Genomic DNA, 91,095 nt, shown 5'->3' with positions numbered 1-91,095 from the left:
GGTGCATCGACTATAGAGGGACAAAACTTACAATATATCACCCCATTTGTAGGAGTTAATTACAAGAAGTGGATGTTAGGATACACATATAGTTATCAAACAAATGATATTGTAATCGATAAGAGTTACCATCAATTAACATTAGGATATGATTTCGGAAAACGAAAAGAACGTTATGATTGTAATTGTCCAGCAGTAAATTACTAGATACTATTTCTTAAACATAAAAAAGACCAGTATAATTCAAGTATTTATACTGGTCTTTTTATTTTATAAAGAATATTCTAATTTAACGAATATTGATATAAACTAGCAGCACTTCTTTTACTGGTTTCATTGCTAATATAAAGTGTATTATCATCAATAAAAGTAATGCCTTCTTTTTGAGAAAAATGTTTAAGCTTTATTTTTTGAACATCACCATCAAATAAATGATCTCCTTCAAAATTAGATAATAAGTATATTTTATTATAGGTTAATAAAGCTATTTTATCACCATTTGTATTTATAGCTGCAGCAGTAATAAAACAATCTCTAGAATCGTTACCTATACTATAAGTTGTAAGAAGTTTGGCTTTAAAACTCCCTTCTTTAGCAGGAAGCTTATAAAGTTTAGTAATACCATTAAACTTAGAACTTCTATTTTTTGTAAAAAGATAGAAATAGTCATTGTGATAAATAAAAGCTTCAATGTCAAAATTGCGTTTAGATTTTTTAGGAGGAAAATCTTTCTGATCTTCAAGGCTAAAATGAGTAGCGCTTATTTTTGATGTATCGCTAGAATTTACTTTATAAATGACTAAATCTTTACGCTTATTATCATTATTTCCAAAATCTCCTATAAAGATGTTTCCATTATGATCATAAGCTAAATCTTCCCAATCTACATTAGTAATCGATGTAGGTAATGTATTTTGATGTACAAGTTCTCCTTCGAGATTTAATTGAAATAATGTATTAGCGTTACCAGAATCATTAATAGCATATAAGGTTTTAGTCTTATGTGTATAATTGATACCTGAGATTTCATCCAAAGTTGATGGTAACGTAGCTACTTTCTGTAGTTTAGAATCTTTTTGACTTTGACAACTTATAAAAACATTAAAAGCAATAATCAAGAAAGAGAGTTTGTGCATATGATCTTATTTTTTTTGATTCCAAGCGTGAAGCATCCAACTGGTTTTTTCAAGTTCACCGATATAAGTTCCAGTAATGTCTAGAGTACCATTATCTTCGGTATCTTCGGCTAATTTGGTAACAGTATTAAGTTGATTTAATAAAATTTCGTAATCAGACAGTATCGCAGATACCATATCATGATCAACTAGATCAGAACTAGCTTCTTTGATATTAGATAGCTGTAAATAATCACTAAAATTGCTTACAGGTTGTGCTCTAAGTGTAAGAATACGTTCAGCAATCTCATCAATTTTAAGCTTAGCGTCTTCATATAACTCTTCAAATTTTTCATGTAATTGGAAGAAGTTTTGTCCTTTTACATTCCAATGAAAATTACGAAGTTTTTGATAGTGAAGGTGGTAATCTGCTAATAAAACATTAAGTGCGTCTACTGTGTTTTGGTGTGTATTCATTATAATTTTTTTTTATCAGTTATTTGATTTTTATACAAAATTATTATAGTTTATTAATGAATACCTTTAAAACTAATAATAGTTTTTTATATAGATATTGAGATAATTAATATAGCACATAATTTTTTAAAAATTATGTGCTATATCAGAACTTTTTTAGTCAAAATAACTAAAAGTTTCTCCTTCTTTAATATTTAATAAGGAATTGTAGATTAATTGTATAACGTTTTCTACATCTTCTCTGTGAACCATTTCAACTGTAGTATGCATATATCTCAATGGTAGTGAAATTAAAGCAGAAGCAACACCACCATTACTATAAGCAAAAGCATCTGTATCTGTACCTGTAAAACGACTTGAAGCCATACGTTGGAATGGAATTTCGTTCTTTTCTGCAGTTTCAATTAATAATTCACGTAGTTTATTTTGAACCGCAGGGGCATAAGAAATTACAGGGCCATCACCAATTTTTGTCTCTCCTTGAACTTTCTTTTCGATCATAGGAGTTGTGGTATCATGACAAACATCAGTAACTATAGCAACATCTGGTTTAATGGTATGAGTAATCATTTCTGCACCGCGTAAACCGATTTCTTCTTGAACAGAATTTGTAATGTATAGACCAAAAGGAAGCTTTTGATCATTTTCTTTTAATAAACGAGCTACTTCGGCAATCATAAAACCACCTATACGATTATCAAGGGCTCTACAAACAAATTTATTTTCGTTTAAAACAAAAAACTCATCTGGATAAGTAATAACACAACCTACATGAACCCCTAAAGCAAGAACTTCTTCTTTTGTAGTACAACCTACATCAATACAGATATTTTCTAAAGTAGGAGCTTGCTCTTTTCCAGATTTACGGGTATGTATAGCAGGCCATCCAAAAACACCTTTTACAATACCGTTTTTAGTATGGATATTTACACGTTTTGATGTGGCGATTTGATGATCACTACCACCATTTCTAATAACGTAAATTAAACCATTATCAGTAATATAGTTCACATACCATGAGATTTCGTCAGAATGACCTTCTATAACAACCTTATATTTTGCTTCTGGATTAATTACACCTACAGCAGTACCATAAGTATCGGTAATAAACTCATCAACATAAGGTTTAAGATAATCCATCCATATTTTTTGTCCCTCCCATTCGTATCCTGTTGGAGATGCGTTGTTTAGGTATTTTTCGAGAAAGTCTAACGACTTTTTATTTAAAATACTGTCTTTAGCCATGTTTGTTATTTTTTGACCAATTTAATAATATTCACAAAGATTTTACATTTTACAAATGGTTAATTGTTAATTTTGAAGCGATTTTAGTTACTATTAAGTATATATGCTAAAGAAAGTTGTTTACATTATAATATTCATTTTTTATAATCTAGGGTTCTGTCAAGTTGAAAAACAAAAAGACTCTATAGACCGGTATGTACAATATTATGTTATTGAAGGTGATACGATCCCTAAAGATGCTATTGGATTAGATGAAGTTATTATTTTAGGTAAACTACATTTTAAAGACAAGTATGAGCGTAGGAGATATTTGATTTTAAGAAGAAAAACACGTAAAGTATATCCGTATGCAAAATTAGCAGCTGATCGATTAACAAAATTGAACGAGCGTTTAGAAAAAATAAAGTCTAAAGGAGCAAGAAGGAGGTATATAAAACGTGTTCAAAAATATATAGAAGGAGAATTTACTGCCGAGTTAAAGAAAATGACACGAACAGAGGGGCAAATATTAGTTAAACTTGTTCATAGACAAACAGGTAAAACAATGTTTGATCTTGTAAAACAATATAGGAGTGGATGGAGTGCTTTTTGGTATAATAGCACAGCTAGCCTTTTTGATATTTCTTTAAAACGTAAATATAATCCTCTTGAAATAGAAGAAGATTATTGGATAGAAGATATTTTACAACGAAGTTTTCAATCAGACATATTAGAAGAACAAAAAACAGCTTTAGATTTTAAATATCATCAACTCACCTATAAATGGGCTGATACAACCACTAGTACAGGCGTTCGTTTTAAACAAAAATAATGTTTTATAAATCTAATTTTTATGTGAGTTCTGATTAAAAATGTTTTGGCTATTTATTAGTATTTGATGTTCTTTGTAGCATTAAATTATTATATAAATGAAAAAAAGAAATTTATCAATCAAAGTAATCTTGGCTGCATTATTTATAACAGCCTGTCAAAGTGATAATGACACTCAAGTAGAAGAAGAATTATCAACAGAAGAGATTAGAGAACAAACAATAGAAACACTTACTGCTGGAAATTCTAAAACATGGTATGTTGTAGATGCTAAATTGCATAATGGCAATGAAACATTGAATCTTACAGGAAACTATAATGTAATTGATGATGAGTTTGTATTTTCTGAAACAGATAATGATGAAATAGCATTAGTTTGGAATAGAGGATATGATATTAAAACAGATGCATCAACTGTTAAAGAGACTTTTTCTGATAGTTATATTTCCAAAAAGGAAACTATATTAACATATCAAGATGAGAATAGTACAATATTAGCCTCTAATGTAGAGGGTATAGAAATAGATGTAGTTAATACTACTACGGCTAATATTAGAATTAATACTGAATCTGGAGGATCATTAATTTTTGTTCTTAATCAAAAATTATTAGAACATTATTCCTCTCCGCCATCTTCAGAACTACATTTTACAGAAGCTTTTACTATATATGCCTCGAGCATAGGTGATCCAGGAATGAGGGGCTCATATCAAGAAAATAGTATATATATAGGAATTAGAGAAAATGAGATTAATGATCCGAATAATTATTTCTCAGAAAAAATAATAAAGCATAATTTAGATAACAATAATCAAATTGAAAGAGTCTCCAGAAGTGGTTTTAGTACAAAGCAATTACATATTATTGACGATAAATTATATGTTGTAGCTGGATTTGATGTAAATACTTATGAACTTGATATAATAGAAGAACCTATTTATGTTCCTCATAATAAGGTTTTTTCAAGATTTGGAACAGCCTATATAGATAATACTATTTATATTATAGGTGGAGATTTTAATTATAGAGAACAATCTAATAAAATTTATAAATGGGATATAGAGACTGAAACATTAATAGAATTTGCTACTTTACCTGAAAAAAGATTTGGAGCTAGAGGAACAATAATTAATAATTATTTATATGTATTTGGTGGAAGGGAAGTATTTAGTTTGAATACTCCTGAGAAAAATACAGTTTATAAAATTGATTTAAATAATCCTACGAACATAGAAACTTTCTATATGGATAGAGGTATACGTCATACGTTTGTACAACGATTAAACAATTTGATTTATGTAGCAGGACAGAGTCAAAATTATAATAATGATGGAAATATTATAAGTAGAGATTTTGTAATAGGAGTATATAATACTTTAGATAATTCGTATCGAGAATTAGAAACAGATATAGAAAATAATAGCGGATATAAAACTATTCACCAAATGAAAATACTTGATAATAAAATGTATATTCTTTATAGTGATAATGATTTATTAAGAAACAACGCAGAATTCAAAGAATGGGATATTTTAGTTAGTGACTTAAATTAATTAAAAGAAGTAATGATAAAAAAACAATGATGCCTATAAAAGGTATCATTGTTTTTTTATTACCTTAAAACTAATTTTTTAATTAATTCTTTTCCTAAGGTTTCATTGAGATTTCTTATGATTTTTTGTACACCATAGCTTAATTCTTCACGTAAAACAGAAGAACTTAACTGTACATAAAGCACATCATTTTTTAAAGCAATGTTTTGAGTATATCTCATAATAGCAGGACCCATTACTTGTTCCCAAACTTGTTGTACTTGAACCTTATCAAGTCCTTTTTGTAAATTATTATCAGCGACAAAAGTTTTTAATAAATCGCTTAAAGAAAGGTTGTTATTTTCACGTCTAGCCATTAGAGTTCGATTTTTTGATAAGGTCTATAATGATAAATGTTTCCAGTTTGATTTTTTACTATTAATACTGTTTTACTAGCATTTAAAACAGTTTCTTTCCATGAAGCTTGAGGAGTTTTATAATACATATATAAACTATCATTTTCTATTTTAAATGTAAAATGTTCGCTATCATTTGTAGAAATAAATGTACCATCAAGTTTAGGCTGTAATTTTTTACGAATACCAATGCTATCCTTTACTTCAAAAAAATCTATAATAGGGTTGAATTTATACGCTTTTTTTGAACCATCTCCCATAACTACATGATCAATTTCCCAATAACCTTCAAAAAAAGGTATGAATGTTTCAGGTTTAGGACTAGTACAATTAGCAAAAGATAAACATATAAAAAGTAAAAATAAACTTCTGTAAAGCATAAGCGTGTTAGGTTGCATATTCAAGATGCAAATTTCGGATTAAAAAAGTTTAAAAAAAAGAAGAACTTTAGAGTTTAATAATTTTGTATGATTGAGAAATCTTTTTAACAACACTTTCTGTTCGATCAGCATGAGTATCACTAATAAATAATTGACCAAAATTTTTATCATCTACGAGTTTGATGATATGTTCTACACGTTTTTCGTCAAGTTTATCAAAAATATCATCCAAAAGTAAAATTGGATGAACCTGATTCTGTTCTTTGATAAAATCAAATTGTGCAAGTTTTAAAGCAATCAAGAAAGATTTTTGTTGCCCTTGACTTCCAAATTTTTTGATAGGGAAACCATCAATTTCAAAACTTAAATCATCTTTGTGTATACCTACACTAGTATATTGTAATACGCGATCCTTTTGTAAGCTTTCTTCGAGAAGAGTTGTTAAAGAAGTATCCGTTAGTTTACTTTGATAACGTAAAGATACTTTTTCTCTACCAGAACTAATTGCTTCATATCGAGCTATAAAAATAGGAATGAAAATATCTAAAAAAGCTTTGCGTTTTTGATGAATTACAGTTCCATAGTCCTCCATTTGCTGATTGTAAATCTCTAATGTAGTAGGATCAAAAGTACTATTAGCTGCAAAATATTTAAGTAAAGAATTACGCTGTGTAACAACCTTTGTGTAGTTTAAAAGAGCAGATAAATAGGAAGCATCACTTTGAGAAATTACACCGTCAATAAACTTGCGGCGCATACTACTTCCTTCGGTAATTAAATCACGATCTGCAGGAGAAATAATAACTAGAGGTAAAAAACCTATATGTTCACTAAAAGTATCATAAGCTTTCCCATTACGTTTAATAACTTTTTTCTGTCCTTTTTTAGCACTGATAATTACTTTTTCTTCACGTTCGAGTTTATCATATAAACCATCAATTACAAAAAAATCGGCATTATGATTAATATTTTGACTAGTGATAGGGTTAAAATAGCTTTTGCCAAAAGATAAATGGTATATAGCATCTAAGACATTGGTTTTACCTACACCGTTATGACCTACAAAACAATTGATTTTGTGATCAAAGTCTACACTAAAAGACTCAAAATTCTTATAGTTGATTAATGAAAGCTTTTTTAAAATCATAAAATAAAATCCCCTCTGGTACCGTTCTTTTTTATAAGAAGTCTATATTTGAAAGTGCAAATTATTGAAAAATAACAAATATTTTATCTTTCAGATTTCAATAAAAATTTTATTTTTGCGCACCATCACATTAAATTCAATTTATGGCAACTTATAAGAAAAGAGGATATAAACCTAAAAAGAAAGCAGAAATTATAGAGGATGTTGTTGAAGATATCGCAGTAGAAGATTCAACAACTGCAGAGGTATTTGACAAGCTAGATGAAGGTGCATCAAAAACTGAAGAGTGGGTTGCTGCTAATCAGAAATATATCTTTATTGTAATAGGAATTATAGTAGTGGCAGTTATGGGATACTTAGGATTCCAGAAATTTATCCAAGAGCCTAAAGAGATAGATGCTACTAATGAAATGTTCCAAGCTCAAGAGTATTTTGACAATGCGTTGAATGGAAATGAAAAGGTAAGTGATTCTTTATACAACCTTGCATTAACAGGAGGTAATGGTAAATATGGTTTCTTAGAAATTATAGAAAATTACGGAGGTACAAAAGCGGCTAATTTAGCTGAGTACTATGCAGGTTTTGCGTATTTAAATACAAATAAATACCAAGAGGCAATTGCTCATTTAGAGAAATTTAATGGTGGTGATGAAATATTAGGACCTTTAGCAGCTGGAGGAATTGGTGATGCTTTTGCTCAATTAAACCAGATGGAAGATGCTTTAAAGTATTATGAAAAGGCAGCTACTAGCCAAACAAATGAATTTACTACACCTAAATTTTTACTAAAAGCTGGAGTAACTGCTATCAGTTTAGGTAAAGCTGATGTGGCGATTAAATATTTAGAGCGTATTAAAGAAGAATACTCTAAAACAACTGAAGCTAACCAAGCAGATGTATATTTAGGACAAGCTAAAGCAATGAAATAATAGATAGCAATATATGGCTACAGAAAATAAAAATTTATCACAATACGATAAAGCTACAATCCCAAATGCGAAAGACTTTCGATTTGGGATTGTTGTTTCAGAATGGAATGAAGAAATAACAGAAGGGCTTTTTCAAGGAGCTTTTGATGCCTTAATTGATTGCGGAACATTAAAAGAGAATATTGTAAGATGGAATGTTCCTGGGAGTTTCGAATTAATTTATGGATGTAAAAAAATGCAACAAAGTTATGACATGCTAGATGTTGTAATCGCAATAGGAAATGTCATTCAAGGAGAAACCAAACATTTTGATTTTGTATGCGAAGGTGTTACTCAAGGAATCAAAGACTTAAATATACAAAGTGATATTCCTGTAATTTTTTGTGTATTAACCGATAATAACAGACAACAATCTATTGATCGATCTGGAGGTAAACACGGAAATAAAGGAACAGAAGCAGCTATTGCAGCTATAAAAATGGCGCAACTACGCAAAGACGCTAAGTTTTAAATAGTAGAACTAAGCAAAAAAGTCATAATATACAATTACGGCATTATCCTTGCTATACAAGTAGATAAAGGGAAGCTATAAAAAATGCTTTATAGTACGCCCTATTTTGAGTATATTTGAGTATCAGAAATAAAGAAAGGAGAAGGCCGTGAAAGTTAATATTCTTAAAAAGAAGACAAATAGACGATTTAACTACACCCCAAGATATTACAAGGGGAAAGATGTAGGTAATGTCTATGAGATGGGAAGTAGAATAGAAAAATATAGAGAGACGACAAATGCTATTGATTTTGGATCTCATTGGGCCGAAGCAAGAAAGAGTAGTCGAACTCGTGGAAATAGAGAAATAAACAAGCGAGTGATCTTTATTGCAATGCTTTTAATTTTTATATTTCTGTATATAATAGACTTTGATTTATCCATATTTACTGCAGGTCGATAAATGTCAGATATAATACAATTATTACCAGATCATGTAGCAAATCAAATTGCTGCTGGTGAAGTGGTGCAACGTCCAGCTTCTGTTGTAAAGGAGCTTATGGAAAATGCTATTGATGCAGATGCAACCACTATAAAACTAATCATAAAAGAAGCTGGAAAAACACTTGTTCAAGTCATTGATGATGGAAAAGGAATGAGTGTGACTGACGCACGTTTATGTTTTGAACGTCACGCTACTTCGAAAATTAAAAGTGCAGACGATTTATTTAAACTAAATACTAAAGGATTTCGTGGAGAAGCTTTGGCTTCTATTGCTGCGATAGCACATGTAGAACTAAAAACACGTCAAGAAAAAGACGAAGTTGGTACAGAGATTAGAATTGAAGGAAGTGAGATTAGTTCTCAAGAAGTGTGTGTAACACCAAAAGGAACTTCAATTAGTGTTAAAAATCTTTTTTATAATATTCCTGCAAGACGCAATTTTTTAAAATCCAATACTGTAGAGCTACGTCATATACTTGATGAATTTCATCGTGTAGCAATGGCACATCCTAATATACGGTTCGAAATGTTCCATAATGGGAACGAAGTATTTAATCTTCCAGGAAGTAATTATAGACAACGTATAGTAAATATTTTTGGAGGAAAAACCAATGAAAAATTAGTTCCGGTTGATGAAGAAACAGATCTGGTTACTATAAGTGGTTTTGTTGGTAAACCAGAATTTGCCAAAAAGAGTAGAGGAGAACAATTTTTCTTTGTTAATGATCGCTTTATTAAAAGTGCGTATTTAAATCATGCAGTAAATTCGGCTTTTGAGGGATTGTTAAAAGAGAAAACACATCCTAGCTATTTTTTGTACCTCAAAGTTGATCCAAAATGTATAGATATTAATATACATCCTACTAAAACCGAAATTAAGTTTGATGATGAACATTCATTATATGCGATGTTAAGATCAACAATTAAACATAGTCTAGGGCAATTTAATGTAGCACCTGTTTTAGATTTTGATAGGGATTCTAGTATGGATACTCCTTATGAGTATAAAAATAAATCTGCATTTACACCTACTATAGAAGTTGATCGTACCTTTAATCCATTTAAAGAAGAGAGTAGTTCTATACGATCAGATAGGTCGTTATCAAATACAAACTTTGGAAAAGGAGAGACGTTTTCAAAACAGAGAAAAGATACTACTGGTAGTTGGGAAAACCTATATGTGGGACTAGAATCTTCTATGCAAGAGATTAGTAAACAAAGAGAATTAGATGAAGAAGAGGAAGAAGAAACATTTTCATCTATCCAATTTGAAAGTACAGAGGTTACAGGTTCTTTATTCGATGAGAAGGACACTTCTACTTTAGAAAAGAAAGATACATATCAATTACAGCGAAAATATATCATTACGACTATAAAAAGTGGTATGATTATATTGAATCAACATAGAGCTCATGAGAGAGTTTTGTATGAAGAAATGCTGAAGAATATTACTATGGCAAATGCGGTAAGTCAGCAATTGCTATTTCCGCTAATGTTATCTTTTTCTGTACAAGAAATGGTGATTTTAAAAAGTGTAAAAGAGCAATTAGAGAATACAGGTTTTGTTTTTGGCGCTTTTAAAGATGAAGAAATTGAGATCATGGGAATACCTACTGTAATCACAGAAAGTGAAGTATCTGTATTATTAGAACAATTGTTAAGTGATCTTGAAAATGAAGTTCCAGAAAAAGGATTTTCTCAAACAGATATCTTGGCTAGATCAATGGCAAAAAGTGTGGCCGTTAAAACAGGAGTATTATTAGATCAAATGCAACAACAGCATCTAGTAAATAGTCTTTTTGCTTGTACAGAACCTACAATTACGCCAGATAATAAACCAACATTTATAACACTGACCGTAGACGAAATTGATAAGAAATTTTAAGAAATGAGAGGAATTTCAGATACAGTAAAACATTTACTGATTATAAATGTTCTTTTTTGGATAGGGACACTTACGATAGGACAAGGAGGTACTATTTTTACCAATTTATTTGCATTTCATGCTCCACAAAATGATATGTTCAAGCCATGGCAAGTACTTACTCATATGTTTATGCATGCCTCATATGTACCTACAGCAGGAGGTAGTACGGTGTATTTTCAACATATTTTATTTAATATGTTTGCCTTATGGATGTTTGGAACGCCAGTAGAACAACAATTAGGAAAGAAGAAATTTATATTTTTCTACTTATCAGCAGGTTTAGGAGCTTTGTTTATTCATGCAGGATATAATTATTTTCAGTTTAATTCAATATTAAATACATTAATTGAATCTGGATATGATAAATCGCAAATATTAGCGTTATTAAATGAAGGTAAATATGATACACGCTGGTTATCTGTAATAAATCAAGATACACTAGATACTTTTGTAAGTAATTTTTTAACTGTTTTAGTTGGAGCTTCTGGAGCAATTATGGGAGTGTTGGTAGCTTTTGGGATGTTATTCCCTAATCATAAATTGATGCTGATTTTTCTACCTATACCGATAAAAGCTAAATATTTTATTCCTGCAATTATCCTTATGGATTTGTTTTCGGTATTGACAGGAGTATCTATTTTTAGTCCGTCTAATACAGCGTATTTAGCCCATCTAGGAGGTGCTTTATTTGGGTTTATTATGATGTGGTACTGGAAAAAGAATTCGTTTAATAAACATCGTTGGGACAGATGAGTATATACGAGGATTTAAAACTTAAATACAAGAACTTTTCAATAATAGAAAAACTAATAGCTATCAATGTGGTAGCTTTTCTATTAAAAACTTTATTTTTTCTTTTTGGATTACCTCCGGTAACCTTAATAAAATGGCTAGGTTTTCCTAAAGAATTAATGGCATTTCTAGTTAAACCATGGACAATCATAACCTATGCATTTGTACATGCAGACTTATGGCATATTTTGTCAAATATGATTATCCTATATTTTTCGGGTAACTTTTTCATTAATTATTTCTCTGGTAGAAGAGCACTCACAGTTTATCTTTTAGGTGCAATAAGTGGAGCTTTACTGTTTATGCTTTCATTTAATCTATTTCCTGCATTTACTAATGTAAGTAGCTTACCTATGATAGGTGCATCGGCAGCTGTAATGGCGATTTTGATTGCTATAGCGACTTATATACCTAATATGGGAGTACGACTTATGTTTTTAGGAACAGTTAAGTTCTGGTGGATTGCAGCTTTTTTTGTTTTTATGGATATAGCGAGAATACCTGTGAGTAATGCAGGAGGACATATAGCGCATTTAGGAGGAGCTATTTTTGGGTATTGGTATGCTATACAAGCTAAAAAAGAAAAGAATATAGGTAGTGGTTTTGAAAATATGATGGATAAGTTAATTGCATTGTTTTCGTTTAAACCTAGAAGTCCGTTAAAAACAGTATATAAAGCAGAAGATTTTAAAAAGAAGAAGTATAAAACAACAAATACTTCTGTATCTAAAAATACTAAATCTCAACAACAAGAGCAGATCGATAAAATTTTAGATAAAATAAGTAAGAGTGGGTACGATAGTTTGACAAAACAAGAAAAGGATTTCCTGTTTAAATCAGGAAAGAATAATTAATAACCACTATTAAAATATATCATCACTAATGAAAAATTTAAAGCTACTTGATAAGTTTATCTTTTTGATGAATTCGGTAGTAGCTTGTACACTATTATTTTCGTACATCTTACCCTATATCTCGCCAGATACATTTCCCGTATTGTCTGTATTTAGTCTTACGGTTCCTTTATTAATTATAGTTAATGTATTGTTTTTGGCCTACTGGATAATAAAACTAAAAAAACAATTCTTATTGTCATTATTGGTGTTGTTAATAGGGACATCGCATATTACATCATTATATAATTTAGGAAGCAATACTAGAAAAAATCATAGCGAAAGAGATATTTCTGTACTCAATTATAATGTAAGAATGTTTAATCATTATAAATGGATAGCATCAGAAAGTGTAGGAGAAGAAATCATGACCTTTGTTAACAAAGAAGATCCTGCTATATTTTGTGTTCAAGAATATTATGATAATAAACAACTTAATTTTACAAATTTTAAATACAAATATGTAAAACTTAAAAAAGGAAAAAGTAAATCAGGACAAGCTATATTTTCTCAATACCCTATAATTAATAAAGGATCATTAGATTTTGAAAATACTGGAAACAATATCATTTATATAGATATAGTAGTTGACCGTGATACGATTAGGGTGTATAATGTACATTTAGAATCATTGAAAATTTCTCCGCAAGTAGAGAAATTAAAAGAAGAAGATTCAGAGAAGCTATTAGGACGTATAGGTTCTACATTTAAAATGCAACAACACCAAACAGAGCGATTCATTGAGCATTTAAATACATCACCGTATAAAGTGATTATAAGCGGAGATTTTAATAATACGGCATATTCTTATATCTATAATAAAATAGTGCAGGAAAATGTTGTTGACACCTTTAAAGACATAGGAAAAGGATTTGGACAAACTTTTGATTTTAACTTTTTCCCAATCCGAATAGATTTTATTCTGGTCTCTAAAGAATTTGATATTGTAGATTTTGAAAACTATGATGTTAAACTCTCAGATCATTATCCTATTATGACTAGAGTACGATATAAATAATGATACTTTTATTATAGATAAATATAAGAAAAGCCAGCTATTAAAGCTGGCTTTCTGTTATGATAAAGAATCTGTTAAAAATTAAGATTCTGTAGATTCTTCAGGTTTATCGATTTTGATAGTAAGTTCACTAGTGTTTTCATCAAGATCCATAAAGATTTGATCTCCTTCTTCAAGTTTTGAAGTAATGATTTCTTCTGCAAGAGCATCTTCAATATACTTTTGAATAGCACGTTTAAGAGGTCTAGCACCATATTGCTTGTCAAATCCTTTCTCCGTGATATAATCTTTGGCTTTATCACTAAGTTTAAGATCATAGCCTATAGTTTTGATTCTAGCATATAGCTTACTCAATTCGATATCGATGATCTTATGAATGTGCTCACGCTCTAAAGTATTAAAGACGATAACATCATCAACACGATTTAAAAATTCTGGAGCAAATGCCTTTTTAAGTGCATTCTCAATAATTCCCTTAGCATGATCGTCTGCTTGTGACTTTTTGGCAGAAGTACCAAAACCAACACCTTGTCCAAAATCTTTAAGTTTACGAGCTCCAATATTTGAAGTCATAATGATGATTGTATTTCTAAAATCAATTTTACGACCTAAGCTATCCGTAAGATATCCATCATCAAGTACTTGAAGCATCATATTAAATACATCAGGATGTGCTTTTTCTATCTCATCTAATAGTACTACAGAATAAGGTTTTCTACGAACTTTCTCAGTCAATTGACCACCTTCTTCATAACCTACATACCCTGGAGGTGCACCAATCAGTCTTGATACAGCAAACTTCTCCATATACTCACTCATATCGATACGAATCAAAGAGTCTAGGCTATCAAAAAGTTCTTTGGATAATACTTTTGCTAATTGTGTTTTTCCTACACCAGTTTGACCTAAAAAGATAAACGAACCAATAGGTTTATTTGGATCTTTAAGACCAGCACGGTTACGTTGGATAGCTTTAACAACTTTTGCAACAGCATCATCTTGACCAATTACCTTACCTTTAATTAATTCAGGTAATTCTGCTAATTTGTTACTTTCTGTTTGCGCAATACGATTTACAGGAATACCTGTCATCATAGAGATTACATCGGCAACATTTTCTTCGGTAACAGTTTCTTTATGAAGCTTAGCGTCATTTTCCCATTGCTCTTGAGCAATAGTTAACTCTTTTTCGATGCTTTTTTCGTCATCTCTAAGTTTTGCAGCTTCTTCATATTTTTGCTTCTTAACTACAGTATTCTTTAGCTCTCTTACTTCTTCAAGCTGACGTTCTAAATCCAAAATCTTTTTAGGAACATCAATATTAGTAATATGAACACGAGAACCTGCTTCATCCAATGCATCAATAGCTTTGTCTGGTAAGAATCTGTCTGTCATATAACGATTAGTAAGTTTTACACAAGCTTCTATCGCTTTTTCAGTATATATTACATTGTGATGCTCTTCATATTTTTCTTTAATATTTTCGAGAATCTCAATGGTTTCTTCAATATTAGTAGGCTCAACGATTACTTTTTGAAAACGACGTTCTAAAGCACCATCTTTTTCAATATACTGGCGATATTCATCAAGTGTAGTAGCACCTATACATTGAATTTCGCCTCGAGCTAAAGCAGGTTTAAACATATTTGAAGCGTCTAAACTACCAGTTGCTCCACCAGCACCAACGATGGTATGAATTTCATCAATAAAAAGGATGATATCATCATTCTTTTCAAGCTCATTCATAACCGCTTTCATACGTTCTTCAAACTGGCCTCTATATTTAGTTCCAGCGACTAAGCTAGCAAGGTCCAAAGTAACAACACGTTTATCAAATAAGATTCTAGAAACTTTACGCTTTACGATACGTAAAGCTAAACCTTCAGCTATAGCCGATTTACCTACACCCGGTTCTCCTATAAGTAGCGGATTGTTCTTTTTACGTCTACTTAAAATTTGAGAAACACGTTCAATTTCTTTTGCTCTTCCCACTACAGGATCAAGTTTACCTTCTTCTGCCATAGCTGTAAGATCACGTCCAAAGTTATCTAGAACAGGAGTTTTAGACTTCTTTGATACTTTACTGCCAGAAGGAGGGTTAAAAGGGTTGTCCTTAGGGATTTCACCAGAAGTATCGTCTTCATCAGAAAAAGACTCAGCTTGAGGTGTATCTATGTAATCATCTTCGCTTGTTAACATATATTTGAATTGTTCTTTTATTCTATTGTAACTTAACTTAAGGCGATTTAATAGTTTAGTTGTGGGGTCATTTTCATTTCGTAAAATGCACAATAATAAATGTGCAGAATTTATAATAGTACTTTGAAAAAGTTTAGCTTCTAAAAATGTTGTTTTTAAAGCACGCTCAGATTGACGAGTAAGATGTAAATTCTTCTTCTCATTAGCACTAATAGCTACATTAGGATTAGCAGGACTAAGAATCTCTACTTTTCTTCTCAAATGTGTTAAATCTATCTCTAGAGCGTTGAGAATATCAATAGCTTTACTATTACCATCTCTTAATAGCCCTAAGATTAGATGTTCTGTACCTATATAGTCGTGACCTAAACGCAAAGCCTCTTCTTTACTAAAGGCTATAATATCTTTTACTTTCGGCGAAAAATTATCATCCATACGCTTTCCTTCCTTTCTTTTTATCTAAAATAGTAATTTTTAATTTGATTAATACAAAAACTATTCCTTTTCGTATGTTATTAAATTATAAAGAATATTTAAATAATTACCATTTAAAAAAGAATAATAAGTTTAAAATGTTGATTCATAAAACTCTATGTTGTAAAAATAAAAAGAACTTCATATAACACGAAAAAGAAAGTGAGAAAAAATATTTTTTCTAGAATGGATTAAGACTTAGAGATATTAGTGGGTTTTAAGGAAAAGTTGTTAATAAATTACAAATTTTACGGTAAAGAAAATCATGAAAACTACGTGGATTTGCTTAAATTAGCGCGTTAAATAAATAATTAAATAATTTTTTATGGCTGAAGGAGAAAAGCTAATACCTATCAATATAGAGGATGAAATGAAGTCAGCTTACATCGATTATTCGATGTCAGTCATTGTGTCACGTGCATTGCCAGATGTAAGAGATGGATTAAAGCCCGTACATAGACGTGTTCTCTATGGTATGTATGAGTTAGGTGTAAAAGCGACTAGTGCTCATAAGAAATCTGCAAGAATTGTAGGAGAAGTATTAGGAAAGTATCACCCACATGGAGATACCTCTGTATACGATACAATGGTGCGTATGGCTCAAGAATGGAGTTTGAGATATATGCTTGTAGATGGACAAGGAAACTTCGGATCTGTAGATGGAGATAGCCCAGCAGCAATGCGTTATACAGAGGCTAGAATGCGTAAGATATCTGAGGATATGCTTGCAGATATAGAAAAAGATACCGTTGACCATACATTAAACTTTGACGATACACTTAAAGAACCTACAGTTTTACCTACACGTGTACCAGGATTATTAATTAATGGAGCTTCGGGAATTGCAGTAGGTATGGCAACAAATATGCCACCACATAATTTAAGTGAAGTTGTAGATGGTACAATAGCCTATATAGATAATAACGATATAGAGATTGATGAGTTAATGACTCATATCAAAGCTCCTGATTTTCCTACAGGAGGTATTATTTATGGTTATGATGGTGTAAGAGAGGCTTTTAAGACTGGGAAAGGACGTATAGTAATGCGTGCCAAAGCCAATTTTGAAGAAGTAAATGGTAGAGAATGTATCATAGTTACTGAAATTCCATATCAAGTGAATAAGGCTGATATGATTAAGAAAACAGCCGAGCTTGTAAATGATAAAAAAATAGAAGGTATTTCTAGTATCAGAGATGAATCTGATAGAAAAGGAATGCGTATAGTATATATATTAAAGAGAGATGCAATTCCTAATATTGTAATGAATCTCTTATTTAAATATACAGCACTTCAATCTTCTTTTAGTGTAAATAATATTGCTCTAGTAAACGGAAGACCACAGTTACTTAATATAAAGGATATGATTCATCATTTTGTTGAACATAGACATGAAGTTGTGGTACGTCGTACGCAATATGAATTAAAGAAAGCAGAAGAAAGAGCACATATATTAGAAGGATTAATTATTGCTTCAGATAATATTGATGAAGTTATAGCACTTATTCGTGGATCTAAAAACGCAGAAGAGGCTAGAACAAAATTAATAGAACGTTTTAATTTATCTGAAATTCAAGCCAGAGCGATAGTCGAAATGAGACTTCGTCAACTTACAGGACTAGAACAAGATAAGTTGCGTGCTGAGTTTGAAGAAATCATGAAAACTATCGAAGACTTGAAAGATATTCTAGCTAGAAAAGAGCGTAGAATGAATATCATCAAGGATGAATTGATAGAGGTAAAAGATAAGTATGGAGATGAGAGACGTTCTCAAATAGAATATGCTGGAGGAAACTTTAGTATAGAAGATATGATTCCTAATGATAAGGTTGTAATTACAATCTCTCATGCGGGATATATTAAACGTACATCTCTTACAGAATATAAGAAACAAAATAGAGGAGGAGTAGGACAAAAAGGAAGTACTACTCGTAATCAAGATTTCTTAGAGCATCTTTTTGTAGGAACAAATCACCAATACATGTTGTTCTTTACTCAAAAAGGTAAGTGTTTCTGGATGCGTGTTTTTGAAATACCAGAAGGAAATAAAACATCAAAAGGAAGAGCAATACAGAACTTGATCAATATTGAAAACGATGACAAAGTAAAAGCGTTCATCTGTACTCAAGATCTAAAAGACGAAGAATACATTAATAGTCATTATGTCATTATGGCTACTCGTAAAGGTCAAGTTAAAAAAACTTCATTAGAACAATATTCTCGTCCTAGAACAAATGGTATCAATGCGATTACTATTAAAGATAACGATGAGTTACTAGAAGCTAAATTAACAGATGGAAAAAGTCATGTGATGTTAGCGTTAAAGTCTGGAAAAGCTATTCGTTTTGAAGAAGAAAAAACACGTCCGATGGGGCGTGGTGCTTCAGGAGTAAGAGGTATTCGTATGGCTAGTGAGAATGACGAAGTTATAGGAATGGTAACTATGAATGATATGGATAGTAATATCTTAGTAGTATCAGAAAATGGTTATGGTAAACGTTCTAAACTAGATGATTATCGCGTAACTAATAGAGGTGGAAAAGGAGTTAAAACGATTTCGATTACCGATAAAACAGGAGAATTAGTAGCAATAAAGAACGTAACAGATGCAGATGATTTAATGATCATTAATAAATCTGGAATTGCTATTCGATTAGCTGTAGAAGAATTAAGAGTAATGGGACGTGCAACTCAAGGAGTACGTTTAATTAACCTTAAAGGGAAAGATGCTATTGCAGCTGTGGCAAAAGTGGTCAATGATGATGAAAATGTAGACGATGAAGAAGATTTAATTACAGATGAAACTACTGTAAATACTGACGATTCAGATAATGGCACAGAAATTGATAAAGATTAAAACAACGTATAATAAAACCCCAATAATTTTTAAACACACACAAGAATGAAAATTAAATTTTTTATGGCGTTATGCTTCGCGGCTAGTGCTGTAGGTTTTTCTCAAAAACAAGCAATCAAGTCAGCTCAAAAAGCTTTAAAATCAGGAAAGATAGATGTAGCTAAAGAAGCACTTAAGGCAGCAGAAGGGCAATTAGGAGCAGCTGATGGTAAGACAAAAGCTCAGTTTTACTTTTTGAAGGGACAAGCCTATGCAGCTGCAGGAGCAAATGCTACATTAGCAGATTATGAAACAGCTGCTAATGCATATAATAAAACTATAGAAGTAGAAAAGACTTCTGGAAAAGTAAAGTTTTCTCCTAAAGCTGAAACAGGAATTGGAGCAGTAAGAAACGCTTTAATTAACAGTGCAGTAAAAGACCAAACAGGTAAAAATTACAAAGGAGCTGCAGACAAATTATATTTAGGATATACAACGAACAAAGCAGATACTATTTACTTATATTATGCAGCTGCAAATGCAGTTAACGGTAAAGATTATGATGCAGCGTTAAAGTATTACAATGAGTTAAAAGGACTTAACTTTGACGGTTCTCAAACTGAGTATGTTGCTACAGAAAAGAAAACGGGTAAAGAAAAAGTTTTTTCTACAAAGTCTGAGCGTGATTTATTAGTAAAAGCTGGAGAATATATTGTACCTAAGCAACGTCAGTCTGCTTCTAAAAAAGGTGAGATAGCAAAGAATATTGCATTGATTTACATGAGTCAAGGTAAAAATGAAGAAGCTATTAAAGCTATGGAAGATGCTAAAAAAGAGAATCCTAACGATAATGGATTATTACAAGCAGAAGCTGATATCCAGTACAAATTAGGAAACTTGGCTAAGTATAAAGAATTAATGAAAGAGATTATAGCTAATGATCCTAATAATGCTGATTTATATTATAACTTAGGAGTAAGTGCTTCTAAATTAGGAGAGAATGATGAAGCATTAGAATACTATAAAAAAGCTATAGAATTGAATCCTAATTATGGATCTGCTCAAATTAATATTGCAGCTATCATCTTAAGCAAAGAAGGGAAAATTGTAGAAGAAATGAATGGTTTAGGAACTTCTTCAAAAGATTATGCTAGATATGATGTATTAAAGAAAGAGCGTAACAATGTATATAAAAGTGCAGTACCATATTTAGAAGGAGCTTTAAAAGCTAACCCAGAAAATGTAGAAGCTGTACGTACATTAATGAATATTTTCTATCAATTAGATGATCCTAAAGCGGATATCATGAAAGAAAAATTAAAAGCATTAGAAAATAAATAAGAAGAGTTTTCTTATAAATTTAAAAACTGGAATTAATTTAATTCCAGTTTTTTTATGCTTTAAAATTTGGTTATACTGGACAAGTACTTAATTCGAATAATTGTAAACTAGCTTGTAATCGCTGGATAACAATATTCATCATTCTTTTATTAAGAGCAGATGAGTTCTGGATGTAAGTTGCATATTCTTCAACAGTAAATTGTCCGATAATCATTCCTTTCAAACTATTTCTAAATTTCATATCTTTTTGAATAGCATTTTCTATGTAGTTATGCTTTGCTTCAGGAGATAAATCATAGAATAGATTCTTTCTTTTTCGGATGTAATTCTTAAAAACCTCAATGAATAAATCATTTTGGAGTTTAATAATAGGGCGTAAAGTTTCATTTTGGAAACGTTCGTCGTCGCTCATGTTATTATGAATCCTAGCGGATAATATTTGAGGACGCATTTTTAATAAATTACTTCTTCTATCCATCATATCATATAGTGGTTTATTAAAGATACAACTTAAAAAAAGTGCTTTTTAAGACAGTAAAAAAGAGTTGTTAACTTTTTTTAAACAATTGAAATATAGTTTTATAAGTGGTTTTTAAGCTTTTTATAAAGGTTATTTTTATGATATGAGTTTGTAAAGAGCGTATAAATAAGTAAGTTTATAAAATGCAATTTGGTAAAGTACAACATCCCGAACATATTGATTTTACATTCCCTAAAGATCACAGTGGAACAAAAGAAATTCTTAATAAAGCTAAAAAAGAAACTTTTGAAATTCATATAGGTTGTGCAAAATGGAATAAGCAAGATTTAAAAGGATTTTATCCCAGAGGAACTAAGGATGAATTAAAATACTATGCAAATCAGTTTAATGCTATTGAATTAAATGCAACCTTTTATAGAATCTTTGGTGAAGATCAGTTTAAGAAATGGTATGATAAGACACCAGATGATTTTAGATTTTTCCCTAAACTTGTACAGAACATTTCTCACCTAAAACGATTAAATGATGATGTAAGACCTTATGTGGATCAATATTTAACTAATGCCATACATTTAAAAGAGAAATTACATACTATTTTTCTACAAATGCACAGTAATTTTTCTCCTAAATATATGGATAGGGTAGTCAAATTTCTTGAGTATTGGCCTAGAGATATAAAATTAGCAATAGAGTTTAGACATACAGATTGGTTTAATGATCCGATAGTGGCTCAAGAACTTTATCAATTATTAGAAACTTATAATGTAGCCAATATTATAACTGATACAGCAGGAAGAAGAGATTTATTACATATGCGATTAACAAATGGAACTGCTTTTGTGAGATATGTAGGAGCTAATCATTCTACTGATTATACAAGATTAGAGGATTGGTTTGAGCGTATAAAGCAATGGAAAGCACAAGGAATCAATGAAATCAATTTTTTTGTACATCAAAACTTAGAAGTTGAGTCTCCATTGTTATCAAAATATATCATTAAGAAATTGAATAGTGAATTAGGTACTACATTAACTATTCCAGGAGAATCAGGTCAAGCAACTTTGGATTTATTTTAGAAATTTTTAGTATAACATAATGTTTTTGTGCAATCAATTTAATAAAGTATTTTTGCAACTTAATATATTGAATGATGACCTTTACAGAATTAGGAGTATCCAAAGCTTTAAACAAAGGCTTGAAGGATATGGGGATTGTAACGCCAACAAAAATACAAGAACAAGCCATTCCAGTTTTATTAGAAAGTAAAATTGATTTTGTAGGTAAAGCACAAACAGGTACAGGAAAAACTGCAGCATTTGGATTGCCATTATTATCACAAATAGATGCTAATAAAAAAGAAATCCAAGGATTGATTCTAGCTCCTACACGAGAATTAGGACAACAGATAGCAAAACAGTTATTTAAGTTTACAAAATATACAGATAAGATTTTTACTGAAGCCGTATATGGAGGAGAAAAGATAGGAGTACAGATATCAAGACTAAAAAGACCTACACATATAGTTGTAGCAACTCCAGGTAGATTAGTAGAACTTATCGAAAAGAATGCTATAAACATTTCGAAGATTAAGACTGTAATATTAGACGAAGCTGACGAAATGTTGAGTATGGGTTTTAAAAAAGATCTAGATACCATATTGCATGCGACAAAAGGAAAAAGAAATGTATGGTTATTTTCTGCTACAATTCCTAAGTCATTACATGAAATTATAGAAAAATATGTATCAAAAAATGCTGCTAGAATTACGATAGATAAGAATAATACTGTAAACCGTAATATCGAACATCAATTTGTGGTGGGAGAAGAAGCAAATAAGTTGGATACACTTACCTATTTCTTAAAAACAGAAAAAGAGAGTAGAGGAATTATTTTTACTAAGACCAAAGTTGCAGCAAGAACACTGTATAAGCAACTTAAGGCTAAGAATTACGAATTAGGATTGCTAGAAGGTGATATGACTCAAAAAGATAGAGATAAAGTCATGAGAGCCTTTAAAAATAAAACAATACCATTATTGATCTCCACAGATGTTGCTGCAAGAGGAATTGATGTAGCTAATTTGGCTTTTGTTGTACATTATCAATTACCAGATCAATTAGAATATTATACACATAGAAGTGGTAGAACCGCTAGGGCAGGTAATAAAGGACTATCTTTAGCTTTAATAGTAAGACAAGAAATAAGTAAGATAAGAGAAATCGAAAGGGAATTAAAAATAAGATTCCATCAAGTACGATAATTAAAAATAAAAAAGATTTAAAAAAATCTTGTAAGATTGTAAGATTTGTTTATATTTGCACCCGCAAAACAATGATTGCAACGGGGTGTAGCGTAGCCCGGTCATCGCGCCTGCTTTGGGAGCAGGAGGTCGCAGGTTCGAATCCTGCCACCCCGACAAAAATAAAACCTGTAGATCTTATGATTTACAGGTTTTTTTGTTTTTAGACCATCATAAGAATTGATGCTAAAATAGTTTAACTCGAATCAAAAGCAATTGGGGTTGATCTAGCAATTGTTGTATTTTTGCATAAGTGACGAATGATTAGTGATGAGAGATGAGTGGGATTGAATCTAAAATTCAAAAGGTTTTTTGATGTGGAGTTGGTTAGTTATGTAGTTTTTGAGTACTGTAACTTCGACTGTGCTAATGACCAGACAAGCCCTGTGATAAGTAAATCTAAAATCAAAATTTGTTATTCTACATTCGATATTCATTAGCTATCAATTGGCCTATCGAAAGTATAGCGTAAAATTTGCAATGAAAGAAGCGTTAAAAACTTTGGACTGTTTGAGCGCAAGCGAGTTTGTCTTAAGTTTAGCTTCCGAATAATAAATTTAGCTATAGTTTCGTAAGCCTAGACTTTTTTGATTCTTTTTGTGGCAATGGGAAAAAGAATAAGCTTAATAAATCTAAAATGTTTTTTTGAGTGATAAATGAATAATAATAAATTGGTTAGTTTTGAGTGAAATTCGTTACTTCGACTCCGCGATCGAATTAATCTAAAATCAACTATCGTTAATCTTAACTATATATTCGACATTCATTATTATATTTTAATTCACACACAACTTTTGAGACTGATCCCAATTGGGGTTGATCTAGCAATTGTTGTATTTTTTATAAGTGAAGATTAATTAGCAAAGAAGGATATATAATACACAGGAATTGTTAATCTACATTGGCTATTCATAAATATAATTCTCCTCTAACTTTTGAACTAGATTTCATTAAAATATTATTTTTTAATACTAAAACATAATATTTAACCATGATTGCATGATATTGAACCATTTTGCTATGATGTTCAAGATGTATATTTGTATTTTATAATCCGTAGATCTCAATAAATGACCGTTAAGCATTACCATAACATTAACGATTTTCTAAAAGATATCGGTATACCTATGCTAAAGAGTAAGGGATTTTACATAGCAAAATTTGAAGATTATGATTATGATCAAATTATAGGGAATTCAGAAATTACATATGCACATGATTATTTTGAGATCTCTTTTTCTATGGGATACGATGCTAATGTGTCAATTAATGAGAATACAACTAATGCACTGGATTATAATTTATCGTTTGTATCACCAGGTCAAATTGTTACTTGGGAGCTAAATGATGTTCAACCAGAAACAATGAGCTATATAATGCTCTTTAAACCAGAGTTTTTGCCAATAGCAATAGATGTTTTTAATATTTATGAGAATTTTCCATATTTCAATAATAATACTATATCAAGTTTTCAGCTTAACGATAAACAAATAAAAAAATTCGTTAGCCTATTTAAAAAAATTAAAAAGGAATACAATAGTAATTTAGATGGTAATTTCGAAGTTATCAAGGCCTATTTGAGTATTTTCTTGATAAAAGCAAAAAGAGAATTGGAGTTTTCTAAAGGAGTAAGTTATTTAAAATCCAGAAGTCAGGAGATAACCTATAATTTTGAAAATGTCATTAAGAAAACAAAACACAAACATAAACCTATTAAATACTACGCAGAAAAGTTAAATATAAGTACTATTTATTTATCTGAATGCATAAAAAAGACCACTGGTAAAACTGCCAAACAGGTAATTAATGAATATTTAGTATTAGAAGCAAAATCCATGTTGAAACAGTCAACTAACTCAATAGCAGAAATTGGGTTTTTATTAGGATTTGATGACAATTCTAATTTTGTGAAATATTTTAAAAAACAAACAGACCTTACACCAAGACAATACAAGAACTTATCAAACAAGACATAAATTTTAAGAATAGAGAAAACAAAAATATCATGGTGAAAAATCTAATAGTATTCCTTTTTATTGTCATTTTTACAATAGGATGTAGTATAAAGGAAAAACGTCTAGAGTTTTTAATAACAAAAATTGAACAAGAAAAAGATGGACAAATGTTATTTCTTAAAAACGATAAGAATGAAGTTTTTACTACCATAATAAGTATTCCTAACGGTAATTATATAGAAGTTGATCAAGGAAATAAAATTGCTTTAGAAATTATAGAAGTAATAAAAATGAAACCTCCAATAATCATTTCAAAAAATATCCAGTTGCTAGAAGACTAAAACTTCTTTTAAATAAATTATAAATCATTGAGTTCAGTACATATTATTTCAAAAAGGAAATAATAAAGTACTGGACTTTTTTTATGCTTTTTTAATATATAATCTTAATGCATTTATGAACTACAGAATACTTCCTATTTTATCTTCCATACGTCTTACATGATTTTATTTAGCAGTCTTTTTATCAAATTATTAGCTTGACGAAAGCTACAGTTTAGATTATTTTCAAAATAAAAGATGACAATTCATATACTTATTAGTATAAGTACAACTCCATAATTAGTAGGTGGCTATTAAAAACATAGTTTTTAACCATAAAAACAATAAAATCAACTTTTTAAATCTGTCTTGTCACGACTAAATTTGTATGCAGAATAAGAGAACAAAGAGATAAAAATAACATTGAATTAAATAACGATTATAGGAAGAATAATTTCCTGCAAAACAAGAAAAGATAAGAGTCAATAAGATAAAAAAGGAAAGACAGATAAGAATAAATAAGAAGTTATAAATGTAAAGGCATAAAATGTAGAGACCATTACAAAAAAAGAAAAGACAGCTTACCTCATTACGAGCTTTATAATACAAAAAGGCGCGCATCATTAAAAGAATATTTGAAGCTTCTTATCTACTAATGGAAACAGGTATTAAAAGGATACCAATAATAGGAATAGATGTATGGGAACATGCCTATTACCTAAAATATCAAAACCTAAGGCCGGATTACATCAATGCCTTTTTTGAAGTAATCGATTGGGAAAAAGTTTCTCAGAAATATGAAGCTGTATTATAGAAAGATCAAATAAAAAAGAAACACAATGATTACAAAAAATCAAATAGGTCTGGATCCGCAAAAAACCAAAATTTTAGCAGAACGTTTAAACGAACTATTAGCCAATTATCAGGTTTTTTATATGAATACAAGAGGATATCATTGGAACATCAAAGGAGACAATTTTTTCGAATTGCATCTTAAGTTTGAAGAGTTATATAATGACTCCCTAGTAAAAATAGATGAAATAGCAGAAAGAGTACTTACTTTAGGACATACCCCGCTACATACTTTTTCAGATTATATAGGTCATGCAAAAATAGACCAAGATAGAAATGTCACTTTAGGTAAAGAAGCGATCAAGAATATCCTAAAAGCGTATGCCAAACTTCTACCATTAGAGCGTGAGATATTATCAATTTCTGAAGGTTCAGCAGATGAAGGTACCAATGCTTTAATGAGTGATTACATAAGAGAGCAAGAAAAAAGTATCTGGATGTATTCTTCATATCTAGGATAAAGGATTAATAAATTAAAAACAAGCGCAATGCAAGTAATAAGGAAAAACCCAAAAACGCTTTTTGATCCTTCTCCATATGGCTTTTGCCAAACAATAAGTACCCCAACTAATGGGAGATACATTTTTGTTTCTGGTCAATTTGGAGATGAAAATGCAGCACTAGAAATTTCTAATGATTTTAGAACACAAGTAAAAACAACTTTAAAAAACCTGAGTCTTGCACTAGAAGCAAATGAATCTTCTATTGATGATATTATAAAAATTACAGTATTAGTTGTTGATCATTCAAATGAACGCTTAGAGATATTATCAGAAGAACTTTTAAATGCTTGGGGTGAAAAGTATCCAACAAGTACATTGATTCCTGTACCGAGATTAGCATTAGATGGTATGCTTATAGAGATAGATGCAATAGCCTTTAAAAACGAATCCAATGAAAGCATATAATAATTTAGTCGAAGCTCTAGAGGATTTATACGAAAGAGGCTATATACATGACTACAATATAAAGGAAAACACGATTATCTGTAATGCATTAAAACAAGAGTGTGCGATACAAGAATTTACGATTATCGAAATGTATCGCTTCGAAGATATGTCAGATCCAGGAAGTGAGTCAATACTATACGCTCTAGAAACAGAAGATGGAAATAAAGGTACAATACTAGATGCATACGGGATTTATTCGGAAGCACTCTCACCAGAAATGATTGAAAAGTTAAGGTATAAAAAATATTAAACAAGAAAGGGGGGAGATAAGTAAAAGCGATTCCGATAAAATAAATATCGAGTTTGTAGCCCTAATGATATCATTAATATCTATGTAGCAATATTATAGTTCACTTTTGTTATAGTAGAAAAAACAACCACAGACAATCAGAGATACTATATAAAACATTAAAAAACTCAGATATGAAACAGATATATCCAGATTTATGGCAGAGTAAAATATATAGCTCAGGAATGTTAAATACACATGCTTATTTATTAACCCGTCCAGAAGGTAATATATTGTTCTATAACACAGGCAATAGAAAAGATCTGGATAAAATAGCAGAGTTAGGGGGAATTAAATATCAATTATTGACTCATAGAGATGAAGTGGGGGCTTCTCTTAAGAGAATCAAAAATGAATTTTCTCCAATGATGGGAATTGGGAAACTTGAAGCATTGTATGCAAAAAAACATGTAACCACAGATATTGAGTTTGATAATCAGGATACGGAAATAGAAAATGTTAAAGTATTTTTTACTCCAGGACACACAAATGGTAGTATATGCTATTATTATGAATCTCCTTACGGTAAATCATATCTTTTTTCAGGTGATACCATTTTTAAATGGGACGGAAGATGGAGCACATTTGTAATCAAAGGTTTTGGAGGAACGAATCAAGATATGATGACATCTTTACAAAAACTTAGAAAACTAAAACCTGATGTGGTTTTGAGTAGTGGTTTTCTTGGGAATGAACCTTATGGAGAGGTGACTAATAAAGAATGGGTTGAAGTAATTGATAAATTAATAGATCAAAAAAAATAAAAGTAGATGTAATCTTGTCAAATGTAAAAGGTAGGAATGCATGATGCTTTGGAAATTAATCAAGAACAATAGCACATTATTATTGATAACCTCCTTAAGGGATTTCTATAAAAGAAAAACTATTAAAACAAGTTCTCAAAAATTAGATGACAAAAAGTAAAGTAGAAGAGTTCGGTACAAAACCCGTTGGTAAATTAATTATTGAGCAATCAGTACCCGCGGCCATAGGTATTTTGGTGATGTCATTAAACATGTTGGTAGATACCATTTTTGTAGGAAATTGGATTGGTACAACGGCTATAGCAGCTATTACTGTAGTATTACCCATTATTTTTCTTATATCATCTGTAGGAATGGCCATTGGTATAGGAGGATCATCAATGATTTCAAGGGCTTTAGGTTCTGATAATAGGAAAAAAGCATTAGACATTTGCGGGAACCAGATCGCTATGTCGTTTGGTATAAGTATGATTCTTTTGACCCTAGGCTTAATATTTAGAAATGATATTTTATTCATTTTTGGAGCTAAAGGAGGAATAATCCAAACAGCAGAAGGCTATTATACAATTCTAATGTTTGGATCTCCTTTTTTGGCATTAGCCATGACAGGAAATCCCGTGATAAGAGCAGAAGGGAAACCTAAATTTTCGATGGTTGCAATGATATTACCAGCTGTAGCAAACATCATACTAGATACTTTACTTATTTATTACTATGATTTTGGGATGGTAGGAGCAGCATGGGCGACTACCTTATCCTATATAATTTCTTTTGCGTATACCTTTTGGTTTTTTAGATCAAAATATACACGACTACGAGTTAATTTAAAATGTATACAATTACAATTCTCTATTATAAAAGAAATTTCAGCTATAGGAGGAGTTACGCTTGCAAGACAAGGAGTTGTAAGTGCACTTTCCATAGTATTAAATCACACGTTATTCACATATGGAGGAGAATTGTCTATTGCAGTTTACGGTATAATTAGTAGAGTATTATCTTTTGCCTTATTTCCTATTCAAGGAATTACCCAAGGTTTCATGCCTATTGTAGGATATAATTATGGGGCAAATAATTACGAGAGATTACAAGAAACCGTTAAAAAATCTATTCTCTATGGATCAATGATTGCTCTTTTAATATTTATAGTCATCGTGATATTTCCATTAGAAATAGTAATGATATTCACAAACGATACAAATGTTCTAGAAAACACGCCCAATGCGTTAAGGATAATATTTGCAGTTACACCATTGATTGCTGTACAATTAATAGGATCTGCATATTTTCAGTCTATAGGAAAAGTTAAACCAGCTTTATTATTGACACTGACTAAGCAAGGTTTTTTCTTAATTCCCTTGATATTAACCCTTCCTATATATTTTGGACTTATAGGTGTTTGGATAGCTTTTCCTATAGCCGATTTACTTTCTACCCTAGTAACAGGAGTGTATTTGAGAAAAGAACTAAATCACAAAAAAAGAGTGTAATGAAAAAGAAGAATATCACTAAGAATTATAATAAAGGAGATTTAAAGATCCTTTGGGAACCAGTAAAATGTACCCATGCAGCAGAATGTGTAAAACATTTACCTGAAGTATTTAGACCCAATGAACGTCCGTGGATTGCTGTCAAAAATGCGTCGATAGAAGTATTAAAGAAAACTATAGACAAGTGCCCTTCGGGAGCTATTTCATATACAGAAATAAAAGAGGGTGAATAAGAAAGAAATTACTCAAATAAAAACACAACAAAACATAGATATAATAAATATGAAAACATTAATTATTGGAGCTAATGGAAATTTAGGAAAAGAAGTACTAAAACAGTTAAGTAAAACGACATCAGTCAAGGCGGGATATAGAACACCAGAAAAGCATAATATAAAGTATAATGAAGAGATTGTAGCATTTAACTATGATGACCCACAAACTTTTGAAAAAGCCTTAGAAAATGTTGATAAAGTTTTTGTTCAGGCGCCGCCATTAGATGCATTCGCTAGTCAAAGAATGACTCCATTCATTAATACGTTAAAACAAAAAGGAATAAAAAGAGTAGTATTAAACTCAGCATTAGGAGTTAATCATAACGAAGAAGCACCTCTTAGAAAAGTTGAGCGTTCTTTTATAGATAAGGAATTTGATTATACCATAGTCAGACCAAATTTTTTTGTAGAAAACTTTACATCTAGTTTTGTAGCTGATTTAATAAAACATAAAAATGCCATAATAGCCAATGCAGGTGATGGAAAAATAACCTTTATATCGGTAAAAGATATAGCAGGAGTTGTCACAGCAACTATCAATGACGAAAAACACATAGGCAAAGAATACAACTTAACAGGAGGACAAGCCCTATCTCATAAAGAAGTAGCTGATATATTTACAGAAAAACTAGGTAAAAAAATAAACTATATATCCATTACAGCAAATGAAATGAAATCAGGGGCTATGGAAAACGGACTTTTAGAAAGCTCTGCAGATTACCTGGTTATGCTTAATAGTATGGCAAAAAACGGATACATGGAGCACAATACCAATGAGATAGAACAATTGCTAGGGAGATCTCCACTAACATTTGAATCAGTGATTTAAAACTATTCATGAATAAATAACCCTCATTTTTTTAATTGGAATGAAAAGGTTCTCGTAACAAAATACGAGGATCTTTTATTTTTGTACTATTAAGAACACTGTTTTTTTATAAAAAGTAAAACATTTAAGGAGGGAGGAACTTTTAATGTAAACATGATCAATCTTGATATAATACCTCTTCAAAAAATGCTTGGAATGATTCAAGCCAAATCAAGACTAAAAATCCAGCATAATATCAACTTGATCATACAAAAAGGATAAAGAAGAAGTTTTATTTAAATTAAATAAAAGGCTGAAGAGCAGCAAGGATGAACTATTTTTTAGTGACTACGCTCTTAAAAATGCAGGCATAGATTTTTACCATTTTTACAATAGAAACAACCTTTTGAATAGGTCTTAGCGAGAGTAGTTTTGTGTGATATTTCAATTATAGGCAGTAAGCCTTTTAAAACCACAGAATTATGTATAAAACTAATGCCATAAAGTCAAAAGACTTTGCTACAGCAATTGGTATAAAATATTTACCATTACTTATATTAAGTATATCACTTTCATTAAACTCATGTAAAAAAGAAGAAGGAAACCAATGGAATCAAACACCATCTTATCCAGTATTTAAAGTAGACAAAAAAGAATATACAGGATACAATACCTATTCTACTAGATTAGAAGGAATTCAAGATATAGAAATTAGAGCAAAAGTAGGTGGATATATTCAAGAAATATTTGTAGATGAAGGTGCTTATGTAAAAAAAGGACAAATCTTGATCAAATTAGAAGCTAATGATATTAATCAAAGTGCAAATGCAGCAGGAGCCGCAATTAAAACAGCAGAAGCAAATGTGAATACAGCTCAAATTGAGGTGGATAGACTAAGACCTCTTGTAGAAAAAAATATAGTAAGCCCAGTGCAATTAGAAACAGCCAAAGCAAATCTACTATCTGCCCAGGCACAATTAAATCAAGCAAATAGTCTGTATCAAGGAAATGTTGCTAATGTAGCATACACAGCAATAAAAAGTCCAATAGATGGATATATCGGAAAAATAAATTATAGAAAAGGATCTCTAGTAGGGCCAGCAGATATAACTCCATTGACCACAGTTTCTAATACCAAAGAAATATACGCATACTTTTCTGTAAGTGAGCAAGAGCTAATAACATTAACAGAAAAATTCAAAGGAAATAGTTTAGCCCAAAATTTAAAAAATATTCCAGAAGTAAAACTTCAGTTAGCTAATAAAACAGTATATAAATTATCTGGTAAATTAGAAGCCTCTACCGGAAAAATAAACCCTATAACAGGAGCCATTCAATTAAGAGCAAAATTTAACAACCCAAACAGGCAATTATTAAGTGGTAGTAATGGAACTATATTAATTCCTAATATATACACTGATGCCATAGCAGTTCCTGCACTATCAACTTTTGAGATACAAGGAAAAAAAATGGTATATGTATTATCACAAGGAGATACACTCAAAGGGAAAACCATTCAAATAGAAGATAAAGTAGGTAGATATTACATTGTTAAATCTGGTCTTAATATAGGAGATAAAGTATTAGGATTAGGAGTTAGTAAGGTATACCCAAACACGGTTATTGCACCTCAATTAGCCTCAATGGACAGTATTGCAAATTCATTTCAAACCGTATTTAAATAAGACCAGATGTTACAGAAATTTATAGAAAGACCCATATTATCAACAGTGATTGCTATAATGACTGTTATATTGGGAATTATCGGAATAACGGCTATTCCTGTATCGGAATACCCAGAAATAGCACCCCCAACGGTAGAAATTACAGCATCCTTTCCTGGAGCGAATGCACAAACAGTAATAGAGAGTGTCATCACACCTATAGAAGAACAAGTTAATGGTGTAGAAGGTATGAAATATATTACTTCTACAGCTAGTAATGATGGTTCTGCCAAGATAACTATTGTTTTTAATCAAGATATCGATCCAGATATAGCTGCTGTAAACGTGCAAAATCGTGTTTCTAGAGCAAATGCAGTATTGCCAGCTGATGTAATCCGTAACGGAATTAGTACACAAAAAACGCAAAACTCGGCACTGATGTTTGCATCCATAGCATCGAAGTCTGAAGAGTACAATGAAACATACCTTCAAAACTATATCCGATTAAATATTATACCAGAATTACAACGTGTAAATGGAGTAAGTAAAATAGATATATATGGTGGTAAAGATTATGCTATGCGTATCTGGTTAGACCCAATTAAAATGGCGTCATACAATTTAGAACCTTCAGATGTTAGTTTTGCCATTCAAGAACAAAGTACAGAAGCTGCTCCAGGTGCATTGGGACAAAATTCTGGGCAATCATTTGAATATGTTATAAAATATCAAGGTAGATTTAAAGACGTAAAAAGTTATGAAAACATCCTTTTAAGAACAGCAGCAGATGGAACAAATCTATATTTAAAAGATGTAGCAAAAATTGAACTAGATGCGCTATCCTATGCTTCTGCATCAAAATCACAAGGAGATCCCTCCGTTACATTTGGTGTATACCAATTACCAAACACTAATGCCCAGGCTATTAACGATGCATTACTAGAGAAAATCGAAGAGTTGAAAAAAGATTTTCCGGAAGGAATTTACTTCATCATGAACTACAATACCAATAACTTTCTTGAAGCATCTATAAATAAAGTAACTAAAACATTAATAGAAGCATTCATATTAGTATTTATAGTCGTATTTATCTTCTTACAAGACTTAAGGTCAACAATTATTCCAGCCATCGCAGTACCAGTATCGATTATCGGAGCTTTCTTTTTCTTAAACCTTTTTGGATTCTCAATGAATCTATTAACGCTTTTTGCTTTAATTCTAGGGATAGGAATAGTAGTAGATGATGCCATTGTAGTAGTAGAAGCAGTACATGCCAAAATGGAAAAAGGAATAGCTAATGCAGCAGAAGCTTCAAAAAGTGCGATGTCAGAAATAAGTGGAGCAATTATTTCCATAACATTAATTATGGCAGCCGTATTTATACCCATCACATTTATACAAGGACCATCAGGAGTATTCTATAAACAATTTGGGATTACTCTAGTAGTAGCCATATTTATATCTGCTTTAAATGCTTTAACATTATCTCCTGCATTATGTGCTATCTTTTTAAAACCAGTGCATAACGATAAAGAAAAGAAAGGTTTTTTAAACAGATTCTTTATAGCATTCAATACAGCATTTGATGTCGCCAAAGAAAGATATAAAAATGTGTTACAAAACATGGTAAAACATAAATGGACAACTATACTTATACTAGGACTATCATTGGTAGCAATTTGGTACTCAAATGTAAAAACACCACAAGGGTTTGTACCATCAGAAGATAGGGCAGTACTATTTCTTAATATGGAGTTACCACCAGGCGCATCATTAGGAAGAACAATGGCAGCCTTAGATCAATTAAATGAGGCTATTACAGATATTGACGAAATATCAGATTTTAGTTATACCGCAGGATCTAATTTCTTCTCAGGAGCAGCAAGTTCAAATGCACTTGGATTTATAGTTTTAAAAGACTGGAAAGATAGAAAAGAAGAAAACTCAAGTATAGATGATGTATTAGCAAAACTATACGCAAGAGCAGAAGCTGTCAAAGATGCAAATATTCTATTTTTTGCACCACCAAGTGTACCAGGATATGGTAATGCAGATGGGTTCGAATTTAGACTAATAGACAAAAGTGCAGGAACTATTGAAGATTTAAACAATGTTACTCAAGAATTTCTTGGTGGGCTTATAGCAAGGGATGAAATCATGTTTGCCTCAAACTCTTTAAATACAGGATATCCTCAATACGAAATAGAAATGGATGTACCATTGGCAAAAAGAACAGGAGTTAGTGTAATTAGTATATTAAGTGCTATGCAAGGGTATTATGGAGGACTATATGTTACTGACTTTAATAAATTTGGTAAGCCTTATAAAGTATTTTTACAAGCTTCACCAGAATATCGCAAAGATGAAAAAGATCTATCCAAGATTTTTGTAAAAAATAATACAGGGCAAATGACACCAATTAGTGCTTTTGTAAAATTAAAAAGTATTAATGGACCACAAACCTTGAGTCGTTTTAACCTATACAATTCAGTATCTATAAACGGAAATGCTATGACAGGTTACAGTTCTGGAGCAGCAATCAAGGCAATAGACAGTCAAGCTAAATCTTTACCAAAAAATTATGCCATCGAATATAGTGGAATTACCAAAGAAGAAATAAGCAGTGCTGGACAAGCACCATTCATTTTAGCATTAAGTATTTTGTTTGCATATTTCTTCTTAGCAGCACAATACGAAAGCTTTATGCTACCATTCTCGGTATTATTCTCATTACCAATAGGAATAGCAGGTGCTTTCCTTTCAACTTGGGCAGCTGGATTAGAAAACAATATATACTTCCAGATAGCCCTAGTAATGCTTATAGGATTATTAGCAAAAAATGCCATACTTATCGTAGAATTTTCAAAACAACGTCGAGAAGAAGGTTTATCAATAACACAAGCGGCTATAGAAGGAGCAAAAGAACGTTTACGCCCAATTCTTATGACAGCATTTTCATTTATCCTAGGACTTTTACCATTAGTATTTGCAGGAGGTGTTGGAGCAACAGGAAATAGATCTATAGGAACAGGAGCTGCAGGAGGATTACTAATTGGAACTCTAATAGGAGTATTTGTAATACCTGTACTTTATGTAGTATTCCAGTGGTTAGACGAAAAAATTTCAACAAAAAAAGATGTCAAAAATGCGTAGATTAAAAATGTATAGATTAGGAGTACTCATTTCATTATCCGTACTCCTAAATTCCTGTATAGCAACAAAAAGATATACAGAACCAACAATAGAAAATAAATATCTATTTAGATTAGATCGACTAAATAAAAAAGGAGAAAAATTAACAGATTTAGATTGGCAAAACTTTTTTAAAGACAAACTATTAAAAGAATATATAAAAGAAGCTTTAATAAACAATCAAGATAACAATATTACATTAAAAAATATAGAATTGTTTAAAGCTCAATTTAAAAGAAGAAGAGCCGGATACTTACCCACAGTTGATATAAATACTGATGTTCAACGACAACAACAGTCCAAAAATACGCAGTTTGGTAGTTTTGCCAATGGTATCATGACCCAATACACAGCATCGAGTAATCTCACATGGGAATTAGATTTATGGGGAAAAATAACAAGCCAAAAATTAATGGCAAAAGCTCAGTTTGAAAAATCGATAACGGCACAAAAGTTATTGCAAACAGAACTAATAGCAAATGTAGCCAATACCTATTATAGTATATTAGAAGCGGATAAACGAAAGCAAATATTAGCAGAGACTGTACAGATAAGATTAGAAAGTTTTGAAACACTCAAACAATTAAAAACATCAGGATACAGCAACGCCTTAGCAGTAAGTCAAGCAAAAGCACAGTTAGTACAAGCTAGAATATTATTAAATGATACAGAAAATCAAATCTTCACCTTAGAAAATGCTTTGAGTATGCTTATAGGTAAACCTATGAATACTATCAAAAGAAATTCATTAGAAGAACAAAATATACTAACAGAGTTTCAATTAGACTTACCATTAGAAATACTAAGTAACAGACCAGACGTTAAAGAAGCCGAATTAGAATTTAAAAGCTTATTCGAAAACTATAACATAGCAAAAGCATCAATATACCCTAGTGTGAAGCTAACCGCAAATATTGGATTTCAGAGTTTAGAAACCTCGTCATGGTTCAAATCAAACTCTTTCTTCAATACACTAGTAGGAGGAATAACAGCACCAATAATTAATGGAAGACAATTAAGAACACAGAAGGAAGTTTCAAAGATCCAAATGGAGCAAAGCCTACTTAGGTTTCAAAAAAGAGTATTAGAAGCAAGTATAGAAGTAAGTGATGTACTCAATCAGTACAACACACAACGTAATAACCTCAAAGAATTAAAAACGCAAAAACAATTATTAGATAAATCATTTAGCGATTCAAAAGAGTTATTAAAAGCAGGATTAGCAAATTATCTAGAAGTATTAAATGCTCAAGAAAACCTATTAAACACACAGTTGCAGTACAATCAAGTACTCTCACAAAATATGCAAACGACAACAACAATTTATAGAGCTGTAGGTGGTGGTATAAAATAAAAAGAATAAACACTGATCTCTTATATATGTTAAGGGATCAGTATTTTATCTAATAAAATTAGCTCAAAAGAAGAAAGCAATCTTTATGACTTTTCAAAAGAAGAAAACCATATAAAAATTTAGTGTAGACACTTACAAGGATTACGAAAAATAGTTCGACACAATGATTTTAAAAACTATCTAATAAGAAATCTATTTTTTCTAACAACAAATAAACTTTAGCTACATTTTTAAGTTTAATTTTACTTAATTAGCATCAAATTAATTCAACGTGTATTATTAATGGGAATTAAGGAGTTTAAAAATATAAATGATTTTTTTTATGAACTAGGGATACCTTTTTTAAAAAATAAGGATTTCTATATCGCTAAGTTCGAGGATTATGATTTTAAAGTTTCTCCTAAACCTTTTTCGTATAAACATGGGTATTTTGAGATATCTTTCTCAATTGGATACGATGTTCAAGTTTCAATAAACGATAAGACCACTAACGCTTTGGACTTTAATATTTCGTTTGTTTCTCCAGGTCAAATTGTAACATGGGATTTAAAAGATATAAAGAAAGAAACAGCAAGTTATGTATTACTTTTTAAACCAGAGTTTTTACCATTAGCTTCTAATGTTTTTGATATCTATGAAAATTTTTCGTTCTTCAATAATTATACATTATCGAGTTATAAGCTAAATAATTCTCAAATAAAGCTTTTTCGAAAATACTTAGAAGAAATTAATAAAGAATATAAAGAAAAATCTGAAGATAGTTTTGAAATTATAAAATACTATCTAAATATCTTTTTATTAAAAATTAAGAGAGAATTACATTTTAGTCAAAGAGTAAGTTATTTAAAGACTAGAGCGCAAGAGATAACTTATAATTTTGAAAATCTAATAAAACAGACTAAACATAAGCGTAAACCTTTAAAATATTATGCTTATAATCTTAATATCAGTTCTATATATTTATCAGAATGTATTAAAAAAACAACTGGTAAAACGGCAAAACAAATTATTGATGAATATTTAGTGTTAGAAGCAAAATCACTACTTAAACAATCAACAGATTCAATAACAGAAATAGCTTTTTCTTTAGGTTTTGATGATAATTCTAATTTTGTAAAATACTTTAAAAATAAAACGGGTGTTACTCCTAGACAATATAAAGTAAATTCTATAACAGATTAATCTATTATTTGATCGTAATTTTATTCCATACCTAGAAGTTATTATTTCTAGATATAATATTATAGGCTTATATCTTCAAACAGTACTACAACTCAAATAGCTAGTAATAATTTATCATTAATCAATTCCCTTCTCTTTTACTATAGTATAAAGTCAAAAAACCTAATAATTAACCGTTTTTACATGATTATACGTCTGTATCTTATAGTTTTAGCATAGTAGTTTTGCATAAAAATTAAAGATTAAAAAAAGAATTATGCGAAAACTCTTAGGAATAATAGCTATAACTATATGTTGTATATATACAGGATTAGCCCAAGATAATCCAGAAAATAAAGTAAAAGATAGTTTCCAGTTGAATGGAAATGTAAGTATTGTAGGAAGATGGCAAAGAGGAAACTTTAACCAGTTCGCTTTTCAACCTGGAGTTGTTTTAAATGTTTATAATTCAAAGCATTTTGCACAATTAGCCACTCGTTATCATATTATATCAAATGAGGGAACTAGATTTAAAAGTGATTTATGGATCAGTGGTCTATATATGTTGAATTATAAAAAGCCATTCTTTTTTACTGCAAGAGGAAATATTGGTTTTCCAGAATCTTTTAGAATTGATCATATCGCCAAAGTAGGTCCAGGGATAGGAACCAATCTTATAGAAATGGATGTGAGAAAGTTTTTTCAAGTTCATTTGTATGGAAGTTATGTAAGCTATAAATATACTGGATTTGAACAGGACAGATCATTTGCTCCATTAGGACTTATTCGAACTATGTTTCCATTATTTGAAAACAAGATAAATATAACGGGTGAAACTACAGGGTTTATTAGTACAGAAGATACAAATGTTTGGGGAATTGCAGCTGTTATTAAATCAACATTTTCTCTGGCAAAAGGATTTGGTTTTACTGCTTCATATGAAGCAGCCTATAACAATTTTGCGCCATCTATTTACAACAAGTTTGATGGTGAAATGGTTTTTGGGGTACAATACCGCTTTTAATCAGATATATCATAAAACCCTGTGTATAATATCAAAGTTTGTAATAAATACTTAAAAGAATAAACATGAAAAAAATAATAATAATAGTTTTTGTAGCTAGTTCAATACTATCGTGCCGCAAAAAACAAGAAAAAAAAGAAGATAAAATGATAAATGAAACATCGCAGACTACAGAGATCATTCAAGAAGAAGAAAAAGGTGTACCAGCTTATTTAGTAGCTAGTTCATTCATACCAGAAGGACATGCTTCTTTAAAACCATATTATGATACTGCTCATAAGCTTCTTGAAGCTGCTGGTGGAGAAACTATAATTGCAGGACATTCTGGACAAGTAAGACATCATTTTGAAGGAGAATGGAATGAAGGGGCTGCTTTTACGATATTCAAATTTCCTTCTATGGAAGCCTTATTAGGGTTTTGGAATTCTGAAGAATATCAAAAAGTAAAACATTTAAGAACCGATATAGTTCCGCCTAATTTTACTTTTGCAACAAGAGGATTTATAATGGCAGATATGGAAAACTATTTAGATGATACTGATAATATCTCTTCAAAAGAAGAAAATGAATCCGAAGAAGAATCAAATACTAATATAAGATCTGCTTATTTGATAGCTAGTTCATTTATGCCTGAAGGACATCCTGCATTGGATGATTATTATCATGCAGCTCATCCACCATTAGAAGCTGCTGGAGGTGAAACTATTATTGCAGGTAGTTCTAAACAAATTATGCATCATTTAGAGGGGAATTGGAATAAAGATGCGGCATTTACAGTATTTAAATTTCCTACTATGGAAGCTTTGCTAGAGTTTTGGAATTCAGAAGAATATCAAAAAATTAAACATTTGAGAACAGATAGAATAAAGCCAAACTTTACTTTTGCTACAGAAGGAATTTTACCAGTTGATCTTGAAAGATATCAAAAATAGTAGAGAATAGGTATACTTTTATATCTGGTCAATTTGACAATTAAAATAAGGGCTTTAAAATCTTTTAAGATTTTAAAGCCCCATAAAAATTTTAGATAACCTAAAATTGATATTGATTTAGGTATACTGACAAGAATGGGAATAAAGAAACTTTGATATGAAAAATAATAAGCAATAAAAAGTATGAATGAGAATAATTCTAATAAAATAAATATTGAATTTGTAGCTTTAATGGCATCCTTGATGTCTATTGTCGCATTATCTATTGATGCACTTTTACCTGCACTTTCAGATATTGGTTTAGCGATTTCAGTTAAAGATTCAGTAAGTCTACAGCTACTTGTTTCAATGATTTTTCTTGGTTTGGGTATCGGACAATTATTGTTTGGACCATTATCAGACACTTTTGGACGAAAACCGATCATTTATATAGGTTTGGCGATTTATAGTATTGCGAGTATCATTTGTGTTATGTCTAGCTCTCTTGAAATGATGATACTTGGTAGAGTATTGCAAGGAATAGGCTTGGCTGCACCATATTCGATTAGTGTTTCTATAGTACGAGATTCTTATAAAGGAGATGCTTTAGCTAAAATTATGTCCTTTGTTATGGTGATTTTTATTTTGGTGCCTGTAATAGCACCAGCTCTTGGACAAGTAATATTAAATGTATTTGATTGGAAATCTATATTTTATTTTCAATTAATATTTGGAGTTATCATTTCATTTTGGCTCTGGAGGCGTCAACCAGAAACATTAAAAGAAGAATATAGAAGTTCGTTTAATCTAAAATCATATAAATATGGACTTACAGAGTTTTTTAAACAGAAAAGCGCAATAGCATATACCATAATAACAGGGTATCTTAGTGGTGCATTTATGGTTTATTTAGGTGCAGCACAACATATTTTTGTAAACCAGTATGGTTTACAAAAAGAATTTCCTTACATTTTTGCTGGTATTGCACTAACTATAGGAGTAGCTACTTTTTTAAATGGTATGCTAGTGATGCGTTTTGGTATGAGAAAATTAACTTTTATAGGCTTAACCTTATTTTGTGTTATTTCAGGAAGTTATGTTTTGTTATTTCTGAATTCTAATAATCCATCATTATATATTTTATTGTTTTTTATCGCGTTTCAATTTTTAGCAATGGGGTTGTTATTTGGTAATGTTAGAGCAATTTCAATGGAATCTATTGGTCATATTGCGGGTATTGGAGCAGCTATTACAGGTTTTCTTTCTACACTTATAGCAGTTCCTATTGGGGTGTTTGTAGGTAGTTATATAAAAACAACATCGCTTCCGTTATTTGTAGGCTTTGCAGTATGTGGTATTCTATCATTGTTAACTTTTGTTTTTGTAGAAAAAACTTCAAGAAAACAACCTCAAATTAGTAAGGAAACTTTACAAAATTAAAGAAGACTCAATTATGAAACAAGTATATCCAGACTTATGGCAGTCAGAAAAAGGAACTCATTTTGGAATGAGTATGAAAACGTATGTACTTCAAACGCCTGAAGCTAATGTGGTGATTTATTATTCTGATGATAAAAATGAAGTAGATCAAATAAAAGAATTAGGCAAGATTGACTATCAATTTATAAGCCATCACCATGAATTTACTCCAGCAATGTTTGAAAATTTGAATGATTTTCAGGCAACGTTATATACTCATGAAAAATCCGTAAAATATTTAAACCGTCCAATAAAGGATTTAATTACTTTAGAAAAAACTACGCAATTTTCATCTGGTATAAAAATAATATACACTCCTGGCCATACTGATAATAACATTTGCTTGTATTATAAGTCTCCTTATGGTAAAAAATATTTGTTTGTTGGTGATACTATTTATTTAGATAATGGTGATTGGAACATTCTAGTAATGAGTAATGATGGAGGTGATTATTTAACATTAAAAGAGAGTCTTCTAGAACTAAGAAAACTAGAAGTAGATGTTGTTATGCCTAGTGTAGGTGTTGGTCCTTTTGGTAATAAAGCAATTGAAGTTACCCAAAATGATTGGCAACAAATAATAGATAACACATTAAGACGAATATCTTAATGTATATTTTTTAAAAATTATAAAATGGTTTTAGTATTTAAAACGAATATTGAAGAAAAACAAGAAAAACAGATAAGAAGAGTTTTATCAGATTTTAAAGAAATAGAAAGAATTAATTTTGACTTTGAAGACTGTGATAATATATTAAGAATAGAAAGTACGAGTAATATTTCTGCCAAAATTATAAACACAGTAATAAAGAATAATAATTTTATTGAAGAGTTACATTAATAGTACCCTGAATCTGTTACATAAAGAATCCACTGTCAAGTGGATTTTTAGTTTAAAGAAATCTCATAAAGAAAATTTAGCAAAAGAAAGATTATTCTTTTGCAGATAAACTAGATTCATAGCGTTTAAAAAAACAATAATGAATAAGCTCACTTTTTATATACAAATAAGATTATGACTGTGTTTATTCATACAGGTTTATAGAGAGAGATTTACTGCGGAGTTTTTTTATATTTGAGTAAACGTATTAGTTCTTTATGAATACTGTTTAATAAAATAACTAAATAATTTTAGATATATTAAAAATGAAACTACGTAGCTTCTCATTACAAATTTATAATCCAGAAAAAACACTTGATTTTTATACAAAGGTATTAGGATTTTCTTTAGTAAATGAATTTTCTGAAGGTGGGATAATCTACTACGATTTAAGATTTAACAATCCCAATTATTATATCAGGTTAAAATACAATCCTTTACTTCAACCTACACTATATCAGGAAAAAGCTACTGATAATTATTGGAAATACAGTTTGTTTGTAGATGATATTCAAGATGCATGTCATAATATATCAACGCATGATTTTAAAATAGGAGAGCCGTTTCAGTTTGGAGATATTGGTTATTTAGCCCATACTGCTGATACAGAAAATCATAAGATAGAATATATTCAAAAAACATTTAAGCAGCATGATACATTAAATACTAATGAACCAATAGCATTAGGGCTTATAACAATTAGAACAAAAGATCCAATTAAAATCATTAAACTTTACGAAGAAGTTTTGGATATGAAACTCTTTGTACGTATGTATGTAAACAGAGGTAAAGGCTTTACATTGTACTTTTTAGGAGATAAAAATCTACAAGCCCCCCATCCTGATATAGATGCAATAGAAAACAGAGAATGGATGTATCAACAAAGTCATTTATTTATTGAGATTCAACATTTCTGGAATAGTGAATACGATAGTAATTTTAATTTAGAGAATACGGAACAAACTGGATTGCAAACGATCAATTTTTCAGGGAATTTAGATGAGCTAAGAGAACGATTAAAGCTTCATAATATAGTTTTCCAACAAGGAAAAGATAACATTACTTTTGATACAATAGATAATTATACAATCGTAGTAGAAGCAGAAAAATAATAAGATCCATTTGATAATTTAAAATGATTGATATAAATCACCCGAATTCTGATTTTGTTTTTGAATCTTTAGGCTATATAAACCGAATCAAAGAATTGTGTCGAATATATATAAAGCAAGATTTTGAAAATAGAAAAAAGACATTTGAAAGAATGGAATTAGAATGTGTGAAGCTAAAAGTATTTTCAGAAAAGCATTTTAAAGAAAATAGTATTTCCATAAATGAAATTACAGATAAAATTATATCTGAAATTAGAATATTGAGCGGAATAAACAACCTAACAGAAGTAGGCCGTTGCGCAGTTTGTAATTCCAAATTAAATACATTTGATTCTCGTATAAAAGAAGTGGGAATGATTGCGATTTGTGAAAAATGTCCATCAAAAATAGTTGATTATACAAATAAATTAGAGTGGTTGACTGGAGCTGCATTTATATAAAAACAAAATTGATAATATAGATAGTAATTATAATAAACTCACTACAGATGAATCTAATCGAAATTACTAATGCAAATATTTAATTGAAGATTATTAGTGATTTAATGTTTAATTTAAGGATAATACGTGATCGTTTCCTGAAATATAAAATATAACTTGAAAGAAAGATTAATAATAAAAGGTACTATTTTAAATTGTGGTGAAAAATGGTTTGTAGGAAAAGATACATATTCGTCAATATTACTTTCCGTAATTAATAGTTGGAAATCAAATAACTTCACATCACAAGATAAACTAAATATAGATATTGAGGATTGGAAAATTAGAAAGTTTGGAAAAATTAAAGGAGGGATTTATGGCTTTACCAACGATTTACATAATCTTTCAATTAATTATTGTTTACTAAAAGAAACATTGGAAAATGTAAGGATAAAAGAACATAAAGCAGATTTATATATTTGTTTATTACTTGAAAATTATTTTACTAATATTAGAAGTCTTTATGACTTCCTTTTTCATTTTGTGAAAATTGCATTAAATGATAAACAATTGAAATCATATCCAGAAAAAGATTCATTAAATAAGTTAATCAATTTTTCGAAAAAAGTAAACAATAAGGAAAAATTGCCTAAAAGAATTCAGGACTTCCTTTTAGATATAGAACCTTATTTAGATGAAATTAAGACAATAAGAGATTCTATTATTCATAAAGGAAAAGAAATAATTCTTACAAGGAAAGAGGAAGAAGTCTATATTAGAATACCTAAAACAGGTTTATATAGTAATGATAATATATTACCGAATATATTAAACTCTAAAGAAGTTAATTTCAATATGAATAGATATATTAGAGAAATAACGAAAAGTTTTTTTTATTATTCAGAATTACTCGGATATATTTTACTGATAGAATTATTTGAAAAAAATGAATTCAAATGGAATCTATATTCGATTACAAATTACTGTATGGAAGAGTTTATCGAATTCATGTTGAATCAAAAAACTTAACAGACAAAATATATTAATAATTAAAGTGGATTTGATTATTTTTCAACGGGGATAAACACAGATTAAAATTTACTAGGAATTAGAAAGATTAGTATTTAGTTTAAAAATAATCACTAAGATTTACCTGTGAATTACTGCTATCAGGAACCGTTATACGTACATAAATTGATGAGAAAAGCATTAATAATAACCATAATTCTGAACTCAATAATTATTGTTTTAGTTCCAGAAGGACACGGTGGAGGAATAATGATTCTGTTTGAAATATTCCTTATTCCTGAAATTATTGAAAACAGTATAGATATTCAAAAGATTAGTTTTCATGAAAATAAGCTTGAAGTAGCTATTTTTATTTCGCTAATTGGGAAACTAATATTATTATCTTCTCTATTTTTCAAAAAAATATTTAATTCTAAAATCTGGATTAAAATTGGACTGGCTTTAATGTTGATTTCGTTTCTCTCTGTTTGTTATAAAACTGGGGATTATGACAATTTTCTATTTGTAATAACATTAGGAAGTGGAATTCCATTCTTAATGTATTACGGTAGAATTATATATTTGATTAATAAAGGAAAAAACAATATATAGTTTGGACTTAAACTGAAATGATCTACTATTTTTTTATAATTAACGACTCATACGCACAACACTAAGTAGCTTTTAAAAAATGACCAGAAAACTGATTTTTATATTAGGTTTAATAATTATTATAATGGTTTTTCTAAAATTAGGAAGATCGATTTATATGCCAATGGTAAATAAAATAAGAGGAAAGGAAACTGTTGAATCAAGAATAGATAATATTCAAGAAAACGTTTGGAATCGACTTGAAAAAGATTTGGAGCAAGCAGGTTATAAAATGGATTATCCAAAAGAGATAATTCTTGCAGCCTTTAAAGAAGAAAGAATACTGCAAGTTTTTTCAAAAGATTATAACGGAATTAAACTAATAAAAGAATATCCATTTACAGCTTTTAGTGGTGAATTAGGGCCAAAACTCAAAGAAGGAGATAAACAGATTCCTGAGGGAATTTATAAAGTAGAGTATTTAAACCCAAACAGTTCATACTACCTATCCATAAAAGTAAGTTACCCAAATGAGTTTGACAAATCAAAAACTGAGTTTACGAATGTATCAGAAATGGGTGGAGATATTTTTATACACGGAAAATCTGCAACAATTGGCTGTATTCCGATTGGAGACGAGGCTATAGAAGAAGTGTTTTTATTAACACAAAAAGCAATGAATAATACTATTAAAGTAATTATCAGTCCGAGAGATTTTAGAGTCAATTCTAACTACCCAAAAATTGAGAAAATCGATTGGGAAAACGAATTATATGATATAATAAATAACGAATTAAAAACACTACCTAGCAGATAACTATAAATAATTGTTTGTCATCATTTTTCAGTTTAAAGTATTTTTAAAATTCAAGATAAGATGGATTATTAAAGAAAAATTTAAAAATACATGTAACCTTTAGTAGAAACCAGAGTATAAAAAATAATGGTAACTATTAAATCTAAAGAATGATACTCAAGAAAAAGTACTTAAACTTATTTATTGTATTGATACTAATAAGCTGTGGTAAATCAAAAACAGAAGCAAACTTATTCAAGAATATAAATTGGATTCCGTTTGAATGGAAGGAATCATACGTAGGGAAAGATACTTTAAAATATGGTTCTATAGAAATCCTAACAACCATAAAAGGGATAGATCAAAAATTGGGAATGCAATTTGATTTAGGTGCAACAAATAGTGTCATTTATGAAAATCCGCTAAAAAACATAATAAAAGATTCTTTACAATATCCCTTTAAAGTGAATTGGTCTGATAAAGAGAAATTTGCTGGAATAGAATCTTATAAGATAAAAGATTTAGATATTTCTTCAAATACGTATAGATTTCAAAATCTTGCTCCGAGCTTATTAAAAAATTATGGTTCAACAAAAAAGTCTGATGTTCCACATATCGGGACAATTGGGTTAGATGTTTTTGAAAACAAATATGTTATTATCGATTATGACAGTAAAAAAATAGGTATTACAGATTCTTTATCAGTGAGATTATTAAAGAAAATTAGCTTTACAAATTTTGAGAAGACCAATATAGAGCAAACAGTGTTTAAAATAAAAATAGACGATACAAACCACAATGTTTTATTTGACACAGGTTCAAGTTCATGGACTATTATTACAGGAGAAAGTAAGTTCAATGAAATTTTAGGTAATACCGAAATAAAATTAGACTCTGTTGAAGTTTCTTCTTGGGGTAAAAAAGATTATTTCTATAAAACAACGCTTAATAAAACGGTTACTATAGCAGGAAAAGAATTTAAAAATATGGAAGGCTATTTTTTTAAAGACAATAATACTTCTAAATATCTTTATGATAATAATATTTTAGCGATTATAGGAAACAGAATATTTATTGAGAATAAGAACACTATTGTTATTGATTACAAAAATCAACGATTCGGAATAATAAAATAAAAGCCTTTACAAATAATGTATAGTCGCAATTACTGTACAACACATTATTTGAAAAACGATAAGCAAACGTAGGCGACAGTTACTTCTTCAGTAATATCGAATTGTTTTATAGCTAATGCTATATAAAATAAAAACACAGTCTAGAATAAGATGAATATAGGTATAAATAGATTTGTGTATATTTTAAAAAGTCACTCATATTAACTTGAAAAAGTACATTTTAAAGTGAGAGATAAATGTTTTTGATTACAAATACCAGAAAAACAAATACGAATTTACATTAATAAGTTATTAAACTAAATATAACTTTATATATCCAATAAAAGGCAATTAGTATACTTTTAAAAAACTAGGTTGCTTGACTTTTTAGTTTTGATGTAATTAAAATTAAATATCAAAATGAGAAAAGTTTTATTTCTAATTGTAATACAGCGATTTTTTGCCATAAAACAAAGAGTCAGTGCTATTGATATTACATACATCTATACTGAAAAAATATTGCTAGCATCAGCTATGTTAAAACATAAATTAATTGCTAACAGACTTATCGATGAGAAATAATATTATACTAATAGTAGGGATTTTTTATTTCTCAATAACAGGACTTTCTCAAAATAAAAAGATTCCATTTATAGAAGAAAAAATAAAAGTAGATGGAATATTAAATGAAGAAATTTGGCAACAGACAGAAATATTTTCAGATTTTAATAATTACTTTCCAAATGATGAAGGAAAAGCTCAAAACAAAACTGAAGTACGGGTATTTCATGATGCTAAATATATATATATCGGAGTAGTGTATTTCGATACTACTTCAGAAAATAAGATAAGTACACTTAAAAGAGATAACCATGGTGATGCTGTGGTTGGTAGTGATGCATTTGGGATTGTTTTAGATCCCTTCAATAAAGAAAATAATGGGTATTATTTTACCATAAATATAGGAAACACCCAGCAAGATGCACTCATTGATTTTAATGGAACCGATTACAGTTTTAATGAAAGTTGGAATGCTGTATGGCAATCAGAAACAACAACAGAAGGCAATAAAAAAGTTTATGAAATCGCAATTCCATTTAAATCATTAAATTTTGATATAACTAATGATACTTGGGGAATTCAATTTTTTTATAGAGACTTTAAAACCAATTCGTGGATGACTTATACCGATATGTCTCGTAATTTTTTTCAGTTTGATTTACGATTTACAGAAGATGTGAAGGTTGAAAATTTGCCTCAAAAAAATACTTCTAGATTTACAGTAACTCCATCTATTACTTATAATTATGGAAATGATGTTACAGACAAAACCAATGAATCTACTGTTAAACCTAGTTTAGATGTGCAGTATAATATCACATCATCGTTACGAATAGATGTTACTATAAATCCTGATTTTTCACAAGTTGATGTCGATCAGCAAGTAGTTAATCTTACACGGTTCGCTGTTAATTTTCCTGAGCGAAGAAACTTCTTTTTAGAAAACAGTGATTTGTTTAATAATCTAGGAACTTTTGGTGTAAACCCATTTTATTCAAGAATTATTGGAGGAACAACCGATATGCAATTTGGAATAAAACTTTCGGGAAATGTTACTTCAACCACCAGAATAGGGATTTTAAATGCACAAACCGAAAAAGAAGAAAACAACAATGCACAAAACTATGCAGTTGTAGTTGGGCGTCAAAAATTATCGGAAGCATTTACTACAACCGCATATTGTGTAAACAAGCAAGAAACTGATGGATTTGATTTTAAAAATAATTATAACCGAGTTTTTGGATTAAATCTTAACTATAAATCGAAGAATAATTTGTGGTCTGGACAAGCAAATTATGGAAAAAGCTTTAGCAATAACATAAGCTCAAACAATAATTTTTTCAATATTGAAGGGCAATATAATACTCGAAAAACTTTTATAAAAGGAGCTTTTAAATCAGTAGAAAAAAACTTTATTACAGATGTTGGCTTTACACCAAGATTATATAATTATGATGCATTGAATAATCAAACCATACGAGAATCCTATTTAGATTCATATTTGGTTTTTCAAAAAACATACTATCCTACAGCTTCAAAAACTATAGATCGATATCGTTACTTATCTATTACTAATGATGCTTTTTGGGATGAGGATGAAACACTAAGCGAAATGACTACTGTTTTAGGAAATTCTGTTTGGTTTAAAAAGAATTTAGCTTCACTTTATTTTAATATTCAACATAACTATCTTGATTTAAAATATGGTTTCGATATTTTGAATAATGGAAAACCTATTCAACCAGCTATTTATAATACAGTAAATGCTGTTTTAGGCTATGATAATCGCTCTACTAATGAAAATTTCTATTATGTTTCAGAAGTTTTTTATGGGGAGTGTTTTAACGGAAATCGAAGCGGATTTGAAACCGAAGTAGGTTATAGAATGTTACCATTTGCTCAAGTAAATCTCAATTATTCATTAAACCATATTGATTTAGAAAATCTAGGAAATGAAACTTTTCATTTATCACGTTTTACAGGAGAAGTTTTTTTTAATAATCGACTCAATTGGACAACTTATGTTCAATACAATACTCAGTTTAATAATTTCAATATTAATAGTAGACTACAGTGGGAATATGAACCTTTATCTTATGTTTATATAGTAGTGACGGACAATTTTAATAAATACATTACAAGAACTAATTGGGGAGTAGCATTAAAAGTTAATTATCGTTTTGATTTATGATATACTAATGAAAATAAGAATAATCAGTTTTATTGTAGAAATAGTATTATTGGTGATTTAAATATCTATGGATAGTATTTCTGGAGAAGTAGCTTAAATTTATATATTAATCAAAAAAAGATTTTAGGATTTTGTCACGATAACTATCTCCAATAGGAATTTCTAAAGAATCCAATTCAATATCTTGTTTAGTATAAGCAGTGATTTTATCTTTATTAATTATATAAGAACGATGTACACGAAGAAAACGAGCATCCAAGATCTTTTCAAAAGATGAAATGCTGTATTTAACAATATGTGTTTTTGAGGGTGTTTTAATTTTAATGTAGTTTTTTACACTTTCAACATATAAGATATCATTAAATAGAATCTTGACCTGTTTTCTATCCTCGGTTACAAAAATATACTCTTTATTTGGTAATGAATTTGTAGGATGTGATATATTGATATGATGTTGTTGAGTAGTTAGAAACTTTTCTATGCCTTTTAAAAAACGACTAAAAGTTATGGGTTTAACCAAATAATCCACAGCATTAAGTTCAAAACCTTCAACAGCATAATCTCTATAAGCGGTAGTAAAAATGACTTTAGGTTTTTGAACTAAGTTTTTATAGAAATCAGTACCGAGTAAAACAGGCATTTCTACGTCTAAAAAGAGTAAATCGATATGTTGTGTATTTAATATCTTGGTAGCTTCTATAGCACTTTTACATGAAGCAATAATTTCAAAATCATCTATTTTATCAAGATGATTAACGATAAGTTGTCTAGCTAATTTTTCATCGTCAATAATCAAACATTTATACATCTTGCTGTTTTTTTAGTTTTAGTTGTACCGAAAAACTTTCAGGTGTTTCTTCTATTTTTAAATCATGTGTATTAGGATATAATAACTCAAGTTGTTGTTCAATATTTATCAATCCTATAGTTTTTTTTGAAGCTGACTTTTTCTGAATGTTTGTAGATGGTTTTGTATTAAAAATATTAAATATAATATTTTCTTTTTCGGTAGCTAAGTTGATTTTAATAGTAGCTAGTTTTAATTCTTGACTAACACCGTGTTTAAAAGCATTTTCGACAAAAGTTAAGAGTAATAAAGGGGCAATAGTAAGGTTTTCTGTAATTGAATTTTTAAAAGAAACTAAAACGCGATCATCATAACGCACTTGTTCTAATGCCAAATAGTTCTCGATAAGATCAACTTCTTTTTGGATAGAAACAAATTTTTTATCACTACCATAAAGCATATAATCTAAGATATTAGATAGTTTTTCTATGACTTCTGGAGCTTTATCTGATTTTTCTACAGCTAAAGCATAGAGATTGTTTAAGGTATTGAATAAAAAATGCGGGTTTAATTGCTGTTTTAAAGCTTTTAACTCTACCATTTTTCGTTGTTCGTTTGTCTTAGAGATTTTATACTGACGTTCATAAAAAGTAAGAGCAATCAAAAAGAATAATGGTTGCAAATAAAATATTGGTAAGTGAAAGAAAATAGCTTTTAAGTTGAAAATACGCTCTTCATAAGTAAGATGTCCATGTTTTTCTAAAAAGGTTTCATAACAATTAGGATATGCTTTTTCGAGGAAAAACATTCGTATAGAGACATATAAAATATTGATGATAAAAAAGAGTAAGCCTATCACAAGAACGGTTTTAATGATATTATTGTTTCGCTTATAATCAGGTAGTATGAAGTATAAAATTGTGTAAGCAATTATTAGCTGAAATACAATATGAAAAAAGTATGTTATTACAACTTCTTCAACAGAGTCAAAGCGTTCTCTGGCAGATGTTGTATAGAATAAAAACACAATAATCCAAAATAAGATGTGCTTATAGATAGGCTTATTTGATATAACAAAGTAACTGTTCATTTTTCTGCTTTCAAATTTATAGTAAAGTACAATATTCAATTTAGTTTGAGGACAAACAAGAAAAAGATGAATACGAATAGATAAAAACAAATTATGAATTCGTTTTATGAGTTTTAATATACATAAACTTAGAGTTAATCCTTTTTTTGATAATTGAATATAAGTGTATGCTAGCTTGCAGAGTATATGAACTGTATATAATTATGAATGCTATTTCTAAGTTATTAAAATGGAACAAAAAAATATTCATTTAGGGCTTGATAAACTTATTTCTGGGGATAGGGAGTTTATTTTATTACTGTATGAAAGATTATTGCCTAAAATCATTCATTATGTTAAAAAGAATAATGGAGAGCAAACAGATGCAGAAGAAGTTTTTCATGATGCATTGTATCAAATTATAGCTAGAGCAAAGGCACAACATATTGAGATAAAAACATCTTTGGAACCGTACATTTTTATAGCCTGTAAAAATTTATGGTTAAAAGAATTGAATAAAAGACAAAAAGAGGTAAGAAATAATGGGATTTTTGAACTGAAAGATAAAAACGAAGAATTATTAGAAGCTATAGAAAACCAAAAAAGATGGGATCTTTTTGAAGAAAAAATAGATTTACTTTCAGAGAATTGTAAGCAATTATTGAAAGATTATTTTGATAAAGTGTTATATGAAGAGATTGTAAAGAAGTTTTCATATAGCTCAGAAAATGTAGCTTTTCAAAGAGTCTTTAAGTGTAAAAAAAAATTAGCCGAATTGATTAAGGCCGATTATAGGTATAAAAAATTATAATGAGATGAACGATTCATTACAATTAAAAACAGAAACTTTTCAAAGTAATCAAATGTTTGATAAAGAAAAAAAAGTATTTCAACGAGACGAAGAATTCCAAAGAAAGGACAAAAAGAAAGTAAAGATTATTTTAACTGTTATCTTGATGACTATATTTTTTACACCATCATGTATTTCACAAAAAGCAGGTTTTACAAAACCACTTAATCAGCCAAAACTTGTGAAACTATGGGAAACAGATACTGTTTTAAATGATATTGAATCTGCTATATATGATAAGAAAAATAAGGTTATATATGTTACTAATATTCATGGACATTGGTTAAAACCTAATGGCAAAGGGTTTATAAGCAAAATTGATACTAATGGAGCTATTCTAAAACACAAATGGGTACAAGATATAGACGGACCAACAGGTACAACTTTGTATAAGGATAAGTTATTTGTTGCCGATTTTAATACCATAATAGAAATAGATAGGAATACATCAAAAATTATAAAAAAGCATAAAGTAGCAAGAGTAGAGCGTATTAATGATTTAACAAGTAGTGAAGATGGAACTATTTACGGAAGTGGTACAAAAAGCGGTAAACTATTTTCTTTAAAAGATGGTAAAGTAACTATATTAAAGACGGATTTAAATTGGCCAAATGGCCTACTTTATGAAGATCATACGATACTAATAGGATTAGGAGATAAAACAATTAGTAAATATAATTTGAAAGATAAAACAACTAAGACATTTGTAAGAGAAATATCAAATCCAGATGGAATAGTTGCAATCGGTAATGGAGATTATTTGATATCAAGTTGGGAAGGAAAGATTCATTATGTATCTAAAAACGGAGATAAGAAATTGTTATTGGATACAACAAAAGAAAAAGCTAATGCAGCAGATATCACGTATATACCAGAATTAAAAATGGTTTTAGTACCAGTTATGCTACAACATAAATTAGTTGCATATAAACTTGTAGAAGAAAATTAGAAAATAGTATATATTATACAGTATTATTTTTTTCAACATAATGATAGAATATAGCTATTCATTCATTCTTTTTGTCGATAAATAAACTCCTTTATTGTTATAAATAGAAAACTCGTAATTCGAGTTTTCTATTAGTTTAGTATTAATAAAAGTTATGGCTAAGTCATAAGATTGAAAAATATGAAAAACTTCACCAGTTCCAGTATATCTTTGAAAATTGGTAGTCAAAACAATTCCAGTATTAAATTCTGCCGAAAGAACTGAATATTCATTTTCTTTTAAAATGGGGGCGTTCATAAATAGTATTTAATCGTGATATTCTATTTTTCTATAACTCTTATATATAAGATTTCTAATTAAAGGCTGATTTATAAAGTAAGTATGTTTTTTTAACCAATTACCTTTTTCATCGTATTGAGGATATGATATAAAATAGTGAACAGTATCAACTATTAACTGATCTTAAAAGTTTTTTAAAAAAGTCTTTAAGGTTATCCATTTGTTCTTGTCCTGTAGATTTCCCAATTCTGCCCAAAAAATAAAGTGTAATCCATAAGATAGGTAATACAATAACCATGGTCATAGGAAAAAAAATATCCTTATCAAGAGACCAATAACTATAAGCCATTATTACAAAAATTAAAAAAGCTGTAGCTACTGCAAAATGCATAAACATAAACATGGTCCAGACTTGAGGTTTAGGGCCGAATAGGCCTCTTATTTTAGAAGTATTTTCAGTTAAACTTTCTACTTCTATTTGTAGTTGGGGCGACCAATAATGACTTTCTTTATCAGAAATATCTATAAAAAGATGATTGTCAATTAACTTCATTTTATAAGCAGCTTCTTCATTGATTTTGTGATTGATTTTTTGCAATAAATCACTAGCATTCATCTGGATATCTAATTGAAATCTCGGTTTTAAAAAAATCTGATTATAAAGTTTATCGTCCATTTAAGAAAAATTAATGTGTAATTACTATAAACTTACTTTAATTAAAATGACTAGTAAATGTTGTAGTGTTACCTTTTTGTTAAAAATTTAATTAAATATATGAGATATGTGGATTATATTTTGTTAAAAATTAAAAATCACCAATACTGGGTATTCCTTTAAGAGACTTGACTTTATAGTTTTAGTGTACTTAAAACTAAAACATAAATACATATGAAAACGAGTAAAAAGTATACTCGAGAATTATTTAGACAATTTAAATATTTTGCAGCATGGTTACCTGGTACTCCTTTGTCCCTAGGAGATATAGGAATCATGAAAGGAAAGCAATTTATAAGAATTGGAAACCTTAAAGATGAAAAGTACCAACTTGATTTTGAGATCAAAAAAGATACAACACCATCAGACATAAAATATAGTTCTGAAGGATCGGTTTCTGTTACGTCCAAAATATCCGGAACAGTTCCACCAACAAATAGTACACTTACCGAATTAGATGCAGGGTTTAATGTAGCATTTTCAAAAAAGAATGCGATTCATTTTAAGGCAAAAAACACCTATAACCACACGATCAAAGATCAGATAAAGTTAGGAGGTCAAATTCTTAATTTATATAAACTAGGAAAATGGGACAAAGATTATGTGATAATTACAGAGCTTGTTGAGGCAGAGAGTTCTACGATCTTAATTTCTTGCGAAAAGAATAGTAATATTGATCTAACCGCAAATGCAGATATAGGGAGTAGATCATTAGATATAGCAGATGCCGAGTTAGGTTTGGGAGTTAAATTCTCAAGAGGAATAGCTACAGAATTGATATGCGAAAAAGGGCTAACACCATTATTTAGAGTGTCCAAAATAAAAAGTAGATTGTTTAGTACTCCAGATTTTGAAGTAATGAAAGTAAGAGGATACGATATGATGGAATCACAATATGCAGTGTTGGATAACGACTTTAATTATTTTGGAGAAGTAGATGAATTTGATTTTGAAGAGGATTATGAATTAGCCTAAAAATGAAGAATGTTGAGGTGATGATTCATCTCAACATTCATTTTAATTTAAGGCATCAATTGGATAAAATCTAAATTATCGAACTTAGCTAGTAATCCCCAACCGTTAGCTTTTTCGGTTACGACACAGAGAATCTCATTAGATCCTTTTTCTAGATTAAGAATCAAAGTATTGTTTTTAAGTCCCAAATGTCCCATATATTGAGGACCTTTTGATCTAAAAGAATTATCTCCCTCAAATAGTAGTTCTTTATTTAGATAAAAATGAAGCTTATCGCTAAAATCTATATTGATTTTTTTAATCTGTTTTTTATCAGAATGTATAATGAGTTTAGCTATCACAAACTCTTCTTTATTCCTTTCAAAAGCTCCAGAAGAAATTTTACTGCGATATTTTGAAATAGGAAGCAATCCATTAGTTTCAGTTTTAAAACTTGTAAAAGAGGATTCATTTGCTAACTGTAGTAGCGATTGTTGCTGTAATATAGTTGTAGGATAAACTTTAGACAATTGCCAAGACTGAATTAAACTTTTATCGATTACGCTCTTTTTAGTTTGTACTGGGAATAATGAGGTATCAACACCTGGAGTATAGGTAAGATCAGCAAACCAATTACCGAAAAGAGCAAAGAACCCTAATCTACCTATGAGATTTCCAGATCTTAATTCAGCTATGTCCAGAAGCTTGGTTTCATTTACAAAAACAATAGCTTGTTGTTCATATACCACAATTTTAAGTGTATTCCATTCGGTATCTTTAAGAACTGTAGTTTGTTGTAGTTGATGATATAATTGCCAGTTTGATTCATTGTTAAAAATAGGAGTATATTGTAATCCATCAGGCATTCTAGATTTATGCATCCTTAAATAAACTTCTTCTCCGTGACGTTTGTTTTTTCTAAAAATAAAACCCGCAAAACTTCTTTTTTTATTGGCTGCTATAGCAACTTCTATAGTCCCATTTTTAAATTCAAAATCTTTTAAAAAAGCTTTAGAATTAAGAAACATGGCTTGTTTTCCGTTATAGAATTCAAACTTTGGAGGATTATTTTTAGGAAACTCCCATGCATCTTGTGTTAAAGGTAGAAAAGTTTTCTTGTGTTGTGAGATACCTTGATGAGTAAAACATAATAAGAATAGATAAAAAATGAAAGTATAGTTCATGATTATAGTATTTTTAATTATCGCTCAAAGAGAATAACCTTGGTACAAAATTAAGATACGTACACAATGAACAACTATCAATTAGTTTACATTCCTATCAAATGGATAACTGTTACGAAATTGATTAGGAGATAAACCAGTATGTGATTTAAAAAAGCGAGTAAGATTATTAGGTTCGCTAATATTTAAATCATAAGCTATTTCTGCAATATCTTGAGTAGTGTGTAATAATCTAGATTTAATTTCTAATAACAAACGATTAGCAACCATAGTAGAAGCAGTGATGCCATATTGTTTCTTTACAATGTTATTGAGGTAAACTCTACTAACGTCCATTAAATTGGCATATTCTTTTACTTTGTTCAATTTTGTAATATGAGTTTCTATTAATTTTTTAAACTCATAAGCTTTATAGTTCCCTTCAACACTGTAAGAAATATCATTTTGCAAAGAATATTCTCTATTACATCGTATAAGCATATAATAAAGTAGCGACCTTAAAATATGTTCACTATCCTTTTTATAATCTTTAATTTCTAATAATACTTCATGTAATAGTGTACTTAAAAAAGAAAAAGTATGTTGAGATAAATATAAGTGAAAAGGCTTAGTAATTGTATGAAAGTATTGTAGACGATAAGTAAATAGTTTATCGGAAAAAAAGTGACCTAAAAACTCATTTTGAAAAACTAAATGAAATCCAATTACAGATGTTGTTTTTATAAAACACCTTTTGGGTTGACCAGGGGAAAAGAAAAATAGAGAATTATCTTGAATCGGAATGGTTTGATCGTGAATTTCGATTCGACCATCTCCTTTTTTAAAAAACATGATTTCATAAAAATTAGTTGTGTGATAATCACTAATAAAGAATAATTTTGGATTTTTCTCAAATTGATAAGCGTCCATTAATAGTTCAAAACCATACTTATCTTTAATAAACTCTAAGTGTTTCATTAATGTTATAACCTTTATAAATGATAAAAATAAGAAAGTAAAAGTGTTAATCCATTTTGTAAGCTAATTGATATTGTGCAAATTTGAGATTCAATTACTTTTTATGAAACATTGTATAATAGTTCTCGCGGCGATAATACTTTTAAGCTGTAAAAAACATAAAGAAAATGTCTTAACGATTACCGTAACACCACCTGTAGGACACATTAATAAAGATACCATAAGCATTTACGGAAGTTTTAATGATTGGGATTTACAAAAGGATACCTATATATTAAAAACAACGGCTAATAATGAGTTAACGGTTCAAATTCCGATTACAGAAGCTCCTATATTTTTTAATTTTTCAAAAAACAAAAACTATGGAAGCACAGCAGCAACTTTAGCAGGAAAGAAAAAATGTGATTATATCTATCAAATATCCAATAAAAAAGAAATACACATTACTATTGATGCTTGGACTGGTGAAAAAGCAATACAGAAACCACCTCATACCTTAACTAGAAATATTACGTATATAAAAGATTTTGATATGTCGCCCTTAAAACGTGTAGGAGATATTGCAATTTATCTTCCACATGGATATGATAATCATCCAGAAAAGAATTATCCTGTTTTATATATGCTTGATGGGCAAAATGTCTTTGATACATATACAGCTTTTAGTGACGAATGGAAGGTTGATGAAACTATAGAAGAATTGACTGTAAAAAAAATGATTGATGGTCTTATAGTAGTCGCAATTCCAAATGGTAAAAATAGATGGAGTGAATATAATCCTTGGGATTTTAAAGATTGGAATGGTGATGAGCAACAAGGTCAAGGTGAAGAAACATTTATGTTTATTAAAGAAACTCTAATTCCATATATAAACACAAATTATAGAACGATTGCAAATAGTGAATTTACAGGGATTGGAGGTAGTTCTCTAGGAGGTTCAATGGCATTGTATGCAGGAATAGCGCATAGTGATACTTTTGGATTTATAGCTGCTTTTTCTCCTGGATTAGCAGTAGAAAATAAAGCAGGTGAAAATACTTTGTTTACATATCTTAAAACAAAACAAGGGCATAATAACAATGACACTAAGATCTATTTTGATATGGGAAAAATGGAATATGGTGATTATGCAAAAATAGAAGCGTTAGAAGGGTATTTAAAAAATATTCAAGGAGTAAAAGAAGAAAAGATAATAGTAGTTAAAGATGATTTAGGTAGGCATTGTGAATTAGATTGGTCAAGACGATTTAAAAAACCAATCTTATGGTGGTTGAATAAAAAATAATAAACAAATGTAACTTAATACGTAAATAGATAGAATGAGTGTTATTTTTTATGATAATACCCAAACTCGTTAAACTTATTTGTTTTCAATTCATTTTTAGAAAAATAAGCAATGATTTTTGCAATTGCAGGATTACTAAGGCTTTTTCTAGGATAAGCTAGACCTACTTCTCTAAAATAACGAGGACCATTAAAAGGTCTAATTTCAAAACCGTACCAACCATCTACAAAAGCTTCAGGCAAAAAAGTGATTCCTAGACCAGCCATGAGCATTGTAAGTGTTTCTGTTTTTGTAGCACAATTAGCTACAGTAAGCATTTTATTAGTCTCATTATTCAAGATCGACAAACATTGCTTATGAGCTTCGCATGGCGGGCAATGAATAAAAGTCTCTTTTTCTAGATCAGTTAATTCAACACTATCTTTTTTTAAAAGAGGATGGCCATTTGGAATGCATAGTACATAATCTTCTTTCCAAAGCGGTAAAAATAAATCTTCTTCATGTTTCCACTCTCGAACCAATAAATTGATTTCGTTTTCTCTACCTATAGGATTTACGGTCCATTCTACAGAAGAACATAAGCTAGAAGTTGTTCTAAAGAATTGTTGTTTATGCTCTTGTGGAAGACTTTCTGAAACTCCAATCTTTATTGTATCTTGAAATATACGATCATTAAAAAGACCACTTAAAGCGTTGATTTCTCCTACAAGTCTTTTGGCAATAGGATATAAGTAATGAGCTTCATTTCTTAAAGTAACTCCCTTTTTATGACGATCAAATAGTGATTTACCCAGTTCATTTTCTAATTGTTTGATACCATTAGAAATATTAGGTTGCGAAACAAAACATTGTTCTGCAGCACGAGTTAAGTTTTTTTGTTCGTAAACCGCAATAAAAAATTTAAGAAGCCTACCATCCATAATAAATAGTTATGATTAATATAAAAAAATAGTATTTTGATACCCTTTGTTCTGCTCGTAACTTTGCATAACCTTAGATGATATGATCAAAATATCATTTTAAGAGTGAAATTATCATTAATAATTTTTATAACAAAATAAAATATGGAAACTAAAAAGTTAATCGTTATTACGGGAGCAAGTTCTGGAATTGGAGCAGCTACAGCAAAGATATTTTCTTCTCAAGGTCATCCATTATTGTTACTGGCTAGAAGGATAGAAAAAATAGAAGCGCTTAAATTACCTAATACACTTTGTAAAAAAGTAGATGTGACTGATATAATAGCAATTAAAGATGCTATTACAGAAGCAGAAGCCTTATATGGAGATGTAGATTGTATCATTAATAATGCAGGAATTATGCTATTGGGTGATATCGCTACACAAAATCCAGAAGAGTGGAAAAAAATGTTTGATGTTAATATTCTTGGAGTACTTAATGGTATGCATGCGGTATTACCTAAGATGAAAGAAAATAAACGAGGAACAATTATTAATACAAGCTCCATTGCTGGGAGAAAAACGTTTCCTAATCACGCAGCTTATTGTGGAACTAAATTTGGTGTTCATGCCATAACAGAAAACGCAAGAGAAGAAGCTGCGGCTTTTAATGTAAGAATGGTAACAATTGCACCAGGAGCAGTAGAAACAGAATTACTTTCACATACTACATCAAACGAGATAATAGAAGGATATGAATCATGGAAAGATGCTATGGGGGGAGTGCTAGCACCTCGAGATATAGCCAATGCTATGTGGTATGCTTATAACCAACCACAAGGAGTGAATATTAGAGAAATAGTACTTGCGGCTACAAGACAAGAGCCTTAAGAATGGATCAAGAGTAATGGTTATGTATTTATCTGTCAGGAGCGATTAGCGATGAAGGGTAAGTTGGATTGAATCTAATAGAAGTTTAGTTATTGAGTATATGAGTCAATGAGTTTTTTGAATATAAATTTTTAATTCAAAAATCGATATATCGAAAGTATAACCAATTAAGTAATCTTATAGTAAAATATAGAACCAAAAATCGTTGATTTACATTCGATATTCATAAATATAATTCTCCTATAACTCTTGTGATTGCCCCTTAAGAATACTAAAATTAAACTAAAAGAGATACTATTAAGTATCTCTTTTTTTATTCTAGGAGGGTTAATACCCCGAGACTTGCCTCGCCAGTAAAACGTAAACAGTTTGAAAACGAGAAATCCTTTGAATGCTCCGTGAGCTTGCTCCGGAGATTTTTACGTTTGAAATTTTTAAAACATTGTTTTTTACCATAAAAACATTAAAATATACCTTGAAAATAGTGTTGTGTTGTAAGTATCTTTGGATGAGTTATTTATGAAGGGGAAATAAAAAATAATGATGCTAAAACATTACGATAATATTAATGATTTTTTAAGCGCAATGGGATTACCGTTGATAAAGAATAAAAATTTCTATATAGCCAAATTTGAAGATCATAATTATAATATAAATAACCCAGAATGTGCAACAAGTCATGAATATTTTGATATATCTTTTACAATAGGATATGATGCAGATGTGTATATAGGTGAAAGAAAAGCTAATGCTCTGGAATATAACTTATCATTTGTCTCACCAGGTCAAATAACTAAATGGCAATTGAATGAAATACAAAATAAGCCTTTAAGTTATATAATCTTATTTAAACCAGAGTTTTTGCCTTTTGCAAATGATGTGTTTAGTATTTATGAAACCTTCCCGTATTTTAATAATAATACCCTATCGAGCTTTAAACTTACTGCTGCACAAAAAAAGATGTTTATCACTTATTTAGGAGACATTTATAGAGAATACCAACTTAATTCTGAAAGTAGTTTTGAAATTATAAAATCATATCTAAATATTCTTTTGTTTAATGCCAAAAGAGAATTAGAATATAGTGATGGCGTAAGTTACCTTAAAAGTAGAAGTCAAGAGATAACTTATAATTTTGAGAATTTAATAAAGAAGACAAAACATAAGCATCAACCTATAAAATACTATGCAGAAAAGCTTAATATTAGTCCGATTTATTTAGCAGAATGTGTTAAGAAAGTAACTTCAAAAACAGCAAAACAAATCATCAATGAATATTTGGTTTTGGAAGCAAAATCTCTTCTTAAACAATCTAATGAATCTATAGCAGAGATAGCATATGCTCTTGGTTTTGAAGATAATTCAAATTTTGTAAAGTATTTTAAAAAACAAACAGGTGTAACTCCCAAACAATATAAGAAATAACCTAAAATTTTACCATAAAGACCATGAGACTAACCTTTTTAATAGGTGTTGCCTGAAGTAATTTTGTATCATTAATAAATAAAAAATATAAATGATATGAAATTTGAGTTTACAGAATTAGCCTATAATTATGATGCATTAGAACCACATATAGATGCACGTACAATGGAAATCCATCACGGTAAACATCATGCAGGATATACTAATAAGCTTAATTCGGCTATAGAAGGAACCAGTTTCGAAGGATTGAGTATAGAAGAAATTCTTAAAAACGCTAAGGATATACCAGCAATTCGTAATAATGCAGGAGGTTATTATAATCATAATTTATTTTGGGAAATAATGACACCTTCTGGTAATAAAAATGTCTCTACAAAACTCAAGAAAGCAATAGATAATACGTTTGGATCTTTTGAAGTTTTTAAAGCAGAATTTATTGCTGCTGCTGCAACACAATTTGGATCGGGATGGGCATGGTTATATGTACATAATGGAGAACTTTATGTAGGAGCTACTCCTAATCAAGATAATCCTATTATGGGAATTGAATTAGAAGGAGAACCTATATTAGGAATTGATATATGGGAACATGCCTACTATTTAAAATATCAGAATTTAAGACCAGATTATATCAATGCATTTTTTGAAGTAATTGATTGGAATAAAGTATCTGAGAAATACGAAAAGTTAGTTTGAAAAACACCTAATGATCAAAAATTAAATAAGTCTGGATTCCAAAAGAGTTAACATCATAGTAGAAATAGATAAAGAAGCGATAAAACAGATCATTAAAAACTATACGTTTCTATTTTCATTAGAAAAAGAACTCTTGATTCTACAAGAACAAGCAATGATAAGAGGAACTAATGCTTTAATAAGTATATAAGTGGACAATAAAAAGAAATATGATAGTGTGCTGCATATTTAAGATAATAAAAAGCAATAGCATAGAAATAGTATTAGGTAAAAGTAAATGATAATGATGAAAGTTTTAGATATAGCACAATGGAATAGAAAAGAGCACTATAATTTTTTTTCAGATTATGATGATCCATTCTTCGGGATTGTATCTGAAATAGAATGCACAAAAGCTTATCATATAGCAAAGAAAGAGCAAGTACCTTTTTTTGCTTATTACCTATATAAATCCAGTTTAGCAATTAATGAAATCCCTGAGTTTAAATACAGAATAATTAATCATAAAATTGTAGAATTTGATAAGATTAATGCTGGGGCTACGATAGCGAGAGAAGATGGAACTTTTGGATTTTCATTTATTGAATTTGCTTCAGATTTCAACAAATTCAATTTAAACCTACAAAAAGAAATAGTCATTACTCAAAGTTTAAATGGATTACGATTTAATAAAGAAGCAGAAAGAGTGGATACTATACATTATTCAACATTACCATGGAGTGCAATTACAAGTATAACACACCCTAGAAAGTTTGATAAATTATACAGCGTACCTAAAATTGTTTTTGGCAAAGAATATGTTCAAGGACATAAAATGTATTTACCTATAGCAATAAATGTACATCATGGTTTGATTGATGGAATACATATTTCACAATATTTAGAAAAGTTTCAAGAATTTATGAATTATGGAACACTATAACCATTTTCAATACAGTTTTTTAGGAATAGATATAAAATTGAAAATAAAAGAACAGTAATTCTAGCTATTTATATAGTCAATTTAGCAACATATTGATCTATATTGTTGATTATGAATACAAGTATAGTACCTTATCTAATAGCTTTAATAAACTGGAATTAAATCAATACAGAATAATAAAAGAAGCCTCTTTGTTTAATAAAGGATGAAGAGGTTTTATATATAAAAAAACAATGTTGGTCTATATTCTTTGCAGATCGGTATAAAATGCTTCAGTAAGATCATCGTTAAAGATACTTTTGAACTTTGAAAATCAATAAAAAAAGAAGATACGGTGAAAAAGTTGTTAGTTATATTGATCGTTATAATGATAGGAGGAGAGAGTTTTGGACAATTTTCAAGAGATCTTTTGCATGTAGAACATACATATTCTGCAAACGAAGAGAGTTTAGATTATAATGCTACAGACGTTAAAATTAATCTTCCTTTAAAATTAGGAAAAGGATTCCTTATAAATACTATAGGGTTTAATCAAAGTATTTTAACTTATAATCAAGAACACGATTTTAATACTTCAGAAATAGATCGTTTTTATCAAATAAATTATTCATTGGGATATAGTTATCCTTTAAATAAAGGATGGGGAATAACGGCTAGATTAAGTTCAGGAATATCCTCAAATTTAGGAGGAAGTCTAGAAAGTGAAGATGTTTTAATCACAGGTGGAGTTTATGCTTCAAAGAGATGGGGAACATTAAAGTCTGGCTCTAATTTGACATTTGGACTAGCTTATGTAACACTTTCTGGAAAACCAGGTGTAATACCATTTATCAATTTTAGACATATAATAAATGAGCAAATATCATATGGATTAGGATTTCCCAACACTTTTGTTAAATATCGTTTAAACAAAAAACATGACTTTACTGTAGGATTAAAAACTCAAGGATTTTATGGGAATATCACTGGAAACAATGCTCCGACTATTGATGGTATTGTAGCAGAAAAAGCACAGTTTAGAAATTTTGCAGCTAATTTAAAATATACTTATGGATTAACAGATCTTTGGAAATTAGATTTTAATGCAGGATATTCGATCCACAATGAATATAAACTTTTGGATATAGATAAAAATGAAATCTATGATTTTGACCTAGATTCAAGACTGTTTTTTTCTGTAGGAGTCTCGTATGATATCTCGAGTAAAATTAAACAAAAACGTGCCAAAGAAAAAGATAAATGATATACATTTGTGTATAGTTATCTAGATTGCAATGACAAAAAATAGTAAACAGTTTTTTATTCACTTCTTAGTATGGTTTCTATTTATTGCAGCTGTTACATTACAATTGTATTTGGATAAAAATCAAATTCCTAAACAATTTTTAATACGAATATGGATAGGGATTTTTCTTTTTTATATAAATTATTTAATACTAGTACCTAAACTATTATTAAAGAGAAAACTATTTTTATATATGCTAGTTGCTGCTTTACTAGTAACTGGAGTTACATATATACACCACCAACTAAATTTACCTTTTTATTACGAGAATATACAAAAACAAGGGAGAATAAGAATTACATATGCAATTAGTGTATTATTTAATAGTGTTTTGATTGTAATAGGTGCTATTTCAAAAATGTATTTTGAATGGAACAAGAGTGAAGCACAAAAAAAACGAATAGAAGCACAAAAAAAATCATCTGAATTAAAAGCACTAAAAAATCAAGTAAATCCACATTTTTTATTCAATTCATTAAATAGTATTTATTCTTTAACTGTAAAGCAATCAAAAGAGGCTTCAGCATCTGTAATCATGCTATCAGAGCTAATGCGATATATGTTATATGAAACAGATAAGAAATGGGTGCTATTAGAAAATGAGCTTTCGTATATAGAGAATTATGTAAACCTTCAGCGTTTGCGTATTGCTAATGATGAAAATGTGAAATTAACTATTAAAGGCGAAATTCGTGATCAAAAAATATCACCATTACTACTTATTTCCTTTATAGAAAATGCCTTTAAATACGGAACAGATATTTCAGGAAAAACAAACATCAATATAACTATTGAGATTCAAGATAACTTCTTAGAGTTTAAATGCGAAAATAGCATAGGATATAAAAAGAAACATACAGATAATTCTGGTATAGGGCTACAAAATACCAAAGAACAATTAGAGCTAATCTTTCCTAATAAATATGAACTTTTTCTTGATGAAAATAGGAATAAATTTACAGTGCATTTAAAATTAAACCTTGATTAAGGTGTTTGTATATCAATATTTTGTGAGAGACATCTCTTGTGCTATAATACATGGAAATCAATAATAATATACAATAGTCTAATCTGTTTTTAATACTGGTTTGTCTATACATTTTGTGAGTTTGTATATCTCTTTTTTTTAAGCATTATGGTGTAACTAATTTTGACACTGAATGTTAAAAACAAAAGATGTAATGAACGCAATAAGATATGTATTTAGTGTTTTGACAATCATGTGTCTGAGTGTAGATCTCAATGCTCAACAAGTTACTGTCAAGAAAAAAAAGAATAATAAAAAAGTTGTAGTTAAAAAGAATAATAGAAAGGTAACTGTAACTAGAACCCCTAGAACAAAAGTTGTTTATAAATCAAGAGCTCCACGAGTTACAGTAGTAAGAACTAGACCTCGTAACGCTGTAGTTGTAAGTTATGGTGGTGTGAGTTTTCATTATAAATCAGGTAGATATTATAGATATAATAATGGAAAGTACATAGTTGTAACGCCACCAATAGGTATTAGAATTAATGTTTTACCAGTAGGCTACACCTCAGTTATTATAGGAGGTAGTACCTACTATTATTATCAAGGAATCTACTATATATCCATTCCAGATACCAATGAGTACGAGAGAGTAGAAGCACCTCAAGAAGCTTTAGTATATATTTTACCAGAAGATACAGAAGAAGTTGTTATCGATGGTAAAACATACTATGAATCAAATGATACATTATATAAAGTGGTATTGACACCAGATGGAAAAGCATTTAAAGTAGTAGGAATATTAGAAGAGTAAAAAAATAAAGGATGAAGAAAATAAGAATTATAGGATGTTTGATAATTATGTTAACATGTCATTTCTCGGTTAATGCACAAAGGGCAATCTTTAAAGCATTAAAAGAAACTCCTGCAACAGAAGTAGCAGAAAAAAAGACAGCTATAATGAAAGAAGTTTTACATCTTTCAGAAGATCAAATAATAGAGACTCAGAAGCTAAACGAAGAGATAGCTGTAAAACGAAAAGACATTTTTGAGAATACTTCGAAATTTAGCATAAGAGGAGCTTTAAAACCTATAAAAGAAGAAGAAACTGTAAAACTTGAAGCCATTCTTACAGCAGAGCAAATGAAACTGTATAATGATACAGGGAAAGAAGAAATTAATTTAAAAATGAAAGAGTGGTTAAAAACGAAATAATAAAGCAGGTATTGCTGTAAATAAAGACGTTTTAACAAATACCACAGTACTTTTTAATCAAAGAAACATGCGAAAAATAATAATAATACTGATAGGAATATTACTCCTATTGGGAGCAATCTTATGTGCTAATTTTTTAAGAAATAATAAAAAAGTAGCTAAACAAGAAGTAGCAAAAGTTGAAAAAACAGCTTTTGTACAAAGAGTTGAAAATAAGACAATACCAATTGTAATAACAGCAAATGGAAATTTAAAAGCAAAGAATAAAATTGAACTTTATGCAGAGGTTCAAGGGGTCTTAAAGTTTAGTAATAAAGAGTTTAAAGAAGGGAATGTTTTTAATAAAGGAGAAACACTTTTGCAGCTTAATGCAGAAGAATATTATGCATCAATTCAAGCACAACGTAGCTCGTTACAAAATTTAATAGTCTCAATGATGCCAGATATGAGACTAGATTATCCAGAATCATATAAAAATTGGAATTCATATTTAAGCGAATTTGATGTCAATAACCATATAAAAGAATTACCAAAACCATTGTCAGATCAGGAAAAATACTTTGTCACAGCAAAGAATATTTATAACACGTATTATTCTATTAAAAATTTAGAATCTAGGCTTGATAAATATAGAATAAGAGCACCGTTTAAAGGTGTTATTACAGAAACTATGGTAACTCAAGGAACCTTGGTGAGATCAGGACAAAAACTGGGAGAGTTTATTGATACTAGTGCATATGAACTTGAAATAGCTGTTAATGCAGCATATGCAAATCGTATAGTAACAGGAAGTAAAGTTACTGTAGAAAATTTAACAAAGACACAGTCGTGGATAGGAGAAGTAACAAGAGTTAACGGAAAAATAGAAACAACTTCACAGACGATACAAGCATTTATTAAGCTTAAAGGAACTCAATTAAAAGAAGGTATGTTTTTACAAGCGGCATTATTGGCAAAAGAAGAACCTAATGCGATAGAAATAGATCGAAAACTTTTAATAGAAAATGAAGCGGTATACATCGTAAAAAATAGACAATTAGACTTAGTCAAAGTTACACCTGTATATTTTACAGAAAAAACAGTAATAATCAAAGGATTGGCAAACGGAGCAAATATGGTATCAAAACCTATTATAGGTGCTTATGAAGGAATGTCGGTAAATGTAATTGAAGAAAAGTAATGCGATAATGAAAAAGATCATTTCATATTTTATTAAGTATCCAGTAGCCGTAAATATTATTATTATAGGGTTTGTTGTATTAGGATTTATAGGATTTACAAATTTAAGGTCATCGTTTTTTCCTCTTACAGAATCCAAACGTATAGCGATTAATATCAATTACCCTGGGGCATCACCACAAGAGATAGAAGAAGGCGTAGTTTTAAAGATAGAAAATAATCTTAAAGGAATAGTAGGTGTAGACAGAGTAACTTCTACATCATCAGAGAATACAGCTAGCATTACAGTAGAAACTTTATCAGAGTATGATATTAATACGGTATTAGCCGACGTTAAAAATGCAGTAGATAAAGTACCTAACTTTCCTGTAGGTATGGAACCTCCTGTAGTATCAAAAATTGAAAATATTTCAGAAACGATAAGTTTTGTAATAACAGGTAAGGAGGTTTCTTTAAAAAGCTTAAAAGACATAGCTAGAACTATAGAAAATGACTTATTAAGATTAGATGGAATTTCACAAGTGACTATTTCTGGATTTCCAGATGAAGAAATAGAAATAGCAGTAAGAGAAAATGAATTAAAAGCATATGATATAACATTTCAACAATTAGCAGATGTTGTGGCCAATTCAAATATTATTACAACAGGAGGAAGTATAAAAACCGAAGCCGAAGAATATTTGATAAGAGCAAATAATCGACAGTATTATGGTAATGAATTGGATAACCTAATTGTTAAAACAACTACAAATGGGAGTATCATAAGATTAAAAGATGTTGCAACGATAAGAGATCAATTTGATGAAGATCCTAATAAGATATATCATAACAATAAACTAGCAGTACGTATACAAGTAAGTAATACTAATAGTGAAGATTTAATTTCTTCTGCAGATCAAATCAATGAGTACATAGAGAAGTTTAATACACAGTATAATAATGTACAAATAGCAATCACTAGAGATGCTTCTATAACTTTAAAACAAAGAACAGCATTATTATTTGAAAATGCATGGCAAGGAATGCTGTTAGTAGTACTGTTTTTATCCTTGTTTTTACGACCTAGACTTGCATTTTGGGTAGCTGCAGGATTACCTGTTGCTTTCTTTGGGATGTTTATGTTAGCAGGATATTTTAATATCACGATTAACGTATTGTCTTTATTTGGGATGATAGTGGTTATAGGTATTTTGGTTGACGATGGAATTGTAATAGCAGAAAATATATACCATCATTATGAAAAAGGTAAAGCACCTATTAGAGCAGCAATAGACGGAACAATAGAGGTGATTCCTCCTATTATTTCGGCAATAGTTACAACGATTTTAGCCTTTGCTACCTTCTTTTTTTTAGATGGAGATATAGGACAGTTTTTTGGAGAAGTAGCAACAGTAGTAGCTTTAACACTGTCAGTTTCATTGATAGAAGCATTAATTATTCTACCTGCTCATATTGCACATTCAAAAGCAATGAAACCTAAGCAAAAACTGTATAAGTTCAATGTATATGCAGAAAAGGTAATGGAATATATGAGAAATAAGTTATATGAACCAGTACTTGATTTTGCTTTAAAGAATAAGTTTTTCAGTCTAGCTTTACCTATAGCCATTCTAATTATTACTATAGGTGCTTTTAGTGGAGGTATTATAAAAGGAACATTTTTTCCGACAATGGCAAGTGATAGAGTAGTAGTAACATTGACCATGCCTCAAGGAACAAATGAAAAAATCACAGATAGCATTATTTCTGATATAGAAACTAAAACAAGGAAAGTTGCTCAAGAATTTACAGAGAAATATAGTACGGATGGAGAATCTGTTATAGAAAATGTATTAAAACAAATAGGAAACGGATCTTCTAAAGCAAACTTAAAAATAAACTTATTACCAGGTGAAGAAAGAAGTTTTAGCGCCAGAGAAATAGCCAATGCTATACGAGAAGAAGTAGGTGAAGTTTATGGTGTTGAAAGTTTAACATTTAGCTCTGGATCTAATTTTGGAGGAAGCCCAGTATCAGTATCATTATTGAGTGATAATATAGCAGAACTTAAAGCTGCCAAAATAGCGTTAAAAGAAGAGTTGATTAAAAATAATCAAATAAAAGATGTTGTGGATAGTGATCCACAAGGAATTAAAGAAATTAAAATACAACTTAAAGATAATGCATATCAATTAGGACTCACTTTAAACGGAGTGATGAGTCAAGTGCGAAGTGGTTTTTTTGGGAGGCAAGCGCAACGTTTTCAGAGAGGACAAGATGAGATTAGAGTATGGGTTCGCTATGATAAAAGAGAACGTACATCTATTAAATACTTAGATGATATGTATATACAAACTCCTACTGGAGATAGTGTTCCATTGTCTGAAATCGCAACTTATAAAATCGAAAGAGGTGAGGTGTCTATACAGCATATCAATGGATTGAGAGAAATAAGAATTGAAGCAGATATGAAAGACGCTCAAGCTAGTGCTACAGCTATCTTAACAGATATAAAAAAGCGTATCATGCCAGAGATAAAAGCTAAATATCCATCGGTTAATGCCTTATACGAAGGACAAAATAGAGAAGCTCAAAAAGTAGGAGATTCAGCAAAAGTTGTCGTACCCATAATTCTATTACTGATCTATATTGTTATGGTATTTACATTTAGATCATATGGACAACCGTTGATGTTATTGAGTATGGTACCGTTGAGTTTTATAGGAGTAGCTTGGGGACATTGGATTCATGGTTTTCCTATTAATATTTTATCCTTATTAGGGATTGTAGCTTTGATAGGTATTATGGTTAATGATGGATTGGTCTTAATTAGTAAACTAAATAATTATTTGAAAGAAGGAATGAGTTTTGAAAAAGCATTGTTTCAAGCAGGGAAATCCAGATTTAGAGCTATTTTCTTAACTACAATTACTACAGTAGCAGGACTTGTTCCTTTACTATTAGAAACGAGTAGACAAGCCCAGTTTTTAATTCCTATGGCTATTTCAATTGTATATGGTATTACTATAGCTACGGTATTAACATTGATTGTCTTACCCATATTACTAGCGATATCTAATCAATTAAAAGTGTATGTCAAGTGGGGACTAAGTAGAACTAAACCTACAAGAGAAGAAGTAGAAAGAGCGATTATAGAGAAACAAGCAGAGCATGAAGAATTAGAAGGCTAATACAATGAATTTAAAACATATATATATAACAATAGGAATCGTAGTTTACAGTTTTTCCTGTAATGCACAAGAACTTTTGACCAAAGAAAAAGCTATAGAAATAGCACTGCAACATAATTATGATATACAAATAGCTAAGAATGACCTAGAGGTTGCAGATAATAATAAAGGTATACTTAATAGTGGATATTTGCCGACGATAACAGGATCATCTGGAGCAAATTATAATAAAGGGAATTCTGAGTCCGAATTTCCAGATGGTACAGTCAATGAAATAGATGGATATACCTCAAAGAGTTATAATGCTTCTATAGGGGTAAACTATACACTATTTGATGGATTTAATAGGAAATATACCTATCAAAAATTTAAAGAGCAATATAAATTAACAGAGCTTCAAGTAAGACAAGTTGTAGAAAATACAATAGTAACATTGTATACACATTATCACGAAGTAGCACGATTGACAGAAAATGAAAAAAATCAAAAAGGAAGTTTATCGATTTCTAAAGAGCGATTAAAAAGAGCAAAATACGCTTTTGAATATGGGCAAAATACAAAATTGAATGTATTAAACGCTCAAGTAGATGTAAATAATGATAGTATTGCCTACTTAGATGTTAACCGTCAATTAGCCAATGCAAAACGTAATCTGAATGTGATTTTAGGTAGAGATATTAAAACCGAAACAATAGTCGATACAACGATAACGTATGAGCAAGAATTGGTATTGGATAAGCTTATGAAAAATGCTTTAGAAAATAATGTAGCATTATTACAAACAGAAAAAAATATAAACTTGAGTAATTATGATATAAAAATAAATAAAGCAGGTTGGTTACCCAATGTTAGCCTTTCTAGTTCATATACATGGAGTAAAAGTGATAATGATGCTCTTAATCAATTTAGTGCAACAGGATCAACGCAATATGGTATAAATGCAGGAGTAAATATGTCGTGGAATATTTTTGATGGAGGAAAAACAAAAACTAGAGTTAATAATGCAAAAATAACCATAGATACTCAAGAAATAAAAAAAGAACAACAAGAAGAACAACTTAAAAGAGATGTTGCCAATGCTTGGGAAACCTATCAAAACGCATTATTTACATTAAAAGTTCAAGAAAGTAATGTAGAAACTAATGCACATAATTTTGAACGTACTAACGAATTATTTAAGTTAGGGCAAGTAACGTCTATTGATTTTAGGCAAGCACAAAATAATCAACTCAATGCCATATTTGAATTGAGTAAAGCAAAATACGAAGCAAAAAATGCAGAGTTACAATTAATGTTATTATCTGGAACATTGTTAAAGTAGAAATAACAAGAACTAGGGTTGTAATAAGTTTGATATTGAAGAAGAGAGGATACTATTCTTGATTCTTTGATGTCAAACTTTTTTGATTTCTAATGAAAAGAAATTAAGAGTTCTTTCAACTTAGTAACATCTTTGACAAGAATATTTTTATGTTGTAATAAGATCATATCGGTATCAATTAACTCTTTAATAATACGATTCAATACTCTAATTGAAATACCCAAATAACTCGCTAAATCATACTTAGAAAATTGCTCATTGATAGCGGTTAGTTCCAATATGATTTTGATAACCGAATATTTTAAAGGATAAAGTTGTTGATAAGAAGCTTTAGAAGCCGTGCTATAAACCCTATGAGCCAAGGTTTTTAAAATGATAGAAGTAAACTCCTTCTCAGTATAAAGAAGAGATGAAAATAAATCTTGTGTGATACAATAAACCTCCACATCAGAAATAGCTTCAATAGTAGATAAAGTTGATTGATTTAATAAGAATTCGACTTCACCTATGATTTCACCCTTTCCTAAAAATTCTAATACATAGTCCTTACCGTTCTCTTCAGTAATAAAACATTTTGATAACCCATTAATGATGATATATACATAATCAATACGATCATCTTTATAGAGTAAAATATCGTTTTTATAAAAACTTTTCTTTACGATACGATCTTTAAAACGATGCGTGGCATATAAAGCATCCGTATAATTCAATAAAGAAGAATTGGTTTTAATCATGGTAAATTAGTTAGGACAATTGTCCTTGACGTAAGTTTATATTATACAAATAAAAATATAAATTAATATCGTGATAAAGACATTGATAATTGACGAAGATAAAATTTAATAATATATAATTTTTTGCTTTATATTAATGTTGAGGTCATATACACCAAATAAAACCGATGGAATATACTCAAATGCCCAAAGTAGAATTGCACTTACACTTAGATTGTTCATTAAGTTATGATGTAGTTTATCAATTAAACCCTACGATAACCCAAGAGGAGTATGAAAAAGCTTTTATAGCACCGCCCAAATGTACAGACTTAGCAGATTATATAACTAGAGCATTAAGTGGCGTACAATTAATGCAAACCAAAGAACAATTAAGATTGGTGACCTTAGATTTGTTTAAGCAATTAAAAGCAGATAATGTACTGTATGCAGAAATTCGATTTGCACCATTAATACATCTCGAGAAAGGACTAACACCAGAAGAAGTTGTAGCAACAGTAAACGAAGCCATGAGTTTAGGTATAAAGCAAACAGGTGTAAAAGCAGGGCTTATACTATGTACATTACGACATTTTACAGCATCACAAAGTATGCAAACAGTAACACTTGTAGATCGATTTAAAGACACCAATATAGTAGGATTTGATATAGCAGCAGACGAGGCTGGTTTTCCTATAGATAATCATGTTAAAGCATTTAACTATGCAAAAACACACCATATAAAATGTACTGCTCATGCAGGAGAAGCAAAAGGAACAGAAAGTGTGTGGGAAACAATAACAAATTTTAATCCATTAAGGATAGGACACGGTGTGAGAAGTTATGAAGATGAGAAATTAATAACATTTTTAAAAGAAAGAGATATACACTTAGAAATCTGCCCAACTAGTAATATACAAACTAATGTATATCAAGAAATTAAAGGTCATAAAATACATGAGATATACAATACAGAAGTTTCGTTAAGTATTAATACAGATGCACGTACAATTTCTAATACAACACTAGCTAAAGAATATCAAGAATTAGAAAACAATTTTAACTGGACAAAAGCACATTTTTTAAAGTGTAATCTTGAAGCGATAAGACATGCATTTACTACAGAAGAAGTTAAAAATGAAATAAGACAAAAGCTTATTCATGCATATCAAGAGTAATGAATTACAGAAAAGTACTATTAAAATAAATAAAAAAACTATAAGCAGAGAGGCTTAAAAACTTTGAAGAGATAAGAAATTTCAATAGCTTTATAGACTAATACCCCAATAAATAAACGATGAAATTCTTACTCTTTTGGTTAAAAATGTTCCTAGGTAAAATGTTTATATTTCTAATAGCAATAGCCATATTAGGTGTGCTATTTAGAAGTATTATAGAATTTCCTAATGAGATTTTTTTTGGAAACGAGTTACTCATGAAGCCAATTCTTATTCTTATGGAACAACAAGAGGAACAACTTTTGAGTTTTTTAGAGTTAAAGGAGAAGCAGTAGTTAAAATACCTACGATAGTAGCGATTATTATACCAACATTATTTTACACAGGTATTTTGTCATTGGTTTTTCTATTGTTGACATTAAAAACCAATGAAGAAAAATGGAATAGAATTCAAAGAATTAAAGAGGATAATAAAAAAGAGCATAAACAAAAAGAAAGATTTAGTAGGAAAGAACATCTATTGGCGTATACCATAATCGTTTTGATCATAGGATTTACCTTTTGTTTAGGAAATTATTACTATTCATAAGAAGTGATAACAATAATTATATGATTTTTTTTAAGCATTATATAATACTAGCAGGGAAACAATATTTTATTGTTTTTACAACTATATGTGTTATAGGGTTAATCTTTACTCGATTAATTGAATATCCCAACGAATTATTTTTTAATACAACAGTGCACCATACAGTTGATCATTATTCGTATGAACCAGGGCAACAAGGATCATCTTATGAGTTTTTTAGAAAAATAGATAATGAAACATATAAAGAAATAGTACCACTAGTTGCAATTCTAATAGCGACCTTATTTTATACTGTGATACCACATTTTTTATTTATACTATTGAGTTTGATATTAAATAATAAAAATTGGAATAAACTGATAAAAGCTGAAGAAGAGCAAAATTTAAAAAAGAAAAACTATACAATAGCTTTTGTTTTAAATTTAATAGTGATAGCCATAATATTTTATTTAGGAAATAATTTTTATTCATAGATAATAAATAGATCTATGATAGCCATATAAATACTAAGTTCTGAAAACTTCAATTTTAAGATATAGCCTTTGTTTATGCTTGTGTATAGGAATATACACAGGAAATGCTCAACAGTATACTACTCAAAAAGAATTATTACAAAGATATCATGAGCTAGATAGTCTAGCACAACTACAATTTTACGATCCTAATTTCAACAGTTTTGGAAAAGAAAAAATAGAAGAGGTTTTTAGTTTGTATTACGAACAACTAAGTCTATTAAAAGAAATTGAAGGAAAAGAAATATTAAAATTTAAGTTTTATAAACAGAGAGGACAATTATTTAAAAAAATAAAAATACTTAAAGAGTCAAATAAGAATTTTTATAAATCAATCGAATACTATAATAGAATAGAAGGAGGATTACCACAAACAATTATCGATAATGCTTTTGGTACTTATGGAGAAATGGCAGATAATTATAGAGATTTGAATCAAATAGATAGTGTAGGGATACAATATAGAAGAGGAATAGCGTTTAGCCAAGCTAACATAAAGAGAAAAATTTTAAGAGCTTCTGCTTATAACAACATGGGGATTCACTTCTCTGAAACAATAAAACAATATGATTCTGCTTTGTTTTATCTTAAAGAAGCCCAACATGAAATGGGAAATATAGCAGATCCAGAATTCAAACTTTTTGAAGGAAGTATTAGAGACAATATCGCAAATACGTATGTAGGATTAGAGCAATTACAAAATGCAAAAGAATTATATAAGGTAAACTTCTCATTTTTTAATCCAAAAAAGCATCCTCAAAAATATCATGATCATTATAGATGGGTAAGATCAGGAATACAAATGGCAGAAATGTCTATTAAACTAGAAGAAATTCCTGAAGCCGAAACTATATTAGATAGTGTAGCTGTATTGCTATCTAGATATAATTTTAGAGAAAAAGGAAAGATTAAACACCGATACCTACAAGCGAGAAATACATTACATCTATTAAAAGGAGAATACAAAAAAGCTTATGAGTATACTCTTAGAAGTAAAGAGATATCTGATAGTATGGATAGAGCTAAAAAAGCAAAAGAGGGTTTATGGAATGTAACACTTAAAAATACAGCCATTACCAAAATGAAAGAAGATCTAGAATTAGAAGAATTAAGACAACATATTAATGCACAAAAGAAGCAAAATAGATTAGTCTTAGTCATGATGTTGTTAATAATAGGTATTGGGGTTTTAGGTTTGATTTTTAATTTATATAAGAAAAGAAGATTTCTAAATCAAAAAGATAAACATATAGCAGAACAAAACGTAAAACTTCTAGATTTACAAAATGAGGTATTGCAGAAAAAAGCAGAAATAAAAAAGAGAGATCTTACTGATTTTGCTATCAATACTTCACAAAATAACGAGTGGATAAAAGAGTTTTATGAGCAAATTATAAAAGTAAAGGCATCTCGAGGAAGAGCAAGAACAAAGTCGTTAAATGAATTAGAACAAGAGATACGTAGTAAAATTCAGTTTGATGAAAGTACAAAGGATTTTTATGAGAAAATAGATAAACTAAGCAATGAGTTTTATCAAAAATTGAAAGAACGTAATGCTACATTAAGTAGAGCAGAAATCAAGTTATGTACAATGATACGATTAGGATTTGACAACAAAAAGATAGCAATGCTACAACATATCGACCCACACTCTGTACATCAAAGTCGATATAGGTTAAAAAAGAAGCTAAATATTGAAGAAGACTTGGATACTTTTCTTATAAATATATAGAAATGAGTATGATGAAATTTAAAGTATATATAATAGTTATCAGTTTTTTTAGTTCGCAATTTTGTACAGCGCAAAAAGAACGAACTCAAGAAGACTATTTAAAAGAATTTCATCAAATAGACAGTATTGTACATCAAAATTTTAATGTAGATAAAATACATACCTTAAATCAGAATGAAATAGAAGAGTTGATCCAACTGTATTATAAAGAAATTGAGATTTTAGATAAAATAGAAGGAGAAGAAAGATTAAAATTCTTTATGTATAAGTTTAGAGGAGGAGACTTTATGTTATTGGATTTATTGAATGAAGCCAATAAAAACATGGAATTGAGTTATTCCTATTTCTATCAAATAAAGGGAGAACTTGATGATTTTTGTCTTTTACATGCGTATTTGGGATATGTAGATTTAGCCAAGAATTATACACGGCTTAATAAAATGAACAAGGCTATGATGCATTATAAAAATGCATTACAATTCACTAGAAAATATTACACAGATTTAGCACACGAGGCAACAGCATTAAATAATATAGGGATACATTTTTTTGAAAACTTAAATAAAAAAGATTCCGCTATGAGCTATTTCTCTAGAGCTCAAGAAATAATGTTAAAAGAATCAGATAAAAAAAGAAGAACATTTTTAGGTAGTATTAGAGATAATATAGCTAATGTATATTTAGAAGAAGGTAAATATGAAAAAGCGAATGAATTATTTAAACAAAATTATACATTCTATAGTCCTAAGAGCTATGCATTAGCACCAGATTATGAACGATGGTTAAGAGCAGGATTACAAATAGGAGAAACAAATCTAAAATTAGGTTACACAGAAAAGGCAAAAAGAATATTTGATGAAATAAACACCAAAATTAAGCAATATACTTTTTTAGAAAAATCATCCATTAGATTACGATACTTAAGAGATATGGAACATTTTTATACGATAAAAAGAAACCATAAAAAAGCATATCAATACGCCTTAAAAAAACAAAATTTAATAGATAGTATAAGTAGAGAAAAGAAATCAGAAATAGCTACTTGGAATGATAAGCTACAGCAGATAAGTATAAGACGAATTAAAAAGAATATAGAAGCCAAACAATTAGAAAAACAACAAATAGAGGCAGAAGAACGATTAAAATTAGGTGTTTTTGTAGGAATATTGGCAATAATAACACTTATATTATTATACCTTTTTATTAGATATCAACAAAAAATAAAAGAAGAAGAAAAAGCAAAATATATAGCAGAACAAGAAGCTTCGTTATTAGAGCTTAATAATGAATTGTTGAATAAAGATATAGCATTAAAAAAGAATGACTTAACAGATGCAGTAACTCAACTCTCTCAAAATCAAAAATGGATAAAAACTTTAGCCGGTAAAATCAAAAAAATACAACTAACACAGGGTAGAGAACGAGCAAGTATTTTAGAAGCTATAGAACAGGAAGTATCCACACATCTCCAAGAAAACCAAAGTACTCAAGAATTTAATCAAAGAGTAGCACAGCTAAGCGATGAATTTTATAAAAAACTAGAAAAAGAATTCCCTAAACTTACCAAAGCAGATATAAAATTATGTGCCATGATTCGTCTGGGTATTGGGAATAATGAAATAGCAATACTTCAAAATATAAACCCAAGTTCTGTACACCAAAGCCGTTATAGATTAAAAAAGAAATTAAATATAGAAGAAGATCTAGACACTTTTTTAGCTAAATATTGAATAAATAATCTTTCCATACAATTAAAAAATAGTAATAAATAAAAGTGTTTGTTTTATGTGTCGTGAACAGATGTATAAAATAAAGATCACAATATAAATACCATAAAAAGAGCTTTAGCATAAATTAGGGAAAAAGCCATTAAAAGCTAAGCATAATTAAGAAAAGAAGCATACTATTTAAAAAATCAAAAAGTATTATAGTAAAGTGTCAAAAAATAAAGTTTTAGAAGTTTATTTTAGGAAGAAAATGTTTTTAATGAAGAGAGGTTTAAAACTCTAAAATAAGACATAAATAGAGGTTGCTTTTTTTGGAAATCAGTATGGTTTTATAGAAGAAGAAAAGAATTTATAAAATACTATAAGTAAGAAGTTTTAATCATTTAAAATTACATTTTTATGCTGTTTTTTGTAACGAAAATATCGATGTAAAACACTTTTTTATAGACAAAAAGTATGTTTTTAAGTTAAAAAGTAATTGTTTTCTGTATTTTTTAATAACAATTGTAGTTTGTTGATTTTTAAGTTTTTGTATTTTTTATTTTACGGTATGTAGAGAAAAAGTAGAGTGTTTTTTTTTGGATTTACCAGACTAAATACACAATTTTAGGTAACCCAAAAGTTCTAGAATGGTGTAAATAACAATAATTAAAACACCTAAAAAAATAGAACAACAAATCAAACCTATATTATAAAACATTATTACTTATGGAATCAAAAAACTACGCTACTCTTATACCTTCACAACCAAAACACTTATTAATTAAAATCATGATATTTTTTGGCTTTCTTAAACTCAAAACAGAAGTCAGAAGAATAGAAAGAAATGATAAAAAAAGAACAACGTAAGTTGTTTTAATGTAGCAATTATTAAAAAAGAAATATACCATTGGTATAAGCTGCTTTTTTGATAAAAGATAGAGAATATAGAAAAGATAATCGTATCACTTAGAAAACAATTCAATTCTAAACAACAGTACATACCCAACTCACATACAAAAAACTAATAAACAATAGTTGATATCGTATCAAGAACTATAAGGTGATTTATACCATATATTGAGATACTACAAATTTCGCCATCTATAAAAGACATAAAAATGAGCGAACAGGATAACTACATCCTAAAATGAAGGAGATACCACTGTTATTGTTTGCGAATAAGTAATGAATAGAACAACTCTTAATACCCCAAATAACAACATAATTAAATTAATTAAGATGCCATGAAAAAAATTACTAAACAAATTTTATTTATAGTCTTCATTGTGTTTGGCTTATCTGGTATGACTGCTCAGACTTTATGGTGGAGTGGACAAGGAGCTGATAACAATTGGACTAATGCAAATAACTGGAGTACAACAGATCCAACAGCATCCATTACAACTAGTTTATCTCCACCTTCAGCAGCAAATGATGTTATTTTTAACGCAGGAAGTTTTCAAAATGCACAAGCGTATACTATCACTTTAAATTCGGCTGTGCAGGCTAGATCATTTTTATTTAATGATAAAGGAAACGCTACTTCTGTACTAATTAATGGTAATGGAGAGCTTACATTATTCGGAGGAATAAATTTATTAGCAGAATCAACAGGTTTAAATTATAGTCATACAGGAGGTATAACCTTTAGAGCAACAACAATAGGAAATACCTTAAATTTTAGCGATCAAAAAATTCCATCTCATATTACATTTAATGGTAATGGTGGAGAATGGATTTTTAATAGTGGATTAACTACTATAAGTTCTCGTAACTTAGTTGTTTCTGGAGGAAGTGTAGATTTTAATAGTCAAACCTTTAATATAAATTTTAATTTTAGCGCTGGAGGAAGTACTACTATTGATAGAAGCTTAAAATTTGGAAATGCTACCTTTAATATAGCTCAACGAAGTTGGTCAATATTAGGAGAATACGTTGAGTTATCAGGATCACCCACGGTAAATTTAAATAGAACGTCATTAATGACATTTAGGCATCAAATGCCAAGTACCTCACCTCATAATATAGAGTATACTGAGGTAAATGTACCTAATACAAGTGCAGCTGTTGTTGATATTATAGGAAACGTAAAAATTAATACCTATACAGCCAAGTCCATTAGTTTACAATCTGGAGCTTCAAAACGTATGAGGATTGGGACTTTAAATTTAGAATATGGTTTTAACTCCAATTTATCAAGAAATACATTAGAAGTTGATCAAATTAATATTACAGGTTCTTCATGTTTAAAACATGCTTTTGTTTCAACTTCATATCCAACTGCTATAATCGATTTTACTAGTCATCCTACTAGTTTTGAACGCTTATGGTTAGAAGGGATTATTGCTCGAGTAAACGGAGTATCAGCGAGTCCAAGTATTGTAGTAAATGAAGGAAGAGATGATGGAGGAAACCAAAATTGGGTGATTAATGAAAATGCAGTTGCAAGAGATTTGTTTTGGATTGGAAATACAGGTAGTTGGCATACCGTTAGTAATTGGTCTTTAACTTCTGGAGGAACTCCTTTAGTTGATGGTATTGATTGTGCTCCAAGAATTGAAGACAATGTATTCTTTGATGAAAACTCTTTTGATGGAGACGGGCAAGTCATGAATATATTAGGAAATACTGCTTATTGTAATAATATGACTTGGGATGGTCTTGATCAAGTAGATATTGATTGGGTGGGAACTCATAACCTAAACCTTGGAGGAAATCTTATTTTAGATAAGAATATGAAAAGTACCATATCTTATGATAAAACTATAATATTATTAGATCAAGTAGATGGAAGATTAGATTTTAAAAATGGAGCAGATAATAGGGCGATGTCTAATACTTTTTTTTCATTTGGTTTCAGAGCTACATATAATCAGGATTCAGATAAAGTATATATTAAAAGATTCCATATGTCTCGTGATGTCCAAAGAAGTTATAATATTGGTGGAAATAATAGAGAATTACGTTTTGGTACAGGAGGAATTCAATTTCCAGGAACCATTAATATGGAAGATGCTACCATAGTTAATGAAGCATCAGGATTAGCAATTTATTATCGTATCGTTTTAATTTATAATAGTAATTCTGTTTATAGAGCAGAAGCTACAGGAAATTTTCAACACCGTTTTTCTCCTACACAGTTTCCGACCTTTATACAAACAAATCCTAATATAGATTTTGTTATTAATGGTAGTGCAGGGAATAGTAATCTTAGAGTAGATGGAGATGCAACCATTAATGGTAGATTAATAACTTCTCCTGGAGCGGTTAATGTTACAGGAAATCTAATCTTATCAGACGATACTCATACGTTTAATAATGCTACAACGGTAACGGTTGGAGGTTTAGATGCAGCAGGTACTGGTTGTGGATCTGCACCAACAATAAAAAGTGATAATGGAGTACAATTTGATTTAAATACTCCTAACAATAGTAATACTAAATTAGACTTTGCAACTATATCTGATATTAATTATATAGGAGATACTAATCCATTAGATTTATCGATACAAAATGTAATAGATGGAGGGAATAATACCAATGTTATTATTGGTTCGGCTACAGCAAAAACCTTTTATTGGCGTCCTAATCCTGACGATAACTCTTATACAGGTAATTGGACCAATCCTAAATATTGGGCTATAAACAAATCTGATGATTTTGGACAAGCTGCAGCAGGAGGTTGTATTCCAACAGCTCTGGATTCTGTTGTATTTGATAATAAATCGGGTAATGGATCACCTATGAATGTAATTATCAATACAAATCAATCGGTTAAAGCTATAGAATGGGTAGAAACGGGGGCGGAAGCAATTCCTACGAATATGACCTTTCAAATGGACAATACTGCCAGACTTAATATTTCGAGTAGAGTTAAGTTGGCTAATCAAATGAATACTAATATAAATGCAGCGAGCCAAATAAATTTTAGTAGTACTGATTCTATTCATGTTAATTTTAAAGACAAAGCTATAAATGGTTTTATAAACTTTAATGGAGGAATAGCTTCAATAAAAGATAGTTTTACTGGAGGAGCTCATGTAGCTATCAATGATGGAGAGCTACATACAAATGGTAATAATATTGAAGCAGGTACATTTTGGTTGTTATCTACAACTCCTAAAAAAATTAATATATCCAATTCAACGATAATTTTAAAAAATATTAGAAGATTAGGAAGTAGTAATCAACCACGAGCTTCTTGGCGAGTCCAAGATGGAACTAGTATAGATTTTAATAGTGAATCATCTTTAATTGAGGTAAGAACTAATACAGGTAATAATAATTCAGGAGGAAACTTCTTTTTTGGAGGAGGACTTACATACAATGATGTTACATTTATATCAACAGATATAGGACAAAGTAGAACTTTTGAACTTAATGATTCTAATATCGTAAGCGGACGTTTAACAGTTGAAGGAATACTTAATGCAAATGATAGTTTTTCTGTGAATTTTTTAAACTTAAAAACTGATCGAAACCATGTATTTAAACAGGGAGAAACTACTACGATTCTTCCAGATGGGAATCTAGAAAAAAACGGAGATCTAAACGCCTTTTTAAATATGCAGTCTGGACTGAATGGGAGTTTACATAATTTTGTAAAGGCTAGTGGTGGAAACATATTTGTTTGTAATATTAATGTTCAAGATATTCAAGCGACTGGAGTTCCTTTTAAAACTAATAATGTAAGTACTTATAATGGTTTAGCAGGAGCTACAGCTGCTCCACCTGTAGGAACAAGTTGGGATTTTACTGCAGCCTCAACTCCAGCTCAGATTACTATGACCGATGCGGTAGACCTTCACCATAATGTAGGAGATGAGGTAGCTACAGGATATCAGATTACATTAAATAATACAGGACCATATCAAATAGAATTTACTACGCCTACTGGACCAGTAACTCAAGACGACTTATCAGATGGAGATACGACAAATGGCGTATTTATATTTACAGCAACAGAAACTACAGATGTAGAAATTACCAATTTTAGATATTTTGATTGCCCAGGAGGATATAATGATGGAACAGTATTAGATGATGTAACCCCCATTAAAGTTCCATCACTTCTAGGAAAAAGCTTAGCTGTTAACGGTGATACAGAAACCTATACCTTTAATAATATACAAGGACATGTTTATGTAATGAATGGTGGCGATCGTAGTAATCAAGTTGCTTTTGAATCTAGATTACCTCAAGTAGCTATTCAAGATGGATTGAGTGATACAGATACAGAAATACTAGGAGATGTAACAGTCAGTACTATCATAGATCCTACCCATATTACGATTAATCCATTTGCGTTTTTAACAAGACGATGGAATATCACAAATACTGGAGCAAATGGTAAAGCGAGAATTAAACTCTTTTTAAGTCAAGCCGAATTACAAAGCTTAAAAATAGCTGCTAATAAAACGGGAAATACAGATGAAGAATTTTTAGGATCACTATCCTTATATAGATATGATGCTGGAGTTACACCGGCAGCAGGGCTTAACTTTGAACAACAATCAAGAATAAATTCAGGAATTGCTACAGAAATAAGTAACACTACCTATTATTATGAAGCAGAAGTAAGTGCAATAGTAGGTTCCTATGCCTTAGGAACTTCTATTGCTCCTGGAGGAGTTGCATCAAGTATTAAATTATGGATTAAAGCAGATAAAGATGTAACCACCTCTGGAAGTGAAGTTAACTTATGGAAAGATCAATCAGGATCTGGGGTTGATTTTGAAAATACTGGTCTAGCAACAGGAATTAATGGAGGACCTACGTTAAATACAGATTCAGATGCCTTATTCAGCTATCAACCAGTAATATCTTTTGACGGAACACAAGGGTTGTTTGAAAGTGATCGAAATATTCTGTTTCCAAATAACCTGCTCACCATTTGGATGATAGTAAAAGGAACGTCTGATGGTACCGTATTAGCTCATGAAGCAGATTTAACTTTACCCGAAGAAGGTATAAATCCAGAGTTTACTATAGATGGAGCAGTAGCTCAACGTACTATAGCAGGAGCAACCGAAACGCTTAGTGGAGGATTAGATGTAACAAAACCTTCTTTAATAGTAGCCAAAAGAGCTGATACAGGAAGTTTTAATTGGGAATTAACCAACTTTAGAAATGGAAGTGCAGTAAACACCACCACATTTACAGGAGAGTTAGAAGCAGTACTAGATCAAATGTCTTTGGGATATAGACATCAACAAGATGGTACAGCTTCAAATGCTCTTGTAGGAGATGTAGCCGAAGTTGTTCTATATGGAGTAGTATTAAATACGCAAGATGATTTAAAAGTTGCTTCTTATTTAGCAGGAAAATATGGAATAACATTAAATCATAATTATGTATCAAGTGATGATAATGTGATTTTTGATATAGATGGAAGTTTTGCTAGTTATGCTAATGATATTATTTTAATAGGAAGAGATGATCAGTCAGATTTAGAAAAGCGTCAAGCCAAATCTGTAAATACAGGAGCAATTGTTCGTATGGGATTAGGAAATATTGAAGCGACCAATGCAGCCAATACCAACACTTTTACATCAGATTTTCAGTTCTTAGTCATAGGAAATGATGGAGGGAATACCAATACAATAGCGTATACTACAGGAGGTAATCAACAACGATTAGAGAGAATATGGAGGGCTTCAGAAAATGGAGCAGGAGGAGACATTGGAGCGGTAGTAATAGAGTTCGATTTAAATAGTACTACCATTATAGGACAAGATGCTAGTGATTTTTCTTTAATCATAAAAAATGCGGATGCTGACTTTTCATCAGGAGTAACCACTATAGCACCAGATTCTTTTACTAATGGTATACTTAGATTTAATGCAGTTGATCTGTCACATGGAGATCATTTTACGATTGCATCTTCCGCTTTAGCGCCAGGAACTATTGCCAATAACTTGCAATTATGGTTAAAAGCAGATACAGGAGTAACCCTTTCGGGAAGTGAAGTAACACAATGGGATAATGTATCCAATCCAGGAAGTGTTATAGCGATGGATTTATCAGGAACCGAAGAAGTAACGGTAGCTTCAGAAACCTTAAACTTTAATGATGAATTAACATTTCCAGGAGGAGCCTATTTTGAAACTTCAGAGCAATTTATAGGAAACGACAATGCATATAGTAAGTTTGTTGTATATCGTAGAACAAGTAGTACTAGTCCAAATGCATTAGTTGCTTCTGCAGGGACAGATAATACACAAAGCATACATGGATTTTATTATCAACCAGATTTAGGACAGCCTAATGCTAATGATTTAAGAGGTTTTCACGGAAGTAATGATGGAAATATTGGTGGAGATTATATTGCATCTACTAATGCAGCTGATTTAAATACTTATTATATAGCAGCATTACGTTATGGAGCAGGAGGAACTGAGTCGAATATGTTACGTATTAATGCAGAAACGAGCCCAGTGACTAATACCACTGTACAAAGTTTTAATGATTTAGGAACACAGATTGGTGCCGATCAAGGAGAAGGAGCGTTTAATAATACTTTAAATGGTAACATTGCTGAGGTAATTGTTTATGACAGAGCCTTACCTAATGATGAATTACAACGTATAGAATCGTATTTAGCTATTAAATACGGAATTACCTTAGAAAACAATTATGTTTCGGCAACAGCAACTACTATTTTTGATACGAGTAATGGTTTTGCGAACGACGTTGCAGGTATTGGTAGAGAAGATAACCAAGGTTTATCACAAATAAAGTCAAAATCATTGCATACAGATGCTATAGTAACCATTGGGCATAGTGATATTTCAGTCCCAACAGCTTTAGCAAATGATGCTTCTTTCTTTATTTGGGGAAATAACAATGGAGCAGCAACTTGGACAGTAACAAGTGCGCCTAGTGATTATAGAATTTTAGCACGTCAATGGAGAATTCAAGAAACAGGAACGGTAGGAGCTGTAAAAATACAGTTTGATGTGGAAGATGCGGAATTCGATGTGCCAATTCTTTTAGGTGGAAATGCTTATCACTTGATATATGATAGTGATGGAGATCAAGATTTATCAGATGAAATTCCGATTAGTTTAACCAATGTATCAGGAGATATTTGGGAAACTACTACCGCTTTAGATATTAGCAATAATAGAATATTCACTTTGGCTACAGCCTTTGAAGATACCGATGGAGATACAGTAGCGAATAGTTTAGATATAGATGATGATAATGATGGAATTTTAGACACTGTAGAATCTGGAGGAAATGACCCATTAACGGATGCTGATGGTGATAATGTTCCTTTATATTTAGATGATGATGACAGTTTAGATACTATAGGTAACGCTAATACAGTTATCGAAGCAGGATTTGATATCGACGGAGATGGAGTTCCAAATCATTTAGATTTAGATGCAGATAATGATGGTATTTCAGATAATGTAGAAGCCCAAGCAACAGGAGCCTATAGTATTCCTGTGACGACTACAGAAGCACAATATGTGACCAATAACGGTGTCAACAATGCATACTTAACGACCAACGCTGGAGGACCAGGATTAGCACCAGTAGATACCGATGGAAATGTTGGTGAAAATGCTCCGGATTATTTAGATACAGATGCAGATGATGATACCATTTTAGACATTCAAGAAAATGGAGATACAGATAATAGCATTACCACATTTGCCGATGCCGATGGAGATGGAATCGATGATTTATTTGACTCTGTAAATAATGCTACTGTTTGGGATGTAAATGACGCCGTAACTACGGGAACAATAGCAGACCTTCAAGGTATTTATGGTGATTTAGATAATGATGCAGCACCAACACCAGTTGCTTTGGATAGTGATTTATCTTTTAGAGACAATTGCCAGATAGTTGTAGGAGTAATTGCAGGAGATCAAAGTATTTGTCCAGATACAAGCCCAGCGACTTTTACACAAAGTACAGCTGCTTCTGGTGATGGTGTTCTAAGTTATCAATGGCAATTAAGTACTACAAGTACCTCAGCAGGATTCTCTGATATTTCTGGAGCAACTTCAGAGACTTATAGCCATGGAAATTTATCACAAACTACTTATTTTAAAAGAGTTGATAAAAATACATTAAATGGTGTTGAGTGTACAGAAGATACAAATGTCATTACAGTAACTGTTGAAGATACAGTAGATCCAACAGCAAGTAATCCAGCAAATGTCACAGTAGAATGTTCAGCAGATGTACCAGCAGTAGATATTAGTGTAGTAACAGATGAGGCAGATAATTGTTCAGCGGTTGCTAATATTACCGTAGCCCACGTAAATGATGTAAGCGATGGGAACTCAAATCCAGAAGTAATTACCAGAACTTATAGTGTTACTGATGAAGCAGGAAACAGTATTAATGTAACACGAACGATTACGGTTAATGATACTACGAATCCAACGGCTAGTAATCCAGCGAATGTCACAGTAGAATGTTCAGCAGATGTACCAGCAGTAGATATTAGTGTAGTAACTGACGAAGCAGATAACTGTAGTGCGGCAGCTAACATAACTGTAGCCCACGTAAGTGATGTAAGCGATGGAAATTCCAATCCAGAAGTCATTACCAGAACCTATAGTGTAACCGATGAGGCAGGAAACAGTATCAATGTAATCCAGACGATTACAGTTAATGATACAACTAACCCAACGGCTAGTAATCCAACGAATGTTACAGTAGAATGTTCATCAGATGTACCAGCAGTAGATATTAGTGTAGTAACAGATGAGGCAGATAACTGTTCGACAGCAGCAAACATAACTGTAGCGCACGTAAGTGATGTAAGCGATGGAAATTCAAATCCAGAAGTAATCACTAGAACCTATAGTGTAACCGACGAGGCTGGAAACAGTATTAATGTAACACAAACGATTACGGTTAATGATACTACGAATCCAACGGCTAGTAATCCAGCAAATGTCACAGTAGAATGTTCAGCAGATGTACCAGCAGTAGATATTAGTGTGGTAACCGACGAAGCAGATAACTGTTCAACGGCTGCAAATATTACAGTAGCACACGTAAGTGATGTAAGCGATGGAAATTCAAATCCAGAGGTAATTACCAGAACTTATAGTGTTACTGATGAAGCAGGAAACAGTATCAATGTAACCCAAATGATTACTATAAATGATACTATCAATCCAACAGCAAGTAATCCAGCGAATGTCACAGTAGAATGTTCAGCAGACGTACCAGCAGTAGATATTACGGTGGTAACCGACGAAGCAGATAACTGTTCGGCAGCAGCAAATATTACAGTAGCACACGTAAGTGATGTAAGCGATGGAAATTCAAATCCAGAAGTCATTACCAGAACCTATAGTGTTACTGATGAAGCAGGAAACAGTATCAATGTAACACAAACGATTACTGTAAATGATACAACCAATCCAACAGCTAGTAATCCAGCAAATGTAACGGTAGAATGTTCAGCAGATATACCTGCCGTAGATATTAGTGTGGTAACAGACGAAGCAGATAACTGTTCGGCAGCAGCAAATATTACCGTAGCCCACGTAAGTGATGTAAGCGATGGAAATTCCAATCCAGAAATCATTACCAGAACTTATAGTGTTACTGATGAAGCAGGAAACAGTATCAATGTAACCCAGACGATTACTGTTAATGATATTACGGATCCAACAGCAAGTAATCCAGCGAATGTCACAGTAGAATGTTCATCAGATGTACCAGTAGTAGATATTAGTGTAGTAACAGACGAAGCAGATAACTGCTCAACGGCTGCAAATATTACAGTAACTCACGTAAGTGATGTAAGCGATGGAAATTTAAATCCAGAAGTAATCACTAGAACTTATAGTGTAACAGACGAAGCAGGAAATAGTATTAATGTAACACAAACGATTACGATAAATGATATTACGGATCCAACAGCAAGTAATCCAACAAATGTAACGGTAGAATGTTTAACAGATGTACCAGCAGTAGATATTACTGTAATAACGGACGAAGCAGATAACTGTTCGGCAGCAGCAAACATAACTGTAGTGCATGTAAGTGATGTAAGCGATGGAAATTCCAATCCAGAAGTCATTACCAGAACCTATAGTGTTACTGACGAAGCTGGAAACAGTATCAATGTAACACAGACGATTACAGTAAATGATACAACCAATCCAACAGCGAGTAATCCAGCGGCAGTGAATGTTCAATGTTCAGCAGATGT

The 91,095-nt window shown here is 30.2% G+C and carries 76 protein-coding genes, 1 tRNA gene and 1 pseudogene; 62 read left to right on the top strand and 16 right to left on the bottom strand.

The window, feature by feature from the left end:
• The coding region (locus ACYEKI_RS17205; RefSeq protein WP_459212444.1) for a type IX secretion system membrane protein PorP/SprF at positions 1 to 207 on the top strand (207 nt) is incomplete at its 5' end.
• 77 nt (positions 208 to 284) lie between these two features.
• Here the strand turns inward: ACYEKI_RS17205 and ACYEKI_RS17200 are convergent.
• The 3 genes from ACYEKI_RS17200 to ACYEKI_RS17190 all read right to left on the bottom strand — a co-directional run bounded on the left by ACYEKI_RS17200 (position 285) and on the right by ACYEKI_RS17190 (position 2,837).
• Entirely contained in the window at positions 285 to 1,136 is an 852-nt protein-coding gene (locus tag ACYEKI_RS17200) for an SdiA-regulated domain-containing protein (protein WP_459212443.1), read from the bottom strand.
• A 6-nt stretch (positions 1,137 to 1,142) separates the two neighbouring features.
• Complete coding sequence (locus ACYEKI_RS17195) at positions 1,143 to 1,592, bottom strand: Dps family protein (RefSeq protein ID WP_459212442.1); 450 nt, start codon at positions 1,590 to 1,592, stop codon at positions 1,143 to 1,145.
• A gap of 156 nt (positions 1,593 to 1,748) precedes the next feature.
• The gene (locus ACYEKI_RS17190; protein ID WP_459212441.1) at positions 1,749 to 2,837 is read right to left on the bottom strand and encodes a M42 family metallopeptidase; all 1,089 of its coding nucleotides are present in this window, start codon (positions 2,835 to 2,837) and stop codon (positions 1,749 to 1,751) included.
• A 103-nt stretch (positions 2,838 to 2,940) separates the two neighbouring features.
• On the opposite strand from ACYEKI_RS17190, the gene ACYEKI_RS17185 reads away from it, so the two are divergent.
• Complete coding sequence (locus ACYEKI_RS17185) at positions 2,941 to 3,648, top strand: DUF4294 domain-containing protein (protein ID WP_459212440.1); 708 nt, start codon at positions 2,941 to 2,943, stop codon at positions 3,646 to 3,648.
• A 97-nt stretch (positions 3,649 to 3,745) separates the two neighbouring features.
• A complete protein-coding gene (locus ACYEKI_RS17180; protein WP_459212439.1) occupies positions 3,746 to 5,200 on the top strand; it encodes a hypothetical protein in 1,455 nt (484 codons plus the stop codon).
• Between the two features lie 59 nt (positions 5,201 to 5,259).
• Here the strand turns inward: ACYEKI_RS17180 and ACYEKI_RS17175 are convergent, their stop codons facing one another.
• The 3 genes from ACYEKI_RS17175 to recF all read right to left on the bottom strand — a co-directional run bounded on the left by ACYEKI_RS17175 (position 5,260) and on the right by recF (position 7,122).
• On the bottom strand, positions 5,260 to 5,556 hold the full coding sequence (locus tag ACYEKI_RS17175) for a DUF721 domain-containing protein (RefSeq protein WP_459212438.1): 297 nt from the start codon (positions 5,554 to 5,556) through the stop codon (positions 5,260 to 5,262).
• On the bottom strand, positions 5,556 to 5,975 hold the full coding sequence (locus ACYEKI_RS17170; protein WP_459212437.1) for a lipocalin-like domain-containing protein: 420 nt from the start codon (positions 5,973 to 5,975) through the stop codon (positions 5,556 to 5,558). The genes ACYEKI_RS17175 and ACYEKI_RS17170 overlap by 1 nt, the downstream gene beginning before the upstream one ends.
• A 67-nt stretch (positions 5,976 to 6,042) precedes the next feature.
• Positions 6,043 to 7,122, bottom strand: coding sequence for a DNA replication/repair protein RecF (gene recF, locus ACYEKI_RS17165; RefSeq protein ID WP_459212436.1), 1,080 nt, complete (start codon positions 7,120 to 7,122; stop codon positions 6,043 to 6,045).
• 143 nt (positions 7,123 to 7,265) lie between these two features.
• Here recF and ACYEKI_RS17160 point away from each other — a divergent pair, with 143 nt between their 5' ends.
• From ACYEKI_RS17160 to ACYEKI_RS17130, 7 genes are all read left to right on the top strand, one after another.
• Complete coding sequence (locus ACYEKI_RS17160) at positions 7,266 to 8,051, top strand: tetratricopeptide repeat protein (protein WP_459212435.1); 786 nt, start codon at positions 7,266 to 7,268, stop codon at positions 8,049 to 8,051.
• Positions 8,052 to 8,064: 13 nt separating this feature from the next.
• Complete coding sequence (ribH, locus tag ACYEKI_RS17155; protein WP_459212434.1) at positions 8,065 to 8,562, top strand: 6,7-dimethyl-8-ribityllumazine synthase; 498 nt, start codon at positions 8,065 to 8,067, stop codon at positions 8,560 to 8,562.
• 148 nt (positions 8,563 to 8,710) lie between these two features.
• Entirely contained in the window at positions 8,711 to 9,004 is a 294-nt protein-coding gene (locus tag ACYEKI_RS17150; protein WP_459212433.1) for a hypothetical protein, read from the top strand.
• A complete protein-coding gene (gene mutL / locus ACYEKI_RS17145; protein WP_459212432.1) occupies positions 9,005 to 10,930 on the top strand; it encodes a DNA mismatch repair endonuclease MutL in 1,926 nt (641 codons plus the stop codon).
• A gap of 3 nt (positions 10,931 to 10,933) precedes the next feature.
• Entirely contained in the window at positions 10,934 to 11,725 is a 792-nt protein-coding gene (locus ACYEKI_RS17140) for a rhomboid family intramembrane serine protease (RefSeq protein WP_459212431.1), read from the top strand.
• Positions 11,722 to 12,618 (top strand): rhomboid family intramembrane serine protease, encoded by an 897-nt coding sequence (locus ACYEKI_RS17135; protein ID WP_459212430.1) that lies wholly within the window; start codon positions 11,722 to 11,724, stop codon positions 12,616 to 12,618. The genes ACYEKI_RS17140 and ACYEKI_RS17135 overlap by 4 nt, the downstream gene beginning before the upstream one ends.
• 28 nt (positions 12,619 to 12,646) lie before the next feature.
• Positions 12,647 to 13,675, top strand: coding sequence for an endonuclease/exonuclease/phosphatase family protein (locus ACYEKI_RS17130; RefSeq protein WP_459212429.1), 1,029 nt, complete (start codon positions 12,647 to 12,649; stop codon positions 13,673 to 13,675).
• Between the two features lie 81 nt (positions 13,676 to 13,756).
• Here ACYEKI_RS17130 and ACYEKI_RS17125 read toward each other — a convergent pair whose 3' ends face one another.
• Positions 13,757 to 16,309, bottom strand: coding sequence for an ATP-dependent Clp protease ATP-binding subunit (locus ACYEKI_RS17125; RefSeq protein WP_459212428.1), 2,553 nt, complete (start codon positions 16,307 to 16,309; stop codon positions 13,757 to 13,759).
• Positions 16,310 to 16,673: 364 nt separating this feature from the next.
• Here ACYEKI_RS17125 and gyrA point away from each other — a divergent pair, with 364 nt between their 5' ends.
• A complete protein-coding gene (gyrA, locus tag ACYEKI_RS17120) occupies positions 16,674 to 19,205 on the top strand; it encodes a DNA gyrase subunit A (protein ID WP_459212427.1) in 2,532 nt (843 codons plus the stop codon).
• 45 nt (positions 19,206 to 19,250) lie between these two features.
• Complete coding sequence (locus ACYEKI_RS17115) at positions 19,251 to 20,525, top strand: tetratricopeptide repeat protein (protein ID WP_459212426.1); 1,275 nt, start codon at positions 19,251 to 19,253, stop codon at positions 20,523 to 20,525.
• 70 nt (positions 20,526 to 20,595) lie between these two features.
• On the opposite strand, the gene ACYEKI_RS17110 is transcribed toward ACYEKI_RS17115, so the two are convergent.
• A complete protein-coding gene (locus ACYEKI_RS17110) occupies positions 20,596 to 21,006 on the bottom strand; it encodes a glyoxalase (protein WP_459212425.1) in 411 nt (136 codons plus the stop codon).
• Positions 21,007 to 21,188: 182 nt separating this feature from the next.
• Between ACYEKI_RS17110 and ACYEKI_RS17105 the strand changes: the two genes are divergently transcribed.
• From ACYEKI_RS17105 to ACYEKI_RS16965, 29 genes and pseudogenes are all read left to right on the top strand, one after another.
• Positions 21,189 to 22,082, top strand: coding sequence for a DUF72 domain-containing protein (locus ACYEKI_RS17105; protein ID WP_459212424.1), 894 nt, complete (start codon positions 21,189 to 21,191; stop codon positions 22,080 to 22,082).
• Between the two features lie 74 nt (positions 22,083 to 22,156).
• Positions 22,157 to 23,266, top strand: coding sequence for a DEAD/DEAH box helicase (locus ACYEKI_RS17100; protein WP_459212445.1), 1,110 nt, complete (start codon positions 22,157 to 22,159; stop codon positions 23,264 to 23,266).
• 81 nt (positions 23,267 to 23,347) lie between these two features.
• Positions 23,348 to 23,422: transfer RNA gene (locus ACYEKI_RS17095), tRNA-Pro, on the top strand.
• Between the two features lie 1,010 nt (positions 23,423 to 24,432).
• On the top strand, positions 24,433 to 25,281 hold the full coding sequence (locus ACYEKI_RS17090; protein ID WP_459212423.1) for a helix-turn-helix domain-containing protein: 849 nt from the start codon (positions 24,433 to 24,435) through the stop codon (positions 25,279 to 25,281).
• Positions 25,282 to 25,310: 29 nt separating this feature from the next.
• Positions 25,311 to 25,601 carry a hypothetical protein gene (locus tag ACYEKI_RS17085; protein ID WP_459212422.1) on the top strand — a complete coding sequence of 97 codons (291 nt, stop codon included), beginning with the start codon at positions 25,311 to 25,313 and terminating at the stop codon, positions 25,599 to 25,601.
• Between the two features lie 628 nt (positions 25,602 to 26,229).
• Positions 26,230 to 26,394: pseudogene (locus tag ACYEKI_RS17080) on the top strand (Fe-Mn family superoxide dismutase); the annotation flags it as partial.
• Positions 26,395 to 26,419: 25 nt separating this feature from the next.
• Positions 26,420 to 26,893 (top strand): Dps family protein, encoded by a 474-nt coding sequence (locus ACYEKI_RS17075; RefSeq protein ID WP_459212421.1) that lies wholly within the window; start codon positions 26,420 to 26,422, stop codon positions 26,891 to 26,893.
• 27 nt (positions 26,894 to 26,920) lie between these two features.
• The gene (locus tag ACYEKI_RS17070) at positions 26,921 to 27,340 is read left to right on the top strand and encodes a RidA family protein (RefSeq protein ID WP_459212420.1); all 420 of its coding nucleotides are present in this window, start codon (positions 26,921 to 26,923) and stop codon (positions 27,338 to 27,340) included.
• Positions 27,327 to 27,632: a phosphoribosylpyrophosphate synthetase gene (locus ACYEKI_RS17065; protein ID WP_459212419.1), complete on the top strand. Its 306-nt coding sequence runs from the start codon at positions 27,327 to 27,329 to the stop codon at positions 27,630 to 27,632. Before ACYEKI_RS17070 ends, ACYEKI_RS17065 begins: the two co-directional genes overlap by 14 nt.
• 173 nt (positions 27,633 to 27,805) lie before the next feature.
• Positions 27,806 to 28,435: an MBL fold metallo-hydrolase gene (locus ACYEKI_RS17060; protein WP_459212418.1), complete on the top strand. Its 630-nt coding sequence runs from the start codon at positions 27,806 to 27,808 to the stop codon at positions 28,433 to 28,435.
• Between the two features lie 146 nt (positions 28,436 to 28,581).
• Positions 28,582 to 29,925, top strand: coding sequence for an MATE family efflux transporter (locus ACYEKI_RS17055; protein WP_459212417.1), 1,344 nt, complete (start codon positions 28,582 to 28,584; stop codon positions 29,923 to 29,925).
• A complete protein-coding gene (locus ACYEKI_RS17050) occupies positions 29,925 to 30,158 on the top strand; it encodes a (4Fe-4S)-binding protein (RefSeq protein ID WP_459212416.1) in 234 nt (77 codons plus the stop codon). The genes ACYEKI_RS17055 and ACYEKI_RS17050 overlap by 1 nt, the downstream gene beginning before the upstream one ends.
• 49 nt (positions 30,159 to 30,207) lie before the next feature.
• The gene (locus ACYEKI_RS17045) at positions 30,208 to 31,029 is read left to right on the top strand and encodes an NAD(P)H-binding protein (protein ID WP_459212415.1); all 822 of its coding nucleotides are present in this window, start codon (positions 30,208 to 30,210) and stop codon (positions 31,027 to 31,029) included.
• A 461-nt stretch (positions 31,030 to 31,490) separates the two neighbouring features.
• On the top strand, positions 31,491 to 32,693 hold the full coding sequence (locus ACYEKI_RS17040; protein WP_459212414.1) for an efflux RND transporter periplasmic adaptor subunit: 1,203 nt from the start codon (positions 31,491 to 31,493) through the stop codon (positions 32,691 to 32,693).
• A gap of 6 nt (positions 32,694 to 32,699) precedes the next feature.
• Positions 32,700 to 35,825 (top strand): efflux RND transporter permease subunit, encoded by a 3,126-nt coding sequence (locus tag ACYEKI_RS17035; protein WP_459212413.1) that lies wholly within the window; start codon positions 32,700 to 32,702, stop codon positions 35,823 to 35,825.
• Entirely contained in the window at positions 35,818 to 37,218 is a 1,401-nt protein-coding gene (locus ACYEKI_RS17030; protein ID WP_459212412.1) for an efflux transporter outer membrane subunit, read from the top strand. Before ACYEKI_RS17035 ends, ACYEKI_RS17030 begins: the two co-directional genes overlap by 8 nt.
• A gap of 282 nt (positions 37,219 to 37,500) precedes the next feature.
• The gene (locus tag ACYEKI_RS17025; RefSeq protein ID WP_459212411.1) at positions 37,501 to 38,400 is read left to right on the top strand and encodes a helix-turn-helix domain-containing protein; all 900 of its coding nucleotides are present in this window, start codon (positions 37,501 to 37,503) and stop codon (positions 38,398 to 38,400) included.
• 256 nt (positions 38,401 to 38,656) lie between these two features.
• A complete protein-coding gene (locus tag ACYEKI_RS17020; protein ID WP_459212410.1) occupies positions 38,657 to 39,403 on the top strand; it encodes a DUF481 domain-containing protein in 747 nt (248 codons plus the stop codon).
• 65 nt (positions 39,404 to 39,468) lie between these two features.
• The gene (locus ACYEKI_RS17015) at positions 39,469 to 40,335 is read left to right on the top strand and encodes a DUF1330 domain-containing protein (RefSeq protein WP_459212409.1); all 867 of its coding nucleotides are present in this window, start codon (positions 39,469 to 39,471) and stop codon (positions 40,333 to 40,335) included.
• A gap of 183 nt (positions 40,336 to 40,518) precedes the next feature.
• Positions 40,519 to 41,754: a multidrug effflux MFS transporter gene (locus ACYEKI_RS17010; protein WP_459212408.1), complete on the top strand. Its 1,236-nt coding sequence runs from the start codon at positions 40,519 to 40,521 to the stop codon at positions 41,752 to 41,754.
• A gap of 13 nt (positions 41,755 to 41,767) precedes the next feature.
• Entirely contained in the window at positions 41,768 to 42,403 is a 636-nt protein-coding gene (locus ACYEKI_RS17005; RefSeq protein WP_459212407.1) for an MBL fold metallo-hydrolase, read from the top strand.
• A gap of 24 nt (positions 42,404 to 42,427) precedes the next feature.
• Complete coding sequence (locus ACYEKI_RS17000) at positions 42,428 to 42,634, top strand: hypothetical protein (protein ID WP_459212406.1); 207 nt, start codon at positions 42,428 to 42,430, stop codon at positions 42,632 to 42,634.
• A 305-nt stretch (positions 42,635 to 42,939) separates the two neighbouring features.
• The gene (locus ACYEKI_RS16995) at positions 42,940 to 43,785 is read left to right on the top strand and encodes a VOC family protein (RefSeq protein ID WP_459212405.1); all 846 of its coding nucleotides are present in this window, start codon (positions 42,940 to 42,942) and stop codon (positions 43,783 to 43,785) included.
• A 23-nt stretch (positions 43,786 to 43,808) separates the two neighbouring features.
• Positions 43,809 to 44,225, top strand: coding sequence for a hypothetical protein (locus ACYEKI_RS16990; protein ID WP_459212404.1), 417 nt, complete (start codon positions 43,809 to 43,811; stop codon positions 44,223 to 44,225).
• A 156-nt stretch (positions 44,226 to 44,381) separates the two neighbouring features.
• Positions 44,382 to 45,233 (top strand): hypothetical protein, encoded by an 852-nt coding sequence (locus ACYEKI_RS16985; protein ID WP_459212403.1) that lies wholly within the window; start codon positions 44,382 to 44,384, stop codon positions 45,231 to 45,233.
• A 168-nt stretch (positions 45,234 to 45,401) separates the two neighbouring features.
• On the top strand, positions 45,402 to 45,824 hold the full coding sequence (locus ACYEKI_RS16980) for a hypothetical protein (RefSeq protein WP_459212402.1): 423 nt from the start codon (positions 45,402 to 45,404) through the stop codon (positions 45,822 to 45,824).
• Positions 45,825 to 45,903: 79 nt separating this feature from the next.
• The gene (locus ACYEKI_RS16975; protein WP_459212401.1) at positions 45,904 to 46,620 is read left to right on the top strand and encodes a L,D-transpeptidase family protein; all 717 of its coding nucleotides are present in this window, start codon (positions 45,904 to 45,906) and stop codon (positions 46,618 to 46,620) included.
• A 149-nt stretch (positions 46,621 to 46,769) separates the two neighbouring features.
• A complete protein-coding gene (locus tag ACYEKI_RS16970) occupies positions 46,770 to 47,735 on the top strand; it encodes a hypothetical protein (protein ID WP_459212400.1) in 966 nt (321 codons plus the stop codon).
• 550 nt (positions 47,736 to 48,285) lie between these two features.
• Positions 48,286 to 50,466 carry a carbohydrate binding family 9 domain-containing protein gene (locus tag ACYEKI_RS16965; protein ID WP_459212399.1) on the top strand — a complete coding sequence of 727 codons (2,181 nt, stop codon included), beginning with the start codon at positions 48,286 to 48,288 and terminating at the stop codon, positions 50,464 to 50,466.
• A 106-nt stretch (positions 50,467 to 50,572) separates the two neighbouring features.
• Here ACYEKI_RS16965 and ACYEKI_RS16960 read toward each other — a convergent pair whose 3' ends face one another.
• A complete protein-coding gene (locus tag ACYEKI_RS16960) occupies positions 50,573 to 51,274 on the bottom strand; it encodes a LytR/AlgR family response regulator transcription factor (protein ID WP_459212398.1) in 702 nt (233 codons plus the stop codon).
• The gene (locus ACYEKI_RS16955; protein WP_459212397.1) at positions 51,267 to 52,061 is read right to left on the bottom strand and encodes a sensor histidine kinase; all 795 of its coding nucleotides are present in this window, start codon (positions 52,059 to 52,061) and stop codon (positions 51,267 to 51,269) included. Before ACYEKI_RS16955 ends, ACYEKI_RS16960 begins: the two co-directional genes overlap by 8 nt.
• 511 nt (positions 52,062 to 52,572) lie before the next feature.
• On the opposite strand from ACYEKI_RS16955, the gene ACYEKI_RS16950 reads away from it, so the two are divergent.
• Both ACYEKI_RS16950 and ACYEKI_RS16945 read left to right on the top strand, forming a co-directional pair.
• Positions 52,573 to 53,133 (top strand): RNA polymerase sigma factor, encoded by a 561-nt coding sequence (locus ACYEKI_RS16950; protein WP_459212396.1) that lies wholly within the window; start codon positions 52,573 to 52,575, stop codon positions 53,131 to 53,133.
• Positions 53,134 to 53,137: 4 nt separating this feature from the next.
• Positions 53,138 to 54,121, top strand: a complete 984-nt coding sequence (locus tag ACYEKI_RS16945) for an SMP-30/gluconolactonase/LRE family protein (protein ID WP_459212395.1) — start codon at positions 53,138 to 53,140, stop codon at positions 54,119 to 54,121.
• Positions 54,122 to 54,175: 54 nt separating this feature from the next.
• Here the strand turns inward: ACYEKI_RS16945 and ACYEKI_RS16940 are convergent, their stop codons facing one another.
• A complete protein-coding gene (locus ACYEKI_RS16940; protein WP_459212394.1) occupies positions 54,176 to 54,418 on the bottom strand; it encodes a hypothetical protein in 243 nt (80 codons plus the stop codon).
• Positions 54,419 to 54,566: 148 nt separating this feature from the next.
• A complete protein-coding gene (locus tag ACYEKI_RS16935) occupies positions 54,567 to 55,076 on the bottom strand; it encodes a GTP-binding protein (RefSeq protein ID WP_459212393.1) in 510 nt (169 codons plus the stop codon).
• 213 nt (positions 55,077 to 55,289) lie between these two features.
• On the opposite strand from ACYEKI_RS16935, the gene ACYEKI_RS16930 reads away from it, so the two are divergent.
• Entirely contained in the window at positions 55,290 to 56,090 is an 801-nt protein-coding gene (locus ACYEKI_RS16930) for a hypothetical protein (protein ID WP_459212392.1), read from the top strand.
• Between the two features lie 47 nt (positions 56,091 to 56,137).
• Here the strand turns inward: ACYEKI_RS16930 and ACYEKI_RS16925 are convergent, their stop codons facing one another.
• Both ACYEKI_RS16925 and ACYEKI_RS16920 read right to left on the bottom strand, forming a co-directional pair.
• Positions 56,138 to 57,253, bottom strand: coding sequence for a family 16 glycoside hydrolase (locus ACYEKI_RS16925; RefSeq protein ID WP_459212391.1), 1,116 nt, complete (start codon positions 57,251 to 57,253; stop codon positions 56,138 to 56,140).
• 81 nt (positions 57,254 to 57,334) lie between these two features.
• Positions 57,335 to 58,210, bottom strand: a complete 876-nt coding sequence (locus tag ACYEKI_RS16920) for a helix-turn-helix domain-containing protein (protein ID WP_459212390.1) — start codon at positions 58,208 to 58,210, stop codon at positions 57,335 to 57,337.
• 103 nt (positions 58,211 to 58,313) lie between these two features.
• Between ACYEKI_RS16920 and ACYEKI_RS16915 the strand changes: the two genes are divergently transcribed.
• On the top strand, positions 58,314 to 59,495 hold the full coding sequence (locus tag ACYEKI_RS16915) for an alpha/beta hydrolase (RefSeq protein ID WP_459212389.1): 1,182 nt from the start codon (positions 58,314 to 58,316) through the stop codon (positions 59,493 to 59,495).
• Between the two features lie 41 nt (positions 59,496 to 59,536).
• Here the strand turns inward: ACYEKI_RS16915 and ACYEKI_RS16910 are convergent, their stop codons facing one another.
• Positions 59,537 to 60,415: a LysR family transcriptional regulator gene (locus tag ACYEKI_RS16910; protein ID WP_459212388.1), complete on the bottom strand. Its 879-nt coding sequence runs from the start codon at positions 60,413 to 60,415 to the stop codon at positions 59,537 to 59,539.
• Between the two features lie 144 nt (positions 60,416 to 60,559).
• Here ACYEKI_RS16910 and ACYEKI_RS16905 point away from each other — a divergent pair, with 144 nt between their 5' ends.
• The 11 genes from ACYEKI_RS16905 (at position 60,560) to ACYEKI_RS16855 (ending at position 73,465) form a co-directional block, all read left to right on the top strand.
• Positions 60,560 to 61,285: an SDR family oxidoreductase gene (locus ACYEKI_RS16905; protein ID WP_459212387.1), complete on the top strand. Its 726-nt coding sequence runs from the start codon at positions 60,560 to 60,562 to the stop codon at positions 61,283 to 61,285.
• 540 nt (positions 61,286 to 61,825) lie between these two features.
• On the top strand, positions 61,826 to 62,710 hold the full coding sequence (locus ACYEKI_RS16900; protein ID WP_459212386.1) for a helix-turn-helix domain-containing protein: 885 nt from the start codon (positions 61,826 to 61,828) through the stop codon (positions 62,708 to 62,710).
• 96 nt (positions 62,711 to 62,806) lie between these two features.
• On the top strand, positions 62,807 to 63,406 hold the full coding sequence (locus ACYEKI_RS16895) for a superoxide dismutase (protein ID WP_459212385.1): 600 nt from the start codon (positions 62,807 to 62,809) through the stop codon (positions 63,404 to 63,406).
• Between the two features lie 283 nt (positions 63,407 to 63,689).
• Entirely contained in the window at positions 63,690 to 64,328 is a 639-nt protein-coding gene (locus ACYEKI_RS16890) for a CatA-like O-acetyltransferase (RefSeq protein WP_459212384.1), read from the top strand.
• 334 nt (positions 64,329 to 64,662) lie between these two features.
• Positions 64,663 to 65,571: a DUF6268 family outer membrane beta-barrel protein gene (locus tag ACYEKI_RS16885; RefSeq protein WP_459212383.1), complete on the top strand. Its 909-nt coding sequence runs from the start codon at positions 64,663 to 64,665 to the stop codon at positions 65,569 to 65,571.
• Between the two features lie 31 nt (positions 65,572 to 65,602).
• Positions 65,603 to 66,601 carry a sensor histidine kinase gene (locus ACYEKI_RS16880; protein ID WP_459212382.1) on the top strand — a complete coding sequence of 333 codons (999 nt, stop codon included), beginning with the start codon at positions 65,603 to 65,605 and terminating at the stop codon, positions 66,599 to 66,601.
• A 193-nt stretch (positions 66,602 to 66,794) separates the two neighbouring features.
• Positions 66,795 to 67,394, top strand: a complete 600-nt coding sequence (locus tag ACYEKI_RS16875) for a DUF6515 family protein (RefSeq protein ID WP_459212381.1) — start codon at positions 66,795 to 66,797, stop codon at positions 67,392 to 67,394.
• Positions 67,395 to 67,405: 11 nt separating this feature from the next.
• Positions 67,406 to 67,795 (top strand): hypothetical protein, encoded by a 390-nt coding sequence (locus ACYEKI_RS16870; protein WP_459212380.1) that lies wholly within the window; start codon positions 67,406 to 67,408, stop codon positions 67,793 to 67,795.
• Between the two features lie 67 nt (positions 67,796 to 67,862).
• Positions 67,863 to 68,975, top strand: a complete 1,113-nt coding sequence (locus ACYEKI_RS16865) for an efflux RND transporter periplasmic adaptor subunit (protein WP_459212379.1) — start codon at positions 67,863 to 67,865, stop codon at positions 68,973 to 68,975.
• Between the two features lie 7 nt (positions 68,976 to 68,982).
• Positions 68,983 to 72,144, top strand: coding sequence for an efflux RND transporter permease subunit (locus tag ACYEKI_RS16860; RefSeq protein WP_459212378.1), 3,162 nt, complete (start codon positions 68,983 to 68,985; stop codon positions 72,142 to 72,144).
• Between the two features lie 4 nt (positions 72,145 to 72,148).
• Complete coding sequence (locus ACYEKI_RS16855; protein ID WP_459212377.1) at positions 72,149 to 73,465, top strand: TolC family protein; 1,317 nt, start codon at positions 72,149 to 72,151, stop codon at positions 73,463 to 73,465.
• Between the two features lie 89 nt (positions 73,466 to 73,554).
• Here the strand turns inward: ACYEKI_RS16855 and ACYEKI_RS16850 are convergent, their stop codons facing one another.
• Entirely contained in the window at positions 73,555 to 74,202 is a 648-nt protein-coding gene (locus ACYEKI_RS16850) for a Crp/Fnr family transcriptional regulator (protein ID WP_459212376.1), read from the bottom strand.
• A gap of 167 nt (positions 74,203 to 74,369) precedes the next feature.
• On the opposite strand from ACYEKI_RS16850, the gene add reads away from it, so the two are divergent.
• The 6 genes from add to ACYEKI_RS16820 form a co-directional block, all read left to right on the top strand.
• Complete coding sequence (add, locus tag ACYEKI_RS16845) at positions 74,370 to 75,359, top strand: adenosine deaminase (protein ID WP_459212375.1); 990 nt, start codon at positions 74,370 to 74,372, stop codon at positions 75,357 to 75,359.
• Positions 75,360 to 75,520: 161 nt separating this feature from the next.
• Positions 75,521 to 75,694 (top strand): hypothetical protein, encoded by a 174-nt coding sequence (locus tag ACYEKI_RS16840; RefSeq protein ID WP_459212374.1) that lies wholly within the window; start codon positions 75,521 to 75,523, stop codon positions 75,692 to 75,694.
• A gap of 274 nt (positions 75,695 to 75,968) precedes the next feature.
• Positions 75,969 to 76,421, top strand: a complete 453-nt coding sequence (locus ACYEKI_RS16835) for a hypothetical protein (RefSeq protein WP_459212373.1) — start codon at positions 75,969 to 75,971, stop codon at positions 76,419 to 76,421.
• A 79-nt stretch (positions 76,422 to 76,500) separates the two neighbouring features.
• Positions 76,501 to 78,192 (top strand): hypothetical protein, encoded by a 1,692-nt coding sequence (locus ACYEKI_RS16830; protein WP_459212372.1) that lies wholly within the window; start codon positions 76,501 to 76,503, stop codon positions 78,190 to 78,192.
• An 8-nt stretch (positions 78,193 to 78,200) separates the two neighbouring features.
• Entirely contained in the window at positions 78,201 to 79,922 is a 1,722-nt protein-coding gene (locus tag ACYEKI_RS16825; RefSeq protein WP_459212371.1) for a tetratricopeptide repeat protein, read from the top strand.
• Between the two features lie 1,223 nt (positions 79,923 to 81,145).
• Positions 81,146 to 91,095: hypothetical protein (locus ACYEKI_RS16820; RefSeq protein ID WP_459212370.1), on the top strand; the 9,950-nt coding region annotated here is incomplete at its 3' end.

This window comes from Aquimarina rhabdastrellae (genome assembly GCA_947387485.1).
Taxonomy (GTDB): Bacteria; Bacteroidota; Bacteroidia; order Flavobacteriales; family Flavobacteriaceae; genus Aquimarina.
The sequence above is the reverse complement of the archived record's forward strand: the minus strand, read 5'-3'. Positions and strand labels throughout refer to the sequence as shown.

Excerpts from the sequence above, each read along its gene's own strand:
- ACYEKI_RS17200 (WP_459212443.1), bottom strand. The coding sequence starts at position 1,136 with ATGCACAAACTCTCTTTCTTGATTATTGCTTTTAATGTTTTTATAAGT.
- ACYEKI_RS17195 (WP_459212442.1), bottom strand. The coding sequence starts at position 1,592 with ATGAATACACACCAAAACACAGTAGACGCACTTAATGTTTTATTAGCA.
- ACYEKI_RS17190 (WP_459212441.1), bottom strand. The coding sequence starts at position 2,837 with ATGGCTAAAGACAGTATTTTAAATAAAAAGTCGTTAGACTTTCTCGAA.
- ACYEKI_RS17185 (WP_459212440.1), top strand. The coding sequence starts at position 2,941 with ATGCTAAAGAAAGTTGTTTACATTATAATATTCATTTTTTATAATCTA.
- ACYEKI_RS17180 (WP_459212439.1), top strand. The coding sequence starts at position 3,746 with ATGAAAAAAAGAAATTTATCAATCAAAGTAATCTTGGCTGCATTATTT.
- ACYEKI_RS17175 (WP_459212438.1), bottom strand. The coding sequence starts at position 5,556 with ATGGCTAGACGTGAAAATAACAACCTTTCTTTAAGCGATTTATTAAAA.
- ACYEKI_RS17170 (WP_459212437.1), bottom strand. The coding sequence starts at position 5,975 with ATGCTTTACAGAAGTTTATTTTTACTTTTTATATGTTTATCTTTTGCT.
- recF (WP_459212436.1), bottom strand. The coding sequence starts at position 7,122 with ATGATTTTAAAAAAGCTTTCATTAATCAACTATAAGAATTTTGAGTCT.
- ACYEKI_RS17160 (WP_459212435.1), top strand. The coding sequence starts at position 7,266 with ATGGCAACTTATAAGAAAAGAGGATATAAACCTAAAAAGAAAGCAGAA.
- ribH (WP_459212434.1), top strand. The coding sequence starts at position 8,065 with ATGGCTACAGAAAATAAAAATTTATCACAATACGATAAAGCTACAATC.
- mutL (WP_459212432.1), top strand. The coding sequence starts at position 9,005 with ATGTCAGATATAATACAATTATTACCAGATCATGTAGCAAATCAAATT.
- ACYEKI_RS17140 (WP_459212431.1), top strand. The coding sequence starts at position 10,934 with ATGAGAGGAATTTCAGATACAGTAAAACATTTACTGATTATAAATGTT.
- ACYEKI_RS17135 (WP_459212430.1), top strand. The coding sequence starts at position 11,722 with ATGAGTATATACGAGGATTTAAAACTTAAATACAAGAACTTTTCAATA.
- ACYEKI_RS17130 (WP_459212429.1), top strand. The coding sequence starts at position 12,647 with ATGAAAAATTTAAAGCTACTTGATAAGTTTATCTTTTTGATGAATTCG.
- ACYEKI_RS17125 (WP_459212428.1), bottom strand. The coding sequence starts at position 16,309 with ATGGATGATAATTTTTCGCCGAAAGTAAAAGATATTATAGCCTTTAGT.
- gyrA (WP_459212427.1), top strand. The coding sequence starts at position 16,674 with ATGGCTGAAGGAGAAAAGCTAATACCTATCAATATAGAGGATGAAATG.
- ACYEKI_RS17115 (WP_459212426.1), top strand. The coding sequence starts at position 19,251 with ATGAAAATTAAATTTTTTATGGCGTTATGCTTCGCGGCTAGTGCTGTA.
- ACYEKI_RS17110 (WP_459212425.1), bottom strand. The coding sequence starts at position 21,006 with ATGATGGATAGAAGAAGTAATTTATTAAAAATGCGTCCTCAAATATTA.
- ACYEKI_RS17105 (WP_459212424.1), top strand. The coding sequence starts at position 21,189 with ATGCAATTTGGTAAAGTACAACATCCCGAACATATTGATTTTACATTC.
- ACYEKI_RS17100 (WP_459212445.1), top strand. The coding sequence starts at position 22,157 with ATGACCTTTACAGAATTAGGAGTATCCAAAGCTTTAAACAAAGGCTTG.
- ACYEKI_RS17090 (WP_459212423.1), top strand. The coding sequence starts at position 24,433 with ATGCTAAAGAGTAAGGGATTTTACATAGCAAAATTTGAAGATTATGAT.
- ACYEKI_RS17085 (WP_459212422.1), top strand. The coding sequence starts at position 25,311 with ATGGTGAAAAATCTAATAGTATTCCTTTTTATTGTCATTTTTACAATA.
- ACYEKI_RS17075 (WP_459212421.1), top strand. The coding sequence starts at position 26,420 with ATGATTACAAAAAATCAAATAGGTCTGGATCCGCAAAAAACCAAAATT.
- ACYEKI_RS17070 (WP_459212420.1), top strand. The coding sequence starts at position 26,921 with ATGCAAGTAATAAGGAAAAACCCAAAAACGCTTTTTGATCCTTCTCCA.
- ACYEKI_RS17065 (WP_459212419.1), top strand. The coding sequence starts at position 27,327 with ATGAAAGCATATAATAATTTAGTCGAAGCTCTAGAGGATTTATACGAA.
- ACYEKI_RS17060 (WP_459212418.1), top strand. The coding sequence starts at position 27,806 with ATGAAACAGATATATCCAGATTTATGGCAGAGTAAAATATATAGCTCA.
- ACYEKI_RS17055 (WP_459212417.1), top strand. The coding sequence starts at position 28,582 with ATGACAAAAAGTAAAGTAGAAGAGTTCGGTACAAAACCCGTTGGTAAA.
- ACYEKI_RS17050 (WP_459212416.1), top strand. The coding sequence starts at position 29,925 with ATGAAAAAGAAGAATATCACTAAGAATTATAATAAAGGAGATTTAAAG.
- ACYEKI_RS17045 (WP_459212415.1), top strand. The coding sequence starts at position 30,208 with ATGAAAACATTAATTATTGGAGCTAATGGAAATTTAGGAAAAGAAGTA.
- ACYEKI_RS17040 (WP_459212414.1), top strand. The coding sequence starts at position 31,491 with ATGTATAAAACTAATGCCATAAAGTCAAAAGACTTTGCTACAGCAATT.
- ACYEKI_RS17035 (WP_459212413.1), top strand. The coding sequence starts at position 32,700 with ATGTTACAGAAATTTATAGAAAGACCCATATTATCAACAGTGATTGCT.
- ACYEKI_RS17030 (WP_459212412.1), top strand. The coding sequence starts at position 35,818 with ATGCGTAGATTAAAAATGTATAGATTAGGAGTACTCATTTCATTATCC.
- ACYEKI_RS17025 (WP_459212411.1), top strand. The coding sequence starts at position 37,501 with ATGGGAATTAAGGAGTTTAAAAATATAAATGATTTTTTTTATGAACTA.
- ACYEKI_RS17020 (WP_459212410.1), top strand. The coding sequence starts at position 38,657 with ATGCGAAAACTCTTAGGAATAATAGCTATAACTATATGTTGTATATAT.
- ACYEKI_RS17015 (WP_459212409.1), top strand. The coding sequence starts at position 39,469 with ATGAAAAAAATAATAATAATAGTTTTTGTAGCTAGTTCAATACTATCG.
- ACYEKI_RS17010 (WP_459212408.1), top strand. The coding sequence starts at position 40,519 with ATGAATGAGAATAATTCTAATAAAATAAATATTGAATTTGTAGCTTTA.
- ACYEKI_RS17005 (WP_459212407.1), top strand. The coding sequence starts at position 41,768 with ATGAAACAAGTATATCCAGACTTATGGCAGTCAGAAAAAGGAACTCAT.
- ACYEKI_RS17000 (WP_459212406.1), top strand. The coding sequence starts at position 42,428 with ATGGTTTTAGTATTTAAAACGAATATTGAAGAAAAACAAGAAAAACAG.
- ACYEKI_RS16995 (WP_459212405.1), top strand. The coding sequence starts at position 42,940 with ATGAAACTACGTAGCTTCTCATTACAAATTTATAATCCAGAAAAAACA.
- ACYEKI_RS16990 (WP_459212404.1), top strand. The coding sequence starts at position 43,809 with ATGATTGATATAAATCACCCGAATTCTGATTTTGTTTTTGAATCTTTA.
- ACYEKI_RS16980 (WP_459212402.1), top strand. The coding sequence starts at position 45,402 with ATGAGAAAAGCATTAATAATAACCATAATTCTGAACTCAATAATTATT.
- ACYEKI_RS16975 (WP_459212401.1), top strand. The coding sequence starts at position 45,904 with ATGACCAGAAAACTGATTTTTATATTAGGTTTAATAATTATTATAATG.
- ACYEKI_RS16970 (WP_459212400.1), top strand. The coding sequence starts at position 46,770 with ATGATACTCAAGAAAAAGTACTTAAACTTATTTATTGTATTGATACTA.
- ACYEKI_RS16965 (WP_459212399.1), top strand. The coding sequence starts at position 48,286 with ATGAGAAATAATATTATACTAATAGTAGGGATTTTTTATTTCTCAATA.
- ACYEKI_RS16960 (WP_459212398.1), bottom strand. The coding sequence starts at position 51,274 with ATGTATAAATGTTTGATTATTGACGATGAAAAATTAGCTAGACAACTT.
- ACYEKI_RS16955 (WP_459212397.1), bottom strand. The coding sequence starts at position 52,061 with ATGTTTTTCCTCGAAAAAGCATATCCTAATTGTTATGAAACCTTTTTA.
- ACYEKI_RS16950 (WP_459212396.1), top strand. The coding sequence starts at position 52,573 with ATGGAACAAAAAAATATTCATTTAGGGCTTGATAAACTTATTTCTGGG.
- ACYEKI_RS16945 (WP_459212395.1), top strand. The coding sequence starts at position 53,138 with ATGAACGATTCATTACAATTAAAAACAGAAACTTTTCAAAGTAATCAA.
- ACYEKI_RS16940 (WP_459212394.1), bottom strand. The coding sequence starts at position 54,418 with ATGAACGCCCCCATTTTAAAAGAAAATGAATATTCAGTTCTTTCGGCA.
- ACYEKI_RS16935 (WP_459212393.1), bottom strand. The coding sequence starts at position 55,076 with ATGGACGATAAACTTTATAATCAGATTTTTTTAAAACCGAGATTTCAA.
- ACYEKI_RS16930 (WP_459212392.1), top strand. The coding sequence starts at position 55,290 with ATGAAAACGAGTAAAAAGTATACTCGAGAATTATTTAGACAATTTAAA.
- ACYEKI_RS16925 (WP_459212391.1), bottom strand. The coding sequence starts at position 57,253 with ATGAACTATACTTTCATTTTTTATCTATTCTTATTATGTTTTACTCAT.
- ACYEKI_RS16920 (WP_459212390.1), bottom strand. The coding sequence starts at position 58,210 with ATGAAACACTTAGAGTTTATTAAAGATAAGTATGGTTTTGAACTATTA.
- ACYEKI_RS16915 (WP_459212389.1), top strand. The coding sequence starts at position 58,314 with ATGAAACATTGTATAATAGTTCTCGCGGCGATAATACTTTTAAGCTGT.
- ACYEKI_RS16910 (WP_459212388.1), bottom strand. The coding sequence starts at position 60,415 with ATGGATGGTAGGCTTCTTAAATTTTTTATTGCGGTTTACGAACAAAAA.
- ACYEKI_RS16905 (WP_459212387.1), top strand. The coding sequence starts at position 60,560 with ATGGAAACTAAAAAGTTAATCGTTATTACGGGAGCAAGTTCTGGAATT.
- ACYEKI_RS16900 (WP_459212386.1), top strand. The coding sequence starts at position 61,826 with ATGATGCTAAAACATTACGATAATATTAATGATTTTTTAAGCGCAATG.
- ACYEKI_RS16895 (WP_459212385.1), top strand. The coding sequence starts at position 62,807 with ATGAAATTTGAGTTTACAGAATTAGCCTATAATTATGATGCATTAGAA.
- ACYEKI_RS16890 (WP_459212384.1), top strand. The coding sequence starts at position 63,690 with ATGATGAAAGTTTTAGATATAGCACAATGGAATAGAAAAGAGCACTAT.
- ACYEKI_RS16880 (WP_459212382.1), top strand. The coding sequence starts at position 65,603 with ATGACAAAAAATAGTAAACAGTTTTTTATTCACTTCTTAGTATGGTTT.
- ACYEKI_RS16875 (WP_459212381.1), top strand. The coding sequence starts at position 66,795 with ATGAACGCAATAAGATATGTATTTAGTGTTTTGACAATCATGTGTCTG.
- ACYEKI_RS16870 (WP_459212380.1), top strand. The coding sequence starts at position 67,406 with ATGAAGAAAATAAGAATTATAGGATGTTTGATAATTATGTTAACATGT.
- ACYEKI_RS16865 (WP_459212379.1), top strand. The coding sequence starts at position 67,863 with ATGCGAAAAATAATAATAATACTGATAGGAATATTACTCCTATTGGGA.
- ACYEKI_RS16860 (WP_459212378.1), top strand. The coding sequence starts at position 68,983 with ATGAAAAAGATCATTTCATATTTTATTAAGTATCCAGTAGCCGTAAAT.
- ACYEKI_RS16855 (WP_459212377.1), top strand. The coding sequence starts at position 72,149 with ATGAATTTAAAACATATATATATAACAATAGGAATCGTAGTTTACAGT.
- ACYEKI_RS16850 (WP_459212376.1), bottom strand. The coding sequence starts at position 74,202 with ATGATTAAAACCAATTCTTCTTTATTGAATTATACGGATGCTTTATAT.
- add (WP_459212375.1), top strand. The coding sequence starts at position 74,370 with ATGGAATATACTCAAATGCCCAAAGTAGAATTGCACTTACACTTAGAT.
- ACYEKI_RS16840 (WP_459212374.1), top strand. The coding sequence starts at position 75,521 with ATGTTTATATTTCTAATAGCAATAGCCATATTAGGTGTGCTATTTAGA.
- ACYEKI_RS16835 (WP_459212373.1), top strand. The coding sequence starts at position 75,969 with ATGATTTTTTTTAAGCATTATATAATACTAGCAGGGAAACAATATTTT.
- ACYEKI_RS16825 (WP_459212371.1), top strand. The coding sequence starts at position 78,201 with ATGATGAAATTTAAAGTATATATAATAGTTATCAGTTTTTTTAGTTCG.